Annotated in this window: 95 protein-coding genes (1 of these 95 running past the window's edge); 51 read left to right on the top strand and 44 right to left on the bottom strand. The window is 39.8% G+C overall.

Annotation, left to right across the window (positions count from 1 at the left end; all coding sequences use genetic code 11):
• Positions 1-326 precede the first annotated feature (326 nt).
• A complete protein-coding gene (gppA, locus tag H5087_RS11165; RefSeq protein WP_182672062.1) occupies positions 327-1,820 on the bottom strand; it encodes a guanosine-5'-triphosphate,3'-diphosphate diphosphatase in 1,494 nt (497 codons plus the stop codon).
• Between the two features lie 43 nt (positions 1,821-1,863).
• A complete protein-coding gene (gene rhlB, locus H5087_RS11170; protein ID WP_002960940.1) occupies positions 1,864-3,141 on the bottom strand; it encodes an ATP-dependent RNA helicase RhlB in 1,278 nt (425 codons plus the stop codon).
• A 91-nt stretch (positions 3,142-3,232) separates the two neighbouring features.
• Between rhlB and trxA the strand changes: the two genes are divergently transcribed.
• On the top strand, positions 3,233-3,559 hold the full coding sequence (trxA, locus tag H5087_RS11175; protein WP_002960942.1) for a thioredoxin TrxA: 327 nt from the start codon (positions 3,233-3,235) through the stop codon (positions 3,557-3,559).
• 185 nt (positions 3,560-3,744) lie between these two features.
• Positions 3,745-5,004 (top strand): transcription termination factor Rho, encoded by a 1,260-nt coding sequence (gene rho / locus H5087_RS11180; RefSeq protein WP_002960945.1) that lies wholly within the window; start codon positions 3,745-3,747, stop codon positions 5,002-5,004.
• A 63-nt stretch (positions 5,005-5,067) separates the two neighbouring features.
• Here the strand turns inward: rho and H5087_RS11185 are convergent, their stop codons facing one another.
• Positions 5,068-7,887: an ATP-binding protein gene (locus tag H5087_RS11185; RefSeq protein ID WP_182672063.1), complete on the bottom strand. Its 2,820-nt coding sequence runs from the start codon at positions 7,885-7,887 to the stop codon at positions 5,068-5,070.
• A gap of 76 nt (positions 7,888-7,963) precedes the next feature.
• Between H5087_RS11185 and H5087_RS11190 the strand changes: the two genes are divergently transcribed.
• Positions 7,964-8,536 (top strand): DNA-J related domain-containing protein, encoded by a 573-nt coding sequence (locus H5087_RS11190; protein WP_182672064.1) that lies wholly within the window; start codon positions 7,964-7,966, stop codon positions 8,534-8,536.
• A gap of 22 nt (positions 8,537-8,558) precedes the next feature.
• Here the strand turns inward: H5087_RS11190 and dbpA are convergent, their stop codons facing one another.
• On the bottom strand, positions 8,559-9,947 hold the full coding sequence (dbpA, locus tag H5087_RS11195) for an ATP-dependent RNA helicase DbpA (RefSeq protein ID WP_182672065.1): 1,389 nt from the start codon (positions 9,945-9,947) through the stop codon (positions 8,559-8,561).
• A 190-nt stretch (positions 9,948-10,137) separates the two neighbouring features.
• Between dbpA and H5087_RS11200 the strand changes: the two genes are divergently transcribed.
• The 3 genes from H5087_RS11200 (at position 10,138) to H5087_RS11210 (ending at position 14,826) form a co-directional block, all read left to right on the top strand.
• The gene (locus H5087_RS11200; RefSeq protein ID WP_182672066.1) at positions 10,138-12,216 is read left to right on the top strand and encodes a TonB-dependent siderophore receptor; all 2,079 of its coding nucleotides are present in this window, start codon (positions 10,138-10,140) and stop codon (positions 12,214-12,216) included.
• Between the two features lie 181 nt (positions 12,217-12,397).
• Positions 12,398-13,798: a M20/M25/M40 family metallo-hydrolase gene (locus H5087_RS11205; RefSeq protein ID WP_182672067.1), complete on the top strand. Its 1,401-nt coding sequence runs from the start codon at positions 12,398-12,400 to the stop codon at positions 13,796-13,798.
• Positions 13,799-13,884: 86 nt separating this feature from the next.
• The gene (locus tag H5087_RS11210) at positions 13,885-14,826 is read left to right on the top strand and encodes a tetratricopeptide repeat protein (RefSeq protein ID WP_182672068.1); all 942 of its coding nucleotides are present in this window, start codon (positions 13,885-13,887) and stop codon (positions 14,824-14,826) included.
• A 33-nt stretch (positions 14,827-14,859) separates the two neighbouring features.
• On the opposite strand, the gene H5087_RS11215 is transcribed toward H5087_RS11210, so the two are convergent.
• Positions 14,860-16,824 (bottom strand): S9 family peptidase, encoded by a 1,965-nt coding sequence (locus tag H5087_RS11215; protein ID WP_259397766.1) that lies wholly within the window; start codon positions 16,822-16,824, stop codon positions 14,860-14,862.
• 80 nt (positions 16,825-16,904) lie between these two features.
• The gene (locus H5087_RS11220) at positions 16,905-17,810 is read right to left on the bottom strand and encodes a DUF808 domain-containing protein (protein WP_182672069.1); all 906 of its coding nucleotides are present in this window, start codon (positions 17,808-17,810) and stop codon (positions 16,905-16,907) included.
• Between the two features lie 145 nt (positions 17,811-17,955).
• On the opposite strand from H5087_RS11220, the gene H5087_RS11225 reads away from it, so the two are divergent.
• The 5 genes from H5087_RS11225 to H5087_RS11245 all read left to right on the top strand — a co-directional run bounded on the left by H5087_RS11225 (position 17,956) and on the right by H5087_RS11245 (position 23,273).
• Positions 17,956-18,237: an MliC family protein gene (locus H5087_RS11225; RefSeq protein ID WP_024595167.1), complete on the top strand. Its 282-nt coding sequence runs from the start codon at positions 17,956-17,958 to the stop codon at positions 18,235-18,237.
• 66 nt (positions 18,238-18,303) lie between these two features.
• A complete protein-coding gene (locus H5087_RS11230) occupies positions 18,304-20,334 on the top strand; it encodes a methyl-accepting chemotaxis protein (protein ID WP_182672070.1) in 2,031 nt (676 codons plus the stop codon).
• Between the two features lie 71 nt (positions 20,335-20,405).
• Positions 20,406-21,872, top strand: coding sequence for a 4-hydroxy-3-polyprenylbenzoate decarboxylase (ubiD, locus tag H5087_RS11235; RefSeq protein WP_002960958.1), 1,467 nt, complete (start codon positions 20,406-20,408; stop codon positions 21,870-21,872).
• A gap of 109 nt (positions 21,873-21,981) precedes the next feature.
• Positions 21,982-22,695, top strand: a complete 714-nt coding sequence (fre, locus tag H5087_RS11240; RefSeq protein ID WP_149594663.1) for an NAD(P)H-flavin reductase — start codon at positions 21,982-21,984, stop codon at positions 22,693-22,695.
• 167 nt (positions 22,696-22,862) lie between these two features.
• Positions 22,863-23,273, top strand: coding sequence for a CBS domain-containing protein (locus H5087_RS11245; protein ID WP_182672071.1), 411 nt, complete (start codon positions 22,863-22,865; stop codon positions 23,271-23,273).
• A 54-nt stretch (positions 23,274-23,327) separates the two neighbouring features.
• Here the strand turns inward: H5087_RS11245 and add are convergent, their stop codons facing one another.
• The 8 genes from add to cyaY form a co-directional block, all read right to left on the bottom strand.
• Positions 23,328-24,329 (bottom strand): adenosine deaminase, encoded by a 1,002-nt coding sequence (add, locus tag H5087_RS11250; RefSeq protein ID WP_182672072.1) that lies wholly within the window; start codon positions 24,327-24,329, stop codon positions 23,328-23,330.
• A 128-nt stretch (positions 24,330-24,457) separates the two neighbouring features.
• A complete protein-coding gene (locus H5087_RS11255) occupies positions 24,458-27,145 on the bottom strand; it encodes a CHASE domain-containing protein (protein ID WP_182672073.1) in 2,688 nt (895 codons plus the stop codon).
• 51 nt (positions 27,146-27,196) lie between these two features.
• Positions 27,197-28,306, bottom strand: a complete 1,110-nt coding sequence (locus H5087_RS11260) for a heme biosynthesis HemY N-terminal domain-containing protein (protein WP_182672074.1) — start codon at positions 28,304-28,306, stop codon at positions 27,197-27,199.
• Positions 28,303-30,144 carry a uroporphyrinogen-III C-methyltransferase gene (locus H5087_RS11265; RefSeq protein ID WP_182672075.1) on the bottom strand — a complete coding sequence of 614 codons (1,842 nt, stop codon included), beginning with the start codon at positions 30,142-30,144 and terminating at the stop codon, positions 28,303-28,305. The genes H5087_RS11260 and H5087_RS11265 overlap by 4 nt, the downstream gene beginning before the upstream one ends.
• Positions 30,145-31,083 (bottom strand): hydroxymethylbilane synthase, encoded by a 939-nt coding sequence (gene hemC, locus H5087_RS11270; protein ID WP_182672076.1) that lies wholly within the window; start codon positions 31,081-31,083, stop codon positions 30,145-30,147. It lies immediately after the preceding gene.
• A 35-nt stretch (positions 31,084-31,118) separates the two neighbouring features.
• Entirely contained in the window at positions 31,119-32,096 is a 978-nt protein-coding gene (locus tag H5087_RS11275) for a DUF2914 domain-containing protein (protein ID WP_182672077.1), read from the bottom strand.
• A 22-nt stretch (positions 32,097-32,118) separates the two neighbouring features.
• On the bottom strand, positions 32,119-32,775 hold the full coding sequence (locus H5087_RS11280) for an alpha/beta hydrolase (RefSeq protein ID WP_002960978.1): 657 nt from the start codon (positions 32,773-32,775) through the stop codon (positions 32,119-32,121).
• A complete protein-coding gene (gene cyaY / locus H5087_RS11285; protein ID WP_002960979.1) occupies positions 32,772-33,095 on the bottom strand; it encodes an iron donor protein CyaY in 324 nt (107 codons plus the stop codon). The genes H5087_RS11280 and cyaY overlap by 4 nt, the downstream gene beginning before the upstream one ends.
• 168 nt (positions 33,096-33,263) lie before the next feature.
• On the opposite strand from cyaY, the gene H5087_RS11290 reads away from it, so the two are divergent.
• The 8 genes from H5087_RS11290 (at position 33,264) to H5087_RS11325 (ending at position 39,379) form a co-directional block, all read left to right on the top strand.
• Positions 33,264-33,458, top strand: a complete 195-nt coding sequence (locus tag H5087_RS11290) for an LPS translocon maturation chaperone LptM (RefSeq protein WP_024594615.1) — start codon at positions 33,264-33,266, stop codon at positions 33,456-33,458.
• Complete coding sequence (gene lysA, locus H5087_RS11295; RefSeq protein ID WP_002960983.1) at positions 33,459-34,712, top strand: diaminopimelate decarboxylase; 1,254 nt, start codon at positions 33,459-33,461, stop codon at positions 34,710-34,712. It abuts the gene before it with no gap.
• 64 nt (positions 34,713-34,776) lie between these two features.
• Positions 34,777-35,607 (top strand): diaminopimelate epimerase, encoded by an 831-nt coding sequence (gene dapF, locus H5087_RS11300; protein WP_182672078.1) that lies wholly within the window; start codon positions 34,777-34,779, stop codon positions 35,605-35,607.
• Entirely contained in the window at positions 35,604-36,215 is a 612-nt protein-coding gene (locus tag H5087_RS11305) for a DUF484 family protein (RefSeq protein ID WP_182672079.1), read from the top strand. Before dapF ends, H5087_RS11305 begins: the two co-directional genes overlap by 4 nt.
• Positions 36,212-37,156 (top strand): tyrosine recombinase XerC, encoded by a 945-nt coding sequence (locus tag H5087_RS11310; protein WP_182672080.1) that lies wholly within the window; start codon positions 36,212-36,214, stop codon positions 37,154-37,156. The genes H5087_RS11305 and H5087_RS11310 overlap by 4 nt, the downstream gene beginning before the upstream one ends.
• 10 nt (positions 37,157-37,166) lie before the next feature.
• Positions 37,167-37,874, top strand: coding sequence for an HAD-IA family hydrolase (locus H5087_RS11315; protein WP_182672081.1), 708 nt, complete (start codon positions 37,167-37,169; stop codon positions 37,872-37,874).
• 23 nt (positions 37,875-37,897) lie between these two features.
• Positions 37,898-39,001, top strand: coding sequence for a retroviral-like aspartic protease family protein (locus H5087_RS11320; RefSeq protein WP_182672082.1), 1,104 nt, complete (start codon positions 37,898-37,900; stop codon positions 38,999-39,001).
• A 21-nt stretch (positions 39,002-39,022) separates the two neighbouring features.
• Entirely contained in the window at positions 39,023-39,379 is a 357-nt protein-coding gene (locus H5087_RS11325; protein ID WP_008136149.1) for a HopJ type III effector protein, read from the top strand.
• Positions 39,380-39,389: 10 nt separating this feature from the next.
• Here H5087_RS11325 and H5087_RS11330 read toward each other — a convergent pair whose 3' ends face one another.
• A complete protein-coding gene (locus H5087_RS11330) occupies positions 39,390-39,797 on the bottom strand; it encodes a GNAT family N-acetyltransferase (RefSeq protein WP_182672083.1) in 408 nt (135 codons plus the stop codon).
• A gap of 40 nt (positions 39,798-39,837) precedes the next feature.
• Positions 39,838-40,143 carry a DUF6482 family protein gene (locus H5087_RS11335; RefSeq protein ID WP_002961002.1) on the bottom strand — a complete coding sequence of 102 codons (306 nt, stop codon included), beginning with the start codon at positions 40,141-40,143 and terminating at the stop codon, positions 39,838-39,840.
• Positions 40,144-40,252: 109 nt separating this feature from the next.
• On the opposite strand from H5087_RS11335, the gene H5087_RS11340 reads away from it, so the two are divergent.
• The 3 genes from H5087_RS11340 (at position 40,253) to H5087_RS11350 (ending at position 42,640) form a co-directional block, all read left to right on the top strand.
• Complete coding sequence (locus H5087_RS11340; protein WP_182672084.1) at positions 40,253-40,945, top strand: pseudouridine synthase; 693 nt, start codon at positions 40,253-40,255, stop codon at positions 40,943-40,945.
• Between the two features lie 102 nt (positions 40,946-41,047).
• Positions 41,048-41,422 (top strand): BlaI/MecI/CopY family transcriptional regulator, encoded by a 375-nt coding sequence (locus H5087_RS11345; RefSeq protein WP_007377323.1) that lies wholly within the window; start codon positions 41,048-41,050, stop codon positions 41,420-41,422.
• Between the two features lie 9 nt (positions 41,423-41,431).
• Complete coding sequence (locus tag H5087_RS11350; protein WP_182672085.1) at positions 41,432-42,640, top strand: TonB family protein; 1,209 nt, start codon at positions 41,432-41,434, stop codon at positions 42,638-42,640.
• Positions 42,641-42,714: 74 nt separating this feature from the next.
• On the opposite strand, the gene H5087_RS11355 is transcribed toward H5087_RS11350, so the two are convergent.
• Positions 42,715-43,098: an MAPEG family protein gene (locus tag H5087_RS11355; protein WP_182672086.1), complete on the bottom strand. Its 384-nt coding sequence runs from the start codon at positions 43,096-43,098 to the stop codon at positions 42,715-42,717.
• 239 nt (positions 43,099-43,337) lie between these two features.
• Here H5087_RS11355 and H5087_RS11360 point away from each other — a divergent pair, with 239 nt between their 5' ends.
• The gene (locus tag H5087_RS11360) at positions 43,338-44,216 is read left to right on the top strand and encodes an EamA family transporter (protein ID WP_404936096.1); all 879 of its coding nucleotides are present in this window, start codon (positions 43,338-43,340) and stop codon (positions 44,214-44,216) included.
• Positions 44,217-44,283: 67 nt separating this feature from the next.
• Here H5087_RS11360 and H5087_RS11365 read toward each other — a convergent pair whose 3' ends face one another.
• From H5087_RS11365 to H5087_RS11380, 4 genes are all read right to left on the bottom strand, one after another.
• Positions 44,284-44,601 carry a multidrug efflux SMR transporter gene (locus H5087_RS11365; protein WP_182672087.1) on the bottom strand — a complete coding sequence of 106 codons (318 nt, stop codon included), beginning with the start codon at positions 44,599-44,601 and terminating at the stop codon, positions 44,284-44,286.
• Positions 44,601-46,133: a bifunctional GNAT family N-acetyltransferase/carbon-nitrogen hydrolase family protein gene (locus H5087_RS11370; protein ID WP_024595458.1), complete on the bottom strand. Its 1,533-nt coding sequence runs from the start codon at positions 46,131-46,133 to the stop codon at positions 44,601-44,603. Before H5087_RS11370 ends, H5087_RS11365 begins: the two co-directional genes overlap by 1 nt.
• An 88-nt stretch (positions 46,134-46,221) precedes the next feature.
• Positions 46,222-47,070 (bottom strand): MBL fold metallo-hydrolase, encoded by an 849-nt coding sequence (locus H5087_RS11375; RefSeq protein ID WP_182672088.1) that lies wholly within the window; start codon positions 47,068-47,070, stop codon positions 46,222-46,224.
• Between the two features lie 58 nt (positions 47,071-47,128).
• Positions 47,129-49,414, bottom strand: a complete 2,286-nt coding sequence (locus H5087_RS11380) for a penicillin acylase family protein (protein ID WP_182672089.1) — start codon at positions 49,412-49,414, stop codon at positions 47,129-47,131.
• A gap of 156 nt (positions 49,415-49,570) precedes the next feature.
• Between H5087_RS11380 and ycaO the strand changes: the two genes are divergently transcribed.
• From ycaO to folX, 7 genes are all read left to right on the top strand, one after another.
• Positions 49,571-51,331 carry a 30S ribosomal protein S12 methylthiotransferase accessory factor YcaO gene (gene ycaO, locus H5087_RS11385; protein WP_182672090.1) on the top strand — a complete coding sequence of 587 codons (1,761 nt, stop codon included), beginning with the start codon at positions 49,571-49,573 and terminating at the stop codon, positions 51,329-51,331.
• 115 nt (positions 51,332-51,446) lie between these two features.
• Positions 51,447-54,809 (top strand): ATP-binding protein, encoded by a 3,363-nt coding sequence (locus H5087_RS11390; RefSeq protein WP_182672091.1) that lies wholly within the window; start codon positions 51,447-51,449, stop codon positions 54,807-54,809.
• A gap of 43 nt (positions 54,810-54,852) precedes the next feature.
• Positions 54,853-55,482, top strand: a complete 630-nt coding sequence (locus H5087_RS11395; protein ID WP_182672092.1) for a YceH family protein — start codon at positions 54,853-54,855, stop codon at positions 55,480-55,482.
• Positions 55,483-55,550: 68 nt separating this feature from the next.
• Positions 55,551-56,381, top strand: a complete 831-nt coding sequence (nadE, locus tag H5087_RS11400) for an ammonia-dependent NAD(+) synthetase (RefSeq protein ID WP_182672093.1) — start codon at positions 55,551-55,553, stop codon at positions 56,379-56,381.
• A gap of 224 nt (positions 56,382-56,605) precedes the next feature.
• Positions 56,606-57,325 carry a dihydromonapterin reductase gene (folM, locus tag H5087_RS11405; protein ID WP_182672094.1) on the top strand — a complete coding sequence of 240 codons (720 nt, stop codon included), beginning with the start codon at positions 56,606-56,608 and terminating at the stop codon, positions 57,323-57,325.
• Between the two features lie 22 nt (positions 57,326-57,347).
• Positions 57,348-57,902: a GTP cyclohydrolase I FolE gene (folE, locus tag H5087_RS11410; RefSeq protein ID WP_002962341.1), complete on the top strand. Its 555-nt coding sequence runs from the start codon at positions 57,348-57,350 to the stop codon at positions 57,900-57,902.
• Positions 57,903-57,906: 4 nt separating this feature from the next.
• Positions 57,907-58,263 carry a dihydroneopterin triphosphate 2'-epimerase gene (gene folX, locus H5087_RS11415; protein ID WP_002962340.1) on the top strand — a complete coding sequence of 119 codons (357 nt, stop codon included), beginning with the start codon at positions 57,907-57,909 and terminating at the stop codon, positions 58,261-58,263.
• A 16-nt stretch (positions 58,264-58,279) separates the two neighbouring features.
• Here the strand turns inward: folX and H5087_RS11420 are convergent, their stop codons facing one another.
• A complete protein-coding gene (locus H5087_RS11420; RefSeq protein ID WP_182195417.1) occupies positions 58,280-58,714 on the bottom strand; it encodes a YqaA family protein in 435 nt (144 codons plus the stop codon).
• A 66-nt stretch (positions 58,715-58,780) separates the two neighbouring features.
• Complete coding sequence (locus H5087_RS11425) at positions 58,781-59,146, bottom strand: DUF4870 domain-containing protein (RefSeq protein ID WP_182672095.1); 366 nt, start codon at positions 59,144-59,146, stop codon at positions 58,781-58,783.
• Between the two features lie 185 nt (positions 59,147-59,331).
• On the opposite strand from H5087_RS11425, the gene H5087_RS11430 reads away from it, so the two are divergent.
• The 4 genes from H5087_RS11430 (at position 59,332) to H5087_RS11445 (ending at position 63,085) form a co-directional block, all read left to right on the top strand.
• Positions 59,332-60,033 (top strand): spondin domain-containing protein, encoded by a 702-nt coding sequence (locus H5087_RS11430; protein WP_182672096.1) that lies wholly within the window; start codon positions 59,332-59,334, stop codon positions 60,031-60,033.
• Positions 60,034-60,043: 10 nt separating this feature from the next.
• Positions 60,044-60,778, top strand: a complete 735-nt coding sequence (locus tag H5087_RS11435; protein WP_182672097.1) for a spondin domain-containing protein — start codon at positions 60,044-60,046, stop codon at positions 60,776-60,778.
• 62 nt (positions 60,779-60,840) lie between these two features.
• On the top strand, positions 60,841-61,566 hold the full coding sequence (locus H5087_RS11440; protein WP_166377902.1) for a response regulator transcription factor: 726 nt from the start codon (positions 60,841-60,843) through the stop codon (positions 61,564-61,566).
• Positions 61,567-61,576: 10 nt separating this feature from the next.
• On the top strand, positions 61,577-63,085 hold the full coding sequence (locus tag H5087_RS11445) for a cell wall metabolism sensor histidine kinase WalK (RefSeq protein ID WP_182672098.1): 1,509 nt from the start codon (positions 61,577-61,579) through the stop codon (positions 63,083-63,085).
• A gap of 23 nt (positions 63,086-63,108) precedes the next feature.
• On the opposite strand, the gene H5087_RS11450 is transcribed toward H5087_RS11445, so the two are convergent.
• Entirely contained in the window at positions 63,109-65,283 is a 2,175-nt protein-coding gene (locus H5087_RS11450) for a S9 family peptidase (RefSeq protein WP_182672099.1), read from the bottom strand.
• A gap of 191 nt (positions 65,284-65,474) precedes the next feature.
• Here H5087_RS11450 and H5087_RS11455 point away from each other — a divergent pair, with 191 nt between their 5' ends.
• Together H5087_RS11455 and H5087_RS11460 are read left to right on the top strand one after the other, a co-directional pair.
• Positions 65,475-65,945, top strand: coding sequence for a DUF2721 domain-containing protein (locus H5087_RS11455; protein WP_007377300.1), 471 nt, complete (start codon positions 65,475-65,477; stop codon positions 65,943-65,945).
• Between the two features lie 92 nt (positions 65,946-66,037).
• Positions 66,038-66,490 carry a cytochrome c gene (locus H5087_RS11460; protein ID WP_024595584.1) on the top strand — a complete coding sequence of 151 codons (453 nt, stop codon included), beginning with the start codon at positions 66,038-66,040 and terminating at the stop codon, positions 66,488-66,490.
• A gap of 114 nt (positions 66,491-66,604) precedes the next feature.
• On the opposite strand, the gene H5087_RS11465 is transcribed toward H5087_RS11460, so the two are convergent.
• On the bottom strand, positions 66,605-69,760 hold the full coding sequence (locus H5087_RS11465) for an efflux RND transporter permease subunit (protein ID WP_182672100.1): 3,156 nt from the start codon (positions 69,758-69,760) through the stop codon (positions 66,605-66,607).
• A gap of 14 nt (positions 69,761-69,774) precedes the next feature.
• Positions 69,775-70,953 carry an efflux RND transporter periplasmic adaptor subunit gene (locus H5087_RS11470; protein WP_182672101.1) on the bottom strand — a complete coding sequence of 393 codons (1,179 nt, stop codon included), beginning with the start codon at positions 70,951-70,953 and terminating at the stop codon, positions 69,775-69,777.
• A 288-nt stretch (positions 70,954-71,241) separates the two neighbouring features.
• Here H5087_RS11470 and H5087_RS11475 point away from each other — a divergent pair, with 288 nt between their 5' ends.
• A complete protein-coding gene (locus H5087_RS11475) occupies positions 71,242-73,749 on the top strand; it encodes a zinc-dependent metalloprotease (protein WP_182672102.1) in 2,508 nt (835 codons plus the stop codon).
• Positions 73,750-73,818: 69 nt separating this feature from the next.
• Here H5087_RS11475 and H5087_RS11480 read toward each other — a convergent pair whose 3' ends face one another.
• The 4 genes from H5087_RS11480 to H5087_RS11495 form a co-directional block, all read right to left on the bottom strand.
• The gene (locus tag H5087_RS11480) at positions 73,819-74,607 is read right to left on the bottom strand and encodes a PhzF family phenazine biosynthesis protein (protein WP_182672103.1); all 789 of its coding nucleotides are present in this window, start codon (positions 74,605-74,607) and stop codon (positions 73,819-73,821) included.
• A 19-nt stretch (positions 74,608-74,626) separates the two neighbouring features.
• The gene (locus H5087_RS11485) at positions 74,627-75,100 is read right to left on the bottom strand and encodes a pilin (RefSeq protein WP_182672104.1); all 474 of its coding nucleotides are present in this window, start codon (positions 75,098-75,100) and stop codon (positions 74,627-74,629) included.
• Positions 75,097-75,921 (bottom strand): hypothetical protein, encoded by an 825-nt coding sequence (locus H5087_RS11490; RefSeq protein ID WP_182672105.1) that lies wholly within the window; start codon positions 75,919-75,921, stop codon positions 75,097-75,099. Before H5087_RS11490 ends, H5087_RS11485 begins: the two co-directional genes overlap by 4 nt.
• Before the next feature lie 70 nt (positions 75,922-75,991).
• Positions 75,992-76,606, bottom strand: a complete 615-nt coding sequence (locus tag H5087_RS11495; RefSeq protein WP_182672142.1) for a PQ-loop repeat-containing protein — start codon at positions 76,604-76,606, stop codon at positions 75,992-75,994.
• Positions 76,607-76,896: 290 nt separating this feature from the next.
• Between H5087_RS11495 and H5087_RS11500 the strand changes: the two genes are divergently transcribed.
• Together H5087_RS11500 and H5087_RS11505 are read left to right on the top strand one after the other, a co-directional pair.
• A complete protein-coding gene (locus H5087_RS11500; RefSeq protein WP_182672106.1) occupies positions 76,897-78,030 on the top strand; it encodes a PepSY domain-containing protein in 1,134 nt (377 codons plus the stop codon).
• Positions 78,031-78,079: 49 nt separating this feature from the next.
• A complete protein-coding gene (locus H5087_RS11505; protein WP_182672107.1) occupies positions 78,080-79,240 on the top strand; it encodes a lipopolysaccharide assembly protein LapB in 1,161 nt (386 codons plus the stop codon).
• Between the two features lie 16 nt (positions 79,241-79,256).
• Here the strand turns inward: H5087_RS11505 and H5087_RS11510 are convergent, their stop codons facing one another.
• The 4 genes from H5087_RS11510 to H5087_RS11525 all read right to left on the bottom strand — a co-directional run bounded on the left by H5087_RS11510 (position 79,257) and on the right by H5087_RS11525 (position 85,154).
• Positions 79,257-82,073 carry a hypothetical protein gene (locus H5087_RS11510; protein ID WP_182672108.1) on the bottom strand — a complete coding sequence of 939 codons (2,817 nt, stop codon included), beginning with the start codon at positions 82,071-82,073 and terminating at the stop codon, positions 79,257-79,259.
• A gap of 122 nt (positions 82,074-82,195) precedes the next feature.
• Positions 82,196-83,743: a PH domain-containing protein gene (locus H5087_RS11515; protein ID WP_182672109.1), complete on the bottom strand. Its 1,548-nt coding sequence runs from the start codon at positions 83,741-83,743 to the stop codon at positions 82,196-82,198.
• Positions 83,736-84,269 carry a PH domain-containing protein gene (locus H5087_RS11520; RefSeq protein ID WP_182672110.1) on the bottom strand — a complete coding sequence of 178 codons (534 nt, stop codon included), beginning with the start codon at positions 84,267-84,269 and terminating at the stop codon, positions 83,736-83,738. The genes H5087_RS11515 and H5087_RS11520 overlap by 8 nt, the downstream gene beginning before the upstream one ends.
• A 36-nt stretch (positions 84,270-84,305) precedes the next feature.
• On the bottom strand, positions 84,306-85,154 hold the full coding sequence (locus H5087_RS11525) for a D-hexose-6-phosphate mutarotase (protein ID WP_182672111.1): 849 nt from the start codon (positions 85,152-85,154) through the stop codon (positions 84,306-84,308).
• A gap of 427 nt (positions 85,155-85,581) precedes the next feature.
• Between H5087_RS11525 and H5087_RS11530 the strand changes: the two genes are divergently transcribed.
• From H5087_RS11530 to H5087_RS11580, 11 genes are all read left to right on the top strand, one after another.
• The gene (locus tag H5087_RS11530) at positions 85,582-86,064 is read left to right on the top strand and encodes a MarR family winged helix-turn-helix transcriptional regulator (protein ID WP_002960189.1); all 483 of its coding nucleotides are present in this window, start codon (positions 85,582-85,584) and stop codon (positions 86,062-86,064) included.
• 100 nt (positions 86,065-86,164) lie between these two features.
• Positions 86,165-87,487: a hypothetical protein gene (locus H5087_RS11535; protein ID WP_002960190.1), complete on the top strand. Its 1,323-nt coding sequence runs from the start codon at positions 86,165-86,167 to the stop codon at positions 87,485-87,487.
• Positions 87,488-87,616: 129 nt separating this feature from the next.
• Entirely contained in the window at positions 87,617-88,012 is a 396-nt protein-coding gene (locus H5087_RS11540) for a YbaN family protein (protein WP_024596096.1), read from the top strand.
• 124 nt (positions 88,013-88,136) lie between these two features.
• Positions 88,137-88,769, top strand: coding sequence for a PepSY-associated TM helix domain-containing protein (locus H5087_RS11545; RefSeq protein ID WP_182672112.1), 633 nt, complete (start codon positions 88,137-88,139; stop codon positions 88,767-88,769).
• Positions 88,769-89,278 (top strand): DUF2271 domain-containing protein, encoded by a 510-nt coding sequence (locus H5087_RS11550; RefSeq protein ID WP_024596098.1) that lies wholly within the window; start codon positions 88,769-88,771, stop codon positions 89,276-89,278. Before H5087_RS11545 ends, H5087_RS11550 begins: the two co-directional genes overlap by 1 nt.
• 34 nt (positions 89,279-89,312) lie before the next feature.
• Positions 89,313-90,158 (top strand): DUF4198 domain-containing protein, encoded by an 846-nt coding sequence (locus tag H5087_RS11555; protein ID WP_002960196.1) that lies wholly within the window; start codon positions 89,313-89,315, stop codon positions 90,156-90,158.
• A 280-nt stretch (positions 90,159-90,438) separates the two neighbouring features.
• On the top strand, positions 90,439-92,967 hold the full coding sequence (locus H5087_RS11560) for a TonB-dependent receptor (protein WP_220491560.1): 2,529 nt from the start codon (positions 90,439-90,441) through the stop codon (positions 92,965-92,967).
• A gap of 288 nt (positions 92,968-93,255) precedes the next feature.
• Complete coding sequence (locus tag H5087_RS11565; RefSeq protein WP_182672113.1) at positions 93,256-95,259, top strand: methyl-accepting chemotaxis protein; 2,004 nt, start codon at positions 93,256-93,258, stop codon at positions 95,257-95,259.
• 203 nt (positions 95,260-95,462) lie between these two features.
• Positions 95,463-96,356, top strand: a complete 894-nt coding sequence (locus H5087_RS11570) for a hypothetical protein (RefSeq protein WP_182672114.1) — start codon at positions 95,463-95,465, stop codon at positions 96,354-96,356.
• Positions 96,357-96,577: 221 nt separating this feature from the next.
• The gene (locus H5087_RS11575; protein WP_182672115.1) at positions 96,578-98,974 is read left to right on the top strand and encodes a PKD domain-containing protein; all 2,397 of its coding nucleotides are present in this window, start codon (positions 96,578-96,580) and stop codon (positions 98,972-98,974) included.
• Between the two features lie 163 nt (positions 98,975-99,137).
• Positions 99,138-101,027 carry a monovalent cation:proton antiporter-2 (CPA2) family protein gene (locus H5087_RS11580; protein WP_182672116.1) on the top strand — a complete coding sequence of 630 codons (1,890 nt, stop codon included), beginning with the start codon at positions 99,138-99,140 and terminating at the stop codon, positions 101,025-101,027.
• Between the two features lie 99 nt (positions 101,028-101,126).
• On the opposite strand, the gene H5087_RS11585 is transcribed toward H5087_RS11580, so the two are convergent.
• The 10 genes from H5087_RS11585 to H5087_RS11630 form a co-directional block, all read right to left on the bottom strand.
• Entirely contained in the window at positions 101,127-101,510 is a 384-nt protein-coding gene (locus H5087_RS11585; RefSeq protein ID WP_182672117.1) for a hypothetical protein, read from the bottom strand.
• Between the two features lie 2 nt (positions 101,511-101,512).
• Positions 101,513-102,034 (bottom strand): YcxB family protein, encoded by a 522-nt coding sequence (locus tag H5087_RS11590; protein WP_182672118.1) that lies wholly within the window; start codon positions 102,032-102,034, stop codon positions 101,513-101,515.
• 130 nt (positions 102,035-102,164) lie between these two features.
• Entirely contained in the window at positions 102,165-102,599 is a 435-nt protein-coding gene (locus H5087_RS11595; protein ID WP_182672119.1) for a hypothetical protein, read from the bottom strand.
• 293 nt (positions 102,600-102,892) lie between these two features.
• Entirely contained in the window at positions 102,893-103,606 is a 714-nt protein-coding gene (locus tag H5087_RS11600; protein ID WP_182672120.1) for a hypothetical protein, read from the bottom strand.
• A 139-nt stretch (positions 103,607-103,745) separates the two neighbouring features.
• Positions 103,746-105,536, bottom strand: coding sequence for an alkaline phosphatase (locus H5087_RS11605; protein WP_182672121.1), 1,791 nt, complete (start codon positions 105,534-105,536; stop codon positions 103,746-103,748).
• A gap of 11 nt (positions 105,537-105,547) precedes the next feature.
• The gene (locus H5087_RS11610) at positions 105,548-107,137 is read right to left on the bottom strand and encodes an alkaline phosphatase (RefSeq protein WP_182672122.1); all 1,590 of its coding nucleotides are present in this window, start codon (positions 107,135-107,137) and stop codon (positions 105,548-105,550) included.
• Between the two features lie 209 nt (positions 107,138-107,346).
• Positions 107,347-109,788, bottom strand: coding sequence for a TonB-dependent receptor (locus tag H5087_RS11615; RefSeq protein WP_182672123.1), 2,442 nt, complete (start codon positions 109,786-109,788; stop codon positions 107,347-107,349).
• 208 nt (positions 109,789-109,996) lie between these two features.
• Positions 109,997-111,736: a solute:sodium symporter family transporter gene (locus H5087_RS11620; protein ID WP_182672124.1), complete on the bottom strand. Its 1,740-nt coding sequence runs from the start codon at positions 111,734-111,736 to the stop codon at positions 109,997-109,999.
• A gap of 102 nt (positions 111,737-111,838) precedes the next feature.
• Positions 111,839-113,899 carry an alpha-xylosidase gene (locus H5087_RS11625; protein ID WP_182672125.1) on the bottom strand — a complete coding sequence of 687 codons (2,061 nt, stop codon included), beginning with the start codon at positions 113,897-113,899 and terminating at the stop codon, positions 111,839-111,841.
• Positions 113,900-114,006: 107 nt separating this feature from the next.
• A complete protein-coding gene (locus H5087_RS11630) occupies positions 114,007-114,774 on the bottom strand; it encodes a sulfite exporter TauE/SafE family protein (RefSeq protein ID WP_310736468.1) in 768 nt (255 codons plus the stop codon).
• Positions 114,775-114,954: 180 nt separating this feature from the next.
• Between H5087_RS11630 and H5087_RS11635 the strand changes: the two genes are divergently transcribed.
• Positions 114,955-115,343, top strand: partial view of a GntR family transcriptional regulator gene (locus H5087_RS11635; protein WP_002960219.1) — the 5' portion only. It continues 361 nt past the right edge of the window; 389 of the gene's 750 nt are visible here — the first part of the coding sequence; it begins with the start codon at positions 114,955-114,957; the stop codon falls past the right edge of the window.

The raw sequence follows: 115,343 nt of genomic DNA on the forward strand, positions 1-115,343 counted from the left end.
ATTGCTTTATATTGTTAAAGAACGTTGCGATTATAAAGTTGAACTTTATCTCGCTAGGGCTGCGCATATTACGCTTTCCTATTTTTTTGTCAACACTTAAATTTAAACTTTCTAAAAAGATTCAATCTAAGTTTCACTTAACACCCTGAGTTGTTCGTGCCTCGCTATGCGTTGCTGTTTCCCGTCTCAGTGGGGTCGCATTATAGGGAGATCCAAAAACAGATCAACCCTTTTTTGAAGAAAACTTGAAATAATGTGCTGTTCGCACATATTTACATCGAAATGGTTACTTTAAACACTAAAAAGGCCCTGATGGGCCTTTTTAATTAGTTTACTATGAGCATCCAGCCAAGTTTTCCTTGCTGTTTAGACTCTTGTTGCAGCTCGCTGGCCATTAACGGATGATCTTTTAACCAGTTACTTTCAAACTTAAGGTCTAACACTTCATTTTTAGCAGTTAACTTAAACTTAGGCAGTACATCATCTTGTCTGCGCATTGATAAAATGACTGCTATTCGTAGTAATCTCACTATATATTGCGCTAATAGACTATTTACGCCGAGTGAATTAAAACAACCTTTTGGAAAATCAGATCGATGTGCATCTGCTACCGCTACTATTAATTTATGCTCTGATTGTGAAAAACCAGGCATATCGGTATTTTCCAAAATATAAGCGGTATGTTTATGGTACTGCTTATACTCTATTAGTAATCCAACCTCATGAAGCTGCGCTACCGCTTTTAATAGTGGTAACCCATTTAAGCTTTCAATTGGCCAATCTTTATCAATACTCAGCGCTAACTGCATTGCCAAGCTAGAAACTCGACACGCTTGTTTTTGATCAACATGATAACGACTCATAAACCCATCAACTGTGCGTTTGCGAATGTCGTTATTATGAAACTCCGGAACCATGCTATATAAAACACCTTCACGCAGTGCTCCACCCGCCAATCCCATTTTTTCTATTTCAAGAGATTCAAATAGTGCGATTAAGATTGCAAGTCCTGATACAAATACCAGTCGACGGTCTTCACTTAATCCAGGAAGGTCTAGCGCTGCAATAGTGCTAAATGCAATTGCTTGATCTTTTATAGTGTTGAGCTTTTCAAGTGTAAGTAAGTCGTCAAGATTTTGCGCGACCATAATTTCTTGAATTGCTTGTACTGTACCAGAAGCTCCAGATGCAATTTGCCATCCAGCTGCTTTATACTCTGGAGAAATTTCATCCATAACTGTACGAGCCGCTTTTATTGCTGCGTTAAAGTTACTCTTACTTAGTTGGCAATCTTTAAAATAGCGTTCAAGATAGGTAACACAGCCCATATTGAGGCTTTTGTAATGTAGGGCATCAAATGCTTTACCAATTACAACTTCTGTACTTGCACCACCAATATCAATAACAAGCTGTTTGCCAGTACAAGATGAAGTATGGGCAACACCTTTATAAATTGTGCGCGCTTCTAATTCTCCGCTAATAACATTAATGTTATGGCCAAGAATCTTTTCTGCATGATTTTTAAATACGTCGGCGTTAGTTGCTAACCGTAAGGTAGCTGTTGCTACTATGGTGATGTTTTTATCTGGGATATCTTGTAGACGCTCAGCAAAAAGGGCAAGGCATTCCCAGCCTCGCTGCATTGCTTCAGTGCTCAATACGTTTCCTTTATCAAGCCCTGCGGCTAATCGGACTTTGCGTTTAACACGTCCAATTGTTTGTAGACCGCCAGCAATTGATTTGGCTATAAGCATATGAAAGCTATTTGAGCCCAAATCAATAACTGCGTACACATTTTTTTGCGGTTTAAGTTGCCCCACCGTTCAAAAACCTCTAGTTACTACTACTTATACAAACGGTCGTTTATGACCGTCCTTTTTGGTAACTATTATTTGGGCGACGTCCGCTGTTATTACTACGGTTACGTGGACCTGTTGAATAGTTGCGCTTTCTTTGAATAATAGGCTGAGTTAAATCATCTAGCAATGCTGTTTTATCATAATGTGATAAAGGAATGCTGTGCTCTATATATTCTTCAATTTCATGCAGGTTGTATGCATATTGCTCACATGCAAAACTAATTGCGTGGCCTGATGCACCAGCGCGGCCAGTACGGCCAATACGGTGAACATAATCTTCACAATCGTCAGGTAAATCAAAGTTAAACACATGACTTACTTCTGGAATATGAAGACCACGCGCTGCAACATCGGTCGCAACTAAAAAGTCTAAATCACCTTTGCTAAATTGCGCTAATATAGTTTGGCGTTTTTTCTGGTTAACATCACCAGTAAGCATACCTACACGATGACCGTCTGATTTAAGCCAAGCATATACTGTTTCACAACTATGCTTGGTATTTGCAAACACGATTGCTTTCTCTGGCCATTCTTCTTCAATTAAGGTTAACAACAGCTTAATTTTATCTTCTTGCGAAGGATGAAATAGCTCTTCTTGAATACGTTTACCCGTTTTAACGTCAGGTTCAATTTGAACATGCTCTGGGTTTGTCATGTGCTCAAAAGCTAATTCTTGTACGCGGTACGATAATGTGGCAGAAAATAATAAGTTTAAACGCTTTGATGTATCTGGCATGCGATCGAACATATAGCGAATATCTTTGATAAAACCTAAATCGAACATACGATCGGCTTCGTCCAGCACGACTACCTCAATTTCATTAAGGGTGTAACAGCCTTGCTTATACAGATCAATTAGGCGACCTGTAGTACCAATTAAAATATCAACGCCTTTTTCTAGTTGTGCACGTTGTTTTTCGTAATCTTCGCCACCATATACTAAACCTAAGTTAAGATTACAGTGCGGCGCTAAAATTTTAGCATCTTTGTGTATCTGAATCGCAAGCTCCCGAGTAGGGGCCATGATCAGGGCTCTTGGATGTTTACTAGGTGCTTTGCTAGATTGTAATAACCGATGGCACGTGGCAGTTAAAAACGCCAACGTTTTGCCTGTACCCGTTTGAGCTTGGCCCGCGATATCGCGTCCATCACAAATAAAAGGTAGGCATTTTGCTTGAATAGGTGTGCAATATTCAAACCCATTCTCGGTTAAACCGGCAACCACTTCCGGTGCGATAGCAAAGTCTGAAAACTTTTTATCGGTTAAATGTGTCTTAGTCATAGCGTTTAAGCATAACGTTTAAACTTGCAATAAGAAACAAGAGTGTTTAAATACGCACTAAATATTTCGCCTAACTAAATCGGAGAGCGCAATGAGCGAGAAAATAATCCAAATTACTGACGATAGCTTTGAAGCTGACGTATTACAATCAGACAAACCAGTACTAGTAGATTTCTGGGCTGAATGGTGTGGACCTTGTAAAATGATCGCCCCTATTCTTCACGAAGTTGCTGATGAATACGACAGCCGTGTGACTGTTGCTAAATTAAATATTGACCAAAATGCTGGCACACCGCCAAAGTTTGGTATTCGTGGTATCCCTACTTTACTTCTTTTTAAAGATGGCCAAGTAGCTGCAACGAAAGTAGGTGCTCTTTCAAAAACTCAACTTATCGAGTTTTTAGAAAACAACATCTAACGGTAAGCTAGAACAATAAAAAGGGCTTTTTGCCCTTTTTTAAATTTATTTTGTATAAAGACTGGACGCTTTGCCAGTGAACTGCTAGTTTATAAAGCCAACTAATCCTTAGTTATATTCAACAAACCTCACTCAACGATCAAAGCGATTTTGAGTATGACAACTGTAATAAAGAACCCACCAATATGCATTTACGCGAATTAAAAGACAAGTCGATTAAAGAGCTTGTAGACTTAGCTGAGTCCATGGGGCTCGAAAACGTAGCCCGCTTAAGAAAGCAAGATATCATTTTTGCCATTCTTAAATCCCATGCCAAAGGCGGAGAGAATATCTTCGGCGGCGGTGTATTAGAGATTTTACAAGATGGTTTCGGCTTCTTAAGATCATCAGAAGCCTCTTACTTAGCCGGGCCAGATGACATTTATGTTTCACCTAGCCAAATTCGCCGTTTCAGCATGCGTACTGGCGATTCAATTTCAGGCCTTATTCGTCCACCTAAAGACGGTGAACGTTACTTTGCTTTACTCAAAGTAAATGAAGTTAACTTTGATAAACCTGAAAACTCTCGAACTAAAATTCTTTTTGAAAACCTTACTCCACTACATGCAAACGAACGTTTTCGCATGGAACGTGGTAACGGCAGTAAAGAAGATATTACAGCCCGTGTACTTGATTTAGCATCTCCTATTGGCCGCGGCCAACGTGGCTTGTTAGTAGCTCCGCCAAAAGCGGGTAAAACAATGCTACTTCAAAACATTGCACAATCAATTACGCATAATCACCCTGATGTAACATTAATGGTTTTACTTATTGATGAACGTCCGGAAGAAGTAACAGAGATGCAACGCCTAGTTAAAGGTGAAGTTATTGCATCAACGTTCGATGAGCCAGCTTCTCGTCACGTACAAGTTGCCGAAATGGTTATCGAAAAAGCAAAACGCCTAGTTGAACATAAAAAAGATGTTGTTATCTTATTGGATTCAATCACTCGTTTAGCACGTGCTTATAACACCGTTATTCCTTCATCAGGTAAAGTACTTACTGGTGGTGTTGACGCTAACGCATTACATAAACCTAAGCGCTTCTTTGGTGCTGCACGTAACGTTGAGGAAGGTGGTAGCTTAACAATTATAGCTACAGCGCTTATCGATACCGGCTCTAAAATGGATGAAGTTATCTACGAAGAGTTTAAAGGTACTGGTAACATGGAACTTCACCTTAACCGTAAAATTGCGGAAAGACGTGTATTCCCTGCTATCGACTTTAATCGTTCAGGCACTCGTCGTGAAGAATTACTAACAAAACCAGATGAGCTTCAAAAGCTTTGGATTTTACGTAAAATTGTTCATGACATGTCAGAAATTGATGCGATGGAATTCTTAATCGATAAACTATCGATGAGCAAAACCAATGATGAATTTTTTGATTCGATGAGACGCCAATAAAGCGTTTTAGCTGAATAAAAAAAGCGCCTAAGGCGCTTTTTTTATGTCGGGATTAAACACAGTTTAACTTTCGTTATACTTTTTAAGTACACTCTGCAGCGTATCAACGAGCGCTTTAAAGTCATTCGCACTACTTTTTTGGGTCCTGCGTAAAAGGGCTCTATCTAAACTTTGAGCCGATTGCGCAATTTCATCTAAACCAAACATTTGCGCCGCTCCTAAAATGCGATGACTATCTTTTTGTAGCGCGGCTAAATCTTCACTTATGAAATGCTGAGTAATCGTTTCACTCTCCAAAGCAAAGCTTTGCTTAAAACTAATGACAAGATCGCTCATATCAACTTCATTTTGCTTTGTAATTGGCTGATCTTCTGCACTATATAGGTGGCTGGAAAGCGCTTTATAAAATGACTCTTTATCTATCGGTTTACCTAAGTAACCACTAAACCCTAACTCTAAATAGCCATCCACTTCATGACTCATAGCATTTGCAGTTAAAGCAAAAATAGGCCGCTCAAAACCACACTGTTTTAATAGCTGAAAAGCAGAACGCCCATCCATCACAGGCATTTGAATATCGAGTAGCACTAAATCAGGATACTCTTTTAAGCACTGCTCTACCGCTTGCTCACCGTTTTCAACGGCAATAACCTCGAGCCCCATTGAACGTAAATAGCGGCTTATTAACCTTCGATTATCAAGGTGATCTTCTGCAAGTACAACACGCCCTGCCAATTGCTTATTTACCTTTGGAGCACTTTGAGTTTCAATCAGGCTTTGCGATTTATTTACTTCTGCGCACGGTAAAAAGAACGAAAACTGACTGCCCTTTTTGTATTCGCTTTGTACACTGATATAACCGCCCATCATCGCGGCTAATTGTTGCGATAAGCTAAGGCCTAACCCTGTCCCCCCAAAGCGACGGCTAATACTGTTATCAGCTTGGCTAAAGCATTCAAAAATAAGCTTTAACTGTTTAGAGCTCATACCAATACCGGTATCTTTTACAATAATCACTAGCCCTTGTTCACTCTTATTTAAAGCAATAATGATTTGGCCAGCGTGAGTAAACTTAATAGCATTAGCACATAAATTTATAAGAATCTGTTTTACGCGTATTAAATCCAGCTTAGTGTAAAACTCATTACCCACTTGATTGTCTAAAATGAGGCGTAGATTTTTTGCTTTTGCTTGAGTGATAAACATTGCATGTACGTCATTTACAAGCTCTACAATATCAAAGCACGAAATATTTAACTCTAATCTATTGGCTTCAATTTTACTTAAATCGAGCACGTCGTTTATTAAGCTTTTTAAATGGTCACTGTGACGCTGAATTACTCTTAGTTCATCTTTAAGTGACTCAGGCTCATATAATTCATTAATTAAAGCATCTGTTTGCCCTAAAATAGCCGTTAGTGGAGTGCGGATTTCGTGGCTAATATTGGCCAAAAACTGGCTTTTAACATCGTTAGCTTCTCTTAGCTCCTGTGCTATTGCTTGTAACTCGGCAGTGCGCTGCGTAACTTGCTCTGTTAACTGCTGCTTAGCGCGTTTTTCTGCGCCACGGCGGTAAAGCGCAATACCAGTTACAACAACCAAAAGTAATAGTAAAAAAGAGAATAAAGTAAGCTGAGAGCGCTGCGACATTTTTAGCTCTTGCACACGTCGATCTTGTTTAAGTTTTTCTATCTCTTGGTTTAATTGGGTTGCTTTAAATTGATGCTGAAGTACCGCTAATGCATTTATAATTGCTGTACTTCTGAGTTTTCGCAGCTCACTAATATATTCTTGTTGCAAGGCCATTGCGCTTGAATAATCGCCTTTACTGGCTTCAAGTAGTGCTTTAGTCCCTAAACCCTCCCTAATTATTCGCTCACTGCCATATTCATGGGCAAGTGAAATAGCTCTATCTAAACTTATTTTCGCCTCTTCTAAGTTGCCTTTAACAAACTGAATTTTACCAAGCGCATGTAGCGCATTAAGCTCTAAATTATGGTTACCTATTTTAAGCGCATAATACTCACCTAATTTAGCTTGCTCGTATGCTTCATCTACTTTTTTTAACACTAAATTAGTATTTGCCAAGTTAGTATATTGCGTAGATAACTTATTGTAATCATTGGCTGAAATATAATAACGCAGCGCTAGCTGGTAATAATGAAGTGCTAAGTCAAATTGATTACTCTCCATATGAGCAACACCCATATTGTTGTATACCTGCGCAATACCGCTTTTATCATCTAACCGCTGATAAACTTTAAGTACATCTTGATAAAGACTAAATGCACTATCGTAGCGTGATAAGCGTATATAAACGCCTGCTATATTAAGTAATATGTCGGTTTGATCTTGCTCACTACCGTGCGCTTCGTAAATAGCTTTTGCCTTTAAGTAAAACTCTAGGGTATCGCCTAGCTTATTCATATTAAAATAAGCCAAACCAATATTATTTAGTAAATTTGCTTGTTCAAGTAGTTGTTCATTTTTTTCAGCTAATACTAGGGTGCGGGTATATTCACTTATGGCCTTTTGAAATAGGCCTTGATAAAAAAGTGCTACACCTTGCATTTTTATTGCACGAAAGTGCTCGTCAGGAAAGAAAGTATCTGAAGTGTTTTTTTCTAATAATTTAAAATAGTGTAAAGATTCTTTAAAATTATCAGCCGATAACGCACTATTACCTAATGCCGAATAAACAGCGACACGCTCTTTTTTAGAAACGTTTTTATTAGCAAGTAACGTATTTGCTAATTGTAATTTAGGCTCCCACTGCACTTCGTTTTTGAATTGCTCAAATAACGAATCACTATTTTGGGCATAGCTAGGAGCTATTAGTACACAGCATATAGTAAATAAGAGGCATTTAAACTTGCCCAGCATAATTTTAATCCTTCAAACCGTTACTTATATCAGTGTAATCTTTATTGAAGATACACTAACTACTAGGGCCTAAACAATGCTTAACCCACTGATTGATGAGATTTTTGAGCTGATATTAACAAAGCAGATTTGGCAAGTTCATACTTTAGCAGCAGAACTGACAAACCGCAGCGCAATAACAACTCTCGATAAAAGCCCTGAACGTGATTTATTTAAACGCAACTTTTTAATTATGAATGCATTGTACCAACTGCAGGCACAATTACGCCCTCAGAGTTTACTCATTTCAACTCTGCATATCGAGCTTTTAGAAAAAGAAGGTAATAGCTTAGTAACAACAAACGAAAATTTGCGAGATTATTATTTAGATTGGCATAATTACGATACGGATAAAGATCAAATTGATGAGCTTTTGAATAGTTTTTGGCGTCAGTTTAAAACGACATCACCACAACAAGCATTAAATGAAAATGAATTTAAAGCGTTAGCTTTAGAATGGAAGTTACCTGAAAATTTCACTCTTAAAAACGTTCAAAAGCGCTGGAGACAACTTGCATTACAAATGCACCCAGATAAACCAAATGGTTGTGAAGTTAAGTTTAAAAAAATAAAATTACAATACGAGCAGCTAAAGGTAACTGCTCGCTAATTTGTTAATTTAGCGGTTTAAATTAACGAGTAAGGCGACGAGCGCGTATTTTACGCCCTTTAATGTTGCCTTCGGTTAGTTTGCGAAGTGCTGGTTTTGATGAGTTACGTTCAACAGCAACAAATGCTACGTTATCAAGTACGTTAATTTTACCTACTTGACGACCTGCAACCCCATCCTTACCTGTTAGAGCACCAAGAATATCGCCTGCACGTACTTTTTGCTTTTTACCTGAATCAATCATCAAAGTAACCATTTCAGGTCGGTACGGCGGTTTATCTAATAAATTAAACGGCGGCATTTGTTCTGGAGTAATATCACGCTCGTAATGATCGCCAATTTGTGCAACTTTAAACGCTTCAGCTTCACCGTAAATAGAACAAGCAATGCCCTTTTTACCAGCACGCCCAGTTCGGCCAACACGGTGAACATGTGTTTGCGTGTCATGTGCTAAATGGTAGTTAATAACCATATCCATGTCATCAATATCTAAACCTCGTGCAGCAACATCGGTTGCAACAAGTATTGAAGCGCTTTTATTTGAAAAGTGAATTAGCGTACGTTCACGATCGCGTTGCTCTAAGTCACCGTGCAATGCAACAGCGCTGAAGCCTTCGTCAGCTAAATCATCACACACTTGTTGAGTTTCTACTTTGGTATTACAAAATACAACACAGCTTTGTGGTGTAAATTTAAGAAGTAATAACTTAAGCGTTGGATAGCGCTGCTTATTGTTATCCATTTTATAGAAGTACTGCTTAATTGTGCTTTTTGCTTGCTCTTCTTCTACTTTAACCATTTCTGGGTTTTTAAGTACACGCTTAGCAATTGCTTCAATGGCTCTTGGGAATGTAGCACTAAATAACAATGTTTGACGATTTTGTGGAATACGCTCAATAATTGCATCAAGTGTGTCTTGAAAACCCATATCAAGCATTTGATCGGCTTCATCAAGCACCAATGTTTCCACATCATCTAAACGTAGAGTACCTTTACGAATATGGTCATCAACACGCCCTGGCGTGCCAACAATAATATGCGCGCCATGTTCAAGTGAACCTATTTGCGGGCCAATTGAAACACCACCACATAACGTCAATATTTTAATGTTATGAATGCCGCGCGCTAATTTACGCATTTCTACCGCAACCTGCTCGGCAAGTTCGCGAGTCGGACACAAGACTAAAGATTGAATACGAAAGCGTTTTACGTTTAATTTAGCTAACACACCCAAGCTAAACGCAGCAGTTTTACCTGAACCGGTTTTTGCCTGAGCAATGATGTCTTTACCAGCAAGTACAGGCGGCAAACTTTGCGCTTGTACAGGTGTCATGTGGGCATAGCCAAGTGTTGATAAGTTATCAACGAGTCCAGCCGGTAAAGCCAAAGATGAAAAAGCAGTTGAAGTCACAGTAAGTTCCATAGCAATAAAATAACATGGGAGAAAGCCCCACTAATATGCAGCTTATAATAGCAGAATTCGTAATTGGCAACCATTAACAAACACATTATAAAACATGTTAATGAAAGGTGTTGAAAATGATAGTAGTTTGCATTAAGATCGCGATTGTTTTTTTACATACCTGCGCTGGAAGCAATTAATGAAACTGAATTCTATTTACATAGCACTATTAGCAAGCATTACAACAAGCACATATGCAAACACTACCGACCTTGAACGCATAGAAGTAAAGGGTAGCTACTTTAACGATTACAAAGTAGATAACGCTAATGGCGCAATGAGAACATCAGCTTCATTACTTGAAACTGCACAATCTGTCACTGTAATAACCGACACTATTATTAGCGAACAGCTTGCCACTACACTTGGCGAAGTACTCACAAATGACGCAAGCTTAACTGCAGGCTCACAACAACGAAATCGTGAAGTATTTAACTTACGTGGCTTTGAGCTGAGCTCATCGACAGGTTATTTACGCGACGGTCATCAGCATTGGTCGCACTATCAGCAACCAATCGAAATTTTGCAGCAAGTTGAAGTAATTAAAGGCCCATCAAGTATTTTATATGGTCAGTCTGGCCCGGGTGGCTTGGTTAACATGGTAACTAAAAAGCCTACAGCACAAACACTATTTAATGCCAGTGCCGATGTAGATCAGCATGGCTCAACGCGCTTTATGGTTGACGCTGCAGGTGCCTTGACTGAATCGGAAGATTTACGTGCTCGCGGGATTTTAGTAAAGCAAGACGTTGACTACTGGCGTGAGTACCAAAACGGTGAAAACCGTGAGCGTGACCGCTTTTTAGGTGCATTAGTTGTAGATTACGATATTAGCGATAACGCATTAGTACGTGTGCATTACGACCGCACAGATGACGAAGCAGGTTTAGATACTGGCGCATGGATAGACGATAATGCCAATGTAATTGGTAGCGATAAAACAATCCGTGATATGTCTTGGGCATTTACCGACATAACAGTAGAAAACCTAGGTGTAGACCTAGAAGTATTTTTAACCGATAACTGGCAAGTAAAACTTGGCTATAACGAACAAACGTTTGAACGTCAACGCTTTGAGTCAGCATCTCGCATGCCTAGTAGCTTTGCTGAAGGTGACAGCTATGAATCTCGTCCTTACGACCGTTTTGACGATTGGCAATTTAAAACTGCATTTATTGATTTTATTGGTGAATTTAAAACAGGTAGCTTACAGCATCAGTTTTTAATTGGCGCAAACTCGCTAGATTACTACTACGGGCAACGCCGTACTTCTGCTGACTACTTTGATTTTTCTGCAGGACAAGCAGAACCATCACGCCCATCTGTAAGTTATAAAACAGATGATACAGTAAGCGAAACTGAATACGACTATTACGGTATTTACGTTCAGGACTTAATTTCATTCTCACCACAATGGCAATTATCGCTAGGTGGCCGTTACGACAAACAAACACGAGAAGGTGCAGATAACGAGTCATTTGTACCAAAGGTAGGTGTGCTTTATCATCCAAATACTTCGGCAACTATATATGCTAGTTACTCAGAAGGTTTTGAGCCTCAAGGTAGTGAATCTCTGATAGATGAAACCGATGTAAATAATGGCATGAAGCTAGATGCCATTACCTCAGAGCAAAGAGAGATTGGTATTAAATGGCAATTATTTGATGACCGTTTACTGCTTACAGGTGCACTTTTTGATATTAGTAAAGAAGGCACACTTGTTAGCGAACAGCTTGAGACGCCTATTGGCTCATTCACAAGTGAAACAAACCAAGTGGGTGAACAACGCCATAAAGGTGTTGAAGTAAGCGCACAAGGTGCTGCTACTGACCGCTTATTTGTTATGGCATCAACTATGTATCTAGATGCTAACTTTGAACGCGATGAAGTATTGGAAGGTAAGCGCCCTACCGATGCACCAAAATGGTCGGCATCACTTTGGACTCGTTATGAATTAAACGACGCCATTGCCATTAACGCTGGCGCTTTTTATGAAGGCGAGCGCTTTGCAGATAGCGATAATACAATTACTAAAGATGCATATACACGTGTTGATGTAGGCGCCACTTATAAGTTTAACTTAAGCAATACCGATATTAACTTACGCCTTAACATCGAAAACTTATTTGATAATAGCTATTTAGGTGGTGGCGGCACGAGTAATGTAACTGTTGGCGAGGGCACAAATCTTCGTTTAGCAGCGCAATTTAGCTTTTAATTAAATGCTTAAATAACAGCTTTAAAATATAGCCCGCGTACATTTACGCGGGCTTTTTTTATATCTAAACGTTTATACCTAACAGCATTAAACCTATTACAAAGCCTATTCATCTCATCTATTTTTTTATCATGTTTGTTACATGTTCTAATAGCGCTAATTATTAAAAAGGCTTACCCAAATGAAAAAATTAATTACCGCACTGCTGCTTACTAGTAGTATGGCTGCAAACGCTAACAACGCCGAATTTACCCAAAAGCAATTACAACAAGTCAATGAAGTGCGCACCTCTGTTCTAAATAGTGGTTTAAGCTATAAATTACTAGAGTCATTAACAACTGAAGTAGGACCTCGCTTACCTGGTACTGAAAATGATAAAAAAGCAGTGGCATGGGCTAAAGCTAAATTTAATGAGCTTGGTTTTGATAAAGTATGGCTTGAAGAAGCGACTTTTCCTGAATGGCGCCGTTATAGCGAAAGCGGAAAAATACTAACACCAAGCGAGCAACCTCTACATTTAACTGCATTAGGTAACAGTATAAGCACGCCTAAAGATGGGATCACAGCACCAGTAGTCTTGTTCGAAACACTTGATGAGTTAATTGCAGCACCAGAAAATAGCCTAAAAGGTAAAATTGCGTATATTAATTACCGCATGAACCGCGATATAGACGGGAATGGTTACGGACCTGCTGTAAAAGCACGTGGCACAGGCGCGATAGAAGCATCTAAAAAAGGGGCTGTTGCCTACATGATGCGCTCGGTAAGTACTGGTCATCATCGTTTTGCACACACTGGCGGTAGTTACTACAAAGAAGGTGTTACAAAAATACCTAATGTAACCATTGCTAACCCAGATGCCGATCAGATTGCACGACTCATTGCTTTAGATAAAGACGTATCGGTAAATATTAATGTGCAAACCGAAAGCCTTGGTGAAGGCACAGGTTATAACGTTATTGGCCAATTTAATGGTACCGAAAACCCTGAGCAATATGTATTAATTGGCGGGCATTTAGATTCTTGGGACTTAGGAACTGGCGCACTAGATGACGGCGCAGGCGTTGCGCTAACAATGGCAGCCGCTAAGCATATTAGCGATGTAAAACGTCCTAAGCGCAGTATTCGTGTGGTACTTTTTGCAGCCGAAGAGCTAGGCCTTTGGGGTGCAAAAGCCTATTTTGCAAAGCATAAAAACGAGCTAAGCAATATTGTTGCAGCAGCTGAGTCTGATTTTGGCGCCGATGTTGTATATGCTTTTGAATCGAACGTAAGCGCAGAGTCACTTCCTGTAGTGCGTGCTATTGCAAAAGAACTTTCGCCGTTAAATATTGAGCATATTGGTAAAAACCAAGCGAATGGTGGCCCAGATCTGATTCCACTTAAAGCAGCAACCTCAGCACCTATTTTTGAACTTGCTCAAGATGGAACAGATTACTTTGATTACCATCATACAGCTGACGATACGCTTGATAAAGTAACACCTGCTAAGCTGCGTCAAAATACCGCTGCATACGCTGTATTTGCTCTAATGGCTGCTGATGCAAAAACAACAATTAAGCCTAAAGCTCAAAATAAGTAATAACTGACATACTTACTTACAGTTTGTGGCTTTAACTAACACGCTTCTTGTTTTACCTTTAGGTAATTAAACAAGGAGCGTGCTTTATGTTACTTTTCAACACGAGTGAATCATTTCCACATTTTGCACAAACAACACGCTGCCCTCATTGTCAAAGCGACGCCTACCATTTAGTAAATAAAAGCCGCTATTTACGGTTTAGTATTTTACCTATGCTTGCCTTAAAATTAAGTTATAAACGCGAGTGCTATCAATGCGGAAAAAGCGAACCTGTAAAAATAACGCAACTACCGTTAATAGAAAAACTAAGCCTACCTAAATACTTTATTGGTGTATTTTTATTACTTTGGATTGTTTTATTTTTTTATCAACAGCACCTTAATAGCGAGACTCAAAAGAAAAACTATTTAAATACGCCTAAAATATATGATACTTACTTAGTACACGCCGACAAATTTACACACGAGCCCTGGACCCTAACCAATTTAAAAATTGCTCAAGTTTTAAATTTTGACGAACAATTTATTACCTTTCAGATAAGCAACTACAGCTATAAACGTAATAATAGTATTACTTTGGCAATGCGTACTAGCCAGCTAATTCAAGACAATTACTTTTCCACTAAAACAATCACCCTCCCTCGTGATGAAGTAGCACGCCTTTACAACGACGAAGCTATTTACGACGTGCTGCGCCCCTATGCCAACATCCTTTATGGTGGGTTTGTGATGCATCCTCCCAAACCTAAGCCACTATATAAAGGCTTAAAGCTCGATAAAAACAATCAACAAGGCATTATTTACTTTAAAGATGGTTTGTTTGTTGAAGCATTTAATAGCTTTAAACAAGCTGCTGAAGCGGGCTCTCAATGGGGGCAATTAAATTTAGCGCAAATGTATCGTGATGGTCAGGGAATAGATCAGGATCAACAGCAGGCTATTTATTGGTACAAAAAGGCCATTGAGCAAAAAAATACTAAAGCACAATTTGAATTGGAATCTCTTTGTAAAATAGCTAGCTGTGAATAAAGCAGCAAGTATGTTACTTGCTGCTTTAATATTTTATAACTCTAAATGTTTATCTAAAAAATTAATTACTTGTTTGTAGTAAGCAGTTCTGTGTTCTTCTTTGTAAAAACCATGGCCCTCATCCTCCAATAACACGTACTTATAAGGATGGTTAGCTTTTTTCAATGCAGCAATTAATGATTCGGCTTGTTCAATAGGGGCTCGTGCATCTTCACCTGCGTGAACTATGAACACAGCTGCTTTAAGCTTATCTATATTATAGCTAGGTGAAAATGCCTTCATAAGCGTTTCATCAGTGCCTAAAACGTTTTCAAGATAGTTTTGTCCTGTACTACGCCCTGAAATATCACCTTCTTCAAACATTAGAGGTAGGTCATAAATACCAACTGTTCCAATTGCACACTTAAACATGTCTGGTTCTAAAATGGCGCTCTGCAAAGCTGAATAAGCACCAAAGCTTGCTCCCATTATACAAATGTTGTTTTTGTTTACCGTTCCATTAGAAATTAAAAACTTAACACCATCAATAATATCAAACTGAATATCAGAACCCCACTTTTGGTAACCTGATTCTTCGAAGTTTCGACCAAACCCACCTGAACCTCTAAAATTAACTCTTAGTACAGCCATTCCCCTACTTGCTAATAACTGTACCTCAGAATCATAACCCCAATAATCACGAGGGCCATGTGGACCGCCATGAGGCATTACAACTAGAGGTAAGTTTTTATCTTCAAGACCATTAGGAACAGTTAAATACCCATAAATAGTTAAACCATCCCGAGTTTTATATTGAATAGGTTTTGTCTTTGAAAGCTCATTTTCGTTCAGCCAGCCACGCGCTGAAAATAATATTCTTAGCTTATTTTGTACCCCATCGTATAAGTAATATTTACCAGGGTTGGTATCACTTGATGCGTAAATAACATTAATATCGCCATTAGAGGTGCTACTGACTAACTGCACTTGGTCGCCCTGTAATGCTTCTATCAAAGACTTTAAACGAACACTTTTATGAGAGTCTTTATCTATAAAAGCATAGTTTGGATAACCTAACTCACTTTCTATTGCAAATAATTCTTTTGAAACTTCATCAACCCACACTCTTTTTGGAGATACATATTGTTCTTGATGAACTAATTCAATTTCCTTAGTATTTAAATTTAGTTTATATAACCCTTCAGCCTCTCCACCAACAGAAGCAGTCATATAAATGTTGTCACCAGACTTATCAAAAGCTTTTAGTCTAATATCGCCATAACTAACCTCTCCTAAATTTAATTTCTCCCAGTCACCGCCATCTTTTGCCTTAGTATGTATTTTTGCATCTATATAATTATCTGTAGATACTGAAACTCGAACATTACCATCATGATCAGTTAAAAATTCAGCCATACGTGATGGAGACAAAGTAACTTGCTTCCTTTTGCCCGTATATACATCTACTTCATAGACAATAGTATGCGGTTCATTACTCGAGGTCCAAGGATAGGTAACTACTAACATTTTTCTTTTGTTAGTAACTAAGGGATCTAATACAAATGAAGTTCCGTATAAAGGAGTCTGCCTTTTAAGGCGTGTACCTGTTTGCATTTCACCATGGTAACCAATTAGATATTTACCTCTAGCTCCATTAGCATTTACGCCAAATATCTCACCATGATATTCAGGGTGGTCTTGCCACCCTTTTAAATACTCTTTAGTAACAACAACTCGTTCATTATTAACCCAATGATAATCACCAACTTGAGCATTTCCTTCAAAGGCAACTGCATGAAGCATTTTAAAGTTTTCAGTATCAAAAATAACAAGCGCATTTTTACCTGCAACTTTATTTATAACCGCTAAATACTCGCCGCCTGGAGAAATAGTAGCGTGATTAAACTCTTTATTTTTACTGAAGTACTCCACGGGGATTTGGGGCTGCTTTGAGAAGCTAAAAAAGCTTACAAATAACAGAAGTACTAACAAGTTACATCTTAAAAGAAAATTCATCATAATTCCCTGTATTAACAACAAGAAGTCATAATATATAAAGCCTTATAAAATGTAACGAAAATGATAACTAAATGTGTCTGCTATTTTTTAATTAACTTTGTATAACCTACATGTATAAGCACAACAACTAAGCCAGCAATCACGCCTAGCAAACCATCAAACAATAGAGGAGCCAATACCTCTCCTGTACCGCCAGCAACAGATTGGGCATAGTTTGTTACATCGACTTGAGTATGATGCAGTAACTCAACACCATGTACTAAAATCCCGCCACCTACTAAAAACATCGCGATGGTGCCCGCAAATGCTAAAAACTGCATCAACCTAGGCGCTGCTGCGAGTAAGCCTTTCCCAAGTAATTCTTTAAATTGATTAGCTGACACTTTAGATTGGTTGAGTAAATAAAGTCCGGCATCATCCAGTTTTACAATACCTGCCACTAAGCCATAAACACCAATAGTCATTATAATTGCGATAACACAAAGCACTAAAGCTTGATTAAGCAATGTAGCACCTGCCACAGTACCTAAAGTAATCACAATAATTTCGGCAGAAAGAATAAAGTCGGTTCTTATTGCCCCTTTTATTTTTTGTTTTTCGTACTCAACTAAATCTAACTTTTCATCTTCGTCTACCGCTTCACTGTTATGAGGCAAAAACTTAGCAAATACTTTTTCAGCTCCCTCAAAACATAAAAACAAACCACCCATCATTAAAAGCGGTGTTATTAACCAAGGCAGCCATACGCTTATTAATAAAGCAGCGGGTACGAGTATCGCTTTATTTAAAAATGAGCCCTTTGCCACAGCCCAAACAACCGGTAATTCACGCTCTGCTGCTACACCTGTAACCTGCTGTGCATTGAGCGCTAAGTCATCGCCTAATACACCTGCTGTTTTTTTTGTTGCTACCTTACTCATTGTCGCAATGTCATCAAGTAAAGTGGTTATATCATCTAATAATGTTAAAAGGTTAGTGCCTGCCATAAAGCTTCCGAGCTCAAAAAATATTGCTATAAACATAACTTAAAGCGCTACTTTCACCAACGGTTAATTTTGCTTTGTTATTCTTACATTAGATTAAAATTTTGCCCTGTGTTTTAACTAACGTTTAAAGAAGATGGGAGGAAAAATGAAAGTATATTTAGCATTAATCGCTATTTTACTAAGCTTAACCGCATGTAGTGATTTAAAAACCAGTACTGCTTACCAATGCGATGATGAGAGCGTAAAACTCAATATTATTAATAATTCTGAAGCCGAACTTATCTTTAACAATAAAGTGCATGTACTTAATCACGAAAAAAGTGCATCTGGGAATAAATATATAAGTGAAGAGGTACTGTTTTGGGGTAAGGGTAATGAAGCCATGTTAATCATTGCAGGTAAAAAAAGACAGTGCACCAAGGTTTAACATAAAAACAACCAATAAATTACAACAATGCTACAATAATTAAAGACCCATTATTGTGATGAAGTTATGCGTTCAATTGCGATCAAACATAAAATAATTTTAGCCTTTACAGCCATTGGCATATTGGTGCTAACAAGTAGTGTATTTTTTTATTGGTCATTAAACAAAATTAGCGTTAACAATACCCGAACCGAAAAATTAGCGGTTCCGGTACAACAGTTCAGCAAAGATTTAAGGCTATCATTACTGTCTATTACCAAATTTAACGCTTTAGCTTACAGCCAAGCAAACCTTGATTTACTTCAACAAAATAAAAAACAGGCGCAAGTTGAGCAACTACAATTTAGCGATATGCTCAATTCGTTAAGCGCTCAACTAAATCAACAAATAACCATGCAAAATTTACTCACCAGTACCAACGCAGGCTTCGAGCAACTGACTGAAGTAAGTGTCGCAATGTTTAGCGCTAAAGAGCGTAAGTTTGTAGCGCAAAATTCCACCATAGAATTATCAGCAACGTTTAACGAGCAACTTTACAATTTAAGTTCTAACTTACTTGATATAGAACTTTTAGAAGTGCCTGTAAAACAGCAGGCGTTACTTAATGCTATGTTTGGAACAGCGACCCGTATAGACGATTTATTGTTTAACTTAAGCAATAATATAAAAAGCATTACTCAAACTGCAAGTATCAATGATTTAAATAGTCATCAGCAAGATACTCTATTTCTACTAGATAACATCCAACCTAATTTCACCTATTTAGAGCAACAAGCGCTACCTTTTAATAATGCGTTTAATGCTAAAAATTTAACGGCTAAGTTTAATCAATTAAGAGAATTGCTTAACAACGATACAGGAATTTATGCCCAACAAAATAAAGTACTCAAAAGTGCTATTGCTGCGGCTCAAAATTTTGAACACTTTCAACAGCAATTTATAACAACAGAAGGTCAGCTTATTGAACTTAATAAATTGGCTGATGAGCGCTTTAATGCCTTACAAACTAATGCAAAGGCCGCCATAAATACAGGGATTAGTTCTGTAGTAATTATTACGATTGTTTTAATTATATTGATTATCGCTATCTCTATTTTTACAACTCGCGCAATGCTAAAACCGCTTAAAAAAGTAAACCGCGACTTAGCCCGAATCGCCTCAGGTGATTTATCAAAGCGAAGCCACCCACGTAGTAAGGATGAATTTGGTACTTTGCTAAATAACATAAATAAACTCAGTGAAGACCTGACTAACCTAATTGGTGCAATTAGTAGTGACGCCCACGAGCTAGACCGCAGCGCTATTAAAACCAGTGAAAAAGGTCAGCAAATGACGGTTGTTGCACAACAGCAGTTAGAGCGAAGCGCGCAGGCAACATCGCTTGCACAAAATATGCTAATCAACTCACAAGCGGTTTATGAACAAGCAGATAAAACATCAAGTGAAATAACAAACGCATCGCAATTTGCAAATGATGTAAACGAGATTGCTAATCAAAATAGTCTAAGTATAGAAACTTTATTGCAGCGTCTTGATAAAGCAGTAGGCAGCACAGAAGAACTCGCACAGTACACCCAGCTTATTGAAGCCATTGTTGAAACAATTAGTAGCATTGCCGAGCAGACTAACTTACTTGCACTTAATGCTGCAATTGAAGCAGCGCGAGCGGGTGAAAACGGACGCGGGTTTGCTGTAGTTGCTGATGAGGTTCGATCATTAGCTGCACGAACACAAACCTCGACTAGCGAAATAAACACCATGATCCAAACATTGCAACAACACACTAAAACAACTCAAGAACACATTACTGATGGCCAACACCAAGCCAAGCAATGTGTTAAAAACAGCACTGAACTAAATAAAGCCGTAGAGCGTATTAAAAGCACATTGTTGTCTGTTAATCAGATGAGTGAGCAAATTGCTCATGCATCACATGAGCAATTGACTAACAGTGGCGACATTCAACAAATAATGGCAAAGGTGACAGAGCAAGCAACCTTGAATGCCCAAAACGCGACAACCCTAGCAAGCGAAAGTGAAGACGTAAACCAACTTGCACACTCTTTAACGAGTGCCGTAGAGCGCTTTAAGTTTTAAGTGCAAGTAATGACTTGCCTTGCATGAAATGGGTATAATACTTTAACTCTTTTGCTTAATAGCGGCCCACAATGAAATATAAAGATCTACGTGATTTTATCGATTTGCTTGAAAAAAAAGGCGAACTTAAACGTATCACCCAAGAAATCGACCCGTATCTTGAAATGACCGAAATATCTGATCGCACATTGCGTGCAAAAGGCCCTGCGTTATTATTTGAAAACCCAAAAGGCTACGATATGCCGGTGCTTACCAACTTATTTGGTACACCAAAACGCGTAGCAATGGGCATGGGCCAAACAGATGTTAGCGAGCTTCGCGAAGTGGGCAAGCTACTCGCCTTTTTAAAAGAACCTGATCCACCAAAGGGTATTAAAGAAGCTCTAGGCGCTATACCTATTTTTAAGCAAGTGCTTAATATGCCTGCAAAAGAAGTTAAAAAAGCGCCTTGCCAACAAGTAGTTTTAGAAGGTGATGATGTAGATTTAACTAAATTACCTATTCAACATTGCTGGCCAGGTGATGCAGCACCATTAATTACTTGGGGCCTTACAGTTACCAAAGGGCCTTATAAAAAGCGCCAAAATTTAGGTATTTATCGCCAACAATTATTAGGCAAAAATAAAATAATTATGCGCTGGTTGTCACATCGTGGTGGCGCGCTTGATTTTCAAGAATGGTGTAAAGAAAACCCAGGGCAACCCTACCCTGTATCGGTAGCATTAGGTGCCGATCCTGCCACTATATTAGGTGCCGTAACGCCTGTACCTGACACTCTAAGCGAATATGCATTCGCTGGGTTATTACGTGGCAGCAGAACCGAAGTTGTAAAATCTATTTCAAATGACCTACAAGTCCCTGCCAGTGCAGAAATAGTACTTGAAGGTTACATAATGCCTGGTGAAATGGCGCCAGAAGGCCCTTATGGTGACCATACCGGTTACTATAATGAAGTCGATGACTTTCCAGTAATGACGGTCACTCATTTAACGCATCGTAAAGATCCTATTTATCACAGCACATTTACCGGCCGTCCGCCTGATGAGCCTGCTATTTTAGGTGTGGCACTTAATGAAGTGTTTGTGCCGATACTACAAAAGCAATTCCCTGAAATTGTCGACTTTTACCTTCCGCCTGAAGGGTGCTCATATCGTATGGCGATTGTAACAATGAAAAAACAATATCCAGGCCATGCTAAGCGCGTGATGATGGGAGTTTGGTCGTTCTTACGCCAGTTTATGTACACCAAATTTGTAATCGTCTGCGATGACGATGTTAACGCCCGCGATTGGGAAGATGTTATTTGGGCTATAACAACCCGAATGGATCCAGCACGTGATACAACATTAATAGAGAACACACCTATTGATTATCTCGATTTTGCATCGCCAGTCTCAGGTCTTGGTTCAAAAATGGGAATGGATGCTACCAATAAATGGCCTGGCGAAACCACCCGCGAATGGGGCGAGCCTATTGTTATGGATAAAGACACCAAAGACCGTGTAGATGATATTTGGGAAAGCCTTAATATTGTTTAAGTGTTTATATGTAAGTACATATCAGGCTATAAAATAACCCTGCAGATATGCTAGAATCGAGCTATTCGATTGCGTATCTGCTGTTACAAGCGCTGCTAAAAGGTAAAAAATGCAAACATTAAAAGCTGAAGTTGTAGCTATCAGCCCACTTACAGAATTTGTTCATAAAGTAATTTTAAAGCCACAACAACCGGTGACCTTTGAAGCTGGCCAATACATGCAACTCGTATTAGGCGAAAAAGACAAACGTGCTTTTTCTATAGCTAGTCGCCCTTCACAGTGCGATGCAATAGAACTGCATATTGGCGCCTCAGGTGCCGATTCGTATGCAATGCAATCGTTAGAGCATTTACGAAACGCCCATACCACAGGGCAGTTAGTAGACATTGAAGCTGGCTTGGGTATTTCACAGTTGCGCCTGCAATGTGAGCGCCCTATTATTTTACTCGCCGGTGGTACTGGTTTTTCATACGCAAAATCAATGGCTGATCATTTAGCTGAAATAAAATGCGACCGTCCTGTGTTGTTTTACTGGGGCGTAAAAGAAGAATCTGCTTTATACGCACACACAGAAATGCAAGCATGGGCAGATAGCCATGAGAACTTTAAGTTTATTCCTGTAGTAGAAAATCCATCTGCTAATTGGCAAGGACACACTGGCTATGTACACAAAGCAGTAATGCAAGATATTGTGTCACTAGAACCATACGATATTTATATGGCAGGTCGTTTTGACATGATAGGTATTGTCCGTGATGACTTTATTACTCATGGTGCAATTCGTGAAAACATGTACGCAGATGCATTCGCATTTATCAAATAATTGAAATTTACTTTCAGTTATAAATAAAGGCACCTAATCGGTGCCTTTATTTTTATAACAACAAATATTTAATAGTTAAAACCTATCAGCTCCATCAATATAAACAATTTCCTAAATCCCTATCTATAAACCATACTTTGTATAGAACATCAGCGGGAGAGACCCAAATGCTAAATACAAAAGTAAAAGATTTTATGCAACGCAAGTTGCCAAATATCACACCAGATACAGAAATGACGACAGCCATAGCAGAACTACAAAAATTTAAACTACTTGGCGCACCAGTATTTGATAAAGATAAATACTTAGTTGGATTTATATCAGAGCAAGAGCTGTTACAACCACTTACTCAAAGCAGTTATTTTTGTGATGGGATGGTTAAAGTATCGCAGCTTATGCAAACAGAGGTAGTGACCGTTAGCGGCGATACCAACATTATTGAGCTTGCACAGCAGATGCAGCCTGGTAAACCAAAAAACTATCCTGTTGTAGAGGGCATTAAAGTAATCGGTATGATCAGCCGAGCAGACGTACTTAAAGCACTTTACGATAATTACATAAGCTGCCAAACACGCTAAATTGCAGATACAAAAATGCCGCTTATATAAAGCGGCATTTTTAATGCTCTTACATTAACGTGAGCTAACGAGTGCTAAAAGTTCTTTTTTATCGCCATCGCTTAAAAATGCTATTTCTAAAGCATTTTTTTGGGCTTTTTCCATATCAGCTTGAGATAAGCCTGCTTTAGGTGCAGCAACGGTATATTCATACTCAATTTCAATACCTTCAACCGCAGGATCATCAGTATTAATACACGCTAAAATACCATGATCTAAAAACTGTTTAAGTGGGTGCTTAGTTAAATCGTTTACTGTACTGGTTTGAATATTACTTGTTAAGCATGACTCAATACCAATACGGTTATCGCGTAAATAATCCATTAGTTTTGGATCTTCAATTGCTTTAACGCCATGCCCTATTCTGCTCGCACCCAACTCATTAATTGCTTGCCAAATACTTGGAGCACCAAGTGCTTCTCCAGCATGGACAGTCGAAGCTAAATACGCATTTCGTACTTGTTTAAAGTGCTCTACAAACAACTCACCCGGGAAGCCAATTTCGTCACCGGCTAAATCAACAGCAACTAAATCATTTTTAAATGCGAGTAATGCATCAAGCTCTTTTTGACACGTTTTTACGCCATAAGTACGCGATAAAATACCAATCAAGTTAGCTTTTATATTTGCGCCTTTTGTTGCTGATTTAATACCATCAACAACTGCCTCTACAACGCCTTCTGGGTGTAAACCTTGGCTTTGTGCCATGTAGTAAGGGCTAAATCGAAGCTCCACATAATCAAGACCTTGTGCTTGTGCATCTTCAATGTTTTCAATTGCGATACGTCTACACGCATCGTAGTCGCCAAGCACAGTAACTCCCCAATCTAACTTCTGTAAAAAAGCCATGAGGTTTGGTTCAGGATCAATAACTTGAACATGAGGGATTAATGCTTCAACGTTATCTGCAGGTAGCTCTATATTAAACTGTCGACCAAGTTCTAATATGGTTTGCGCACGTACATTACCGTCTAAATGGCGGTGAATATCTAGCAAAGGTAATTTTCTATTGATCATAATAGCAACCCAGTTTAGTTAAATTTGCGCGCATGATACGCAGATACAGTTATTTTTCAAGTCTATATGATTTGCGGTAAGTTTTAGCGGTCATATGTCTGCTTTTTGTGCAAAAAAAATGATACAGCTTATTTTCCTGATAAGTGATGCCAAAGAGTTTTAAAAAGCGTATTTGCATCAATAGGTTTGGTAATATAGCCATTCATTCCACAGGCTAGTGCCTTTTTAACGTCCTCGTCATGGGCGTTCGCCGATAGCCCTATTATGGGTAAATCAATTAACTCTAAATCACGACGAATTACTTTTGTTGCTTTGAGTCCATCCATTTTTGGCATTTGAATATCCATAAGCACAATGTCGTAGCTATTTTCGGCTAGCTTTTCTATGGCTTCAAAACCATCGTTAGCAATGTCGGCAATACAGCCTTTCGTTTTTAAAATAGCATTAGCAACATGCTGATTAAGTGGATTATCTTCTACTAAAAGTAATTTATAGCCTGTAAATGATAATGTACTTACGTCTATTTCGTTGTATTGCTGCTGAATTTGCTCTGCCTTTGGTAAAGGCGATATTAGCGGCAAACTAAATGTAAATGTAGAGCCTTTACCTTCATAACTAACTAAATCAATTGCACCACCCATTAACTCAACCAGTTTTTTGCAAATACTTAATCCTAAGCCTGTACCACCATATTGGCGTGAGGTTGAGCTATCAGCTTGTGCAAACGGTTTAAACAATTGTTTCTGTGCTTCGCTACTAATACCAATACCCGTATCGTTAATACTAAAATAAGTCATTTTTTTCGATTGCCAAATTTTCAGAGTGATTTCACCTTCCCCTGTAAATTTAACCGCATTATTGAGCAGATTCAGCAGCACTTGTTTTAAGCGAATTGGATCGGTATTAATGACCAAATTTGATGTTTTATCAAAATCGAGACTTAACTTTATTGATTTAATGTCAGCCTCAAACTGAAGTAAATTAAGCATTTCATCCGCTAAACTCGCTACATTAATAGGCTCTTGCATTAAGTCTAGCTTGCCTGCTTCCATTTTTGAAAAGTCGAGCACATCGTTTAATACCCTCAGTAAAACACCAAGTGCCCCATCTGCTTGCTCTATGTAACTTCTAGCTTGTTGCCAATCGTTTTGCTGGAGCGCTAAATAATGCAGCCCTTTTATACCGTTAATAGGGGTGCGGACTTCGTGGCTCATGTTTGCTAAAAACTGCCCCTTTATATGACTCGCTTCATCTGCTTTTTGTTTTTCTTTGCGTAGTGTATGTGTTTGCTTGGCCACTTGTTCGCGAATTTGTATGTTTGTACCAGTAACTGAAATCAAAAATGTAATCAGTAACCACACAAACAACATACCTACTATTTGTGCAAGCCAATATACTAACCAAGACGTTCTAACTATTGGCTCATATAACTCAACCTGCCACATACGCTTTCCAATCAACAATTGATATTCTTTAAATAGCGCTTGCGAATTAGCGGTATCTGCAATATAAATTGCCTGCTTTTTCCCTGCTATCGTTGTATCAAAAAAGCTAGCTGAAATTGAGTTGTTGTGATCAAATAATAATGTTTGCGATAAGCGTTTCAGACTGACTATCGCTGCCACAAAGCCTTGAAAATCATCTTCGGTAGAGGACTGTCTAAAAACAGGATATAAAAAAAGCACACCGTGTTCGGCTGTATTTTGGACTAAAATAATTGGCTCACTTAGTGCAAGTTCATTAAGCTCTTTCGCTTTGCTAAGCGCTGCACCTCTTACTTTACTAGAAGCTAAATCAAACCCTAAAACATCTTCATTACCTTTTAAGGGATATACGTACTTTACTGGAAAGTAATTACTACGCGTACCTGCTGGTTGCCAAGCTCCATCTAGTGACTTTTCTTTTATGTATAGAGGTTTGCCTGTGGCTGGATTTTCATGTGTTTCAAAATCTGCGAGTTTATTTGCTGGTACATAAGGTATCCATTCAAATGCTAAAATTTCTTGGCTGTAGCCCAACTGCTTTGAAGTAAATTGTTTAAACTCTTTAAAGTTCACGTCATTACTACTAGCAAAAAATGTAGCTAACAATCCTAAGTGAGCAGTAATACCATCGAGCTTCTGGCTTATAGCATTTTGCACAGTAAGTATTTTGGCTTCTTGCTTTTGAATGTCTTTTTCTTTTTTAACACTGGCAGCGCCATAAAAACTAACGCTGATTAGTATATAAATTAATAGTGAAGGTAAAATTACCAACATACGCTGGCGTACTTGCGTGTAATTAAAGGCTGCGAGCATGAGTGGAGTAAATATAAGTACACCGATACTGTCGCCAATCCACCATGCTATAAAGCTATCAAAAATAGCATTGGTCGGAATCACATTATTCAATGCTAATAAACTAGTTCCCACACCTGCAGCAATAACACAACATATTGGTCCTGCTACTATTAAGCTTTGAACACTGTGTTTTAAAGAAGATAAATCCAACGGCGCTTTTATAACATTCACTATAATTTGTCGGCCAATCCAAGCCTGTAAAACAGAGGCTAAAGTAATGCCTATAGCTTGTAAAAGCACAATAAAATGAAAAATATCTACGGTGCGTTCAAGGTGAATTAAGTTAGTACAAAAAGCCCCAATAATAAGGCCAATAAATGACTTACGTCCCCAAATTAAAAAGCTCGCTAAAGCAATTCCTGAGGGCGGCCAGGAGGCGACCGCATAGCCATCTACAGAAAGAAGTGAGTTGCTAAAGTATCCTGTAAAGAAGTAAGCACAAGCCAAGCTAAGGGTTAATATTAAAAACTTTCTCAAAGCTTGTGCTCCTGAACTACAAAAAATGCTAAGTAGTTATAGTGTAGTCATTTATTGATATAAAACGAGCGCCTTTTCTGCCTGTGCACTATTTTTATAACTCAACACAGCTTGTTCAGAGAACTGTTTTTTATTTTCACTATTCAGTGCTTTATCAAATATTCTAGCTGCTAAGTCATAATCACCCTTAGCATTAGCAAGGCAAGCTAGCGCAAGTAATAGTGAATTATTTGAATCATCCTTCTTAAGCCGTTCTTGAATGCTTATTTGCAACTTAGCTGCATCGGCTGCTGTTGCTTTACTTAATATATTTGCAAGCTCTAAGTGTTGCTCACTATGCTTAACCATCTTAATTAAGTCACTTTCAATAACAGCCAATTGACCTGCTTGCGCCATTTGCATTAAATATGCGGTGTGGGCATGAGCTTGCAGCTTTTTAGGCAGCTGTTTATATTTTTCACTCAGCTTGTCTGCATCTAACGCACTAAAATAAGCACTAAATAACTGCGTCCACTGTGCATCAGTAAGTGCTTTTTTGCGCAGTAAACGCGGCAAAAAGTCTTCCAGCGCACTAAAGTGTTGTTGCTGTACTAATACTTCTGCATAAAGTTTTAACTCAAGTGCGGTGGCTTTTTTAGCTTCTGCGCTAATACGCATTTGTGATTCAATCGCGCTACTATCGCCACTTGCCAACCATAGCTTTGCTACTTTTAATTGATGCTCTGGGCTTATTTCAAATAAACGCTCAAGTGCTTTATCTGTTTGATTATTAGCAAGCGCTGCTTTTGCAAGTAATGCTAAGCGAATATCTTCAAACTTATCTGGTACGCTATTACCCGATAAAGCCTGTTCTACGTGCTCGTAATCATCATTAATAGCACTCCAAAGAGCCTGCTCAATAGCTGCTTGTTTGCGCTCTTGGCTACGTGAAAAAAAGCCATGCTTAGTATTATGATAAATCGATAATAAATAACGAATTAACTTATATGTTAAATATAAAACAACAGCGGTAATGACTGCCATTATACAAAACGATACTATCGTGCCTTCTATCGTCGTATTGTTAAATGAAATAAGTACATAACCTTTTTCATCTAGAACGAATGGAGTAACCGCTAGTACAACAACAATAGCTACAATTAAAATAATTAGCCCTATCATTGCGCCCACTCCTTAACCTTTTGTGTACTGTTTAAGGTTACTTTTGGATTAAAGTTAAGCTGCTCTTTTTCAAGTTTAGACAACGCTTTAAGTACCGTTTTAGTTGTATCATCGTCTTGCTTAAAGTACTCACCAACTAAACGTTTTGCTTCACTTAAGGCGCTAAAGAAAATACTCGCCTGCTTACTCATAAGTGCATCTTGTGCCTGAGTTATATTAAGCTTGATTCGTTGATTTATTAAATGACGCTCTTGATCCGTAAGTAATGGCTCAATGGAAACACCCTCGTGCTGACGAATAGTAATAAAGCTATCCACAATTTTATTCCAGCTATTACTCAAGTTTTGCTGCCAATCACTCACGTCACCACTTAAAGCATTTTCATCTATTGCAGCTGCTTCTTCTGGTAAATTAACTGCATTAAAAACTAAGTCGTCAATACTGCTTAGTACACTGTTTAGCTGTAAATAAATAGCCTCTGTTGCAACAGGTTTAAGGCTATCAAGTGTTTGTATATCTTGCATAATCGCTTGGCGAACTTCAACTGTTCCTGGGTGCTCACTAAGCAATCCATCTAAGCGCTTTAAAACAGCACTAGTGCCTTGATAATCTTTTTCAGCCCATAGTTTAAACTCAGCCATACGTTGTAAGCTGGTTACTTCTTGTGGGTTTAAAGATGAGCCTTGTTGCTGCGCCTTTTGCAAAGCGGCTTTCAATTCTTGCTGATTTTGAACTGCACTTTCATTTAGGGCTGCGGCAACTTTTTCCTCACTATTAAACAGCGCTTGTTGCAAATTAGATTGCGCCGATTTAAGTGCTTGCACCTCCTGGGTGAGTAACTTATTTTGCTCGCTTAACTCATTAACGGCTAGGTTTTGCACCTTACCAGCATTTAATTTTTGATAAAACTCGTATCCAACACCAGAGGCCACAATTAACGAAATAAGAAGCGCAAGTGCTGCAACCTTACTTACCTTTTGTTTGTTTTTTTCTGTCGTATTTTTTGTAGCTGCTGGCTCTTGCTTAGCTGATTTAGCTGAGGCCGGGTTAGCTATTGTTGGTGTGCCTTTTTCTGCCGTAACTGGCTTTGACTGTTCGCTCATGTTGCTACCTTGCTGATTTATGCAGGTAAACATAGCATTATCGCTAGCCCCTGCTGCAATGTGTATATTAGCCGAACTTACCTGTTGCAACTTTAAATAAGCGGCTATCCGCTCGCTTGCAACATAAAATCGGCACTGTTGTAACCATTGTAGTTGGTGTGCAGTAAGGCTTTTAAATATAGCATCAACTGCTGCATTACTTGTTATGACTATACCGTGTACATTCTGGCTTTTCCAGTGGTCTGTCCAGTTAGGGGTAATACTCTCTGTGGGTTCACGTTTGTACACAACACAATTATTTAAAAAAGCACCGCGCTCTTTCAGCGTTTTAGCTAACTCAGGGCGGCCACCTTGACCCTTAACTAACACTATATTACTGCCATCAACCTCGGCGAGTGATTTAAGCGCAAGTAACCCTTCTGAATCATACTGCTTTGGTACTGCTGCGCGCACACCAAATTGCTCATATATAATGTCGGCTGTTTGTTGTCCAACCGCATAAAACTGCGCCTTGGTATTTATATCGGGTTTTAATTGCGAAAGTGCACTGACTGCATCTTGCGAGATAAATATTATTTTATCTGCATTTAACAGCGGACTAAGTTCAGTGCTGGAGGGTGTTAAATGCGTTATTTTTAATACCGGAAACAAAGACGCCTGATAACCCGCTTGCTCTAATTGCTGTGCAAGGGCTGCGCCTTTTCCTTCGGGCCGAGTTATCAGAATATGTGTCATTTATGCGTCTCTATAAACTTCAGCTAATATTTTGTCTGCACCTTGAGCTAGTAATTTTTTAGCAAGCTCAATACCTATTTTTTCTGCGTCATTTACATGGCCGGTTACTTCGTCACGTAAAATTTCGCTGCCATCAACAGCACCCACTAAACCACGCAAATGTACCTGCTCGCCATCAACTAATGCATAAGCACCAATAGGAACTTGGCAACCACCTTCTAAATAGCGATTCATCGAACGCTCTGCGTTTACGCGAATACGTGTTTGTGTATGCTCAAGTGGTGCAAGTAATGCTTTGGTTACTTCATCATCAATACGACATTCAATACCTACAGCGCCTTGACCATTTGCTGGTAATGACACTTCTGGCTCAATGTAGTCAGCAATACGCGACTCCATTTCTAAACGAATAAGCCCTGCAGCCGCTAAAATAATAGCATCATATTGGCCGTCATCTAATTTACCTAAACGCGTATTTACATTGCCGCGTAAATCACGAATATCTAAATCAGGGCGAAGTGCCTTAATTTGGCACTGGCGACGCAGGCTCGAAGTACCAACAATAGCGCCTTGTGGTAGCTCACTTAAATTTGCAAAATTGTTTGATACAAACGCATCGCGTGGATCCTCACGCTCACAAATAGTATGCAGTGCTAGCCCTTGAGGAAACTCTACTGGCACATCTTTCATAGAATGTACGGCAATGTCAGCTCGGCCATCTAGCATGGCTTGCTCTAGCTCTTTAACAAATAAGCCTTTACCGCCAATTTTGGCCAATGGCGTATCTAAAATAATATCCCCTTGTGTCGACATTGGGACTAATTCTACGCGCACATCTGCATGAAAACGCTCAAGCTCTGCTTTTACAAATTCGGCCTGCCAAAGTGCTAGAGCGCTTTTGCGCGTTGCGATGCGTACTAATTTTGTTTTTTCTGTCATAGGGGTATCCAATTAATTACTGCGTTTAGCCAGTTTTAGTCAGCTAAAATTCTAAATTCTTTTTGGGCAATTAAATTACCTTGCTCATCAACTACATCAACACGCCAATGACCTGTTTGTGTGTTCATTATATTTTTTGTTGAGTACGTTCTGTAACGAGGCGAAGTAACATTAAGTGTAATTTCAGCCATTGTTTCACCTTCAAACGACCAAACATGCTTAACTTGCTGGCCTTGAAGGTTTTTAATCTCGCTAAAAAACGATAACCCTTCCTCAAACTGGCTTAACCTAATATCAGCAGCAAACACATTAGTAGGCTCACGCTTACTTACTTTACGAGTAAGTACCGCGCGACTAATTTTACCCGTGTCTATTTGCGCCCCCAATGCCACACTTGCCACATGTGCTGTAGAGGAAAAACCTTCAGTGCCACTCAATGCGCCATCATCACTTTCTAACTCTAAAAGTAAGTCACTTTGACTTGCAGGCTCAGTTACGTTTTGGGCTTCTGCGGTTTCTTCTTGCACAACATTATCAAGGTTTGAGTTTAACTCTGTATTAATACTTTGACTTTGATCAGTAACAATATCATTGTCAGCTAATACAGCTGGGGTATTATTTATAAGCTCAGCTTCGGCAGGTGTATTACTAGAAATGCTTTGTTGAGTCTCATTTTGCTCAGCTAACAAAGGTTCAATACTCGCTTGAGTTACCTCTGCAGACTCAGCTGGGGTATTGTTTGCAGATAACTCTGACTCAACATCCATTACCTCATCGCTTGTTTGGTTTTCAGCGTCACTGCTAAAATTTAAGAATTGTTCCTGCTCATTTTGGTGCTCGCCTTGCTCTGCATTAACAGAGGTGGTTAAGCCATAAACAACTGCTGCAGAGGTCATTAATACCAACATAGCAATACTCACAATACGACGCCAATTCCACTCGTAGCTTACCGTTGGTACGCTCTGTTGTAATTCGCGTTTAACATTTGCTTTTATAACTATTTTTTGACTCATATTGACCTCAGCGGTTCCAAAATTAGCTTAAACGAGCAATTAACCATTGGCGAATAGCTTGCAATTCTTCTGCGCAAACTTGATGAGCCATTGGATATTCTTGCCAGCTTACATCCATGTTATGTGCTGTTAATACTTCAAACGCATTTCTACCCGCACTGTGCGGTACAACGTTATCTTGGCTACCATGAGCCATAAATACGTTTAAATCAGTATGTTTTGCTTCATCAGCAAATTTGTGTGGCACACACATATAAGTAGAAAGCGCCATAACACCCCCAAGCTTTTGCTCAAAGCGCGGCGCTAAATGCAAAGACACAACACCACCTTGAGAAAAACCAGCTAAAATTATTTTATTAGCAGGAATGCCATTAGCAATTTCTTTATTAATTAACTCTTCTACCTTTGCAGCAGAATCTCTTACGCCTTGTTCATCGGCACGCTTATCTAATTCTATAGACTTAATATCGTACCAAGAGCGCATTTCCATGCCACCATTTATGGTGACCGGTTGCACTGGCGCATGCGGAAAAATAAACCGTATACCAAGCTCGCTTGGTAAATTTAGCTGCGGGGCTACTGGCGCAAAACCATCCCCAGAGTCACCTAAACCATGTAACCAAATAACCGTTGCTTTATGTTCACTTTGGGCTGCATATTCTACAAATTCTAAACTCATAGTGATGATTGCCACTTAACTTCTTGGCCTGCTTGGCGAGTTGAGGCTTCATTTATAAACGCCCAAAATTCAGCGCCAGAGCGGTTATCAATCCATAACCCATCACGCATTTCAAAATGATGTCCGTTAAACTTAGTCGCAACCCATACTTGATGAAGAGGTGCTTGCTTATTGATCACTATTTTACTTTTATCAGGAAAAATAATTTCTAAAATACCTTGTGCCGATTCATAATCTAAATCAGCTTCGCAATCATCAACCTGCTCTTCAATAGTGAACATAAGAGCTTCGGCTAATTGGTGATATTCGTGTTCAGTCATTGTTATTTCCTTTGCAGGCGAGCCGCCTAATATTGGGTACGTTTTAGCTTTAAATTAGCTTTAAAAATGTGCAGCTAGTGTAACAGGAATAAAATCATCCGCGAATAGCTGCATTTTTTAGATATTCTGTTACTCTGCGATTATAAAGCCAGCAACCGTATTAATCTAATGAAAGCGACACATACCTTACAATTAAAAAGACTATTAATAAGCACTGTACTGTTAAGCGCCTTAGCTGGCTGCGGACAAAGCGGTCCGTTATATTTACCAGAGCAACAAACAGAGCAAAACCAACCTCAAAATACAGCTAAACCAGCCACTACCGCTGAGCAAGCTAAAGCATCGCAAAGTCAGGAGCAATAAATGGATTATTTTAACTACAAAAACAACCAATTATTTGCCGAAGACGTCAGCGTAGCAAGCATAGCGCAGCAATACGGCACGCCGTGTTATGTATACTCGCGTGCTACATTTGAGCGCCATTACTTAGCATTTGCTAACGCCACTAAAAATCATAAAAGCTTGGTATGTTACGCTGTAAAAGCAAACTCAAATATTGCCGTACTTAATATATTAGCGCGCTTAGGATCGGGTTTCGATATTGTATCTAAAGGTGAACTAGCGCGTGTAATTAAAGCGGGAGGCGATGCTTCTAAAGTGGTTTTTTCAGGCGTGGCTAAAACGTCTGACGAAATAGCTTACGCATTAAAACTGGGCATTAAATGTTTTAATGTAGAGTCGGCGTCTGAGCTTGAGCGTATTTCTGAAGTGGCTTGCGAGCTTAACCTAGAAGCGCCTATTTCTATTCGCGTAAACCCAGACATAGATGCAAAAACACATCCGTATATTTCTACCGGTTTAAAAGAAAATAAATTTGGTATTGATATTCAAACAGCAGTGAGTGTTTATCAACAAGCAGCGGCTTTACCTGGTTTAAAAGTAATTGGTGTCGATTGCCATATTGGCTCTCAATTAACGCAAGTTAGACCTTTTTTAGAAGCCCTTGATAAATTAATGGCGCTTATTGATGAGCTAAAAACTAACGGTATTGAGCTAACTCATTTAGATATTGGCGGCGGTTTAGGTGTGCCATACGACAACGAGCAACCACCACACCCAAGTGAATATGCAGCGCAAGTTACCGAACGCTTAGCTAACTACAAACATCTTGAACTTATTTTTGAACCAGGGCGCGCTATTGCAGCTAACGCAGGTATTTTGGTTACTCAAGTTGAATTTATCAAACAAAACCAAGACAAGTTTTTTGCAATTGTAGATGCAGGTATGAACGATATGCTTCGCCCTGCGCTTTATCAAGCGTGGCAAAAAATTATTCCGGTATCCGTTCGCGACGACGAAACACCTACTCACAACTTTGATATTGTGGGTCCGGTGTGCGAAACCGGCGACTTTTTAGGAAAAGACCGCGAACTTGCACTCAAACAAGGCGATTTACTTGCACAACGAAGTGCGGGTGCATATGGCTTTACAATGAGCTCAAACTACAACTCGCGCCCGCGTGTTGCAGAAATAATGGTAGATGGTCAGCAGCATCACCTTATTCGTGAACGCGAAACTATTGAAAGCCTTTATCAAGGTGAGAAAGTTTTACCATAAACGTTTTTGTCTACTAGCTGCTCTGTGGCATGATTAGCACAGAGCAAAACCGAATTAGAGCGCTATGTTAGTTAATTTTTCCAAAATGCACGGCTTAGGTAACGACTTTGTTGTGATTGATAACATTACACAAAATGTTTTTTTGTCGCGAGACCAAATCAAAAAACTGGCAGATCGCCACTTTGGCATTGGCTTTGACCAATTGCTGATGGTTGAAGCACCATATTCACCTGATCTCGACTTTCATTATCGAATTTTTAATGCCGATGGTACCGAAGTAGAACAATGCGGTAACGGCGCACGCTGTTTTGCCCGCTTTGTACGCATGAAAGGCCTCACTAACAAGCACAAAATTACTGTGTCGACTAAGTCGGGCAACTTAACGCTCTACATAGAAAAAGACGGTCAAGTAACTGTTAACATGGGCCATCCTAATTTTGAGCCAAGTAAAATTCCGTTAAAAGCCAGCAAACGCGAGCTTACTTATATTATTAGAACGCAAGAACACACTGTATTTAGTGGCGCGGTATCTATGGGTAACCCGCATTGCGTGCTAGAGGTTGACGACGTAACCACCGCACAAGTCGATATATTGGGTCCATTACTTGAAAACCACGAACGCTTTCCACAAAAAGCGAATATTGGCTTTATGCAGGTTGTATCGCAAGAGCACATTAAGCTAAGAGTGTGGGAGCGCGGCGTTAACGAAACCCTAGCCTGTGGCACAGGTGCATGTGCAGCGATGGTGATTGGTCATATGCAAAATAAATTATCAACAACCGTTCAAGTAGATTTGCCGGGCGGTACTTTGCAAGTGCGCTGGAGTGGTGAAGGTCACCCGGTACGCATGACTGGTCCCGCAGAGCATGTTTTCGACGGACAAGTAGCACTATGAGCGAGCTAAGTACAGAGCAGGTTATTAATTACTTACAGCAACATCCTGACTTTTTAGTTCATCACCCTGAGCTACTCGCACAACTTGAGCTGCAACAGCAAGCTCAAGGTGCAACGTCACTAGTACATATTCAGCAACGTCAATTACGCGAGCACAACACGCTTTTAAAAAGCCAAATAGATGCTATGAGCAAGCATGCAACGCAAAACGAGCTCGTATATCGTTTGTTTAGCCAATGTCATCGCCAGCTTTGGAATCATGACGATTTTGACACTCTTGCAAATAATCTACGCAATATAATCTGCTCAAGTAAAGATGTTAACGACTGCGAATTAGTAAAATACAATCCCGAGTACGACGAGCTTATTGCGCATCGCCTTACCCATTCTGGGCATTATTTAGGGCGAATTAATAAACAAGAGCGCGAACAATTATTTAGTAAAGATACACAATCCGTCGCTATTTATTTAATTGGCGACACCAAGCACCCTATCGCTATTTTGGCGTTTGGTAGCAATAACGTAAACCATTTTGAGCCCGCGCAAGATAACCTGTTTGTGCTCGACTTTATAAACGCATTACACCTGCGGTTACAAAAACTAGCATGAGTGACGATACGCCTAATATTACCGCGCTAAGCGACCACTGGCGTACACCCATAATGCTATTTAGCGATTATTTAAAGTTTGAAAAACAATATTCAGCGCACACAGTTAATCAATACGTAAGCCAACTTGGCTTTGCAGCCCTATATTTTAGCAAACTATGTGATGACTGGTTTGGCGTACAAGGCGAACATATTCGCCGCTACAGCATGGCACTGCGATCAAAACAATTAAGTGGCCGTACAATTAGCTTAAAGCTCAGTTGTATTCGCAGCTTATATAAGTTTTTAAAAGCAAAAAATATTGCCGAGCAATCGCATTACCATAATCCGGCTATAGGTATAAAAGGCCCTAAGTTTGCAAAGCCCCTACCTAAGAATCTCGATGTAGATCAAATGGCACGCTTGCTCGAAATACCCGACGACGAACCTCTCGCTATTAGAGATAAAGCAATGATGGAGTTAATGTATTCATCAGGGCTGCGTATAAGCGAGTTAGTTGGCGCTAACATGCAAGATATTAGCGCTGCCAATGGTGAAATTTTAGTGCGTGGTAAAGGCAATAAAGAGCGATTAATTCCGGTGGGCAGAAAAGCGTTAGACGCATTAAAAAAATGGCTCACAATACGCCCTCAGTTTGCAAAGCCCGATGAAATAGCAGTATTTTTAAGTAGCCAAAAAAACCGTATTTCGATTCGCCAAGTGCGCCTACGCATGCAAGAGTGGGGAATAAAACAAGGTATTAGCTCGCAGGTTCACCCGCATAAGCTGCGCCACTCGTTTGCGTCACATATTTTAGAATCATCTGGTGATTTACGCGCTGTGCAAGAATTACTAGGGCACAGCAGTTTGTCGGCTACACAAGTATATACGCATTTAGATTTTCAACATTTAGCCAAGGTGTACGACAACACTCACCCTCGTGCAAAAAAACGAACTGATTAGGAAAATAAATATGATCCGATTTAATCGTGCTATTAAGCCATTTTCTGTCATGAGCTTTGATTTAGACGACACTCTTTACAACAATCACCCCATTATAAAAGCAGCGGTTAAAGCGCAGCAAGATTATTTAAACGCGCTCCCGAGCTACTTAGCCCAAGGCCCAAAATACTGGCAACAATGCCGCAATGAGGCCGTATTACAGTTACCTGAACTTGCTGATAACGTCACTAAATGGCGCCAACATACATTGCGCTTAGCCCTTTCTAAACTAGATTTGAACGAGCAAGAGGTAGAGCATCATGCCGATGCTGCCTATAACGCCTTTGCCGATGCGCGCAGTAAAATAGTGGTAACCGACGACGTACTAAAGCTGCTAGATAACTTAGCCCAGCACTTTACGCTGGTTGCAATTACTAACGGTAACGTTGAAATTGAACGCTTTAACTTACACGATAAATTTTCGCTCGTGTTACAAGCCGGTATGCACGGTAAAGCAAAACCTCACAGCACCTTATTTGATAAAGCCGCCGAGCACTTAAACGTTGCTAAAAGTGAAATTTTACACATTGGCGATAGCCTAGATACCGACGTACAAGGCGCAAATAATGCCGGTTGCCAATCGGTATGGTTAAACGATCAAGGTGCCAATTATGCTTATAAAGGGCTGGCCGATATTGAAATAGCCAATATTCATGCCTTAACGCACTTTATTAAATAACCGATTAAAAATAAGAGGTCACAATGAGCCACTATACCAAGCTAATTACCTTGCTATTAATTGGCTCACTTAGCCTTAACGCTTATTTATTGTGGCCGCAGCCCGCGCCAACCAAAGTACAAAAAACGCAAGGTGCTGAAAAAAGCATATCGCCTAAACAACAAAATACGCTATTAAATACGGCAAAGCAGCAGTTTAAAAAACACCAATTTGAAGCCGCACTTAGTAGCTATCAACAACTCAAAAACAGCAATCCAGAAATCGCAAAAAACCTTTATTCATCGTGGCTAGTGCAGCTTAAAACATGGCTAAATAGCAACTTATTACTTAGCGAATCATTTCTCAATGCGCTATTAAATAACAGCCCTTATAACGTAGAATTACTTAATTTACAGGTTGAGTATTTAATAAATAGCGAGCAAACACAAAACGCCATTATTGCTTTATTTGAGCTTAATTCATTACTGCCTGCTGATCAGCAAAGTAATGTAAATACACGTTTAAATACGCTCACTCAAAACGAATTACACACATTAACTGAGCAACAAAATTGGCAAGCTCTTATTGAGCAAACACAAATTTGGCTTGATTATAAAAGCGATAACGCGCAGTTTTTATATCCGCTTGCGTACGCCTACTTTCAGCAAGGCGATTTAATTAGTGCACAAGCAACCCTTGATCGAATGCCAAACCAGCACAATCTAAAAAGCCAAGTGCAAACACTGCAAGCGATGATCAATAAAGCACAATCGCAAGACGACTTCGTTGCTTTAACGCCGTATGGCGCGCATTACTTAATAAACACCGAAATAAATAATAACCTATCAACCGAACTAATGATTGATACAGGCGCAAGCGTAACCTCACTCCCTACAAGTATAATTGAGCAAATTTCGCCACAGCCTTTATATTTAGGCGATGTAACGGTCAACACAGCTAATGGTCAAATTGTTGTAAAGCGTTATCAAATTGAATCGTTTAAAGTGGGCTCGCAAATTATTTATGGTTTTGAAGTGTTGAGCATTGAAAACACCCGTGGGCAAGGTTTGCTAGGAATGAACTTTTTATCGCGATTTAAATTCAATATAAATCAGCAAACAGATGAGCTAGAGTTGAGCGCTAAATAATTAAAAATCCAAAGGTAACACATGACACTAAATAACTATTTAAAAGCACTTGCTGAAAACCCAAAAAGCATTCAATTTACCGATACAATGGCCGTGATAGAAGCAAATTACGACTTTACTGCATGTGGCTTTAATAACCATGGATTACTTAGCGCTGCGAGTGAGAACAACGGCTCATGTAAAATTTTTGCGTTTGCTAAATTAAACGATTTAAGCAAACAAAATACGTTGGATTGTTTTGGTAAGTTTTACCGAGAAGACGTGCTGCAAAACCCTAAAGGGGATGATCACATGAACATTCGCACGTTTATGTTAGCACCAGAGGCAACACCTTTTTTAGGTATTACCTTTGAAGGCAAGCCACTAAAAGAAAAATAGCCAACAAAAATTAAAGTGGTTTTTCCATAAAGTAACGCGTACCTGAGCGTGGGTAATTATTAAGTTGATACTTAACACTATAACCGCGCTTTTCATAAAAGGGTTTTGCTTGAAAATCAAGTGTATCAAGCTGAGAAGTTGTAGCACCTAGCTCAATAGCAGCTTGCTCAAGTGCCGTTAGCAATTTATCTGCAAGCCCTTTACCTCGTGCAATATCGCTACACCAAAGCCAACTAATCATCAGCCAGTTTCCAAACACACACCCACTAATACCGGCAACAAGCTCGCCCTGCTCATCAGTAAATTTATAGCCTAATGGCACTCTTTGCACATCAAAATGCTGGGCGTTAAATTCAACCATTTGTGCGCGAAGCGCTGAGTTTAACGCATCGGTATTATCTACTTTTAATTGATACATTTATCGCCCTTAAAAAGCAGATACTAGCAAATTAGCTCAATCAATAAAGATTATTTTTACCATAAGGTACTTCAAGCATATTGCTGCTGGTTTTATCCGGCTGGCCGCACATTTCGTCGTAAGCGCTTGTTTGCCTTAACATCATCTGTGCGTACGCTATTTTTTCAAAACGCTTTTGAACATGCAGTGGGCTGAGCGCTCTTAAAAACTCACCGCTGTCTTCTGTTACATAGTATTCAACGTTATTAATCATTACCGATACTTGATAAAGCGCCATATCTAACGAGTGAACAATAACTTTTTGTAGCGGCTCGTGCTTTTTTAACTGTGAAAATTTAATACCCATCTTGGCTACCTTTTTATATTTAACCTGAGTTCTGGTTATTTAACATTATCGATACGCAGCTTTGCTATAATCACGATCAAATTTTTATTAGCCGCTGGCGTTACACGTTATGAGCACAAAAATCCGACTCGCTAAATATATTGCCCATGCAGGTATTTGCTCTCGTAAACAGGCATCGCGCTTAATTGATGAAGGTGTGGTGACTGTAAATAATCGCCCAGCAAATCATATAGATCACGTTGATGAGCAAGACACAATAATAGTGAACGAAAAAGAAATTAAAGGTGCTGCCGATTTAGTTTATTTTGCGTACCACAAACCAGTCGGTATTGACTGTAAATTAAATATTGATGACCCTGCCAGCCTTATTTACCATTTGCCCACACTCACCCGTGTTTACCCTATTGGTCGATTAGATAAAGACTCTCGTGGTTTGCTTATTTTGACCAACGATGGGGATTTTTGTAATCAACTAATACATCCTGACTTCCACCAGCCTAAACATTATTTAGTCACCGTAAATAAGCCTTTAGACGATGCTTTTTGTAAAAAAATGGCAGCAGGCGTACCCGTTGATAAACACATAACCCTGCCTTGTGAGGTAAATAAAATAGCCAGTAATCAGTTTAGTATTGTTTTAAAACAAGGGCTAAACAGACAAATACGTAAAATGGCGCATTACTGCGGATACAAAGTAATTGATTTATTTAGAGTGCAATTTAGTGACCTCACCCTTTCAAAGCTAAACCTACCTGAAAACCAATATATACAAATTAATAAAACCGATATTTCAAAAATCTAATACCAAATCACTTAACTACATCTCAAAAAGTTAAAAAATAAACTTGCAAAAATAGATTACAGGTGTAGTCTTAAATTAAAGATTACACTTGTAGGCAATAGCATGATTGAGTTATCAAAAGCAGAGTTTGACGTGCTCGACGCACTTTGGATTAACTACCCCGCCACCGCGAGCCAAATAATTGAGCGCTTAAGTGACGATAAGCAATGGCACGAAAAAACCATTAAAACCCTGCTAGGTCGACTAGTAAAAAAAGGCGCACTTACATTTGAAAAAGAAGGTCGCCAATATATTTATACTCCCTGTATGGAGCGCGCCGACTACACCCTAAAAGAAAGCCAAAACTTTATTGAGCGATTTTTTAGTGGGCGTATTGCGCCACTTGTAAGTGGTTTTGCTAAATCGGAGCAGCTTTCTCAGCAAGATATAAACGAGCTTAAAAAAGTTATAGATGACTGGGAAAAAAACCAAAAATAAGGGATTAACATGGTTATTCAAACTGGTTTTAATTGGTTAATTGAGCAGCAATTACTATTAAGTATTTTGTTTTGTGGATTTATTTTACTTGAGCGATTTGCTTTAAAAGCCCTTGGCTCGCGGTTTGTATATAAATTAGCATGGCTATTACCTGCGGCATTAGTGATTGCTAATTTACCAAATGCGATTAAACCACTGCAAAATAGCAATATTAACCATTACTTAATCACCCCTAACCAGCCTTTGACACATGAAATGGGTATTAGCTGGGCGCTCATGTATGTACTTATTACCGCAGGGTTATTAATAGCTAGCTTTATTACGCATACCCGCTTTGTTAAAAGCCTGCAGTTAACTGAGTTAACCCAATTTGAAAGCACTCTTACCGCTGATGTTAAAACTTATACCAGCCAACATGTAGCCACGCCAATGGTGGTCGGTATTTTAAACAGCAAGCTGGTGTTACCGAGTAACTACAATACCCAGTTTGATAAAGCCACATTAGCGCTTATTTTAGAGCACGAAAACGTACACATAAAACGCAAAGACAACCTAACAAACGCACTTATGTTACTACCTACTATTTTACTTTGGTTTAACCCACTAGCTTGGTTTTGTTACGCAAGCATGCGCCGACTACAAGAGCTAACTTGTGATGAACGGGTACTTGCCAATAAAACCACACAACAACATATTTTATATAGCAAAGCCTTAATAAACTGCGCGGCAAATGCGCCCACAGGACTTATGGCTTATTCACACTACGGAGATAAAAAAACCATGTTACAACGACTTACTAATATAAAACACAGCGGGGAGCGTTCAAAGTTTGCTAAAGGTGGCTTATTACTTGTAGCCGCAAGCATGCTAAGCGGCTTAGCGATTGCAAAGCAACCAGAGGCAATGACTAAAGAGGATCACATTTCACCAACAATACGCATTGAACCTGCTTACCCAATACAAGCAGCCCAACAAGGGATCAGCGGCTCTGTTGTATTAAAATACGATATTGCAGCAAACGGTAAAACAAAAAACATTAGTGTTATTCAATCAAAACCTAAAGATGTTTTTGATAAATCAGCGAAAGAGGCACTAGCAAAATGGAAATATAAAGCATCAGATTCAGGTTTTGAAGATGTACTTGTGCAACTAGATTTTGCGATTAATAGTGAAGTGGCACCTACCGATTTAATAGAGCGAATTAAAGTATCGCACTAACTTTATTAGATTTTTCAAGACTACAAAGCAAGCGCCCTTTTAGGCTGCTTGCTTTGTGGTTTTACGCTATAAAGTTATAAGCTCACCACAATCATGGCAATGGCTGTACCCAAACCAATAAACCACACTAATGAGCGAATTATATCTAGGTTCACATAGTAAAATACGCAATACAAAATACGCGACACAATATGCGTAACCGCTAGCATTTCGGTCACTGCACCTACAGAGTTAGTGCCCAGCACAACTGCAATAGCAACAGCAAAAACAGCAAGCGATTCAAAACAGTTTTGATGAGCAGCGAGCGCCCGTGCACCAAAGCCGCTTAATTTTGTTTGTTGCGCCCTTGGATGTTTATTGTCGTATCGACCTAATTTTGCCATTGCTATAGCAACCGGCACTTTTGCAAAGTAAGGCATTAATACCGCAAGTAATGCACATACAACTAATGTTGTCATAATTTATCCTTTTGATGTTTCGGATAATTTAGCATAAGCGTAATAAAAAAGCCGCCAGATACGTTTTATGACAAACTCTGGCGGCTAACAATAACATCAGACCTACTATAGCTAAATTTATCCTCAAACCCATGCGACATAATGTCGCAGATGATGAATATTCAACATCATAGTTAATGCATCGCTTTACTTCACAAAGCTTGTTAACTTTACTGCCTTACATTTTAATGATGACGACCATGACCTGGATATTTTTCACTTTTTTAGCCGCCTTCATGCAAGCATGGCGTAATGCCCTGCAAAGTAAATTAAGTAACGATGTGAGTGTGGCTGGCGTAACACTCTCTCGCTTTATTATTGCAGGCCCTATTGCTGGCGTGTATTTATATAGTTTGTATCAATATCAAGATACCGCCATGCCTACGTTTAATAATGCCTTTTGGGGATTTATTGTAGGCGCAAGTGTTATGCAAATACTTGCCACTGGTTTAATGGTTAAGCTATTTAAAATGAATAATTACGCTGTAGGTGCTGGTCTTGCCAAAAGCGAGGCGTTAGTAGCTGCTATGTTAGGTGTATTATTTTTTGGCTCGGCACTTTCTTTGCTCGGTTGGCTTGGTGTGTTTTTTGGCGCTATTGCCGTATTGCTACTCAGCGGCATAACAAGCGTTAAACACTTTAATGCTAAAACAGCATTACTAGGACTGGCTTGTGGTACTTGCTTTGCACTTACATCGCTGTGGGTACGAGAAGCGAGCTTAAATTCAGGATTATTATTTCCTCACTCAGCAGCTTGGGTTTTGCTGTTTGTAATTAGCTTACAAACACTAATACTACTGGGCTATTTATTATTAAAAGAGCCGCAAACACTTAGTAAACTGTGGCAATACAAAGGTACTACAGCCGCAATTAGTGTTTTTAGTTGTGTCGGTTCTATTGGCTGGTTTAGTGCAATGAGCTTACAGCACGTTGCTTACGTTAAAACACTTGGACAGGTTGAAGTGTTTTTTACCATGCTAATTGCCGTTCTTTGGTTAAAGCAGCCACTTAAGAAACAAGATACAGCAGGCTTAATACTCATAGCTATTGCCGCTGTTTTGGTTATGTTGCCAAGTTAAAAGCATAAAAAAGCGCAGGCTTTTATACCTGCGCTATTCATAATTAAGCGTTTATTCAAATTACCAATTAAGAGCTTATTTTAAGTGTTATCACACCACTAATAATCATTAATACTCCCGCAATACGACCAAATGTAGCGGCATCGTTATAAAACAATATACCCACTAAAAACGTACCGGCGGCGCCAATACCTGTCCATACGGCGTATGAGGTGCCCATTGATATTTGCCTTTGTGCAAGCCACAACATAAAACCACTAGCGACTAAAAATACCACCGCTATTGCTATGCCTTGCCAGCGTGTATCAGCGTTTTGCGAAATTTTTAAGCCAATCGGCCAGCCAATTTCAAGTAACCCAGCAATAATTAAGCACACCCACGCCATTAAACATCTCTCTTTTTAACAATCACTTCGTATAAATCTTCGCGGCGATCTTTTAAATTACGCACTGTGCCTTCGCTGTGAAGTATTTTAAGCTTATCCATATCAAGGTCACTAAATAGCAGCATTTCGGTGTTTGGTGTGGCTTCGTTAAGTGTTGCATCGTGCGGGAACGAAAAGTCCGATGGCGTTAATACCGCCGATTGTGAGTACTGCACATCAAGACTTTCTACCTCTGGTAAATTACCTACTGAACCTGCAATTACCACATAACATTCGTTTTCTATTGCACGCGCTTGTGCACAGTGGCGCACACGTAAATAACTGTTTTTAGTATCAGTCCAAAATGGCACAAACAGAATATCTAACCCTTGTTTGGCCAATATGCGTGAAAGCTCAGGAAACTCTACATCGTAACAAATTTGAATACCTACACGACCAGCATCGGTATCAAACACGGCAATTTTGTCGCCGCCTTGAATAACCCAATCGTTTTGCTCATGCGGGGTAATATGTATTTTACGTTGCTCGTCTATTTTACCGCTACGATGGCACAGGTAACTTACGTTATAAATTTTATCATCTTCGGCAAGTGGCATAGAGCCGGTAATAATATTGGCATTGTATTCTATTGCCATACGCGACATGGCGTTTTTAAATGTTTCGGTGTATTCCGCTAAATAGCGAATCGCTTCTGTTTGATTACTTTGATTCCCTAGCCCCATTAGTGGCGCATTAAAAAACTCAGGGAATAGTATAAAGTCACTTTTGTAGTCAGATACGGTATCTACAAAGTATTCAACCTGCTTTAGCATTTCTTCAACCGATTCAACACAGCGCATTTGCCATTGCACAGCACCTACACGCACGATTGATTTAGTTGACTCAAGTACCGTGTCGGTTGGCTCATACATGATGTTATTCCACTCAAGTAAAGTGGCGTAACCAACGGACTCTTGATCTTCCGGTAAATACTTTTTAAGTAAGCGTTTTACCTGAAAATCGTTAGATAACTGAAAGCTCAAAATAGGATCGTATAATTCTTTTTGATCTACTTTTGCAATGTATTCCATTGGCGTCATTTCACTGCTGTGATTGTAATAACGCGGAATACGCCCACCAGCTAAAATAGCGCGTAAGTTATATTGGCGGCACAATTCTTTACGGGCATCATAAAGGCGACGACCTAAACGCATGCCTCTGTGACTTTCGCTAATAGCAACATCTAAGCCGTATAGCGCATCGCCGTCGGTATCGCTAAATACACGGTCGTGACCGTCTGCAATATCTTCGTATGTATGCGGGTTTGAAAAACGCGTGTAATCAACTTGTACGCTCAGCGCTAAGCCCACCAGCACGCCGTCATCTACAATACCTATTTGCCCTTCTGGAAATTGGTCTATTAATCTAAAAATGGTATGACTTGGCCACGCACCGCCTAAGTCGGGATACGCTTGATCCATCAAGGTTTTAATTTGCGGATATTGCTCTCTGGTTAAGTTACAAATTTCAAGATGGGTTTTTTCTGCCGACATACACAACTCCTTTGGGCATAAGAAAATAAAAGCCGAATGTACGTTAAAGTACACTCAGCTTTGTATCATGTTTTTTACGTTACGCGTACTACTTTAAGCTACGATAAAAAAGTGTGGTTACTTTCTCTTTTGGTAACCAGCCTGCGTATTCAAGATTCAGCTCAGCCAATGGATCGGCTTTAAGTACTTGCTCTAAGCTTGCATTATTTTGCATTGCTTTTAGCATTACGTTTTTCGCGTTTTGAACTAGCTTACCATACGCTATCAGTCCTGAACGGTCACTTACCTTGCCGTGACCTGGTATTACTTTAGTGTTGCCGTCAATTTGATTAACTACATCGTTTACTGCCGCTAAAATACCATCAACGCTGCCGCCGCTATCTACATCAACAAACGGTAAGCTGCCAAAATTAAAGTAAATGTCGCCCATGTGCACTATGTTGTCGTTACTAAAAAAGATAACGGAGTCGCCATCGGTGTGTGCATGTTCGTAATGCACTACATGGGCGTGTTCGTTATTAAAATGTAGTTTTAAGTCGTGACCAAAACTAATGCGCGGTAAAAAGTCTGACCCCTCCCCGTGCTGCTCTTCTAAACGTTTGTGTACATTGTCGTGCGCTATAACATGCGCACCCGCTTTAGCAAAGTTCTCGTTGCCACCGGTATGATCGCCATGATGGTGAGTATTAATGACAAACTCTGCACTGCCTGGTTTTAAATCGCTAATGGTTTTTTTAATATCATCTGAGAGCTTGGCAAACTGATCATCAATAATATAAATGCCATCATCACCTACACTTGCTGCAATATTACCGCCTTGCCCAAATAGTACGTATACATGCTCACTTAGCTTTTGTGCTGTTACTGGGCCGTCATCTGCTTGCGCTGTAGTGCTTAGTAATAAACCTGTTATTAATGCGGGTAGTATTTTTTTCATTTTAGTTCTCTGTTGTTTTATTGATAATTATATAGAACGTGTTTAGCTATACTTTAGTTCATCGTGTCGGCTTTATTACTATTTGGTGTATTAATTCTTGAGGCAATAAAGGTGTATGCTTACCTTCAACGTAATCACTAAACCCCGCTCTGTAAAATTCAGAAAGAGGGTGCCCCGATTGCCCACCAGGAATAGCTAAAATTGCATGCTCTAAATGCCCAGGTTGAGCAATAAAACGCTGCGATGCGCCAAAACTACGCCCTTGTACGGCGGGCATATAACTATCTCCAAAACCCGCTGCTGTGGGCATATTTAATAACTTAGCAAGTAACGGCATTTGCTTTGCAAACGGATGCTCTATCACTAACTCATTTACCTTGCCCCACTGCCAGTTTTGTACATTATTACCAAACTGTTCTGTAAGCTTAGTAATAGTCTGGCTAAATGCTCCTTGTAGCTGCTCATCCCAGCTTTTAAATTGTGGGTTTATCCATGTGTTGGGTTTGTTGTTAATAAGCTGCCAAACAGCGGGCTCTAAATCTCGTTTTACGTATTTAAGTGTGCCTTGCTGTTTATTTAATTCGCCTTCCATATTGCTAAATAAAATATTAATCACTTCATCGCGGTAGCGCTTAACTAAGGTATACCCTATGGAGGCTAAACACGCACATTGCTGCCAGTTTTCAAGCGCTGTTATATATTGCTGATTTTTAGTTGTATCGGCTTTTAATTGCTTTAATAGCAGAGCATGCCAAGGCATTAAAAAGCGAGCTTGATTATCAAGTTGTAATGCGTAAAAGTCGCTCTCAGCAAATGTTTGTTTTTCAAATAATCTATCGCGAATTTGACTCGAACGTGCGCCGAGTGCATAGCCACCATTACCAAAACGCACGTCATCCTCAGCCGATACCACGCGAGAATTACCAGTCCATAATCGACCGCTTTGCGGGTTTTTAATAAAAGGGCGTTGTAATTCATTTTGCTGCCAAAGCGCTGAGTAGTCATCGGCATTTACGCCAAGCACACTTGGCGCTTTACGAGCAGGTATACCGCCCATGTTTTTCCACGCTGCGCTACCTTGCCTGTCTACCACCATTAGGTTTTGCACCGGAATGCCCACATCGCTTGCTACAGCAAGTGCATCATCTACCGTTTTGGCTTGCTCTAATTTTAATAACTGCATATTAACGGCATAAGGCTGATGGGCAGCCCAGCTCAACGCATAAGGTTTTTCGTTAATATATTTTACAGGTCCGTATTCACTGAGTATTAATGAATAGTTTTCAACCTCCCCATCGGGTAATGCAATCGATTCATCAACTTGCCATGTTTTACTATCATCGTTTAATGCAATCCAATCGGCAGTATCTAAATAACCGTTAGTAAATCCCCATGCAACATTGTTGTTAGTGCCAACAACAATGGCTGGTGCTCCGGGCAGCGATACTCCGGTTACCTGAGTCTGCTTACCACTGTGCATGTAATTTAATTGTGCCCTGTACCAAATTACAGGTACTGCCATCGATAAATGCATATCATCCGACACCATACCAGCACCTGTTTTAGTAAGCGCCCCTGTAACAGCCCAGTTGTTACTGCCGCGCTCTTGGTTAGCTTCAATACTTTTAACTATATGCTTTGTTTGAGTTGGAAAGGTAGGTATGCCGCCGTTATAAGGCGCTAATTTGCTGCCATCAAGCGCGGCTTGGTACTTACTCGGTTGCGTTAAAAAATCAACCATTTGCTTTGTGTACGCTTGCTCAATTTGAATAAGTGCTTGGTCGCGCTCAAATGTGGCGCTTTGTAAATCAAGGTACATGCTAAATATCACAAGTAGGCTGTCTTCACTTTGCCATGGCTTTTGCGCTGCACCTGTTAGTAAATATTCAAAGCTTGAATACCCTACTTGCGCTAAGCCTTCGTTTACACCTTGAGCGTAACTTTTAAGTAATTGCTTATCGGTCTCAGGCAGGGTTTGTAAAATAATTTGGCTGCGTTTACGTAATTGATGAAAACGCATTTTTTTATCGAGCCCCAACGCTGCTTGGCCAAATAATTCACTTAACTCACCTGCGGCATTACGCCTTAGTAAATCCATTTGAAAAAATCGGTCTTGCCCATGCGCATAACCTAAACCGTAGGCGGCGTCGTTTCGGCTATTGGCGTTTATTACTGCTTGCCCTAATGCATCGCGAGAAATTTTTACAGGCTCTGCTACCGCGTTACTGCGTCCGTTTCCATCCAGGGCGGGTAAACTTAAACTAAGTACCCCATAAACAACAGCGGTACTTGCCAGCCCTAATATCACAATTAATAACAACAAGCGTTTGATTACTTTAAACATCACCGTTTCCTTTGCACGTTTTGACCAAGCGTTAAGCACATATAATAACCACAGTTTTATTAAATAATAATGTTCTTGCTCGCAAAGGGTGAAATAAACATCAAAATCCACGATAATGTCAGCTCCACACATCGTGCAGAACTAGTTGAGATCAATATGACTGAAAAAACATTTATCAAAGGTAAAGACCGCGACCTAGAATCGTCAATCTCTACCATGCAAAACAAGCTTAAAGCCCTAAACATTAATGTTGAAGAAGCGCTTTGGCTTAACCCTGTAGCTAACTGTTATTCGGTTCATATAAAAGACAGCGACTGCGGTGTTATGTTTACCAATGGTAAAGGCGCAACCGACAAAGCATCTATTGCTTCAGCACTCGGTGAATACTTTGAACGTTTAAGCTGTAACTACTTTTTTGCAGACTTTTATCTAGGTGAAGAATTTGCTAATGGCGAGTTTACTCATTACCCAAGCGAAAAATGGTTTAAAGTTGAAGGCGATGAAGTGCCAGAGGGCATTATGGATGAAAGCTTATGGGATTACTTTGACCCAGAGCGCGAACTAAACGCATCACACCTTTTTGATTTTAACTCAGGCAATATCGATCGTGGTATTTGTACCCTGCCATACACACGCCAACGCGATAACCAAGACGTATACATTCCGGTAAACGTTATCGGTAATATTTTTGTATCTAACGGTATGAGCGCAGGTAACACCAAGTTTGAAGCTCGCGTACAAGGTTTATCAGAAGTATTTGAACGTGCTATTAAAAACCGTATCATCGCCGAAGGTATTTGTTTACCAATCGTGCCTGAAGATGTTGTTAAGCAATACCCTAAAATTCACGAAGCGTGTGAAGAACTTCGCAGCCATGGCTTTCATTTACGTATTGCCGATGCATCACTTGGGGGCAAATACCCTGTAATGAGCGTAACGCTTATTAACCCAACAGATGGCTCTGTATTTGCTTCTTTTGGTGCTCACCCATCATTTGAAGTTGCGCTTGAACGTACCGTGACTGAGTTACTACAAGGTCGTCGTCTTGATCAACTAGATGTATTCCAACCTGCTACCTTTGATAACGACGAAGTAGCAACACCAGAGAACATTGAACTGCACTTTATTGATTCAAGCGGTTTGATTTCGCATGATTTTTTCCGTGCAAAACCTGATTTTGAATTTGCACACTGGGACTTTAGCGGAACAACTGAAGAAGAATATAACTTCTGTACTGACCTAATTCACAGCATGGATCATGATATCTACATCATGGATTACACGCACCTAAACGTATACGCGTGTCGTATTTTAGTACCAGGCATGTCTGACATTTACCCTGTTGATGAGCTTATTTGGCGTAACAACAACGAAGGCGCTAAATTCCGCGAAACATTCCTATCGCTTGATCAGTACGATGCAGAGCAATGGATGGACATTTACGACAGCCTTGAAGAAGCAGGCCACAGCGATATTATCCGCGCCGCAGAATTTATTGGCCTTGCAACCGATGCCGACACACCATGGCACACACTGCGTATAGGTGAGCTTAAAGCGCACCTATGTTTAGCTGCAGGCAGCGAAGAAGCCATTGATTGGGTTGACTGGATACTTCATACAGGCCAAGTAAACGAAGAGGCAATGCGCCACTTCCGCTGTTTAAAAGCAGTTCTTGAAATTAAATACGATGACGAGCGCGAATACGCAGATTACCAAGATGCACTAGGCTTAATGTTTGGTGCTAATAATGTAGCGCTGGCTATAGAAATTGCCGAAGGTAAAAAGCAGTTTAACGGTTTAACTTTCCCTGGTTTATCGCTTGAAGGCTTTAAAAAGCATGCGGCGCTACTTGATGGTTACCACAAGCTACATGTAGCAAAGCAAAATCACTGGGCGCGTAAAGTTAGCGACTCGTAACTCGCTAAACTACTAATTATAAAAAATAAACGGCGCATTTGTTAATGCGCCGTTTTCATTTGTGTAATAAATTAGCTATAGTTAATTTGCCTAAATTAACGCCACGATGTAGCAAATGCCACCATCTACTAACAATAAAAAAACGAACGTTCATAACTTTAAGTTGACCTTTTGGTTATCGCTTACGCTAACTGTACTAGTTGGTATCGTTCTTGATCGTATTAACTACAATCGTGTTAAAGATGCTCATCGCCTACAAATTCTTTCTGAAGTAAGTACATATCGAGCTCAATTAGAATCTATTTTAGTTTCTAATATCCAACTGGTTCGAGGTTTAGGTGTTGCCGTAGCGGCGCAGCCTGATTTACAGCAAACACAGTTTGAACAAATTGCCCAACCACTATTTAAAACCTCAAATGAGCTTCGCAATATTGGTGGCGCTCCCGATATGGTAATTCGCATGACTTACCCCTTAAAAGGTAATGAAAAAGCACTCGGTTTAAACTTTTTAGAAGAAAAAAACCAACGCGCTGATGCTATTAGAGCTCGCGATACAAATACCATTGTAATGGCTGGCCCATTAAAATTAATCCAAGGTGACATAGCACTTATAGCCCGCGTTCCTGTTTACATACCGCCAGAAAATCGCTTTTGGGGATTACTTTCAGTTGTTCTCAACATTGAAAAAGTCTATGAAAATTCAGGTATTTATGAGCTAGAAAAAGAATACAACGTCGCTTTACAAGGCAGGCATGGACTTGGCAGCAAAGGGGAGTTTTTTTACGGTAATCAAAACATAATAGAGCAAGACCCACTTGAGTTTACGTTAAGCTTTCAAGGTGGCAATTGGCAACTTTACGTAGCACCTAAAATAGGTTGGAGCCCACCAAATTCAGCCGTGTGGCCACTTAGGCTATCAATTATAATTATTTGCGGGTTATTAATTTGGGCCTTTTTATTCTTTTTGAAAATGCTTAATCGTCAGCAACAAAATGAAAAAATGCTTGAGGCAATGAGTGATCTAGCCCAAATAGGCGCATGGTCATTTAATTTAGAAACGAAACAAGTGTATTGGTCTGATATGACCAAAAAACTATTTAAATACCCATTAAATAGCCAACCAGAATGGCCTAAAGATTTAAATTACTTTAAAAAAGGCACTAGCAGAGAAACAATTAAACCTTTAATTGAACGAGCTATAAAATATGGTGAAAGCTACGAAGTTGAATTAGAAGTAATGGATGAAGAAGGTGAATCTGTTTGGGTACTCGTACATGGTGAAGCAGAACGAAAAAATGGACGATGCACACGTATTTTTGGCTCATTACAGAATATTGATACCCGTAAAAAGATTGAATTAGAAAATAATAAAACAGCATTACACAACGAAATTTTAGCCTCCCTTACCGTTAATAAATTAATATTAACTGGGCAACTGAGCCAATCAAAAGATATTATTACTAAAGCAATCTGCCAAGCATTTGATATTAAACGTGCCAGTATTTGGTTTTTTAATGAAGACAAATCCCAACTAAGCCCTTTTGCCATACATAGTAAACATTCGTCTAGTGATAAAATTGACTCTATTTGGCTAAGAAAAAATCTTCCCGGCTTTTTTAATGCAATAGATCACCAGCCTGTATTTAATGTGCCTGACGCCCAAGAACACCCAATACTTGAGCCAATTAAAGAACAGTATTTAATGACTCTCGAGATTAAATCAATGCTGTGCGTAATAATCCCTGCAGGAAGTGGCGCTATAGGAGTCGTCTGCGCAGAGCAATGCCAATCAAAACGCTACTGGTCTAAAAACGAAGAAAGCTTTTTAATTGCCGTTGCAGCGTTAATAGGCAGCTTGCACTCAAGCCAACAGCGAATTGAAACCGAACAAAAACTAGTTTCAGCCAAAGAAACCGCCGAACAAGCTGTTGAAGCTAAAAGTGAATTTTTAGCGAGTATGAGCCACGAAATTCGCACCCCAATGAACGGTGTTTTAGGTATGCTTAACATAATTAAGCAAACTCAATTGGACCTGCAGCAAAAACATCATATTGAACTTGCTCAATCATCAGCTCAATCTTTGCTTAATATAATTAATGACATATTAGACTTTTCTAAAATTGAAGCCGGTAAGCTCGATATTGAAAACGTGCAATTTAATTTACCTCGGTTATTAGGCGAAGTGGTGGAATCCTTTGCTTTAAAGGTAGAACAAAACAATACAAAACTTATTCTAGATGCTACTCAAATAACGGTTAGCGAGATAATTAGTGACCCTAACCGCTTGCGCCAAATTTTAAATAACTTAATTGGCAACGCGGTTAAATTTACTATTGATGGCGAAGTAGTCATTACTGCCAGAATAGATGAAACAACGGATGGCTCGTTCCTACAGTGTTCGATTATTGATACTGGTATTGGTATTGACCCTAAAAAACAAGCGTCGTTATTTGACTCATTCACACAAGCCGATGCTTCAACAACACGCCAATTTGGGGGCACAGGGCTTGGCCTTGCCATAGTAAAACAATTGTGCGAACTGATGAACGGTGAAGTGAGTGTAAACAGTATGCAAGGTGAAGGAAGTACATTTTCTTTTACAGTACAAATACAACCGCGCTTAAGTAAAGAACAAGATTTACCGAGTCATTTAATTAAAAACAAACATATTTTAATTATTGATGAGTGCTCGTTAAATGCTAACACCGCTAATAAGCAGCTCACTGTTTGGGGTGCAAAAATTAATTGTATACATAACTATCTTGAGGTTGATGATTACTTAAGTAATATAACCACCCACCCTGGTGCTATTTTAGTTGATTACTACTTTTTTGAAAAGGCCCCACAAACGCATATCAACGCGCTCAAAAACTTTATAAATATGCATAGTTGCAAGTTAGTTATTATGGCGCCAATGAGTTATTCGTCTGAGGAGTCTAAAGTAGGTATGGAAGTCGACTGTATGATTTTCAAACCTCTCACACCGTCTGATTTGTTTGACTCACTTACAAACGATAAATACATTGAACAACAGCAGCAACAAGCACAGCTTCAAAACAAGCTAACTAAAGCGCCAGTACTGGATTCATCAGAACCACAACTATTGCTTGTTGAAGACAATAAAATAAACCAAGTGGTTGCCTCTGCGCTATTAAAGCAGGCGGGTGTTACTTTTGATATTGCCGAAAATGGACTTGAGGCAATTGTAAAGCTCAATGCAAAACAAGGTAAACCATATAAGCTAGTTTTAATGGATTGCCAAATGCCCGAAATGGATGGCTACCAAGCCACTAAAGCCATTAGAGAAGGTGATGCAGGTAAAGATAATGAAAATATTACTATTATTGCGCTAACAGCCAATGCCATGCAGGGCGATAAAGAAAAATGCCTAGCCGCAGGCATGAACGACTATTTAAGTAAGCCTCTCGATTTAGCTGCATTACAACCAAAGCTTCAACAATGGCTTGGCATTCAATAAAGGTGTAAGCTAATAAAATACGCTTACTAATTTGAGATTATTTATGCAGTTATCAACAAATCAACAACGTATTCTTGGTTGCCTATTAGAAAAACAAAGCACGACGCCAGAGCATTATCCGCTATCGTTAAACGCTCTCGTGAACGCATGTAACCAAAAGTCTAATCGCGATCCTGTGTTAAGTCTTACAGATGAAGACGTGCAAAACGCACTTGATGAACTAATAGACATGCGTTTGGTAACTATAGATGAAGGTCTTTCGGGTCGTGTAAATAAATACGATCACCGCTTTTGCAACACTGAATTTAGTAATCTGCAGTTTTCTGCTCAGCAGCGTGCCATTGTTTGTTTATTACTTTTGCGTGGTGCTCAAACCCCTGGTGAATTAAGAACCCGCAGTGCTAGGCTTGCTGATTTTAATAACGTAGATGAAGTAGAGGCAGCGCTCAATAAACTGATTGAAAGCGAGTACGTCACAAAGCTAGAACGAGAAGCAGGTAAACGTGACAGCCGATATATTCATTTATTTGGCGAACAACAAAATAATCCCGCCGATGCCTTTGTTGCTCTACCAAGCGAAGTAATTAAAGACAAAGAATTAAGCGATTTACTTGAAGAAGTAGAAAAATTAAAAGCAGAGCTTCGCCAAATAAAAGCTCATTTAAAACTTTAATTAACTAAAACTAAATCACATAATAAGTTTATTGCGTATCACATATTAAATTTTATAAGGAGCTGGCAATGCGCGCCGAAATTATGGCTGAAATGAAGGTTCAGCCAACGATTGATGTAAATGCTGAGATAACTCGCCGAGTTAATTTTATTAAAACACGTTTGGTAGCAGCTCATTCATGCTCGTTAGTACTGGGTATTAGCGGTGGTGTTGACTCATCAACCTGCGGCCGCTTATGTCAACTTGCTGTAAACGAGCTAAATAAAGAACACGATACTGACAAGTATCAGTTTATTGCAGTGCGCCTACCTTATGGTGTACAAGCTGACGAAGATGAAGCACAAATGGCGGTTGATTTTATTCAGCCAAGTAAACGTATGACCGTAAACGTACAACCTGCGGCTGATGCATTGCATGAGCAAGCGATAGCTGCTGTAGTTGGCTGTGGTGAAGCACTGCCTGAGCAAGCTCAAATAGATTTTATTAAAGGTAATGTTAAAGCGCGTCAACGTATGGTTGCTCAGTACGAAATTGCAGGTTTTTGCCAAGGCTTAGTAGTGGGTACCGATCATAGTGCTGAAAACATTACTGGTTTTTATACTAAATTTGGTGACGGCGCGTGCGATTTAGCCCCTCTGTTTGGTTTATCAAAACGCCAAGTTCGTGCACTTGCTACTGCGCTAGGTGCGCCAGCTTTATTGGTAGATAAAGCACCTACAGCTGATTTAGAAAGTGACCGCCCAGGTTTAACAGACGAAGAAGCACTTGGTTTGAGCTATGAGCAAATTGATGACTTTTTAGAAAGTAAACCTGTGTCTAATGATGTTGAACAAAAGCTTGTAAGTATTTACATGCGTACACAACATAAGCGCCAACCAATTCCGACAATTTACGATTAATGTTTTAGTAAATAAAATAAAGCAATTAATGCCTTTGAGGATTAATTGCTTTTTTGATCGACAGATTAAGAAGCTGCGTATATTTTAATAAATTAACGCTTTGAATTTTATAATACCAATTGCATTAAATTAGTGAGCTATTATAGCCCTATGAAATAGCGATAGAACGATGATATTTTTAATGATATTGGTATAACTACCCGCCAAAGAGAACACTGCCTTATATGACATCGCCCATTTTAATTACCGGCGCAGGCCAACGTATTGGTTTAGCACTCGCTCAGCATTATATAGCCCAAGGGCAGAGTATTATTATCACGTATCGTACTCGTCACGCCGCTGTTGATAAATTAGAGCAACAAGGCGCTGTATGTATTTATGCCGATTTTAGTACCGATGAAGGTATTAGTGCATTTATAAATACGCTTAAAGAGCATACAACATCGCTGCGCGCTGTTGTTCATAACGCATCAAGCTGGGACTGCGAAGCTAACAACCCTGACTTTGCAGCACTGTTTGATAATATGATGCGAATACATGCCAAAACACCGTATTTAATTAATTTAATGTGCGCAGAGCTGCTTTTAAACTATCAGCAAATTGAAAAAGTACCTGCCGATATAATACATCTTACTGATTATGTAGTTGAAACAGGCAGCCCTAAACACTTAGCTTATGCAGCAAGTAAAGCAGCACTCGACAACCTAACCAAATCGTTTAGCGCTAAATATGCGCCAAATATAAAAGTGAACTCGGTTGCTCCATCGCTCATTATTTTTAATGAACATGACGATGAGCAATATCGAGCTAAGACCCTTAAAAAATCATTAATGGGCATTGAGCCCGGATGCCAAGAAATTATCAATAGCATTGATTTACTATTACAAAGCCACTACATCACAGGGCGCTCTTTGCCTATTGATGGCGGTCGTCATTTAAAGTAAATATAAATAAACTGAGATATTTATGCACAATGAATTAAAAGAAAGTTATGAAAAAATCATCACCGCTGTAGGCGAGGATGCTAACCGCGAAGGCTTACTTGATACGCCAAAACGCGCTGCAAAAGCAATGGAATATTTAACGCAAGGGTATCGTCAAACGCTTGATGAAATAACTAATAAAGCAGTATTTACATCTGACGCTGACGACATGGTGTTAGTACAAGACATAGAGCTCTACTCTATGTGTGAGCATCATTTACTGCCTTTTATTGGCCGTTGCCATATTGCTTATATACCAAACGGTAAAGTATTAGGCTTGTCTAAATTTGCCCGTATTGTTGATATGTTTTCACGCCGTTTTCAAATTCAAGAACAGTTAACGCATCAAATCGCTAAAGCAGTTGAAGAAGTTACTGGCGCTAAGGGCGTAGGCGTTATTGTTGAGGCAAAACACATGTGTATGATGATGCGCGGTGTAGAAAAGCAAAATTCAAGCATGCGTACATCAGTAATGTTAGGTAACTTTAGAAGCGATCCTAAAACACGTAACGAATTTTTGCAGCTTATAAAAGGTTAACCCTATGGCTAATGCAATTATTAACGTTACTAATTTACGCCTGCGTACGTTTATTGGCTTTAACCCCGATGAGCGTGAAAAAAAGCAAGATGTAGTGATCAATCTAGAGATTCACTACCCTGCTGATGACGCGTGTAAAACGGATGAAGTTGACCAAGCACTTAATTATAAAGTGATCACCAAAGAAGTTATTAGCTTAGTAGAGCAAGGGCACTTTTTACTGCTCGAAAAATTAGTGGCTGAAATTCTTGCCGTTTGTCATGCACACCCAAGCGTTCATTACGCTAAAGCACGTGTTGATAAACCACATGCACTGCGTTTTGCCGACTCAGTGTCGTTAACGCTTGATTGGGCTAAATAAGGTCTTAAAAACTTATTTAAAAAAGCTTTTCGAATCCTACGGCAAGGGCGATAACCGCTAAATAGCGCGCGCCTTTGCCTAATGTTACTAACAGTAAAAAGGTACTAAATCGTACTTTAAATATACCTCCAATCACCGTTAATGGGTCCCCCACAACCGGTAACCAAGCAAATAACAAACTATACACTCCATATTTATTAAATTGCTTTTGTGCGCTATCAAGCCCTTTTTGCGATACAGGAAACCATTTTTTATCTTTAAAACGCAGTACCTGCGTGCCTAACCAGTAATTAACACAGCTCCCTAACACATTTCCAAGTGTTGCTACGCACCACATAAGCCATAAATTAACTTTATCTTGAGTAATCATTCCCACCATTATCACCTCAGAAGAGCTCGGCAGTAATGTCGCAGATATAAATGCGCTAATAAATAACGTGAGGTAAAGCATAATGCCCTTATGGCTAAACGTAAAAACCCAGCCTATAGCTGGGTTTATAATATAATGACTGAGGTTTTATTTTATCAAATTTAAACTAAACGGGTAATTAAACTCTTTACCTTCGTTAGCTTTAATACTTGCCATTACAACCATTACAAACCCAAAAATTGCCACTATAGGTAGTAATATTAAGCCTACTGCTACAAACATCAGTAAAAAACAAACTACATATGCAATTGCCATCGTTATTTGAAAGTTAAGCGCCTTTTTACCGTGCACGTCAACAATTGGCATTTCATCTCTTTTAATTAACCACACAATTAATGGCCCAATTATTGAGCCAAACGGCACAACAAACCCAGCAAGCGCACTTAAATGGCATAACATAGCCCACGTACGGTCATCTTTATTAACTGGTTCAACCTGTTGATTTTCTTCCATAACACTCTCCTTTTTGTTTTATGTATGTTGCCTCTTAACTAAACAAATGTCTACAAATCAACCAACGTATTTATGTTTAAAAATCACAGCGTGCAATCTTGTGATAAAAAAGTGATAAGTTTGTGAGAGTTTCTGGAGACGATTATTCAATACTTAACTCGAATCATCACTTACAGGAAATAATAATGAAAACTTCTACATTAACAATCGCAATTCTTTTAGCGGCAGCTAGCCAATCGACTATGGCCGCAGAATTAGACCTAAAAGTTACTAACCTAACCAAAGGTATTCACTTTACTCCACTGTTAATTACAGCACACAACAGCGAAGACACACTATTTGAAGTCGCAACAGAGGCATCTACAGCACTACAAACAATGGCTGAAGGCGGCAATATTGCAGAGCTAGTTGCACAAGCAACTGCAGCGGGCAGTGATATGGCTGCAAATCCAGCTGAAGGTTTACTTGCACCAGCCGCATCTACAACGGCAACACTGAGCACGACTGACGGTAATGAGTACCTATCTTTAACTGCAATGATGCTACCAACTAATGATGGCTTTGTAGGCTTAAACAGCTGGAAAATCCCAACAGAAGCGGGTACTTACACAATTAATTTAAATGCTTACGATGCAGGCACAGAACAAAACAATGAGCTTGTAGTTGAAGGCTCTGGCGCACCAGGTACTCCAGGTATTCCTGCAGCTCCAGGTGGCGACGCTGGCACTGGCGGTACAGGTGTATTAAGTGGTGATACAAATATTAGCATTCATATTCACCCGGGTAGCTTAGGTGATGACGATTTAGAAGCGGGTAATAGCGATTTAAGTAATACAGTACACAGATGGTTAAACCCAGTAGCACAATTAACCGTTACAGTTAAGTAGGAGCATGATTATGTCATCTGCTAACAACCTTAAAAAAAGTCTACTAGTGCTTGCACTTGCAACCACACTTGCAGCGTGTAGCGATAATGATAACGACCCAATTGTTGAAGAGCCGGTCGTTGTTGAGCCAATTGTTGTAGAGCCTGTGATCAGTGAGTTTACTATTACTTTTAGTAACTTAACTGCAGGACAGCCTTTATCACCACTCTCTGTCATTGCTTTTGAAGATGAAGCACCTTGGACATTCGGTACAACCGCTTCTGTTGGTTTAGAAATGCTTGCAGAAAGCGGCGCAAATGAAGAATACCTCAGCTACGAGAATGCACTTGCTGCAGTTTCAGCTGAAGGCGCTATTGGCCCTGGTGAAACCACCACAGTGATTATTACTGTTGAAGAGCAAGAAACGCTTAATTTGTCATTTGCTGCCATGCTTGGGAATACAAATGATGCTTTTACCGGTCTTAGTTCTTTAGATGTATCAACATTAGAAGTTGGCGGTTCGTTATCACGCACTACGACTGCTTATGATGCGGGTACGGAAGCAAATACAGAAACAGCTGAAACTGTGCCAGGTCCTGCCGCTAGCGGTGAAGGGTTTAACGAAATACGTGACGATACAGCAGATATAATAACGATGCATCCAGGCATTGTTTCAAATCAAGATGGATTATCTACATCAGCACTTGGTGTTGAACATAAGTTTGATAACCCAGTATCGAAAATAGTAATTACGCGCACGCAGTAACGTTCCAGCTTGTAATGGGGAAGTAAGGGAGCACGGATGCCCCCCTTTTTACGAGGTAATACATGCGTCACGAAAAAATATTAGTAGTAGAAGATGACAGAGAAATAGGTAAGTTAATTACCACGCAGCTAACGTCGCTTAACTTACATGTTGATCATGTTGTGAGCGCAGAACTTGCCTTAAAAAAAATAGCTAAGCATCCCTACGGACTTATTTTACTCGATATAAACTTACCCCAAATGGATGGCTTAAGCTTATGCCGAAAAATAAAAGAGCATTACCCTACTACCTCCGTAATTTTACTCACCGCGCTTAGTAGCGATATGGACAGAGTTATTGGCCTTGAAATGGGCGCCGATGATTATATTTGTAAACCCTTTTTTGCACGCGAATTACAAGCCAGAGTAAAAACCCAATTACGCCACAGAGCACAACTACTCGCTGGCCAGAACAACGACAACTCCCCCGTTGATAGCGAACAAACACTAAATGTAGGCTCACTCAACATAGAATTTAGTTCGCACCAAGTGTATTTAGGTAAACAAGCCCTTAACCTTACCGCCACCGAATTTGATTTACTCGTTTACTTTGCACGCCATCCTAATCATGTTTTTAGCCGCCAGCAGTTACTCGATAAGGTATGGGGTTACCAACACAGTGGTTACGAGCACACGGTTAATTCACATATAAACCGCTTACGTGCCAAGCTAGAAGAACACCAACAAGCGCCTATCATCGAAACAGTTTGGGGTGTTGGTTACAAACTAAACCCTAGCCAACTCAATTAAGACACCTATTATGAAATTATCTTTGTATCAAAAATTAGCTATATCGCTAGTCGTGATTTTTTGCTTTATTTGCGCCCTAGTTTACGGCTGGAGCAAGCAATTGGAACTCACTTCAAAACATCATGCTGAGCAAAATTTACATTTGGCGCTTGCCGAGCATTTAGTACAAGATAACCCGCTAATAAAAGAAGGGGTGTACGACTATAAAGCGCTTGAAAACCTCTTTCATACCTTAATGTTATTAGGTCCGGCGTTTGAATTTTATTTTGTAGACGAAACCGGAAAAATTCTTACTTACTCAGCAAAGCCGGGTAAAGTTAAACGCACGCATATTAGTTTAACGCCTTTAAAAAGGCTGATTAACGACCCAAGCGCTGCACCTATTTATGGTGATAATCCTCGTAATAAAGAGCAACAAAAAATATTTTCAGCCGCGCCAGTATTTAATCAAGATAAGTTACAAGGCTATTTATATGTAATTATTGGTGGTGAGGCTTACGATACCTCACTAAGCACTGTAAAAAATAATGATAAGTTATGGCTAGCCGCTTTATGGCTTGGCTCTGCACTCGCTTTTTTATTTATTGCGATGCTAATTTTGCTACGCTTTTTTACCAACCCAATTCAGCGCTTAGCCCGCGATGTTAGTAATATTGAAGCCGCTAACTACAGCCTTACCGACACCAAGCTAAGTAACTATTCAACGCAAAAAAGTAACGAAGTGCATAGTTTAGGGCGAAGTATTCAAGCCATGCTAACGCGTATTAATGAGCAGTTTAAAGCGCTTGAACAAGGCGATAAACAACGCAAAGAGTTACTAACTCACTTATCGCACGACCTACGTACCCCACTTGCTTCACTGCAGGGGTTTTTAGAAGTATTAAATCAGTCGGGTGAACAACTAAGTAAAAAAGAGCAGCAAGAATACTTGCAGGTATCGCTTAATAATTGTGGGCAATTAAAGCTACTCATAGAGCAAATATTTGAGCTTGCTCACTTAGAAAATGGCGAAATAAGTATAAATAAAGAAACCTTTAATTTAGGTGAGCTTATTTACGATTGCATGGCAAAATTTAGTTTAGCCGTTGATAAAAAAGGCATTAGTTTGTCGGTAGAACCTGAAATTTGTGATTTTCCTGTGGTTGCCGATATAGCTAAATTAGAGCGCGTGTTAAGTAACTTAATTGACAATGCAATTAGGCACACCCCTCGCGGTGGCAGCATTGCAGTACATGTAAAACGCAGTGACGATAATCAACTATTTGTGCATGTATCAGACACAGGCGTAGGTATAAAAGAAGATGAGCTGAATGCTATTTTTGACCCGCACTACCAAGCAAGTAATTCTAATAAAGAAGGGCGCCAGCAAGGTGGTTTAGGATTGGCCATTTGCAGAGGTTTATTAAAACTGATGGATAGTGAAATTTACGTACAAAGTGAAATTGGTAAAGGCACTATGTTTAGCTTTAATTTACCACAAAAAAAAGGTGCTTTCTTAAAAAGCACCTTATTGAGTTAAATCTATTTAAATATATAAATTAATTACTTTTTAATACCCGCTAAATCAAGCATAAATGCATAGTTTAGCGCGGTATCTTCTAAGCGTTTAAAGCGACCCGATGCGCCGCCGTGCCCTGCTTCCATATCTATTTTAAACAGTAACTTATTGTCATCAGTTTTATAGTCACGCAGCTTAGCAACCCATTTTGCAGGCTCAAAGTATTGAACTTGCGAATCGTGCAAGCCAGTCGTTACTAACATATTAGGATATGCTTGCTTAGATACTTGGTCGTATGGCGAGTAAGACAGCATGTAATCGTAATACGCTTTTTCGTTCGGATTACCCCATTCGCCGTATTCATTTGTTGTAAGCGGAATACTCGCATCAAGCATCGTGGTTACTACATCTACAAACGGTACCGCAGCAACCATGCCTTTATAAAGCTCAGGCGCTTGGTTTGCTACTGCGCCCATTAATAAGCCACCAGCACTGCCACCTAACGCAAATATTTCATCTTTTGCGCCATACTTTTGAGAAACCAATGCTTTAGTTACGTCAACAAAGTCATTAAACGTATTCTTTTTAGTGAGTAGCTTGCCGTCTTCGTACCAAGGACGACCTAGCATTTGCGAGCCACGTACATGGGCAATTGCAAATACAAAGCCACGGTCAAGTAAACTCAAACGCGTACTTGAGAAAGTAGGATCCATGGTTGCGCCATAAGAGCCGTAACCGTATTGCAGTAGCGGGTTAGTACCATCTTTTTTAAACGCGTCTTTACGGTAAACTAAGCTTACCGGTACTTTTATGCCATCACGTGCTGTTACAAAAATACGTTCTGAGGCGTAATTGTCAGCATCAAAATCACCTAATACTGCTTGCTGTTTAAGTAGTTTTTTATCGCCAGTCGCTAAATCTACATCGTACGATGAACCTGGAGTGGTCATGCTTGTGTAGTAAACACGTAACGTGCTGCTATCTATATCGTTATTGCCATAAGTACCAATTGTATAAGCGCTATCGTTAAAGCTCAGTGGTAACTCTTTACCTGTTTTTAAATGACGAGCAATCAACTTTGATTGGCCCATTTCACGCTCTTGGTAAACTAAGTAGTCATTAAATAAATCAATGCCTTCGAGCTTGATATCATCGCGCGCTGGGATCACACTTTGCCAATTTGCTTTGTCACCAGCTTTATCAATATCCACTTTCATCAGCTGAAAATTTACAGCATCTAAGTTAGTTACAATGTAGTAAGTATTTCCTAACTTCGAAATTTCATATTCAAGCCCTGCTTCGCGCTCAATTAAGCGTCTAGGCGTTGCTTTAGCATCATCAGCATTTAGTACCGATACGCCTGATGCTGCTGTGCTACTGTGCCAAATATAAATTTCTGACTCATCTTTGCTTTTACTCATCCCCATGTAGTAACTGGTATCAGTTTCTTCGTAAATTAGCTCATCATCAGCTTGTGGTGTACCTAACGTATGACGATACACTTGGTAACCTAGTAGAGTTTGTAAATCTTTTTTAATGTAGTAAACCGTTTTATTATCGTTTGCCCACACAATGCCACCGTTGGTGCCTTCAAGTGTGTCTTCGAGTAATTTACCGGTAGTTAAATCTTTTATTTTTACGCTATAAATACGACGGCTAACAGTATCTTCGCCATAAGCCATTAAATTGCCATTAGGGCTTACATCTAAACCACTTACTGCATAATAATCATGGCCTTTCGCAAGATCATTTACATCTAAAATAACTTGCTGATCCGTACCTGCAAAATCGCTGCTGCGTAAGTAAGTAGTGTACTCGTTATCGCCACGTGTTTGCGTTGAGTAAAAATAATCACCGTTTTTAACTGGGACTGAATCATCGTCTTTTTGGATACGCCCTTTTAGCTCTTCAAACAATTCACTTTGCAGCGTTTTAGTATGTGCAAGCATTGCATCTGTGTATGTATTTTCAGCTTCTAAATAGTTAATCACCTCTGGCGCTTTACGTTCGTCATCACGTAACCAATAGTAATTATCTACACGTGTGTCACCATGAATAGTCATCTCATGAGGCACTTTTTTAGCAACTGGGGCAATAGCTTGGGCTACTTGAACCGTTTTAACTTGTGTATTATTTTTTTTGGTTTCTTCAGGGGCTTGATTACAGCCACTTAAAATAGCTAGCGATAATGCAGCAAGTGCGAATGGAGTACGTTTCATCAGTCAAAGTCCTTGTTGGTTTTTATTTTTTTATTAAGTAATTAAATATACCTAAAAATAACCTGTGTTGTGATTTACTTTGTGAAGCTATGTAAAGTAAATCAACGTAATTCCTCTTTTCTTAATAAGCCTACATCAGGTACTCTGTAGATATATAAGTCATTTTCAAGCTCAACTGATTAAGGGTAGGAATGAATAACGAAGTAATAAATATTTTAACTATGGCTAAAGTAATTCAAACAGCTGTTGCCCCAGTATTCTTGATCACGGGTATTGCCGCTACTTTGGGTGTTTTATCTAATCGTTTGGCACGTATTACCGATAGGGCACGTCAGTTAGAACGCAGATTAAAAGTAAGTACTGACGAGGACTTTAATAAATCACTCGCTACAGAGCTGCGCGCCCTTTTAAAGCGTTCTCGATGTATACATATTGCTTTTAGTTTAAGTGTATTAAGCGCATTGCTTGTATGCGCTGTGGTTATGTTGTTATTTTTATCGCACATTCAATCTATAAACTTAGGCGTGACTATTGCTTGTTGTTTTGTAGCAGCAATGGCATTACTCATATGTGCATTTATGTCGTTACTTGGTGAGGTATTCTTAGCAACTAGAAGCATGCGTCGCGGGATGATATTTGCAGATATTGATATAAACGATTAAGTTTTAGTTAAATCTATCGTATTCACTTGAATAAATACGATGTTAGATACAAGATACCGAATTAAGAATTACAATTTTCAACAGGGGCAAACATGAAATTAAAAAAAGTATTAGCAACAATAGCACTGGCAACGTGTGCATTTAGCGTATCGGCAAATTCTGCATTTAAAGAGCCAAGTGACGCGATTGAATACCGCCAAGCAGCATTTTCAATGATCTCAGTACAAATTGGTGACATGGGCGCAATGCTAAAAGGTAAAGTACCTTTTGACGCAGAGCAATTTAAAAAGCGTGCTAACAACGCAGCTGCACTTTCAAAAATGCCATGGGAAGCGTTTTACGAAGGAACAGATAAAGGCGACACAGCTGCACTTGCTGCTGTTTGGTCTGAAAACGATACTTTTATGAAAAAAGCAACTGCATTCCAACAATACGCAGATGAGCTAGCAGTAGCGGCTCAATCAGGCGATAAGGCCGTAATTGGTAAAGCTTTTGGTGCATGGGCTAAAGGCTGTAAAGATTGCCATAAGCAATTTAAAGATTAATTATTGTTGTTTTAATACTTAATGTAGTAACAACAAATGATAAAAAGCACTGAATGGTTAATCATTCAGTGCTTTTTTGTACCCGGCATTTAAGCCCGTATGTTATTTATTGAGCTAAACCTTCTGCGGGCGACGTTTAAATACAGTCCTAATCCCACCCAAAATGCGTGTAAACACCTTACCAATATCACTTAATATAATGTACAAGCATGGCACTAATATAAGTGTTATTAATGTTGCAAACATCACTGCAAAACCAAGCGCTACCGCCATAGGTATTACAAACTTAGCCTGCAGGCTTGTTTCAAACATAATGGGCAATACTCCTGCAAATGTAGTAATTGAAGTAAGTAATATAGGTCTGAATCGAGCACAACCGGCATCTATTACAGCATTTTTAATACTAACACCTGTTTTACGGGCTTGATTCACATAATCGGTCATAACGAGTGAGTCGTTTATAACCACCCCTGCTGCTGCAATAATACCAAAGCCAGACATTAAAGTTATATCCAAACCAAACCAGTAATGCCCCCATATTGCTCCCGTTAAGCTAAATGGAATCACCGACATAACAATAAGTGGTTGCGCATAACTCTTAAGGGGTACGGCTAATAAAATATACACCAAAATCATACCGCCGAAGAAAAACATCTTCTGCTGATTAGCCTGATCTTGTTGCTCTTCAATGGCGCCACCTAGTTCTGACTTAACACTTGGATACTCTTCTTTAAGTTGTGGTAGTAGCTTTTCTTTAATTTGATCTACAACTTCGTTTGGCTCAATCACTTCTTCATCTATGTTTCCATAAACATACACAGTACGATAGCCCCCTTCCCGGCGGATATAACTAATGCCTGGTGTTTCAGTAAGTTCAACTACATCACCAAGCAGTACTTCACGGCCCTGCGGGGTAGTAACAACCGCATGCTTAAGTGACGAAAATGCCTCTCGAGTCAGTTTAGGGTAACGCACCATTACACGTACTTCCTCGCCTCGGCGAATAACACGTTGAGCCTCACCACCGTAAAAGCTTGCCCCAACTTGATTTGCAATAGAAGCTAAGTCTAAACCTAAGTCGTAAGCGACCGGTTTTAGGCTCATTTGCACTTCTTTACTTGCAGGATCTATTGTTGAGCTAATATCAAACAAACCTTCTTGCTGTTGCAGCAACTCTATAAAACGACGTCCTGCATTATTTAATGTATCAATATCAGAGCCATATAATAAATAACCAAATTCGCCGTCACTGCTCCCTCCATTTACATCATCATAAATGGTTAATGATTTAACACCGGCAATATCGGGCATCGCCTCGCGCCAACGTCGTGATAATTCAAACGCGTTATAAGGCCTTATACTTTCATCAACAAGGGGAACAAGCACTTGTGCTTCAGTTCGCCCTTGGTTAAATACTAAAATATCTCTTATGAGTTTTTGACCATATTTGCGTTCGGTATCTTCATCAATCGCAATCACCATCGCTTCTATTTCACGAATAGCATTTATTGTTTGTATGTCTGATACATTGTCATTCATTTCTAGATTTATTTGCGGGTAGTCATGCGGGATTTTTGGCATAAACCCGGTACGAACTTGATTTGATGAGATTAAAGCAAAGGTTACGATTAATAGAGCAATAAATGAAAATAGCACTGACCAACGCCATTCAACACAACGTATAACAAAGCGTTTATATGGGCCATTTACAAAACCAAAAAATCGCGTATTAAACCGATCTCGCCAGCCCCCCTCTTTTATTGGTGAAAAATGAGTGTGAGCAATATGGGCTGGTAGTATCAACTTTGATTCAATCAAACTAAATACCAAGCACAACATTACCACCACTGCTATACCATAAAAGAAGGCACTTTCTGGGCCTGTAGATAACGTAAACGGAGCAAATACTGCAATGGTAGTTAGTACACCAAAAGTTGCAGGGGTTGCTACGCGTTTTGCGCCATTAATCACATTAACAACACCACCGCCTTTTTTCTCTATTTCGGTGTAGGCACTTTCGCCTATGACAATGGCGTCGTCCACCACAATTCCTAGCACCATAATAAAGGCAAAAAGTGATAAAATATTAATGGTTACACCAAACAATGGCATCATCATCATTGCGCCCAAAAAGCACACTGGTAAACCAATCATTACCCATAATGCCAACTTAAAGCGTAAAAAGATTGATAGCATAATTGCAACCAAAACAGCACCCTGAATAAGGTTTGTAACCATCATGTCTAAGCGAGCATTTAAGTAGTACGTCATATCCATTAATGGCTCTAAGCGAACCCCCAGTGGTAGCTCTTTATTTTTTAATTCTATAAATGCTTTTACTGAATCAGCAACTGGGATAATACTTTGCTCTTCGGTCGCTTTCACCGATATATAAACCGCATTTTCACCATTGAATTTAAAGTAACGCTCACCTTCAGTGAACTGATCTTTAATCACGGCAATATCTTGCAGTAACACTTTAGCGCCATTAGCCCCTATTTTTACCGGTATTTGTCTAAATTCTTCACCTGAGTAAAACTGATTTTCGACGCGAACAGAAATAACACCTGCGTCTGTTTTTAGCTGCCCCGCCGAAAAGTTAGCTGAGTAACGACGCACTGCATTCATTACATCACTAAGGGTTAGGTTATATTGACGCAGCGTATCGGGTTCGATTTCAATTGCTATTTCATCAAGAGGAACATCGTTTACCACTAACGACACGTTAGATAGCTGTAGTAACTCATCTTCTATTTGGTTTGCTATAGGCTTAAGCTCAGTTAGCGGTAAGTCAGCAACGAGCGTCATACCTATAACATCTTGCCTAAACTCAACTTGACTTATGGTGACCGGTTCCATACCGGCAGGGAACGTTGCTATACCATCAACCCGTAATTTAACTTTATCGAGTATATCGGTCAGCTCTACATCAGTATTAATTTCAAGACTTGCTCTACCGCCATTTCTAAATGCCCTGTAAACACCTTTTTTAATTTCGGTCACATCTTTTAGCGACTCTTCAATTTTTATAAGTATGCTTTCTTCTATTTCTTGTGGTGAAGCGCCGGGGTAGTTAGCTTCAATATTAATGTAGTTAATTTCTACATTAGGGAACATTTGGCGTTGGATATTTAGAAAGCTAATAATTCCCATCACCACAATAAAAATCATCATTAGGTTGGCAGCAACGGAGTTATTAGCGAAGTAAGCAATAATACCGGTTTGTTTTTCAGCGTTAGGCGCTGTATTTGGTAGTTCAGTGTTACTCATAACTCAGCCTACCTTTATAATTTTTCAGTGGAAGCATTTTCAAGTGCCTCTGTATTTTTAGTACTTTGAAGGCCCGCAATTTTTACAGCCATGCCTTTTTGCGGATATTCTGGCAAAGTAATCACCAACTTATCATCTGCTTGCAAACCATCACTGATGTAAAAGTACTCACCCTCTTCACGAATAACTGTGACTTTGCGCGGCTCAAGTTGCTGCTCTTCATTAACGATCCATACGGTTTTGTTATTAACTAACTCTTGCGGTAAGCGGTAAATATTATTAAGCATTGCACCTGCAAAATTTACCTGTACGTAGCTACCAAACTTAATGGCTGGTTGTATATTCTTAAGACCGTATGGGTCTTCTATACGCACTACTAAACTGCTCATACGCGTAGCGTTATCAACAATCCCTAGGTCGCGGTCAATTACACCTTCACGGGTGAAGCTGTTTAGGCCTTTTTGAATAATCGTTGCGGTAATACCTTTAATACGCTCTGGCAAAAAAACGCTATCGAACCCTGCTATAGGAATAATCACTTCAGCGGTCTCAATATTATTGAGTTCAGCAACTTGCGAACCCATAGTGACAAATTGTCCAACACCTATATTTCGACTAATAACCAATGCGTCGTAAGGGGCTGTAACATCACAATTATCCAAATCACGTTGCGCGCGCTTTAATGCAGCTTGCGCCGACTTAACAGATGCTTGTGCACTGAGCACTTGAGGTTTACGTAAAAATAAATCTGTGCGCGCTTTACTTGGAAAGCGCTTGGCTTCGTCTTCGGCTACTTGAGCTTGAGCTTGTTCCTCTATTAAACCCGCTTGTGCGCGAGCAAGCTCGGCCTCTGCAACAAGTACTGCTGCTTCATAATTGTCTTTTTCGATAGTGAATAAGGTTTCACCGCGAGCAACTATGCCACCGGCTACAAAATTAGGATGCCAACTTAACACCTCGCCCGACACCTGCGCCGAGAGCAGTGTATTTTCAAGAGGCTTTACTTCACCGTAGCTATTAATAATAACTTGATGATCGTTTGCAATCACTGGCTCAACTTGCACTGTTGGACGAGTATCAATTACTTCTTTTTTTTCTGGATCTTTTGCAATGGCATTGATTCCCATAAAGCCAACAACACCAACAATGAGCGCTACAAATGGAAAAACCCATCTAAATGAATTTGTTTGCATATCCTATTATCCCCAAAATTCTATTAACGCCATAATACCAGAGCCATATGAAACATTAAGGTGACATTTGTAAGCAACTGTTGCAAATACATATAAACCGCTGCTATTTAGGGTTATAGAATATAACTTCACATGCAGCTCACCTCATTCGTTATATTTTGTTACAAACTTTTATTCATTAATATCAGTTTATTAGCGTTAAACACTTAAATTTCATCGCGAAGATGTGCGAAATTAAATTAATTTACGTACAGTCCAATTAAATTAACAAATATTAAAAGTCTCAAAATGAAATTAACGACCATCACCCTTGCGCTTAGCTTAGCGTTTGGCAGCCATGCATTTGCAGCCGATAAAAAAGACGAAAAAGAGTCAAAAACACTTAGCGAAATGATCAAAGGACAAACCGAATTTGCCGGTATATTTAGCCTTTATCAAGACGAAAAAACCGGTAAGCACCTTATGGTGATTAACGAATCCCAACTCAATACGCCGTTTGTGTATTTTGCGCACACTGTCGATGGCGTTACAGATGCAGGCCATTATCGTGGTTCGTACCGCGAAACTAAATTAATTGAATTTAGAAAATACTTTGACCGTATCGATATTATTAGCAAAACACCTCGCTACAAATTTGACGAAAGTAGTGCAATTTCAAAAGCAAGTGATGCCAATATTAGTGAAGCGGTACTTGCGAGCATTAAAATAGAAAAAGAAGAAGACGGTAAAATAGCATTTAATGTAAATAAGTTATTTTTAAGCGAAGCACTTCATAAAGTATCACCTACGCCAAATCCAGCAGATAAAAACGCTAAAAAACGCTTTAAAGTAGGTAAACTAGACGATAAAAAATCACGCATTATTAAACAGCGTCCATATCCTAATAACTTAGACGTGGTTGTTGATTACGTATTTACTAACCCAAGCCCAACGGTACGTGGCTCAAATGCAGTAAGCGACCCGCGTAGCGTATCGGTAAAAGTTCAGCACTCGTTTGTCGCTCTACCTAGCAATAACTACGCACCACGTATGGATGATGCGCGCATTGGTTATTTTACAAATCAATTTGATCAAATGACATCTACCAATTGGGCACCTTATCAAGATGTTATAAAACGCTGGGACTTACAAAAGAAAGACCCAAGTGCAGCGCTTTCAGAGCCAGTAAAACCAATTACTTGGTGGATAGAAAACACCACACCCATTGAATGGCGCGATACTATTCGTGACGCTGTTTTAACGTGGAATACCTCTTTTGAAAAAGCCGGCTTTAAAAATGCCTTAGAGGTAAAAGTACAACCAGACGATGCAGACTGGGATGCGGGCGATATCAATTACAACGTACTGCGTTGGACTTCGTCACCTAAGCCTCCATTTGGCGGATACGGGCCAGCACTTGCTAACCCATTAACAGGCGAAATACTGGGCTCAGACATTATGCTTGAGTTTGTATTTATGAAAAACCGCTGGATTTACGACACACTTTTCACGCAAGGGACAATGAGCCACGCTGAGCACCTAGACAGAGGCGAGCTAAATTGCTCTCTTGGGCATGAGATTCAACAAAATCTAATGCTTGCCAAAGGCCTTGCTAGCGGCGACAAAATTGAAGATAAGGAAATGCTTCGCCAAGGTCTAACGCAATTGGTACTTCACGAAGTTGGCCATACTTTAGGTCTTAACCATAATATGAAATCATCAATTTTGTGGGATGAAAAAGAAGTACACGATAAAAACAAAACCCAAGGCATAGTAACCGGTTCTGTTATGGATTATGCACCCGCTAACATTGCCCCAATTGGTGTGCAGCAAGGTGATATTTTTCAAACAAAACCTGGTCCTTACGATGATTGGGCAATTAACTATGGCTACAGCGTAGCGCTTGCAGATGAAGCTGCTGAGCAAGCTCGACTTGAAAAAATACTTGCTCGTTCAAGTGAACATGCCCTTGCCTTTGGTAACGATGCAGACGATATGCGCGCACCAGGTCGCCATATCGATCCACGTGTAATGATTGGTGATTTGTCGTCAAACCCTGCTGCCTATGGCGCAGATCGTATGGCACTAATTAATAAACTATTTACTGAGCTAAAAGATAAAGCAACGGTTAAAGGTGAGTCTTACCAACAGCTTGTTACCTCTGCTAATAGCTTATTTGGTCAGTACCGAGCTCAAGCAGGTGTGGTTTCTCGCCAGATTGGCGGCGTATACGTTGAGCGCGCTGTAGTGGGTGATACAAATGCAGATAAACCATTTACACCGGTATCGCTTGAGCGTCAAACACAAGCAATGGATATACTAGCCAAGTTTGTATTTGCACCAGATGTACTACAAAACATGCAACCTCTTTATAGCTACTTACAGCTGCAACGTCGTGGCTTTAATCACTATGGCAAAAATGAAGACCCTAAAGCACACCAAATGATTTTAGGGATGCAAAAGTCTGTACTTGCACAGCTATTACACCCAGCGGTATTACTGCGTATTTCTGATACTGCTTTGTACGGTAACGAATATAGCCTAACTCAGTTTATGGAAGATTTAACCGCCAGCATTTTCGTGAAAAGCAAAGACGCAAACTCTATTAGTCACAACTTACAAATTGAGTATGTTAACCAGTTAATTGCAATTGCAGGTCTTGGCAAAGCAAGTAAATACGATAACTTAGCTAAAACAGCAGCGTTATATCAGCTAACTCAAATAGCCGATATCAGTGTTGCTTGGGGTGCAGATACAGCAACTAAAGCGCATAAAAAATATATTGATCGTTTAATTGCAAAAGCGCTAGAAGCATAAAATACCTCTACTAATTGAGTAAACCAAGGCCACGATTTACGTGGCCTTTTTTATAACTTAATTCACAGTTCAAATATAAATATTGCCTTTTAAATACCTTACAGCATGCCCGGTCAAAGTGACGGTTGTATCATCCACTTTGCAAATTAAATGCCCGCCTCTGCTTGAAGCCTGATAAGCGCTTAACGTAGTTTTACCCAATTGCTGCGCCCAGTAAGGTGCCAAGCCAGTATGAATTGAGCCCGTTACATAATCTTCGTCGCCACCGCTTGCAGGCCAAAAATAACGAGATATAAAATCGTAATCATCACTAGGTGCTGTAGCCACTACATCAAGTGGATAAAGCGTTTTTAAAAGCTCGGAGTTAGTTTTTAATTCAAGTATTTGATCGGCATTTTCATAAATAGCAAAGTAAGCTTGGCGATTTTTAAGCACTTTACTCGGTTGTATAGACAAGCCATTAAGTAATTGCTGCGGCACATTTTGTACCTCAATCGGTGCTTGTTTAGGAAAGGTCATTGCAAAGCTGCCATCAACGTTTCTATTAACGATTAGCTCGCCCACCGCATCAGCAACAAAGCGAATTTTCGATATATTATGCTCTTCACATAAAACATAGGCAGCCGCGAGTGTGGCGTGACCACAAAAGTCGATTTCCATCAAAGGTGAAAACCAGCGAATAACAAAACTTCCATCGTCTTGAAGGCAGGTAAAAGCAGTTTCAGATACGTTATTCTCAGCGCCAATCTTTAGCATTAAATCGTCACTTAACCACGATTCTAGTGGGATCACTGCCGCATAGTTACCTTTAAATAACTCATCCGTAAACGCATCAATTTGATGAATAGCTAATTGCATTTTAATTCCCCAAACTATTTTATATACACGCTGAAGGTAAAATTTCTTTTGGTACTGTTGTTTTATTTTCGCCAACCGCTTGCATGCCAGTTACCGGCTCGTCAAACCCACATAACCACGCAATTGGGCTTGTAGGGCTTCCCGTTACAACAGCCGGTCTGAATGTTAAAACTGGATTTTTCAAAAGCTGTGAAGCTTTATTACCCAAGCTAATATGAATAGCACCATTATCAACTGTAATACCCGTTACCCGATTGCCAATCAAAAATTTACTTGCAGGCACACCTGCTTGTTCATTACTTGCTGGAAAACGCCTGTTTTCAAGATAATAAACCGTAACGTCTTCTCTAATGGCAGCAGCCATTGCAAGTGGGTCAACAAGTTCTGCTCGTTGTATATACTTACTGTACTGAGGTAGTGCAACCGCAGCTAAAATACCAATAATAGACACCACCACCATCAATTCTATTAACGTAAATCCTTTTGTCCTCATAGTACTTCTCCTAGCATAAATAGTGGTTGATAAGCCGCTTTCACAAATAAGCAAATAGACACAACAATGACCAAACCATAAACAATAACGAGCTTACTTATAAAGCTTTTAATATGTGTATTAAGTAACTTTAGCTGCTGCTTTAATAACGCTTTAAATTCTTCTTGGGTTTCTAAACCTAGCAGCTCGCATTGAGCTAAGTGCTGGGTTTGAGGTGTAGAGGCTTTAACACCCTTTTTATGATTACTTGGAAATAATAGCGTGGTAATTAAAGAGTTATGCTCATTAATTAATTGACGAGGAATAAGAAATTTAAATAAACCCGAAAAAGGCTTTAGCTCTGTGAGAGCACTTACATTTTTTAGCTTTAAAATAACGGTAAAAATAACACTCAGCAATAAAACGAGTAAAATAATTGGCACATACCAGTACGTAAAATAATCATCAAATACATGATTTAAAGAAATAGTATGCTTGCTATATATCTCTACAAAAGTAGGCACAACAAAAGACTGATACAACAAAGAGGATAAAACATAAATAACAAATACAATGGTTAAGTAACTAAGCCAGCCTTTGTGCTCAAACTTAAATTCGTTAACTAATTCCGGTAAACATTGATAATACGCAGCTTGCTTTTGCGATGTTGCTTCATCTTGAGATGCAATTTGCGTCACCAGATTATGCGCTAATTTACTATGCGACCCGCTATTGCCATACATATTTAAATGGGACTGTGTACTTAGCTCATCTTTTTGCTCTGTACTTAGTGTTTTAGAGCTATTAACACGGCAAATATAGCCAAACTGATTCCAATTCATACTTTATCCTTTTGTTAGATAAAGTAATTTGCCATAAATTAGGCTAAATAGGAACTTAAGTAGCTTGTTTTTAAGCCATTACAGGTCGCATTCTATAGTATTGCATACAACCAAATTGCACAGCATTGGTAAGCAATAGCATAATAAACATAAGTAAGTGCGCCGTGCTTGGAGCAACTGTCGTAAGCTCAACAACTAAGCCGCAAATACCAGCAATAAACTGCAAGCTAAAGTAGCGCGCGCTTAAATTGTTCACATTACCCGTACGCAATGTTTTATAAGTTTGCGGCATAACACGTACAGAACTCATCACAAGGCCAACATACGTTAAAGCGCTTAATACCGTTGCTGTATCAAGGCTTGAATTTAAAAGCAGTGAAAAAGGCAGTAACGAAAAACCTAGCATAGTAACTAGCTGTACACGTTCTCGTTTAGCTGCGTTGAAACGTGCAAAAAAATATAAAATAAGCCCGCTTAACGCACCGGTTACAATAAATGGTAACGCAATATAATAGCGCTCAAAGAAAATATTGTAGGTTATAAAATAAAGGCTTTGTGCTAATCCAAATGTCATCATTAATAGTGACAAACCAGAGACACTACGATTTTTTCGAATTTTGTTTAGTAATGGTAAAAAACTAAAAACCAAAATAAAAGAAGACAATATAGGCAAATAATGCGCCAAAGCAACCTCGCTCGTTACATAAATGTTAATTAAAAGCAGAAATAAAAACATTTAATAAACATCTGTTTTTAAAAGGCTTTTACTATGAGCGCGGCATTGTAGAGCCGCGTAAATTTAACTCAACTAAATAAGATATTCTTATTTTAGGTACTGGCAAGCTAGGTATACAAAAACCGTAGAATTAAGTTCACGGTTTACTTATTTAATAGGAAACCTACTCACAAGCTATCAAATGAAAATGATAGTTGTTATCATGCGCAAGTCATTAACTGCAATATATAAAACTATCTATGAGAAAAACTCTTTTTAAAATTCACAGTTGGATCGCTCTTATAGCTCTCATTCCCTTGATTGTTATTAGTATTACAGGGAGCGTATTAGTTTTTAAAAGTGAAATAGATGGCTTACTTATGCCAAGCAGTCACTATGTTATAAAAGCACTGCCAGAGCGCATGCCAATCGACAAATTAATCGCAAAAACAGAGCTTGCTTACCCTGAGTATGTAGTAGGTAGTTGGGAAATATTTAACGATGATACTGCTGATCGGGTTTACTTAGTTAAACGCGGGACAGAGCAATGGTATAAGTTTCATTTAAACCAGTATACGGGTGACATTTTGTCAGAGCCTGTTGGTACCAGCCATTATTTTACTGATTGGTTTTTAGAACTGCATTACACCTTTTTACTTAACGACTTTAAAAACCTGCCAGGGCAAACAGGCACAGTACTAGGCTTCTTTTTTGCTCTGTTTTTATTGGTATTAGGTATTACAGGACTTATTATTTATCGTAAATTTTGGCAGCGCCTATTTAGTGTGCGCTGGCGTGCAACACTGCAAATTGTACTTAGCGACATTCATAAAATGACGGGGGTGATAGGGTCGCCCATCATTATTATTTTAGCTATTACAGGTGGCTACTTTAACTGGGCGGTGTGGTATCACGAAGTTATTGAACACGCTGAGGAAGAGCACTTTGTACTAACCAAAAACTTGCACAATAGCGATATTTCGTTTCAACACATACTCGATGACAGTAAAAAGCAAATACCCACTTTTAATGGTACGTTTTTAGTTATGCCACTCGAGCCTGACGAAAATATCACCTTATTCGGCGAAGTCGATACCGCCAACCCACTTGCGAGCGAATATGCCAATACGGTTAGCTACGATAAGCAAACAGGCGAACATTTAACTAACTGGGATATTCGCGAAGTAGGCGTTGGCTGGCAAGTAATTGATAGCTTTAGAAAACTTCATTTTGGCTACTTTGCAGGGCTAATAAGTAAAATACTGTGGTGCGTAATTGGTTTGAGCCCAGTGTGGCTAGCAGGTACTGGTTTTTACTTGTGGTTTACCCGCCGTAAACGTAAAAAACAATCACAAAAAAATCGCTCAAGTAAACGCAGTACAGCAAGTGCTTGATTAAAAACCCACCACATTGTAATGTAAAATTTAACAATGGAGTGGGTTTATGATGTTTTATAAAATAGCAGCCTGTATTACTTTTTTATATTTAGTTGGATGTAACACAACCAAGGTTCACCAAGTAGAACAACAAATAGAGCTTGAACAACTATTAAACCATTCTTTGTTTAATAAACTCGACACTCCTTCTGAGTACAGTATTTTCGAGCTGCCAAATGTTGAAAAAGAACAATTTTTAGCCTATGCCGAAAAACAAAAACAGTCTGAAATCCGTCATGACCGCATTATTTACAACTACCTCGAAAGCAACTTAGCTAACTTTAAATACCACGGCGATACACTTACTTCAGCCCAAGCCTTAAAACTTTCGCAAGGCAACTGCATTAGCTTAGCTGTTTTAACACAAAGCTATGCACAAGCTCTCGGATTAGAAACGAGCTTTCAAGAAGTAACAAGTCAGCCTGTATACGCAAAAGAAAATAATGTTGTTTATGTAGCAAGCCACTTTAGAACAAGAGTATACGCCCCAAAAGTAGATAAAAAGGATGATAATATTGTTGAATTTTTCAGAGCGGGCACCTTAATCGACTACTTTCCTACCCGTCGCAGCTTTTATTCAAGCAGTGCAGATTATAACGATTTAGTTTCTAAGTTTTACAGTAATTTAGCTGCAACAGCGCTAGCAGACAAACAGCTGGATATTGCTTACTCACTTATTCTACAAGCAAACAAATACACTCCCAATGATCCTGAATTATTTAATATAGCGGGCATTTTGCATCGTCGGGCTGGTGATTTACAAAGCGCTAAAAACATCTATCAAACAGCACTTAGTAATAATGAAATAAGCATTAATTTAATCAGAAACTATCAGCTTTTAGCTAAAAAATTAGGCGACAAAGAGCTTGTTAAAGAGCTCACTTCACAATTAGTTAATAAAGAAAAAGACCCATACGAATTACTAGTAATCGCTAAAAACGACTTACAAGCTGGCCACGCTCATCAGGCTAAAGCACACCTTGAGCAAGCTATTACTAAAGCGCCTTACATTGCTGAGTTATACTTGGAACTCGCAAAAGTTCGCTATCAACAAGGTAATATTAAACAAACACAAACCTTACTTGAGAAAGCTATCGAACTAGAACGTGATAACCAAAAAATCGATGTATATCAAGCTAAGTTACTATCCTTGCAGATGGATAAGTAACTTAGACAATTGATATTTATAGCGAATAATAAAAGCTCAGCCACGCTCGCATTTCATCTTCAAAACTATCGCCTTCTACTCGCGACAGTCCCATATTAAATATTAAGTCATTTATACCAGCAGGCCCCATTCCAAAACTAAAATCACCTTGGTGTTTTATCCCGTAACTTTGTGCATATACGGTGCCGTCGAGTTGATGCTGCTTGTAATAAAGCCACGGCATGCCTTCTTTAAAGCTAAAGCCGCCACCGTAACTTTGATAGCGCTTTGCAGCTGCGCTATAAAAAGGCAGCTCAGATGAAAGTACATATTCACTATTTTGCTGCTGATTAATAAGATTTGAGCTAAAGCCACCTAATGCAAGGCTGCTGTCATCACGTTGTTTTTGAGAAAAATTTGCATAAAGAGGAATACCAAACGCTTTACCAAAAATTTTGGCGGCTAAATCGTAACCTTGCCAATTATTATTTTTGGTGCTGCCATCGTACCAACTCGCATAAAGGCTTTGGCCTATTACAAAGTCTTGACGATCATATTGCCAATTTTGGGCAACGCCTAAACGCGTCCAATTTCTATGGCTTTGTTTATAATCAGTGTAATTGTAGGCAAGCTCTGGCGTTAAACTTAGCTGCCCAAATTTAACAGGGTAACTTATTGCAGCAAAAACACCACGGGCATCCATATCTGCATTTAGGCTTTGTTGATACTGCCGCGATGTATTTAAATTATAGTCAAACAGTGCAAGTTTCAGTTTTACATCAAGCGCATTATATTTTGCCTGCACATAACCACCGTGCAGTGCTCCATCGTGTAAATCAGTGCTATATCCCGCTTGCAAGTCGAGCTGTTTTAATAAATCGCTACTTTTAATGCTTAAATCTAACAAACTGGTAGAAGCCGAATAATACTGCGTCCCTAGTGCAAAAGTAGCGTGCTGGTCGAGCACGTTGTAATTTGTTTGCTGCGTTGTTTGGTGCGTATATATTTTAGCTTTTGGAAGCGTATGTTCGTTTACAATGAGCAGCGGTGCTTTTTTGTTAGCTGCAAACTCAGTAACTACAGTGCTGTTTATAGCTTTTGGCAATGTTTTTACATTTGGCCCATCTGCGGTTATCGAAAAATAGAGTAACGAGCCATCGGCCATTTCAATCGGGTGGGCAACTGCCTCTTGCCCCTGAGTTAACTTGGTGAGTGTTTTACTCTCTATGTTGTAGTTATAAATATCAGTAGCGCTATTTAAGCCTGCAACAAAGTAAAGTGACTCACCATTATGGCTAAAGCTAGGCTGACTTAAATATTGATACCCTTTTGGCATAGGTACTGATAGCTGTTGATTGCCGCTTACACCTTGTATATACAACTGCCAATTTTCATTTAATGACGTTGATAAATAAGCTAATTTAGTTTCATCAGGACTGAGTATTGGGTAATCGTAAGTTGTCTCAAGGCTTTTTGTAAATAATGGAGTGATGGTTTGAGTATTGAGATCAACCTTTACTAATTCAGAGTAGCCATCTCTTATTTGCTCGCCATACAAGGTTTCACCGTTACTGGTTACGCTAAATCGTCGTATACCAGCAAGTTCGGTAAGCTGTGTAATATTTCCAGTGTCAGTGTTATAGCTAAATATGTCAGACACTTTGTTATAAATACCCGACTCTTCATTGCTGTACGCATTAAAATACAACGTTGTGTTATTTACCCATTGCGGGTTTGCGATACCGGCTCGATTAATTTGATTAAGCACTTGTTTTTGTTCGCGCTTAAACACACTTGGCGCTGTATCGGGGATGTCCTGTGCATCGTTTTTGAGTAGCTCTTTTTGCGCTTTAGTAAACTCCTCTTGCGCCTTTATGTTGTCGTCCGTGCTATAAATTACAAGCTTGGTATTACTCTCTTTATCTCGCTCAACAATCGCAATCTTACTACCATCTTTTGAAAGTGCAGGGTTACTTGCATATAAGTTAAGTTCAAGCCAAAGTTCACTATTAAGTAACACCTCCCCTTGCTCTATTTGCATTGCTTTATAGGTATATTCAGCTATAAATCGGCGATATAGCTTGGCTGCACTTTGCCCAAACACACCGCTAAATGCCTCATCAAAATCACGCGTTTTTACGCCTTGCATTCGCGTCCAAACACTATCGAGTGTTTGCTCTGAATAGTTTTTCTCTAACCAATTTAAAAAGCGACTACCCATTAAATATGCCATTGAGCCGCCCATAAAGCCCTGCTCGCCATTTAATTGCCCATAGGTTGGCAAAGCACCTTGCTGAGCAAATTCTCGCAGTATTGACTCTGAGTAGTTATCAAATAAACGCCCACGACCCGTCATTTTAGACTCAATCAATGTGGCATAACCTTCAGCTACCCAGCGCGGTGTATCACTGTAAGTTAAGTCGTATAAATCCCATACGCCACGTACTTTTTGCTGCCAGTGATTGCGTGTAGGCTGTGCTAAGTGTACTAAGTGAATATATTCATGCAGTACAAGTAACTGCTGCCAGCCAGCGCTGTTTGATATAACGGTGTCGGATTGTGGTGGGGTTGTAAAAAGCGCCATTACAGGATTATTTGAGGTAGGTAGCGCAAAGCCATTTGCCGCATTTAGGGGATCAAACACCACTACATCAACTGTTTTATCAAGTGCTCGGTTTTGCTGCTCAAGCACTTTGGTGCGTACTATTTCAAGCTCTGCTGCAGTTGATTTAGCAAAATCAGCATGCTCAACACTGTAGTGAATGTTGAAATGTTCGGTATGAATAGTCTGCCAATCGGCTGCAAAGCTCGGTGCTGCTAGTAATAAAGCTGATGCGATAAGTGTTTTTTTCATGAGCGTCCCTAAAAGAATTCCTTAATACCATCTAGGGTATTATTAAATATCTTTCATGGGCAGTAAGAAAGTGTAATAAAACATGTGAAAATGGGTATTTACACACGTTTTATTAGGGTATTTTACATCCAGCTGCGAGTATCTGACTCAATCTGTTTGATTGTAAAATCAATAATAAAGTCAGCATCTTGCTGCTTTATGTAGGGCATAAATGCAAAGCCTGAAGCAAGTTGTATATACAGGCTTTTTAAGCCTGACTTTCTCATTAGGTATGTACTTATACTGCGCGCACTTTGCGCTTTATAAAGCTCAAAAACACGGTAATGAACGCCAATCATACCTTTGCGTACAACCATGTAGAATCGGCCATTATCCTCATGCATGTAATAACCATAACGCTGATACGACAAAGTCACCAAGCCAGAAAACACCACCAAAACACCAAGGCTTATCAGAGTATTAATATCAGCAATAAAACAAAAGCCAAACACTAATACACTGGGTAACAGTGAATAAAAGCCTAAATTTTTATACAAAAGCGCGCGTTCTGCGCGCTTAAAAGCGAGTTTTTTACTATTAAACCACGGGTAAATCCATTGGCATACACTATCAACTTGTTCGCTATTTAATACAGGTAATACTAACGTTTGTTTATTTTTTTTAGCCGCCACACCGGCTGCTATTCCGCCGCTACTTGCTTGTAAACACTCAACGGTAAATCGCTTTAGTAATCGCCCCATTAAGTTTTGCTTTATAACAATAGATTGTACTTTATCCATACTCATAGAAAGCTGATGGCGCTCTAACAAGCCAGCAATACGTTTAAACTTTTGACCTTTAAAATAAAGCTCAAAGTTATAAAAGCGAATAAGCGACATAGTCACCGATAGCATTACAGCCACCACAACTAACAAAACAATTAAGGTGATCATCGCAAAGGTAGCAGCACTTGCCAGCATACCAAGCTCTTGTTGATAAAAGCCTTCTACTTTCGCAATAATTTGCTTCTCTAAAAAATCAACAATTAGGTTTATAAAAGGGGCCAAAGCAGCCATTGCAAAAATGGCCATATTCGACATCAAACCAAATTTGGCTATTTCTTTATTCCTAATGCTTAGGCTGTTTTCGATAGTGTCTGTTTCGCTTTGTTCAGTATTTGGCGCTTCTTGCTGTTGCTGCGCTTTAAAATCAAATATTTGTTTACGCATTTGCTGTGCATAATCTTTAGTGACACCAGGTAAAACAACTTCTTGCGACACACTGCCAGCGGCATCAAAAATACAATTAACTAAGTTTACGGGGGTAAAATAAAACGGCTCGGCAATATTAACGTTTTGCACACGGCCAAATTTAAGCGTAAGTCGCTCTTTTTTAAATACACCTTTGTTAAGCAATATTTCGTTGACGCTACTAATACTAAACTTAAAATTTAAATAATATAAAAATGAGTAAACAAGTAGCAAAATTAGTGCAATACCGCCTGCAACCTGCGCCCAAAACAATTTATTTTCTACTTGAGTAACAAACACGACAAGCATAGGTAGTAAGTTTAAAAGGCCATCTTTTACAAAGCGCACACTAAAGTGCACAACAAAGTATAAAAGTGCCCAGGGCGATACTTTTTGCCAGTAAATAGGGCTGGCTTTATCTTCGATAGTTGTATTACTCATCGACTAAAGCTGCCTGAGTAGTTGCGTCGTCTTGGCGGTAGTTTTGTACAAATTGGCGCATATTTTTACAATCATCATGGGTTAGCCCACTAATTTGTAAATCGGCACTTACACCACCAGCGCTAAATAATTTAATGCTTGCAAGGCTAAGTTTTCGCTCTATTGGCCCTTGGTGTATTTCCATATGCTGTACGCGCGCTAAAGGTAATACCGTCACTTGTTGCCAAATAACGCCTTTTTTAAAAGCAATGTCATGATCTCGCACTGCAAAGCCTCGCAACCTCACACTTATTATGTTGTACGCCATAGATGCGGCCACCAAAATTGGCATACCAATTAGCAAATACGTTTGTGCATTATTAGCAAAGGCTTCATTAAAATAACAAACAGCAATAAGCGCTCCAATTAGCGGTATATAAAACAGAAGCGAGCTAAGTTGTGTATGTAATAAGGCTTTATCAGCCAATGGCTTAAAGCTAATATCACTATGCTTTGGTAAATCCATTATTTGTTGATTGTTAAACACTATTTGTCCCTATTTCTGCTTTTAATTATGACTAGCTTACCAACTAATGGTGGTTATTAAGGCGTGGCTTTGTTTTGGCTCAAGCGTTACTTTATCTGTCAGTACATTAGCGGCCTCTAGGCAGAGCATTGTTTTATATTCATCGTCAGCAAAGTTAGATAAGCGTTTTGATTTTTCTATCCACGGGTTCCAAAGCACACACGAACTTGAGTTTTCGCGGCTCACATTAATAACACCTTCTGGCGTGTTAATGGTTTGCATTGTACTTGCTTGTGTATAAACCATGTCGGTTTCGCGATTAAAGCTTACAACATCATTTTGTACAAATGGCCCTTCACTAAACTCAATATATTGCGCGCCTTGCAAACCATCAACATGGGTATTTGTAATATCTGAGGTTGGAAAATAGGTATGCAGTGCTTGAGTAAAGCTAAATGGCACACTTCCTAAGTTAGTGGTCGTTAAGCGAACCTGTAATTTATAACTTAATACAAACTCAACTTTTAATGCGCACTGATGCGGCCAATACGTTGTATTAACAAGTTTCATGGGGAGCTTTAAACTAACTGTAATTTGCTCATCAGATTCGTGTACTTCATCGGCTTGCCATACGCTTGTGCGCGCAAAACCGTGGGCAGGCCACCCATCATTAGCGTGTGTACCAAACCACGGCCAACAAATAGGAATACCGCCTCGAATACTCGCCCCTTCTTGATAGGTTTCCTCTTGTGAAACCCAAATAAGTGGCTTGTTATTTTTAGGGGTAAACTCGGTAATTTGCCCACCTTGCAAAAATATTTTTGCGTCGCACTTTTCACTAGCTACTTTAATAAACTCAAGTCCGGATTCGCTTTGCTCAATGCTAACTGATGGCGATAATTTCATACCTTCCCCTATAATACTGATACTAAAGATTTTTAATGTTTACATCTAAACAATAATGCATGCTTAAAGTATACGCTATTGATATTAAATATTGATTGCTGAATTTGTTCATTGCCGATTAATACATATACAGTAAACTCACAAACAATTACTTTGTACTAACAGCTGTAAATGAATAATACTAAAGTCTATACAATAAGACTTGCCAATTATTCACAACATACGTACTGTGCGCAACTTAATGCACACAAGGTGCTAAGAAAATTTACCAATATTTAAACAATATAATTTTACATTAGTTACTGCTCTAACTATTAAAAACCAATAAAAGCGGGCTAAAGTACAATATATTATTTGAATTCAATTTATTTGATGTGTAACATTTCGCGATTACGGCAAACTACCGCCCCATCGACGAGATAAGCAAATGCAAAAATATGACGAGTTATTGGTTTCTTTACGTAAAGTTATCCGCGCGATTGACTTACATTCTAAGCAGCTAAATAAAACTTCGGGTTTAACTGGCCCACAATTGCTTATAATGCAAGAAGTGCAAAAAACCGATGGAATAACGGCGAGCCGTATTGCTCAAAATGTAAATTTAAGCCCAGCAACGGTCACCAATATTCTCGACAGAATAGAAAGCAGAAACTTAGTAACACGCGTACGCAGTCAAATGGATAAACGCAGAGTGAGCTTATACCTCACCGATAAAGGAAAAGAGTTACTTGATAAAGCACCTCAGCCATTGCAAGAACACTTTATTGAAAAGTTTTCTGCACTTGCTGAATGGGAACAGAGCCTTTTACTCTCATCAATGCAGCGTGTAGCCGCAATGATGGATGCAGATAAATTAGATGCATCGCCCCTTCTAGAAGTTGGTGCGCTTACTCAAGCTCCTAAAGAATAAATAATAAAAAAAATACATAGTTTTTGTACTTACCCTAAACGTAAGGCGTTTTTTTACGTCTTGAATTTTTTATTTTTTAATCAAAATCTGAGCGGCAATTATGACTAAACTCTCAAAATTAACACTAGCACTAGTTCTAGGTGGTGTTACAAGTACTTCTTATGCGTCTGATGATCTAGACACGTTACAAAGCCAACTTAAGCAGTTAAAGCAACAAATGCAACTGCTTGAAAATAAGTTAGCTGATGAAAAAACAAAACAGCAAAAAATTAATGAGCAACACAAGCAAGAAGTTGCAAAAATTAGTAAAAAAGCTGATAACAAAGAAGTTGTTGTTGCTGCCGCTGAATCTGAGAAAAAAGACGAAGGCGTTAAAATTGGTGGCGCAGTGCGTTTTAATTACAGCACTAATTCATACGATGAAGACACTCAAGATCGTAGCGGCGACTTAGACTTTGAAGTATTTCGCATTAACTTATCTGGCGAAATAAACGATATTTCTGTTAATGGTGATTTTCGCTTTTACGATTACATGACCATTGTTAAGTATGCATACTTAGGTTACGAATTTACTGATGGCTGGGAAGCACAAGCAGGTATTGCACCTGTCCCTTTTGGTAATGGCCCATACAACTCACACAGCTACTTTTTTAGCACTAACTACTATGTTGGCCTAGAAGACGACTTTGATTTGGGTGTAACAGTAAACCGTAAACTAAAAGACAACTGGAAACTAGACCTAGGCTTTTTCAAAAATGATGAAGTGGGTGGCGTTGATGGCAGCTCTGAAGTTAACGAGCGTTACTCTTTTGATATAGTTGGTAGCCGTGCAACAACCGAAGGCACATACGATGCACCTGGCTCTCGCCTTGGTGAATACAACACATTTGCAGCTCGTACAGTGTACCAAATTGAGCATGGCGAAAACGCTAAAACCGATGTGGGTGTATCACTATTAAGCGGTGGCTTACATGATGGTAACGACCGTGCAGGTAACTACGGCGCATGGGCGTTCCACGTAAACAGCCAAATTAATAACTGGAATATTCAATTTCAGCACGGTGAGTACGACTACGATCTAGACGACAACAGCAACCGCTTTGTTGTAGGTGCGTTTGACTACTACGATACCGTATCAAGCGAAGCTACCATGACTAACTTTAACGTAGCTTACGACCTATCGGTTGATTTAGGCCCTATAACAGGCGTGCAGTTCTACAACGATTACGGCATCATTTACGACAAATCTGACGACAGTGCAGATACATGGATGAACGTAACAGGTATGAGCGTATCAGCAGGCCCGTTATTTACCTACTTTGACTTTATTCAAGCACGTAACCAGCCATTTATTGGCGGAACAATTATTGGTGATGGCGATACAGAGCGTCGCTTTAACATCAACGTAGGTTACTACTTCTAGATAAGTAAAACCTATTTTATAAATTTAAAAGGGCAAACTTAGTTTGCCCTTTTTTATGTTTTTACACTTCGATTTTATAACTATTTGGCCTACAATCGAAAGTATCAGCCATTACTAAAAAGAGCCTAAGTGAATATAAAAGCAGTGTTTATTTGTTATAAAAACTTATGGTTTAAAGCACTTGGCTTAATACTTGTAGCCTTGGGTATTATTGGCATTGTGCTGCCGGTCATGCCTACCACTATATTTTTTATTTTAGCGCTCACCTGCTTTACTCGCTCATCACCCGCGCTTGAACAATGGCTGTTAAACCACCCTCGTTACGGTGTAACTTTGCAGCAATGGCAAGCCCATAAAGTAGTGCCTGTAAAAGCCAAATGCTACGCCGCCATTGGCATGTTAATTGGATTTACATTTTTACTGTATTCAGCCGCCCCTATTTGGGTTATTTATCTCGTTGCAGTAATAGAAGTATTGGTAATGATTTACCTTATTTTAAGACCTTCCAGCCCTCCTAAGCGTTAAATATTCATTTTTTACCTGCTTACCGCCTTTGCTTTAAAGTTTTTATGTAAAGATAAGTAAGTAAATTTGTAATAGCTAATGCAAATCATTATCATGCTGTAAATTTAATTTATTTACTGTTTTTATGTCGTTTATTAACAAGCGGGCTTTGTATAGCACAAGCCGTGCTCTACATATTTATATTTCTACAGCTTTGTTTTTTTTGCTTATCTTATTTTGCGTTAGCGGCATTGTGCTCAACCATATTGATTGGCTTAAAAACGATAAAAATAATGGCCAAGTAACGGCGGTAATTCCAGCAGAGCTAGTTACCAAAGCGAATGAGCAGCTAAATACGCTGCCAACGCTTTACCCTGAAATAGAAGCTTACCTAGCCGAGCAATATGCACTTACAAAAGTAAAAAGCATTGAGTGGGAAAAAGAAGACGCGCTTGTCATGCTCGACTACCCACTGCCTGCTGGGTTTGCCTACGCAGAGCTTGATTTTACAACTGGCGAGCTAAATCTTGATTACCAAACAGGTGGCTTTTTAAGCCTTATTGGCGACTTACATAAAGGCCGCCACAGCGGTGAAGTATGGAGTTGGGTAATTGATATATCTGCCGTACTAATGATTTTATTTGCCATCACCGGCATGATTATTTTGTTTCAAAATAGAAAAAAACGCTTAGCAGGAATATGGATAACCGTACTCGGAGTGGTAACTCCACTGGTTATTTATTCATGTTGGGTTCCACAAATAAAAGGAGTGTCTTAATGGTTAAATTTAAATTATTTATAAGCGCCGCATTACTGCTCGTAGCTGCGTTTTTTCAAACAACGGCGCATGCAAAAACACCACAGCTAGAGGTTGAATTAACGCTTCCTGACTTAGAAGTACAACCGTATCACCGCCCATACGTTGCAGTTTGGCTTGAAACACCAGAGCGTAAACACGTTACAACGCTTGCACTATGGGTGCAAAAAGCAGAATGGTTTAAAGACTTACGCCAATGGTGGCGTAAAGCTGGTAAAAGCGATGCCAACTTTGACGGCATTAGCGGCGCAACAAAACGCGCAGGTACTTACACCATAAATTGGCAAGGTAATGATTTAGACGGTAACCCAGTAAAACCAGGTAAATACTTACTAAATATTGAAGTTGTACGCGAAGAAGGCGGCAGAGACTACACCCGCGTTGAGCTCGATTTAACTAAATCAGGCAAACTAACAATTGATGGTAAAAACGAGTTTTCTAAAAGCTTCGTCACTGTAAGCACTAAGTAGCTGCTACTTAATCATTTGAATTTAAGGAAATACAATGAAAATTAATTTATTAAAAACGGCATTAATCGGCGCATTGAGCTTATCTGCTTTAGTGTCAACTTCAGCAAGTGCACACGGACGTTGGTTACTACCTTCGCATACATCCTTATCAGGCGATAAAGCGCATTACGTAATGATTGACGCTAGTATCTCTAACGAAATGTTTGCACCAGACAAAGCCTTTAAACCTAAAGAAAAAGGCGCCGAGTACGACGACACATTATTAATGGCACTTGCGCCTAATGGTGAGCCAGTAAGCGACACCATTCGTGCTTATTACTTAAAGCGTAAAAGCTCAGCTGCAGTAAGCTTAACAGAGCAAGGCACTTACCATATTGCAATGACCCAAAAGCCAATGTACATGACCTTCTATAAAAACGAAGAAGGTAAGCGCAAGCGCGTATTTGGTAAAAAAACAGAAGCCGAGTTACCTAGCAATGCAAAAGATGTAACGACAACGAAGGTTGTTTCAACAGTAGATACATTTGTAAGCCGAAATGGCACCTCAAAACCTGCACAGTTAGGTTTAGGCTTAGAGCTTAGCGGTCCAACGCATCCAAACGATTTATTTGTAGGTGAACAAGCACGTTTTCAGTTACTACAAGATGGTAAATCTGCTGGTGAAGGCGTTGAAGTAAGTATTTTAAAAGGCGACACACGCTACCGTAACGAGCGTGGCGAAGTAAAAGTAACGACCGATAAAGACGGTATGTTTACAATTACGTGGAAAGAGCCAGGCCTATACCTAATCGAAACCTCTAACAAGGTTACCGTAAATGAAGAAGGCGTAGATGCAGGACGTTATGCATTATTTACAACGCTTGAAGTTGCCCCTGAATAATTTAAATTACTAAATTTAAAAAATTGAAAGGCCAAGCATTTGCTTGGCCTTTTTACGCCTTACTAACTTTTATCTAAAATCCCCTTGAATTCGCAACCATTCGACACAAGATTGCAACTACAACGATCCAAACGCCTATATCACGCGTAGACAGTGACCTTACTTGTTAATAACTTAGAATATCTTAGATAGTTTTTATCTTTGCACTAGGGTAGTCGCTTCTATATGATGCGCTCCTTTTTAAAATCAATAGTCAGCAGCCCTCAAGGGAATCAACATCATGTTAAAGCCATTATCAGCCAAAAAAGTAGCACTTAGTCTGGCCGTTTCTTCTGCACTTAGTGCACCCTATTATTCTGTATTTGCTGCAGAACAAGATGTTCAAGCCGAAAAAAGCATTGAAGTGATTTCAGTAACAGGTACTCGCAGAAGCTTACGCAGTATTGCCGAAAGCTCAGTACCTGTAGATATTATTACCAGCGGTGATATGCAAAGTACGGGTCAGCTAGAAATAAGCCAAATACTAGCAAACCAAGTACCTAGCTTTAACTACCCAAGTGCCACTATGGGTGATGGTACTGACCATGCAAAACCAGCTGTTTTACGTGGATTAGCACCCGATCACACCCTAGTGCTTATAAACGGTAAGCGCCGCCATGCCGGTGCGCTATTAAACTTAGCAGGTGTTGTTGGTCGAGGCTCTACCGCTGTTGATTTGAACATGATCCCAACCTCTGCAATTAAACGTGTTGAAGTACTACGTGATGGCGCAGCCGCACAGTACGGTTCTGATGCAATTGCTGGGGTAATTAATATTGTACTTAAAGATGCCTCAGAAGGCGGCAGCGTAAGCGTAACGTACGGTAAATACGATACTCAAATGGCTGGCGTACCTCAGCTAGAAAGCACCTATGCAGATGCTAACGGCGACTTAGCGTTTAATACCGGTGGCGACCGCGAAGTAAACGACGGTGCAACACGCACTGTTAGCGCAAACTCTGGTTTTGCGTTATCTGATAACGGCTTTGTAAACGTATCAATTGAATACCGCGATAACGACTCAACGCAGCGCTCAGGCTTTGACCCACGAGAACAATACAGCCGCCTTGATGATGGCAGCCTAGACCCACGCGAATTTACTATCGATCGTTACAATCACCGTTTTGGTAAAGCCGACCTTGAAGATTACGCGTTGTTTTACAACATGGGTTACGATTTAGATAACGGCTTAAACCTTTATTCATTTGGTAGCTACTCAAAGCGTGAAGGTAATTCAGGTGGTTTTTACCGCCGAGCAAAAGACAGCCGTAACGTTTTAGAAGTGTACCCAGATGGCTTTTTGCCGCAAATTGAAACGGACGTACAAGACTACTCATTTGCACTGGGCTTAAAAGGCGAAACTAACGACTGGACATGGGATGTAAGTACCAACTACGGCCGCAATGACTTTGGTTTCGGCGTTGTAAATAGTATTAACACATCACTAGGTGCCGACAGCCCAACTGAATTTGATAACGGTGCACTGGTTTACGATCAGTTTTTAGTAAACGCAACGGCCAATACCACACTCGATTTAGGCTTACCTGATGACGTATTTTTTACCGTAGGTACTGAATACCGCCACGAAAGCTACAAAATAGAAGAAGGCGAAGAAGCGTCTTACATCACCGCACTTGATAGCGACGGTAACCCAATTGCAGCCGGTGGCGCGCAAGTACTTGCTGGTTTTGGACCAGAAAGTGCGACTGACGAAAGCCGTCATAACATCGCTTTATTTGTTGAGTTTGATACCTACTTAACAGAAAAATGGAACGTAGTTTTAGCGGGTCGTTATGAAGATTACAGCGACTTTGGCGACACATTTACCTCTAAACTTGCCTCGCGTTACAGCATTACTGAAAACCTATCGCTGCGCGGTGCAATTAGCACAGGTTTCCGTGCGCCATCTTTAGCGCAAAGCTCGTACCGCCAAATATCAACTGTACTTGAGAACAACCAACCATTTGAAGTTGGTTTATTCCCAACCGATTCAGCCGCAGCGCAAGCACTCGGTGCTCAGCCGTTAGATGCTGAAGAGTCAGTAAACGTTACAGCTGGCTTTATTTACACTCAAGAGAGCTTTAGCTTAACCGTAGATGCATACCGTATTGATATTGATGACCGTATTGTATTGTCTGAAAACCTAGAGGGCGATGCAGTTGTTGAAATACTACAAAATGCCGGTGAGCTAAACACCGAAAGCGTACGTTACTTTACCAACGCTATCGACTCGCGCACGCAAGGTGTAGATATAGTAGCCACTTATAACCTAGATTTAGACAACTTAGGTGATTTACGCCTAAACGTAGCTGCTAACTTTAACGATACCGAAGTAACACACGTAAACGACAACCCAGCACAGCTTAACTCACTAGGTGACGACTACGTAGTGTTTGCGCGTCGTGAAGTAGGTCGCTTTGAAGAAGGCACGCCAGATAGCAAATGGAACCTATCAGCAGTGTGGAACTTTAACGAATGGCAAACAACGCTTCGTGCCACACGTTATGGTGAAGTCGCTGATATATCAACTACAGCCGATCGCGATGAATACCTAGACCCTAAATGGATCACCGACCTAGAAGTGGCATACCGTCCTGACGAATATTGGAAATTTGCCGTTGGTGCAAACAACTTATTCGATCAGTACCCACAAGCCACCGTGGATAACATTGGTTACTCTGACTTTGGCCAAATATTCCCGTACACACCGTATGCACCTTACGGATTAGACGGACGTTTCCTATACGGTAATATTACTTACAGCTTTTAATTTAAATTTAAATTTAATGAGTTAAATTAAAATCCGATATGGCATGCCATATCGGATTTTTTATATTTAAAAAATAGTAATAAAAATAACCATCCTAGCTATAATCAAATAAATTCAGCAATAACACCTTCAACATAAATTGCTAACTTTTTATTATTATTAAATTTTTTTTATATGATAAATTGATTATTAGGTTAAGTTAGTTGCTAGTAAGTCATCAAAAAACAACTTAAAACGCCTATAATTAAACTAAGTACGCATAAATACCGTCTTTCTTTGGAGTGAAGTATGAGCTATAAAAACTGGTCAATATCAAAACAAATTGGTGCCCTAGCATTCACTTTAACGTTATGTATTTTTAGTTTAGTGGGACTATCTACCTATTTAATCTCGGCTAATACACTTTCTGAAAAAAGTGAAACTGCGATTAAGTCTGAAATAACCGCTATTTCAGATCTTTTAGAACTCCAATACGACAGCCTACTTGCAATAGCAAAACGCAATGCGACCGTATTTAAAGGTATGTACCCTGGTGAATTTAAAAAAAGCGATCAAAAAGTAATGGTCGTAGATACTATGGTTCCTATTCTTTTACATGATGGTGAACAGGTTAATAACAATATCGATATTGTTGAAAATTACGCTAAATTAACCGGAGGTAACGCCACGGTATTTATGCGAGATGGGGATGATTTTTTTCGTATTACTACCTCTTTAAAAAAGAGTGATGGGCAACGGGCTATTGGCACATACCTAGGAAAAAAACACCCAGGCTATCAGCCTCTTATGAACGGTCAAAGCTATGAAGGTTACGCTAAATTATTCGGCAACGAGTATATGACTGTTTACCAACCAATTAAAAATAAACAAAACCAAGTAATTGGTATTTTATACATAGGTTTTAATATAAACGATGCACTGGCATCGCTGAGAGAGTCTGTTAATAAAATAGTAATTGAAGAAAGCGGTAACTTATTTGTTTTCAGAAATACAAATGATGTAGTTATAGCGGGTAAAGAGGCCGCAGTTGACTCAAAAGTGAACTCCAAAGCACTTGATGGGCTTAATCTAGAGGCAATTAAAAAGGGTCTGTCATTAAAATACAATAGTGAAAATAACACCCCGATGTTTGCTTACAGTAAAACGGTACCTGGGTGGGATTGGACCTTACTTGGTCGTGTAAAAGAAAGCGAACTCACTGAAGAAAGCATAAAACTAATGGTAGTTAACAGCATAACGTCTGTTGGGGGGATCCTTGCTATCTCAATTTTACTTTTTTGGGTGCTAGTAAAAACACTTAAACCATTAAGACAGTTAACACGTAGCGTTGATGCATTAGGTAAAGGTGATTTGTCACAACATTTTTTAAATACCAACACAAATAGTGAAAATGAAATAGACCAAATTACCGCGAGTGTAAGCAGCATGTCGGTTGAACTCAAAAAACTAATACTCGCCTTACAAAACTCTGTAGTTGAGCTGGAAAAGCAAGCGGGCATCTCCAAAAAAATTGCACTCACTAACGGCAAAGAAGCACATGCAATGATGGGGCAAACAGATCTAATAGCCACCGCCATCGAAGAAATGTCAGTATCCATTAAAGATGTAGCCAATAACGCAAATGAAGGCGCTCAACGAACCCAACAAGTTGATGCAGAAGCTCAATTAGGTCGAACACAATTAACCCAAGTTGTTAATGATTTAATGCAACTAAGCCAACAGTTAAATGATAGCCATAACTCTGTAGAAAAAGTAAACACCGCGAGTAACGAAATAAGTAAAGTAACCGAAGTAATTAATGGGATTGCTGAGCAAACAAACTTACTAGCACTTAATGCAGCAATAGAAGCGGCAAGAGCTGGCGAACAAGGTAGAGGGTTTGCAGTTGTAGCCGATGAAGTTAGAACATTAGCGCAGCGCACTCAAAAATCAATTTTAGAAATTAGCCAAACAATTGAACAGCTACAAATACAAGTTACCGCCGCAACTAAACAAATGGAACAAAGCCGTCAGTTGGGTATTAAATCAGCTGAAGAGGGCGAAAAAACAGGAGAGCAACTTAACTTAATCACTCAAAGTATTGGTGATCTAACTCGCTCATCAAATAATATAGCTGAGGCAACAGATCAACAAAGCACCGTTGCAGCAGAAATCACTCAAAACCTACACTCTATAAGCCAACTCGCTAAAGAGGGTGAGTCTCGCACGCAAAGTACTGTAAATTCGGCAAGTGAACTAATGACATTAGCTGAAAAAATTAAGCAACAAATAAGCTACTTCAGAGCACATTAATACCACAGTTAAAGTTTCTAAATTAAACAAAGGATGCATCGCGCATCCTTTTTTATTAATAGTTAGTTATTTTAACCACTTATTAGTATTTCAACTTTCATAAAAAAACACCACCCTATATAAAACAATAACTTACATTTCGGCCTCATTTTTGCTCTATATTGTTTATATAAATACAAACAATAAATACCAAAGGACTAAACATGAGCTCATCAACACAATTAAGCATTGCAAAACCACTTTCACTTATTGGCGGCATTTTATTATTAAGTGGCTGTGTATTTCATATATCGCCAAGCGTTGCGTCGGTAAAACAAACTAAACAGCTATCACTGCCAAGCAATAATCTTGAGTATTTAAATGTGTTAAGCGGCGCAGGTAGCCTTGAAATAAAAGGCTCAAAAACGGCCACCAGCATTAGTGTTGATGCCACTATTTACACAGCCGACATTGAAGACGAATACGAGCTAACGCTCGAGCAAGACGGTAAACAGGCAAAGCTTGTTGCCCAAAATAAAAGCCGTAATGGTATTAGCTTTTACAGTGGCCAATCTCCAAGTATTAATTTAGTGGTTACTGTACCAAGTAATCTAAATTTAGATATTGATGATGGCTCTGGCGACATTTTAATAAATGCTATGCAAAGCAATATTGATGTAAAAGACGGCTCAGGAAATTTAACAATAAGCGGGGCTAAAAACCTAACTGTTGACGATGGCTCAGGTGAAGTAACCCTTGAAAACATCGCAGGTAATTTAGAATTAACCGACGGCTCTGGCAGTATTCATATAAACAACGTAAGCGGCAATGCAACTATTGACGATGGTTCTGGCGAAATGCACGTGAGCAACATAAGCGGTTCGCTAAACGTTGAAGATGGATCGGGTGATTTAGTGATAAGCCATATAAGCGGTGCTGTTAATGTTGATGATAACTCTGGCGACATGGTCATTGAGCATATTGGTTCAAGCGTAACAATTGAAGATGGTTCGGGTGATATTCGCGTTAATCATGCAAAGGGGCTGACTATTACTGAGTCGGGCTCGGGCGATGTAAGTATCGATAATATTAGCGGCTCAGTAAAAGTAGCAGACTAACTTTATTTAAGCGTTATTCAACTGCCATTTAATATACTTTATGCCCTATCAATCTGGGCATAAGGCACTTCCCTCAAAGTATAAATTATTTAAAAGCAGCACTGTTTCACATTAACTATTTCCTAAAATAATGAAAATTTACTTATTTGATTTATTTTTTTGCTTTATAGCTAATTTAGGTACATATTAGTATTCGACTTTATTAAAAGGATATTAATACTATGAAATGGAAACTCTTAATTCTAATCACGACTCTATTCACGCTTGTTGCATGTGGCTCTGGAGGTTCAGATTCCAAAACAGTAACTAAACCGCTCAGCACTAATACAAAGCCTATTGCGGTTATTACCACCGAGCAATCGGAGTTTAAAGTAAATACCACCCTCGTGTTTAGCGCAGCACAAAGTAGCGACCCCGATGGCGATGCACTCACCTATCAATGGCAATTAGTCAGCAAAAACGAACAAGTAGAAATACCGATTACGGTTAATAATAAAAGTACCGTTGAGTTTTCAATATCTGAAGTACAAGAGTACCAATTAGTATTAACCGTGAGTGACGGCAAGCTTTCAAGCACACCTGCACAAAAACAACTCACCGTTACTGCAAATACCCAACTAATTGCTAACGCAGGTAGCACACAAACCGTTAAGCAAGGGGATGTTGTGCTTTTAAATGGCGCGCAAAGTAGCACAACCAGCGGCGCCATTAATCAATACAAATGGCAATTTATTACCAAGCCCGTAGCAAGTAATGCAACGCTTGAAAATGCGACTCAAGTAAAAAGCCAGTTTGTTGCCGACGAAATAGGCGAATTTAAAGTTGAGCTTACGGTTACTGATTCACAAGGTGATACAGCAAGCACTGTCGTACTCATAAAGAGTGAATCGCTTAATTCTAACTCATCACCACAAGCGGTTATAAACGTAGAAAATAAAACAATTGCCCCAAATGAAGTTGTTACACTTTATGGTAACCAAAGTACTGATCCCGATAAAAACGATACGCTTAGTTATGCGTGGACAATTACATCAAAACCCCAGGGCAGCACGCCTGCTCTTTCAAACATGCAAAATCATACCGCTGGATTTTCAGCGTCAACAGCTGGAGATTACACGCTTTCACTCACTGTTACCGACCAACAAAACAAAAGCGATACCGCATCAGTTACTTTAACTGTTACCACAAGTAATAAAGCCCCAGTTGCAACACTTGAATCCGAACGTGATATTACGTTAAACGAATCAACCACTTTGCAGTGCCAACAATGTAGCGACCCAGACGGAGATGCGCTGAGCTATAACTGGCAGTTACAAGCTAAGCCTGTAAATAGCACATCACAGCTCACTAACAGCACATCAGCAACGCCCTCTATTATTGCCGATAAAGAAGGCGACTACGTTGTAGCGCTTACAGTGTCTGATGGGCAATTAAGTTCAAACCAAGCAACCTCAGCACTGCATGCCAGTAGTAATAAAAAGCCTATTACTTTGGTAACTTATGAAACCTCTATAACGGTTGATGAACAAGTTTTACTTGATGCTTCCAATAGTTACGATCCAGAAGGCCAGCCACTAAGTTACCAATGGGAAATCATTTCGTCGCAAGGCCAAGCAACGCTTAGCAGTAATACAATATCAAAACCAACGTTTAGCGCATCAGTAGAGGGGCAAGTTGTTATTTCGTTACGCACTAACGATGGCGTGCAGTTCTCTGACACAAAAACCCTAACAATTGATGTAATACAAAATGCACTGCCAGTAATTAGCTTCACGGGGGAGCAATCACGCTACGATGTAGTGGGCAATACGGTTAAATTTGATGTAAGCCAAAGTTACGACCCAGAAGGAACCACTCTCGATTACGCTTGGACACTATCAGCGCCTTCAGGCTCGAGCACCAGCTTAAGCAATGCAAACCAAAGTATTACCGAATTTATCGCCGATATGACAGGTAGTTACACGCTAACCGTTATAGCAACTGATGCTGATGGCTTTTCAAAAAGTGTGCAATTTTCAATTACAGTAACCAGCTCTGCACAACTTACCGGTCGCATTAAAGGGCAACTCACTAATGTGCAAAAAGCCGCTATAAGCAATGCACAGCTAACAATTAATGGACAGCAGTACAGCACCAACACAAATGGCTTTTTTGATGAAGAGGTTAATTTAGCGCAAGGTGAAAAAATAACGATAACAACAGCAGATCAAAGGCTAGCAGCTGGGGAATATAACTCTGTAGCAATTACGCAAAGCAACTTTACTGTGGATATAGGCCAAAATAGCATGCCCGTTTTACAAGCTGTTGAGGTTTCGGTATTTGTGTGTGCTGAGTTTTCAGGCCCCGACACAGTTAACCTACGCTTTAACATGGTAGATACACTTTTAGCGTCAGATAGCTTTCAATTTAGCTTTGCTCAAACCAAACCACTTACTTTGCTAAAAAGCGGAAGCACTTACCTCGATAGCGAATTGGATATCGACCTACCTGCATCAGCCGAATTTGAAGTAACAGTAATTGAAACAAACGTTGAAAATACAATAAGCTCAAACATCACTATTTACCATTCTGATTCAGGCCAACCAAGCTCAGCAATTATAAGTATTTGTAATATTTAGCCCCCAAATAAGCCCTTCAACATAAAGTGCTATTTTTAGCCCAGTAGTTATAACCATTAGTGTTATAACTACTGATAAATAAACAACTTTGAGCCATATAATCCATTGTATTTTATAAGCAGCTAAGCCATTCTAAAAGCCTTGATGTTATTAGGATAAACGCGTGTTAGAAATTGCTTTAATTTACTTAGCAGCAGCCATTGTAGCTGTGCCTATTGCAAAACGAGTCGGACTTGGCTCTGTATTAGGTTATTTAATTGCCGGAATACTCATTGGCCCTTATGCGCTGGGTGTTGTGGGCGATCAAACAGATGTAATGCACTTCGCTGAATTTGGCGTAGTAATGATGCTGTTTTTAGTGGGCCTTGAACTACAACCTTCGCGTTTATGGACATTACGCCACTCTATTTTAGGGCTTGGCGGCTTACAGGTTGTGCTATCGGCAGCGGCTATATTTGCATTTTGTTATTGGTTTTTTGCCATGCATTGGCAAACCGCACTCGCCATTGGTTTAATGCTCGCACTCTCCTCTACCGCTATTGTGCTGCAAAGCCTTGAAGAAAAAGGCTGGCTAAAGCAAGAAGCCGGACAAAACGCATTTTCGGTATTGCTGTTTCAAGACATCGCAATTATTCCTATTTTAGCCCTATTGCCACTGCTTGCATTTGCCCCGCAAACTAGCTCAAAAGAAATCAGCGATTCGATTATTGCAAGCTGGCCTGTATGGCAACAAGTATGTGTATCGGTCGCGGTTATTGCCGCTATTATTGCCGGCGGTAAATATGTATCGGCGCCGTTATTTAGATACATTGCCCAAACGCACATGCGTGAAATATTTACTATTTTTGCACTCTTTTTAGTAGTCGCTATTGCACTAGTTATGCAAAGTATTGGTTTATCGCCTGCTTTGGGGACTTTTTTAGCAGGCGTTGTACTTGCCGAGAGTGAATTTAGACACGAGCTAGAAGCCGATATAGAACCCTTTAAAGGCTTACTTTTAGGATTATTTTTTATAACTGTTGGCGCATCAATTAACTTTGAACTGCTATTTAACGAGTTTAGTACCGTTATAGGCTTAGTGGTTTTACTCATTGTGGTTAAAGCCTGCATTTTATTTGCCCTTGCCGTTACCTTTAAAATTAACAGTAAACAGCAGTTATTATTTGCCCTAGCCCTTGCCCAAGGGGGTGAGTTTGCATTTGTACTTTTAAGCGTAACCACCACCTTAAGTATTTTAACGCCCGAGCAAACCAGCCTTGTTACCTTAGTTGTGGCGGTATCAATGCTAATAGCGCCGTTATTACTTATGGTTTATGAGCAAATACAAAAACGCAGCAGCAGTGCTCTGCCTGAGTTTGATAAGCCAGAGCAAATTAGCACCGCTAAACACGTAATTATTGCGGGTTACGGACGTTTTGGCCAAATTATGGGGCGTTTACTGCACGCGCAAGGCTACGAAATTACCGTACTTGATCACAGCCCTAGCCAAATAGAATTACTACGCCGTTTTGGCAATACCGTATTTTATGGCGATGCCGCACGCCAAGAACTCCTTGAAGCAGCAGGCGCGCACACCGCGCAAATGCTGGTAATTGCAATTGATAACCCCGATAAAACCATTGAGATAATTAAGCTCGCGCATAAAAACTACCCGCAACTTAAAATAGTTGCTCGCGCAATCGACCGCCGCCATGCGTATCAGTTACTTAATTTAAAAGTAGATGCGTTTAACCGCGAAACCGTCGACTCAGCTATTAACCTTGCTGTAGAAGCACTCGAGTTACTAGGTAACACTAAGCAAGATGCAGAACGTGCTGGTAAGCTATTTAGAGACCACGACCGCGCTGCAGTACTGCAACTTGCTGCATTATGGGGAGACGACGCTAGCTACGGCGTAGCAGTTCGCCAACGTATGGAAGATTTAAAACAAGTGCTGCAACAAGATAAACAAGCACAAAGCGATTTAAATACCTGCGACAGCGGCGATTGCGAAGACGGCTTAACAGAAGTAGCGAGTAAACCTAAAAAGCCTGATGATGCTCATCTTGAGTAGCGTCTAAAAACTGATATGTGCTATTAGCGTGAGTTAATAGCACTGTGAATAAGCGCCACAATCAAATAAGTTATCTGAAAGCATAGCTGTACTTTTTAGTTAGTGTTCAAAGCGCTTATATGTTCCACGCCAATCTGAGTGTTCAGGATATTTAATCTTATAAGCATTTATTTCAGCCTTAGAAGCGTACTGAAAATAGATAGAGAAATAGTCACTTATGTAGCTTTCGCCGTCACCCATTCTCCAAAATATATCGCTCGGATGATAATTTGGAAATTTAATCCAAGGCGGTTTTGGCGGAGTATGCTTTAACTTATTTTCATAACGCTCTTTAAGCATTTTATTCCAAGCAGCTCTATGCTCTAGATACTTGCCCCATTTTTCATCGGTAGTGTTAGCTGGTTTTTCACTTCCCATTGATGAAATAGGTATAAGCATTAAAATAAACACTAAGACGGTGTAAATATTTATAAAATGACTCATGACTAAATATGAGCTTTAATAAATGCTTTTAGTTCTTCTTTTTCGGCTTCGTTTGTAAATGTGCTAGCTGGGATTATTAAAGCCAATAACTTGTCTACAAATATATATAAATCGCCTTTATTTTCTTCCATTGCTTCAACGGCTTGCCATTTATAAAAGTAACTTCCAAGATGATTAGTCTCGCGAATGCCATCAGCTTGAAATTCAATTGTTTTATTGCCAATCATTACGCCATTTTCATTGGGGATTGATTGCTCTTTTAACTTATGATTATTGTATAAAAATACAATAATTAATATTAAAAATGGCACTGCTACAATTAACCCACTTGGCCAATGAAAGTCAGAAAGGCGAATAGACTCAACCTGAAAAAAAGTCATAATAACAACGGCTAGCACAAACCATACAATCATGTTTTTTATAAACCCTAAACCTTTATTATCTTTAGGCGCACACAACTTTTTTATTATAAAATCAGCATAGTCGGTATAATTTTTTTTAGTAACAGTGATAGATTTGATCATAAAAAATGAATCCTAACTTTGTTTAAACATAGCGAACTACTTAAGCTATATAAATATAAGACCAAACAAAACCCGAACAAACTATTTCAAGCGCTTTGATCGACGTTTAAAAATAATTTAATAATTCGATCTATTTTAGTGGTGGTGGGGGCGCGATGATCATTTCTGGTTGATTTGCTCTGAGTAACTCTTTTAAATTTAACTGTATTCTTTCACCACACATTACAATTCCTTTTTTGTCTTTTGTTGTTGAATAACCAAGTACTATATTAAATGAATCTAATCTCTCAGGATTAACTTGAAAAAATACCTTGTAATAACCTTCATAACTATTAGCTTCAGTAAAATTCAAGTCTGCTAATAAAGTATCTTTTATCACTACTGTAAATGACGTTAAATAATAGTCTTTAAATATCTCAGGTACGTAGACATCATAGCCAGCAAAGTTACCTACGCTATAGTCTTCATTTATTTTTGCAAAAGAGGCTGATTGGCCTAGTTCATCATTGCCGCAGGCAAATAATAAGCTAGTCCATAAAAAACATATAACTAAAAGTACTCGCATTTAAGTTCCAATATAACAGCTTTGCTAATAAGTACTTTTTCAAGCGTCCCTATTGCGTGGACTTCTATTAGTATCAAATAGCGTAAGTTATTGCGAACTATAAATAATTAGCAGCAGGCGGTGCTTATTTATAAGATGAGGCGATTATTCGAAGTATTATTTAGGCGGAAGTATTTTAAATTCACTTTATTTTAGAGGGCGGTTGGTAGCTCACCACAGCTTGCTGACTGAAGTATAAATTTACCCCCAACACAGCAAGCTCGTCCTACGCCACATTAAAACTCAATTAAAACCTAGTGGTGGTGTCCGCCTTGAATAGCCTCGCCCTGCTGGTTATAAAAGCCAGTTGCACTGTGCTCTATAAAACCAAGGTTTATCATTTTAGCTAAAAATGGGTCGCCTTCGTTATCGCCAATGTCGGCGTAATCGGTGGTTTGAAAGCGATCCCACTGTGCAAATTGAGCACTAATTAATGGCACATCAGTGTTTACATTATTAAGGCTTAGCAATGTACTTGTTTGGCTTTTTTTATTACTAATACTAAATGTTTTAACTAATTTTGAATGCGTAATAAAGGCGAGGTTAAAGTCGTTGCCATTTTCGCTCAGTGTATAGTTTTTCACTTCATCGCAGCCTTTGCCTTGTGTGCTTACTAAGGTCATTTTTTCGATTAAGTGGTTATCCACCAGCTGACTTTTAGCACTCCAATTTTGTACGCCGCGTACTTCAGATGGTTGATATTCAATACCGCGTTGCTGGGCGTTAAAGTAACGTATTGGTCGTATTTGATTATTGGCTAAGTGCTGCCAAAGCTCGGTTATTACTTCACTTTGATGCGCTACTTGCTGGTTGTTTCGCCAAAGGGTAAGTGACTCGCTACTTTGCTGCGCTTTATGGCTGTTGGTAATTTTATAATCCGCTTTTAAATGCTTGGCATCAATATCACATTGCGAGGCAAAGCTACTTGTACTTACAAGCGTGGCAATTATTAATAACGCTTTTTTCATTTAGCTATCTCTTATTTATATTTCAAGTTTATGGCAATAACATAACGATTATAAATGTCAGTTTAATGACAAAAACCCCGCACAGTAGGCGGGGTTTTTTATTTAGATATATTTAACTAAATTTATAACTAGGCGGTATTTATTGCGCTAGTTTTTCGTCTGCTGTTTTTACAAAGTCAGCGGCAAAGTCCATTACATGGAATAAAAAGCTTTGCTCGTTTGTGCCTGTTACCAAGTGTGCACCTGGCCCCATTGCATAAACGCCTACGTCTTCACCGGCATGTGTTTCTGAGCCCATTGGTACCAGTGCTTCTTGATGAAAACCAGGTGTTGTTGTATCAACATCAGTTAAATCAACACGCCCTGTAACAGGTGCAAACGCGTAACCTGCATCGGCATCAGTCTCGCTACCTAGGTTTCTAAAACCACCACCATTGGTGTAACCAACCGTTGTATAAGGCATATCGTCGGCAGCTAAGCTTGGCTCAGTAGCGCCTACTGCAACCACTTTACCTAAAATTGGGTTACCGCGTTTAGGGTAACCGGCAATGGTAAATACATGGCTGTGATCGGCAGTTACAACTATTAATGTTTCTTCTGGGTTGGTGTTTTCCATCGCCACTTTAACGGCTTTGGCAAGCTCAATAGTGTCGTTTAACGCGTTATAAGCGTTACCCGCATGATGCGCGTGGTCAATTCGACCCGACTCAACCGTTAAGAAAAAACCTTGCTCGTTGTTATCAAGTACGTTTATTGCTTTTTCGGTCATTTGTGAAAGCGAAGGCTCGCCTGCAACATCGTTTGCGCGGTCAGCTTCGTACTGCATGTGGGATTCGTTAAATAAGCCAAACACTTTAGTGGCGTCGTCACTTATTGCATCAAAACCGGTTTGATCCATTACGTACGTGCCATTTGGATATTGCGTTTTCCACTCTGCGGTTAAGTCGCGGTTATCTGTACGATCCCCTTCAACAGCACTTACTGCATCGGCTGAATTAAACGCGGCATCTTTTGGTAAAAAGTGACGACGACCGCCGCCCATTACTACGTCAATACCGTCTACATCAACACCACTAAAGCGTGCTTCTAGGTTGGCTTCAAAGTTAACCAGTTGCGATGCAATGTCTTCACACGTTGCGGCACTTTCTGGCATATCGGAGATATCTTCCCAGTTACGCTCTGCCGATTTAGCATACGTTGCAGCTGGTGTTGCGTGAGTAATACGCGCTGTCGAAATAATCCCTGTTGCTTTGCCTGCAATTTCAGCAAGCTCTAACGAGGTAACAAGTTCGTGCCCTTTGCCTGATGCACAATTACCACGTTCAACCGCTTCATCAATACCAATAACGCCCGCATCGGTTTTAACGCCCGATGCCATTGCGGTCATAGTGCCTGCCGAATCTGGCGTTTGCGCATCTACGTTGTATGTTTTTACAAAGCCCGAAAAAGGCATAGTTTCAAAGCTTAACTGGTGATCTTCACCCATTTCGCCCTCTAACTGACCCGCTAAAATACGTGCTGCGGTTATGGTAGAAATACCCATACCATCGCCCACAAATAAAATAACGTTTTTAGCTTTGCCTGATTCAGTAACAATGTTGTTACTGGCTGCTTGTGCTGCACCTAATTTTGTTTGTGCTTCACTAAACCACGTATTGCTAGTGAGCGAGGCTAACTGCTCGGTAGTTAACGACGTTGCAGGTGCATTACACACTAAATTAGTTGAATTAACTTCGTCGCTATCTAGCACGTCGTTATTATTGATATCTGCGCCTACTTGCGTTTCTACACCGCCATTAATACACTGCTCAGAGCCCACTGCAATAGCGTTATCTACTGCGATAATATTATTTTCATTTTTGTTATCGTCACTCGAGCAACCTGCTAGCGCGACCATTACTGCCAAAGAAAGTACCGTTAATTTGTTCATGTTAGCCGCCATTATTGCTGAGTTAGTTCAAGAGCTTGATTAATTAAATGAAATACAACGTTTTGTTCAATTACACCCTGTGCTAGCTGAGCACCAGGACCTTTAGCATGCAAAGATATGTCTTCACCTGCGTGTGTTTCCGAACCCATTGGTACAGTTACTTCTTGGTGAAAACCTGGGGTTGTTGTATCAACGCCATTTAGCTCAACACGCCCTGCTACAGCAGCACTTGTGTAGCTTGCATCAGCATCAGTCTCGTCGCCTAAGTTTCTAAAGCCTAAACCATTTGCGTAACCGACTGTGGTGTACGGCATATCGTCGGCGGCTAAGCTTGGAGTAGTTTCGCCTACTGCAACTACTTGACCTAAAATTGGATTACCACGCTTAGGGTAGCCAGCAATAGTAAATACATGGCTGTGATCGGCGGTTACTAAAATAAGGGTTTCTTCTGGATTAGTGTTATCTACCGCTGCTTGCACGGCTTTAGCAAACTCAATGGTGTCGTTCAGCGCGTTGTATGCATTACCCGCGTGGTGCGCGTGGTCAATTCGACCCGACTCAACCGTTAAGAAAAATCCATTATCGTTTTTACCAAGCACTTCAATTGCTTTAGTGGTCATATCGGTAAGTGAAGGCTCGCCCGCTACATCGTTTGCGCGGTCAGCTTCGTACTGCATGTGGGATTCGTTAAATAAACCAAATACTTTAGTGGCGTCGTCTGCTATTGCATCAAAGCCCGTTTGATCCATCACGTACGTAGCATCAGGGTATTGTGTTTGCCACTCAGTCACTAGGTTGCGCTCGTCTGTACGGTCGCCTTCTATAGCGCTTACCGCATCTGTTGAGTTAGCTGTTTCGTCTTTTGGTAAAAAGTGACGACGACCGCCCCCCATTACAAAATCAAGGCCGTCTACGTCGGTCCCTACAAATCGTGCTTCTAGGTTTTTTTCAAAGTTAACCAGTTGCGATGCAATGTCTTCACAGCCACCCGTTACGGCATCTTCTGGCATATCTGATACGTCTTCCCAGTTACGGTCAGCCGATTTAGCATACGTGGCAGCAGGAGTTGCATGCGTAATACGTGCTGTAGAAATAATACCGGTAGATAGCCCTTTAATTTCAGCCAATTCAGTCGCGGTAATTAGCTCGTTACCTGCCACTGTTGAACACACGCCGCGTTCAATGTCTTCATCTACACCAATAACGCCCACATCGGTTTTTACACCCGAAATAATAGCCGTCATCGTGCCTGCTGAATCGGGAGTTTGCGCATCTACGTTATACGTTTTAACTTGTGCAGAGTATGGAAACTCTTCAAAGCTTAAATAACCTTCTTCGCCAGATTGGTTATTACGCTGTCCTTGCAAAATGCGCGCTGCGGTAAGAGTAGAAATACCCATGCCATCGCCCACAAATAAAATAACGTTTTTAGCTTTAGTGGCTTGTGTAGACTGCGCTTGTGCTGTTTTTGTTATTAGTTTAGTTTGCGCAGCGCTATACCAGCTGCTGTCTTTTTGGCTTTGCGGTAGTACATCAGCATGGCTAACTGCGCTAAACGCAAATGTTAGCGCGATTGCCGCAGCGACTTTTTTAATTTTCATCCGTAATTCCCATTGTTTAGTGGTTATTTTTTGAAATGTGTAAACACAAAAAAGATCAACCGCTGCACTATAGAAAACAGATGTGACTGATAAAGGTAATTTTAATGAAAGTAAGATGACCAAACTATTACAAAAATAAGTCACAAAAAAAGCGCAACGTGTTAAACGTTGCGCTTTTAAGGGAAATTATTGAGGGAGTTATTTAAATATTAAAAACGTGCTTTAAACGATACCCCAAAGTAGCGCTCTGCATCGCGCGGAATTTGATAACGGAAGTTATCGCCACTGTAGGTAGTTACGTAGCTTTCGTCGGTTAAGTTTTTAGCAATAAGCGATACTCTAAACGCGTCATCTTTAAACGATAAACCCACACTTGCGTTTAATATACCGTAATCTGGTAATAAAGCAGCTGGATTAAATTCACCTACGTTGTCTGGTAGGTCTGAGTATTGCTCATCGGTGTAAATGTATGAGCTGTTTATGTGTACGTTAAAACCATGGTCGGTTTCAATAAAGTAATCAGCCGTTAGTGAGTATTTAAGATCTGGCGAAAATGGGACATCTAAACCTGAGCGGTCAGTACACGAGCCAGCGGCAACCTCTGCCGGACAATTAAACTCGTCAATTTCAGCTTTAATATAAGCAACACCACCGGTAAGCGTTAGCGACTCTGTTGCAGCCCACATAAAGTCAACTTCAACACCTTGTGTACTTACGTCGCCCGCATTGGTTAAGCGGGTAATACAGGTGCCGTCTGAACAGTCAAAATTGTTAGCTTGAAAGCCTTCAATTTCGGTTCTAAAAAGAGCCATGTTAAATACAAATTCGCGGCTTGCGTATTTGTAGCCTATTTCATAAGCGTCTGACTCTTCAGGTGCTATTTCGCGGCTGTCGGTGTCTGGATTAAAGTTATAATAAATATTAAAACCAGGGCCTTTGTAACCTTGCGAGTAAGTGCCGTATACCATTTGGCCATCGCCTAAATCGTATTGCATACCTAAACGACCCGATACGTTGGTTTCTTCGGCTTTGCCTTCATCATCTGTATTAAGTGTTGCTGGGCGCACGCCTACACCGGTGCGGCCATATACATCGTTACTTACACGGCGATGCGTGTACGACACTTCATCGTCGGTGTAACGAATACCAAATAAAACACGTAAATCTTCAGATAAATCGTAGGTACCATCGGCAAAGGCTGCCCAGTTATTAAATTCTGTGCTCATAAAAGCAGTGGCCGATACAATATCGTTTGCGTTACAGCTAACGCCTAGGCTTTGTGTGTAACCTTCTAAGTCAGCAAGTGCTGTATCAAGCTCAGCGCCCGATAAGTTATTTTGCGCGTAAAAAGCCATTGCGCTATCAAGCTGGCCACCATTATTTTGACAACTTGCATCGCGAGTAAAGTTACGTTGTGAATCCATGTTCCAATAAAATAAGCCAGCAACATAATTAAATGGCCCAGCTAGGTTTGATGTAACTCTAAATTCTTGTGAAAACTGATCCCATTGCTGTGCACCAATATCATGTAACTGAAACGGCGCGCCAAATACCGGCTCGCTGCTGTCGCCTGCAATTGAGGTAAAGTCGCCTTCGCGGTATTCTGTGTTATCCCATGAACGCTGCGCTGTAATTGAAGTATACGTATAGTCGCCAATTGTTTTATCAACTTGCACCGAAAATGCGCTATGTTCGTCAATTGTGCGCGACTCGTAGTCATGGTCAACTTTGCGCTGGTCTAGATCAATATCGGCTACGCCATCCACAATGCCGTTACTGTTTGGCGCTGCCTTTGAATCAGGATTACGACCACTTGGCAGGGCTTCTAAGTCGGCACAACAGTCATCATCTGCGTTGTAAAACTCAGCTATAAACTTTACGCTTAAGTCGTCCTCTGGCTCGTATTTAAATACAGCACGTGCACCTTCACGGTCGTAACCATTTACTTTTTCGTTGTTGTAAACGTTATCAATGTAACCGTCAAACTTACCTTTAAATACCGTTAGGCTTGCCGCTAAATCGTCGGTTAAACCGCCGCTTATAACGCCTTTAAAACGGTATTCGTTATCTTGATAAAACGAGGTTTCTACGCTGCCGGTTGTGTCGTACGACGGATCTTTAGTGGTAATATTTACCACACCTGCTGAGGCGTTTTTGCCAAACAATGTACCTTGTGGCCCGCGTAATACTTCAATGCGGTCTACGTCGTATAAATCGGCAAATGCTTGACCCGAGCGGCCAAGTACCACGCCATCAACAACAGTTGCCACACTTGGTTCAGCAGCAATACTAAATGAAATAGTACCAATACCGCGCACTGTTAGCGCTGAGTTACGTGTTGTGGTGCCTTTTCTAAAGCTAACCGAAGGAACAAGCGACTGTAAGCCTTCCATGTTATTAGCAAAAGCTGAATTAATTTGATCGCTATTAAGTACCGATACCGCAACAGGTACTTCGTTTAAACTTTGCGTTCTTTTTTGTGAAGTAACGACTATTTTTTCAAATGTATCGTTTTTAGCTGTTTCTGTTTTTTGTTGTTCTTGTTCTTGTTCGGTTTGCTCTTGCTGCGCATGTACCTGCGTGCTTAATGCTAAACCGGTTGTCATTGCTAACGTGACTGCCAAGCTTAAGACGGACTTTTTAGCTCTCATGTCATTCTCCATATTGTGCGTGTGTGCTGTGTGGTACCGCGCTAGCAATTGTGTGGGTTGCTAAAAAGCGGTGTCAGTGTGTGATACTTTCCTTAAAGCTCTTATATCTTATATAAGAGCTTTAAATTTAAACAAACAATCTTACTAATGCAATCATTATGTGAATAAAATGTAATTTTAAATTAAGTAATGAGGAATCAGCCGCATGTTATACGGCCTTTGGAATCCCAATATGCGCTAAGCTATTTTCGTAACGAACCTGCCAACAACGTACACTCCACCAGCTAAGCACTAAAACAGTAGACCAAACAACAACTAAACTTGGTACAAAGTACACACTGGTTCCACCAACCAATCCGAGCGGCGAAAACAATATATACAAGCTAACAATCAAGCCTACTAATACAATTGCGCAAGGTAATGCGTATTTCCAAGGATTAAGGTCTACCTCGGCTTTGCGTGTAAATTGCCATGGTGTTTTAAGGGGTTTGTAGTAACCAATACCCAACATTATTGCCAATTCAATTAAGAATAAAATGGCGTAAATATGAATAAAGTTAATGTCTACATCCCATACAAATTTAAGCAAGGTATAGGCAATAATATGGAATATAATCGCGACTTTAGCGCCCAGTGCAGGCACTTTTCGAGTAAACAAACCAACCAATACAATTGTGATGACCGGAATGTTGTAAAAGCCTGTAAACACACGAATAATGTGCCATAAACCTTCAGGTGCAAACATCAATAATGGCGCAGTTATAAACGACAATATGGCAATAACAATACTGGTAATTTTGGCTACTTTTATAAGTTGGCTGTCTGTTACCTTATTTTTTTTCATTGGCTTATAAACATCTAAGCAAAATAAGGTCGCCGCGCTGTTGAGCAATGAATTAAATGAGCTAAATACAGCACCTAGCAATACGGCCAAAAAGAAGCCAGATAAATACTGTGGAAGCACTTCTTTTACCAAATGTGGGTAAGCTAAATCGATAGTTGGCAGGCTTTCGTGTTTATAAAGATGGTAAGCAATAACGCCAGGGATCATCATCATAAACGGTACTAGCACTTTAAAGTACCCTGAAAACAACACCCCTTTTTGACCTTCAACTAAGTTTTTAGCGCCCAATGTGCGCTGGATCACATACTGATTAGTGCCCCAATAAAACAAATTAGCTAAGATCATCCCTGTAAAAATAGTGCCAAATGGCACGGGATCATCGCTACTACCAATAGCATTGAGCTTTTCTGTGTCGGTGTTTACTAGGGTGCTTAACCCTTCTGAAAAACTACCATCACCCAATGCAATTAAGCCCAGTGTTGGCACTAAAATACCAATGATAAGTAACCCAACACCATTAATGGTATCTGAGACCGCAACCGCCTTTAAACCACCAAATACAGCATAAATAGCCCCAACTGAGCCCACTGTAATAATGGTCACAATTAGGCTTGATTGGTAGCTCATATTTAATAAGGTGGGTACATCAAAAAGTCTAAGTACGGCTATTGATCCTGAGTACAAAACAGAAGGGATCGTTATAAAACAATACCCTACCATAAATAAGATCACCGTCATGCGTCGTACGGTATCGTCAAAACGATCCCGTAAAAATTCAGGTAAGGTAGAAAACGCGCCCGCTAGATAACGAGGCAAAAAGATCAACGCCATAATAATGGTTGATACTCCTGCGGTTACTTCCCACGCCATTGAGCTTAGGTTGTAACCATAGGCTGAGCCATTAAGGCCAATTAGTTGCTCGGCCGATAAGTTAGTGAGGATCATTGACCCTGCTATAAATGTACCTGTTAACCCACGACCCGCTAAAAAGTAGCCATCTTGGGTGTTAACTTCCCCTTTGGTTTTTTGGTACGAGATATATCCCACCAGCGCCATAAACGCCAAGCACGATAGCAGTGTCATGGTAATGTTCATACCTTCCATCTTGCGCCCCTTTTAGCTTACTTTACTCGGTAAAAAGTAAGCTAATATCTTTATTATTGTGTGTTGTATGTGTGTTGTGTGTGTTTTTTATTAAGCCGAGTTTTATTTAGGCCATGCTGTTAATTGGCTCATGTCTTGTTCTGTGTGTTGAACCTCTGGGCCAAGTATTAGGCTGTCGCCTTCGCGTACAAATACTGCCATTTCTTCAAGTGCGAGTGTGTGCTCGTAGTACTTACTCCCTTCGTAAACTTGTTTATCGGGGAAGCGAATCCAACTACCTTGCGGTAAGTAAAACTTAATTTTACCGTTTGGTACTACACACGGCACAACCAGTAATTTTTCACCGCACATAAATTGCTGATCAAAACTATGCGCCAGTACATCATCAGGAAATGCCAATGCCATGGCACGCTGAACCGGCAAGCCTGTTTGCTGCGCTTGCTCTGCACATGTTTGTAAGTACGGAATTAACTGGTAGCGTAATTTAAGTGCTGCAAATACCGCATCACTTGCTTGCTCGGTGTAAGACCACGGTTCGCGAGGACCAATACCGTGTAAGCGCATATGTGCGCTAAATACTGAAGCTTGTGCCCAGCGCACGTAAAGTTCTGCGTCGCGGGTGTCTTTGTAAAAACCACCAATGTCGGTTGCAAAAAATGGCCCACCCGACATACCCCACGCTAAACTGCCACGAATGCTTGCCGCTAAACCCTGCCAATCGGCTTGCGGGTCGCCGCCCCACTGAGCAGGAAAACATTGGCTGCCCGTCCATGCTGAACGGCTAAACAAAAATGGCCCAGTTTTACAGTATTTTTCGGCGGCCTCAAAAACGCAGCGGTTGTACAACATGCTGTAAACGTTGTGTAGCCTAATACCGCTGTCGCCACTGTGCGATACCATGTTTTCGTCTTCTAGCTGCTCGCCAAAATCCGCTTTTATCATATCTACGCCAAGCTCAAACAAAGGCTTATGCGATTCGAGCCAATATTCGTAAGCATCAGGGTGCGTAAAATCTAAAATACCCGACTCAGGCAGTGGCGTAAGTACTTCGCCAAACGGGCTTAAATCCCACTCGTATTGATACGCTTTACCTGTGCGTTTGTCTTTTATAAGCCAGCCATTTTCGGCCGCTTTAGCAAATAATGGGTTATTTACCGAGATCATCGGGTATTCCCACACACAAATTTTAAAATCCATCGCTTTTAGTTCATCAAGCACAGGTTTTGGGTCTGCGTAGCGTGTTGGATCCCATTCAAATGCAAAGCGGGTGTCGGTGTCTTGCCATGCACGGCCATCAAGAGTAATTACATCGCACGGCATATTTTTAGCACGTACTTCGCGGGCAACACTAAGTAATTCGTCAGCATCTTTGTAATACGCTTTTGATAAAATAACACCAAAGCTCCACTGCGGTGGCACCGGTGCAAAACCTGTTAGCTCACAGTAACGGTTAATGCTTTGAGCTGGTGTTTGTTCTTGATATAAAAATACATCTAGCGCCTCATCTTCAACTAAACATACATATGCGCGTTGCGACCATAATGCATAACCTACACCATGGGTAACAGGCGCGGCTGTATGTACAAACAAATTCCAGCCTTCTGGGCTCCAAGCATACGGGGTATTTTTATAAGACTTTTCGGCGTTCACACCTAGCGCATCGTGGTTGTATGAACGAATAAGTTGGCCGCGTTTATCAAGCTTGCCCCATTTTTCGCCAAGACCATACACGGCTTCGTCGTAGTTAAGCTCTAGGCTTAATATCCAGCCGTTATCGGTTTTAGCCAGTGGCGGTAAACGGTGCTGGCGTACAAAGTGACCATCAGTTGCTGATTGCTGTACTAGCTCATCGTTTTTATAAAGTTTGAAATGAAAAGGGTCGCTGTAAAATTCTAGGCGGTATTCGCCACCACTTACGCTGTAATCATTATTGTTTTTGCTAAGTGTTAGGGGGTATTCTGATGGGGTTGTGGTTAATATTTTAAATTGCTCGTCATGCGTGGTGCCTGCATTTAAACGTAAGCCAAACTGGCTAATCGTTACGCTAATATCACCAAACTGAGTGGGCAAAACCAGCACATTACTTTGTAACTTTGGCTGTGCGGTTAAGCGTGCTGGCTCTATTGCGTTCCAGTCTGGCTCACGTAATTCAAATGCATTCATGGGAGTTCCTTAACCAATTATTAGTCTTGTATAAGACACAAGTTAAATAATTGTAATCCCCATGTCAACGTAAATAAACTCAAGATGAATTATTTACATCGCGATTTTTAAAATATCCCCGGCGCCGATGTTGCCACCAGCGATATACCACTTAGGCCAAGCAATGCAATTGCTATAATACGTACCCATTTAGCGTCAACGTAGGGCGTTAATTTACGAGCAAAATGCGTAACTAGCAACACTAAAGGAATAGCCGCTGCAATTAAAAACATAATGTCGAGCCCAGGCAAAGTACCAAATAAAGCGATACCTACACGTACTAGTCCACCAATAGTAAATACCGCTAATAACGTACTGCGAATAGCTTCAATAGACCAACTTTGCTTATAACACTGAAACACAAGCGGCGGCCCTGAGGTTGAAAACAACCCACCAAGTAACCCACTTACTCCACCGGCTATTAAAAATGAACGAGGACGACTTTGTTTATTTGCACGCTCGCGGCCAATCAGCATTAAAGCGCAGCAAAGTAAAATGCTTACACCTAAAGCAAAGTTTAAATAGTGTGTTAAATGCGACGACATATACTCAAGTAGCACAAAACCTAACAGCATTAGTGGAATACCGGTATACAACATAAGTTTTAGCTCGGGTACTTTTACCGAACTGCGGTTTTTAACGACCACGGTTGTTGAATTAACTAACCCCAGCAAACTCACTAAAAATGTAGTTGCCGTAAGTGGTAATACATCAAGCAACGTAAAGCTTGCAACCACCAGCAACCCAAAGCCAAACCCGCTAAGAGTTTGCATTACAGTGGCAAGGCTTAGGCACAACGCCATAAGCAAAATGAGTTCAAAAGATATACTGAGCACTTTTAATTCCCTAAGGGTGAGCTATTGTAGTGTAACGATTTGTTTTTAGGCATAATGTATATTTTGCGCCTATTAAACACTACAGCAGTAGTTCACGTTTAATTGAGCTAGCGCAAATATGCGTAAAAGGTTTCACCTATGCTATAACTACAGGTGGATTAAATTTAATGGTAAATAATAATGAGTAACTCTATGTTTGATCACAAATTAAGTGGCCCAAGCTTGGCTTTTCAACCACTTTACTTACAAGTGGCTGATTATATTAAACAGCTCATTGTTGAAAGACGTTGGGTACCTGGCGAAGCACTACCAAGCGAATTTCGCCTTGCTGAAGAATTTAACGTAAGCCAAGGTACAGTTCGTAAAGCACTAAACTTATTAACCGACAATAAAATAGTAACTCGTCGCCAAGGCGTTGGTACGTTTGTATCAGAGCATACTGCGCAAGATGCCTTATTTAGGTTTTTTCCGTTACAAGCAGACGGTAAAGGTGCCGATTTACCAAAGGCTGAACTGCTATCGGTTGAGCTTTGTGCAGCGCCAGTTGAAGTAATAGAAGCGTTACAACT

It is taken from the genome of Pseudoalteromonas sp. SR43-7 (assembly GCF_014163785.1).
Classification (GTDB): Bacteria; Pseudomonadota; Gammaproteobacteria; order Enterobacterales; family Alteromonadaceae; genus Pseudoalteromonas; species Pseudoalteromonas distincta.

What these genes read in the sequence shown, in the direction of transcription:
- rhlB (WP_002960940.1), bottom strand. Translation starts at nt 3,141, where the DNA reads ATGACTAAGACACATTTAACCGATAAAAAGTTTTCAGACTTTGCTATC.
- trxA (WP_002960942.1), top strand. Translation starts at nt 3,233, where the DNA reads ATGAGCGAGAAAATAATCCAAATTACTGACGATAGCTTTGAAGCTGAC.
- rho (WP_002960945.1), top strand. Translation starts at nt 3,745, where the DNA reads ATGCATTTACGCGAATTAAAAGACAAGTCGATTAAAGAGCTTGTAGAC.
- H5087_RS11185 (WP_182672063.1), bottom strand. Translation starts at nt 7,887, where the DNA reads ATGCTGGGCAAGTTTAAATGCCTCTTATTTACTATATGCTGTGTACTA.
- H5087_RS11190 (WP_182672064.1), top strand. Translation starts at nt 7,964, where the DNA reads ATGCTTAACCCACTGATTGATGAGATTTTTGAGCTGATATTAACAAAG.
- H5087_RS11200 (WP_182672066.1), top strand. Translation starts at nt 10,138, where the DNA reads ATGAAACTGAATTCTATTTACATAGCACTATTAGCAAGCATTACAACA.
- H5087_RS11205 (WP_182672067.1), top strand. Translation starts at nt 12,398, where the DNA reads ATGAAAAAATTAATTACCGCACTGCTGCTTACTAGTAGTATGGCTGCA.
- H5087_RS11210 (WP_182672068.1), top strand. Translation starts at nt 13,885, where the DNA reads ATGTTACTTTTCAACACGAGTGAATCATTTCCACATTTTGCACAAACA.
- H5087_RS11215 (WP_259397766.1), bottom strand. Translation starts at nt 16,824, where the DNA reads ATGATGAATTTTCTTTTAAGATGTAACTTGTTAGTACTTCTGTTATTT.
- H5087_RS11220 (WP_182672069.1), bottom strand. Translation starts at nt 17,810, where the DNA reads ATGGCAGGCACTAACCTTTTAACATTATTAGATGATATAACCACTTTA.
- H5087_RS11225 (WP_024595167.1), top strand. Translation starts at nt 17,956, where the DNA reads ATGAAAGTATATTTAGCATTAATCGCTATTTTACTAAGCTTAACCGCA.
- H5087_RS11230 (WP_182672070.1), top strand. Translation starts at nt 18,304, where the DNA reads ATGCGTTCAATTGCGATCAAACATAAAATAATTTTAGCCTTTACAGCC.
- ubiD (WP_002960958.1), top strand. Translation starts at nt 20,406, where the DNA reads ATGAAATATAAAGATCTACGTGATTTTATCGATTTGCTTGAAAAAAAA.
- fre (WP_149594663.1), top strand. Translation starts at nt 21,982, where the DNA reads ATGCAAACATTAAAAGCTGAAGTTGTAGCTATCAGCCCACTTACAGAA.
- H5087_RS11245 (WP_182672071.1), top strand. Translation starts at nt 22,863, where the DNA reads ATGCTAAATACAAAAGTAAAAGATTTTATGCAACGCAAGTTGCCAAAT.
- add (WP_182672072.1), bottom strand. Translation starts at nt 24,329, where the DNA reads ATGATCAATAGAAAATTACCTTTGCTAGATATTCACCGCCATTTAGAC.
- H5087_RS11260 (WP_182672074.1), bottom strand. Translation starts at nt 28,306, where the DNA reads ATGATAGGGCTAATTATTTTAATTGTAGCTATTGTTGTTGTACTAGCG.
- H5087_RS11265 (WP_182672075.1), bottom strand. Translation starts at nt 30,144, where the DNA reads ATGACACATATTCTGATAACTCGGCCCGAAGGAAAAGGCGCAGCCCTT.
- hemC (WP_182672076.1), bottom strand. Translation starts at nt 31,083, where the DNA reads ATGACAGAAAAAACAAAATTAGTACGCATCGCAACGCGCAAAAGCGCT.
- H5087_RS11275 (WP_182672077.1), bottom strand. Translation starts at nt 32,096, where the DNA reads ATGAGTCAAAAAATAGTTATAAAAGCAAATGTTAAACGCGAATTACAA.
- H5087_RS11280 (WP_002960978.1), bottom strand. Translation starts at nt 32,775, where the DNA reads ATGAGTTTAGAATTTGTAGAATATGCAGCCCAAAGTGAACATAAAGCA.
- cyaY (WP_002960979.1), bottom strand. Translation starts at nt 33,095, where the DNA reads ATGACTGAACACGAATATCACCAATTAGCCGAAGCTCTTATGTTCACT.
- H5087_RS11290 (WP_024594615.1), top strand. Translation starts at nt 33,264, where the DNA reads ATGAAAGCGACACATACCTTACAATTAAAAAGACTATTAATAAGCACT.
- lysA (WP_002960983.1), top strand. Translation starts at nt 33,459, where the DNA reads ATGGATTATTTTAACTACAAAAACAACCAATTATTTGCCGAAGACGTC.
- dapF (WP_182672078.1), top strand. Translation starts at nt 34,777, where the DNA reads ATGTTAGTTAATTTTTCCAAAATGCACGGCTTAGGTAACGACTTTGTT.
- H5087_RS11305 (WP_182672079.1), top strand. Translation starts at nt 35,604, where the DNA reads ATGAGCGAGCTAAGTACAGAGCAGGTTATTAATTACTTACAGCAACAT.
- H5087_RS11310 (WP_182672080.1), top strand. Translation starts at nt 36,212, where the DNA reads ATGAGTGACGATACGCCTAATATTACCGCGCTAAGCGACCACTGGCGT.
- H5087_RS11315 (WP_182672081.1), top strand. Translation starts at nt 37,167, where the DNA reads ATGATCCGATTTAATCGTGCTATTAAGCCATTTTCTGTCATGAGCTTT.
- H5087_RS11320 (WP_182672082.1), top strand. Translation starts at nt 37,898, where the DNA reads ATGAGCCACTATACCAAGCTAATTACCTTGCTATTAATTGGCTCACTT.
- H5087_RS11325 (WP_008136149.1), top strand. Translation starts at nt 39,023, where the DNA reads ATGACACTAAATAACTATTTAAAAGCACTTGCTGAAAACCCAAAAAGC.
- H5087_RS11330 (WP_182672083.1), bottom strand. Translation starts at nt 39,797, where the DNA reads ATGTATCAATTAAAAGTAGATAATACCGATGCGTTAAACTCAGCGCTT.
- H5087_RS11335 (WP_002961002.1), bottom strand. Translation starts at nt 40,143, where the DNA reads ATGGGTATTAAATTTTCACAGTTAAAAAAGCACGAGCCGCTACAAAAA.
- H5087_RS11340 (WP_182672084.1), top strand. Translation starts at nt 40,253, where the DNA reads ATGAGCACAAAAATCCGACTCGCTAAATATATTGCCCATGCAGGTATT.
- H5087_RS11345 (WP_007377323.1), top strand. Translation starts at nt 41,048, where the DNA reads ATGATTGAGTTATCAAAAGCAGAGTTTGACGTGCTCGACGCACTTTGG.
- H5087_RS11350 (WP_182672085.1), top strand. Translation starts at nt 41,432, where the DNA reads ATGGTTATTCAAACTGGTTTTAATTGGTTAATTGAGCAGCAATTACTA.
- H5087_RS11355 (WP_182672086.1), bottom strand. Translation starts at nt 43,098, where the DNA reads ATGACAACATTAGTTGTATGTGCATTACTTGCGGTATTAATGCCTTAC.
- H5087_RS11360 (WP_404936096.1), top strand. Translation starts at nt 43,338, where the DNA reads ATGACCTGGATATTTTTCACTTTTTTAGCCGCCTTCATGCAAGCATGG.
- H5087_RS11365 (WP_182672087.1), bottom strand. Translation starts at nt 44,601, where the DNA reads ATGGCGTGGGTGTGCTTAATTATTGCTGGGTTACTTGAAATTGGCTGG.
- H5087_RS11370 (WP_024595458.1), bottom strand. Translation starts at nt 46,133, where the DNA reads ATGTCGGCAGAAAAAACCCATCTTGAAATTTGTAACTTAACCAGAGAG.
- H5087_RS11375 (WP_182672088.1), bottom strand. Translation starts at nt 47,070, where the DNA reads ATGAAAAAAATACTACCCGCATTAATAACAGGTTTATTACTAAGCACT.
- H5087_RS11380 (WP_182672089.1), bottom strand. Translation starts at nt 49,414, where the DNA reads ATGTTTAAAGTAATCAAACGCTTGTTGTTATTAATTGTGATATTAGGG.
- ycaO (WP_182672090.1), top strand. Translation starts at nt 49,571, where the DNA reads ATGACTGAAAAAACATTTATCAAAGGTAAAGACCGCGACCTAGAATCG.
- H5087_RS11390 (WP_182672091.1), top strand. Translation starts at nt 51,447, where the DNA reads ATGCCACCATCTACTAACAATAAAAAAACGAACGTTCATAACTTTAAG.
- H5087_RS11395 (WP_182672092.1), top strand. Translation starts at nt 54,853, where the DNA reads ATGCAGTTATCAACAAATCAACAACGTATTCTTGGTTGCCTATTAGAA.
- nadE (WP_182672093.1), top strand. Translation starts at nt 55,551, where the DNA reads ATGCGCGCCGAAATTATGGCTGAAATGAAGGTTCAGCCAACGATTGAT.
- folM (WP_182672094.1), top strand. Translation starts at nt 56,606, where the DNA reads ATGACATCGCCCATTTTAATTACCGGCGCAGGCCAACGTATTGGTTTA.
- folE (WP_002962341.1), top strand. Translation starts at nt 57,348, where the DNA reads ATGCACAATGAATTAAAAGAAAGTTATGAAAAAATCATCACCGCTGTA.
- folX (WP_002962340.1), top strand. Translation starts at nt 57,907, where the DNA reads ATGGCTAATGCAATTATTAACGTTACTAATTTACGCCTGCGTACGTTT.
- H5087_RS11420 (WP_182195417.1), bottom strand. Translation starts at nt 58,714, where the DNA reads ATGCTTTACCTCACGTTATTTATTAGCGCATTTATATCTGCGACATTA.
- H5087_RS11425 (WP_182672095.1), bottom strand. Translation starts at nt 59,146, where the DNA reads ATGGAAGAAAATCAACAGGTTGAACCAGTTAATAAAGATGACCGTACG.
- H5087_RS11430 (WP_182672096.1), top strand. Translation starts at nt 59,332, where the DNA reads ATGAAAACTTCTACATTAACAATCGCAATTCTTTTAGCGGCAGCTAGC.
- H5087_RS11435 (WP_182672097.1), top strand. Translation starts at nt 60,044, where the DNA reads ATGTCATCTGCTAACAACCTTAAAAAAAGTCTACTAGTGCTTGCACTT.
- H5087_RS11440 (WP_166377902.1), top strand. Translation starts at nt 60,841, where the DNA reads ATGCGTCACGAAAAAATATTAGTAGTAGAAGATGACAGAGAAATAGGT.
- H5087_RS11445 (WP_182672098.1), top strand. Translation starts at nt 61,577, where the DNA reads ATGAAATTATCTTTGTATCAAAAATTAGCTATATCGCTAGTCGTGATT.
- H5087_RS11450 (WP_182672099.1), bottom strand. Translation starts at nt 65,283, where the DNA reads ATGAAACGTACTCCATTCGCACTTGCTGCATTATCGCTAGCTATTTTA.
- H5087_RS11455 (WP_007377300.1), top strand. Translation starts at nt 65,475, where the DNA reads ATGAATAACGAAGTAATAAATATTTTAACTATGGCTAAAGTAATTCAA.
- H5087_RS11460 (WP_024595584.1), top strand. Translation starts at nt 66,038, where the DNA reads ATGAAATTAAAAAAAGTATTAGCAACAATAGCACTGGCAACGTGTGCA.
- H5087_RS11465 (WP_182672100.1), bottom strand. Translation starts at nt 69,760, where the DNA reads ATGAGTAACACTGAACTACCAAATACAGCGCCTAACGCTGAAAAACAA.
- H5087_RS11470 (WP_182672101.1), bottom strand. Translation starts at nt 70,953, where the DNA reads ATGCAAACAAATTCATTTAGATGGGTTTTTCCATTTGTAGCGCTCATT.
- H5087_RS11475 (WP_182672102.1), top strand. Translation starts at nt 71,242, where the DNA reads ATGAAATTAACGACCATCACCCTTGCGCTTAGCTTAGCGTTTGGCAGC.
- H5087_RS11480 (WP_182672103.1), bottom strand. Translation starts at nt 74,607, where the DNA reads ATGCAATTAGCTATTCATCAAATTGATGCGTTTACGGATGAGTTATTT.
- H5087_RS11485 (WP_182672104.1), bottom strand. Translation starts at nt 75,100, where the DNA reads ATGAGGACAAAAGGATTTACGTTAATAGAATTGATGGTGGTGGTGTCT.
- H5087_RS11490 (WP_182672105.1), bottom strand. Translation starts at nt 75,921, where the DNA reads ATGAATTGGAATCAGTTTGGCTATATTTGCCGTGTTAATAGCTCTAAA.
- H5087_RS11500 (WP_182672106.1), top strand. Translation starts at nt 76,897, where the DNA reads ATGAGAAAAACTCTTTTTAAAATTCACAGTTGGATCGCTCTTATAGCT.
- H5087_RS11505 (WP_182672107.1), top strand. Translation starts at nt 78,080, where the DNA reads ATGATGTTTTATAAAATAGCAGCCTGTATTACTTTTTTATATTTAGTT.
- H5087_RS11510 (WP_182672108.1), bottom strand. Translation starts at nt 82,073, where the DNA reads ATGAAAAAAACACTTATCGCATCAGCTTTATTACTAGCAGCACCGAGC.
- H5087_RS11515 (WP_182672109.1), bottom strand. Translation starts at nt 83,743, where the DNA reads ATGAGTAATACAACTATCGAAGATAAAGCCAGCCCTATTTACTGGCAA.
- H5087_RS11525 (WP_182672111.1), bottom strand. Translation starts at nt 85,154, where the DNA reads ATGAAATTATCGCCATCAGTTAGCATTGAGCAAAGCGAATCCGGACTT.
- H5087_RS11530 (WP_002960189.1), top strand. Translation starts at nt 85,582, where the DNA reads ATGCAAAAATATGACGAGTTATTGGTTTCTTTACGTAAAGTTATCCGC.
- H5087_RS11535 (WP_002960190.1), top strand. Translation starts at nt 86,165, where the DNA reads ATGACTAAACTCTCAAAATTAACACTAGCACTAGTTCTAGGTGGTGTT.
- H5087_RS11545 (WP_182672112.1), top strand. Translation starts at nt 88,137, where the DNA reads ATGTCGTTTATTAACAAGCGGGCTTTGTATAGCACAAGCCGTGCTCTA.
- H5087_RS11550 (WP_024596098.1), top strand. Translation starts at nt 88,769, where the DNA reads ATGGTTAAATTTAAATTATTTATAAGCGCCGCATTACTGCTCGTAGCT.
- H5087_RS11555 (WP_002960196.1), top strand. Translation starts at nt 89,313, where the DNA reads ATGAAAATTAATTTATTAAAAACGGCATTAATCGGCGCATTGAGCTTA.
- H5087_RS11560 (WP_220491560.1), top strand. Translation starts at nt 90,439, where the DNA reads ATGTTAAAGCCATTATCAGCCAAAAAAGTAGCACTTAGTCTGGCCGTT.
- H5087_RS11565 (WP_182672113.1), top strand. Translation starts at nt 93,256, where the DNA reads ATGAGCTATAAAAACTGGTCAATATCAAAACAAATTGGTGCCCTAGCA.
- H5087_RS11570 (WP_182672114.1), top strand. Translation starts at nt 95,463, where the DNA reads ATGAGCTCATCAACACAATTAAGCATTGCAAAACCACTTTCACTTATT.
- H5087_RS11575 (WP_182672115.1), top strand. Translation starts at nt 96,578, where the DNA reads ATGAAATGGAAACTCTTAATTCTAATCACGACTCTATTCACGCTTGTT.
- H5087_RS11585 (WP_182672117.1), bottom strand. Translation starts at nt 101,510, where the DNA reads ATGAGTCATTTTATAAATATTTACACCGTCTTAGTGTTTATTTTAATG.
- H5087_RS11590 (WP_182672118.1), bottom strand. Translation starts at nt 102,034, where the DNA reads ATGATCAAATCTATCACTGTTACTAAAAAAAATTATACCGACTATGCT.
- H5087_RS11595 (WP_182672119.1), bottom strand. Translation starts at nt 102,599, where the DNA reads ATGCGAGTACTTTTAGTTATATGTTTTTTATGGACTAGCTTATTATTT.
- H5087_RS11600 (WP_182672120.1), bottom strand. Translation starts at nt 103,606, where the DNA reads ATGAAAAAAGCGTTATTAATAATTGCCACGCTTGTAAGTACAAGTAGC.
- H5087_RS11605 (WP_182672121.1), bottom strand. Translation starts at nt 105,536, where the DNA reads ATGAACAAATTAACGGTACTTTCTTTGGCAGTAATGGTCGCGCTAGCA.
- H5087_RS11610 (WP_182672122.1), bottom strand. Translation starts at nt 107,137, where the DNA reads ATGAAAATTAAAAAAGTCGCTGCGGCAATCGCGCTAACATTTGCGTTT.
- H5087_RS11615 (WP_182672123.1), bottom strand. Translation starts at nt 109,788, where the DNA reads ATGAGAGCTAAAAAGTCCGTCTTAAGCTTGGCAGTCACGTTAGCAATG.
- H5087_RS11620 (WP_182672124.1), bottom strand. Translation starts at nt 111,736, where the DNA reads ATGGAAGGTATGAACATTACCATGACACTGCTATCGTGCTTGGCGTTT.
- H5087_RS11625 (WP_182672125.1), bottom strand. Translation starts at nt 113,899, where the DNA reads ATGAATGCATTTGAATTACGTGAGCCAGACTGGAACGCAATAGAGCCA.